Source organism: Rhodococcus qingshengii JCM 15477 (assembly GCF_023221595.1).
GTDB classification, from domain to species: domain Bacteria; phylum Actinomycetota; class Actinomycetes; order Mycobacteriales; family Mycobacteriaceae; genus Rhodococcus_F; species Rhodococcus_F qingshengii.
This window is the reverse complement of record NZ_CP096568.1, coordinates 1-115,343: the sequence shown is the minus strand read 5'-3', so window position 1 is coordinate 115,343 and position 115,343 is coordinate 1. Positions and strand designations below refer to the sequence as shown.

At 61.4% G+C, this 115,343-nt stretch carries 105 protein-coding genes, 4 pseudogenes and 1 riboswitch (1 of these 110 running past the window's edge); of the genes and pseudogenes, 66 read left to right on the top strand and 43 right to left on the bottom strand.

The annotated features are described in order from the left end of the window. Together crcB and M0639_RS34110 are read right to left on the bottom strand one after the other, a co-directional pair. Positions 1-247: the 5' portion of a fluoride efflux transporter CrcB gene (crcB, locus tag M0639_RS34115; protein ID WP_064074695.1), read on the bottom strand. The gene continues 119 nt to the left of window position 1, outside the view; 247 of the gene's 366 nt are visible here — the first part of the coding sequence; the start codon lies at positions 245-247; its stop codon lies beyond the left edge, outside the window. Further along, positions 244-768, bottom strand: a complete 525-nt coding sequence (locus M0639_RS34110; RefSeq protein WP_064074694.1) for a FluC/FEX family fluoride channel — start codon at positions 766-768, stop codon at positions 244-246. Before M0639_RS34110 ends, crcB begins: the two co-directional genes overlap by 4 nt. Next, positions 752-843: riboswitch (Fluoride riboswitch) on the bottom strand. It overlaps the preceding gene by 17 nt. A 297-nt stretch (positions 844-1,140) precedes the next feature. On the opposite strand from M0639_RS34110, the gene eno reads away from it, so the two are divergent. The 3 genes from eno (at position 1,141) to M0639_RS34095 (ending at position 4,714) form a co-directional block, all read left to right on the top strand. Further along, positions 1,141-2,406, top strand: a complete 1,266-nt coding sequence (eno, locus tag M0639_RS34105) for a phosphopyruvate hydratase (RefSeq protein ID WP_064074693.1) — start codon at positions 1,141-1,143, stop codon at positions 2,404-2,406. Next, on the top strand, positions 2,403-3,662 hold the full coding sequence (locus tag M0639_RS34100; protein WP_064074692.1) for an MFS transporter: 1,260 nt from the start codon (positions 2,403-2,405) through the stop codon (positions 3,660-3,662). The genes eno and M0639_RS34100 overlap by 4 nt, the downstream gene beginning before the upstream one ends. Positions 3,663-4,018: 356 nt before the next feature. After that, on the top strand, positions 4,019-4,714 hold the full coding sequence (locus M0639_RS34095) for a phosphatase PAP2 family protein (protein WP_064074691.1): 696 nt from the start codon (positions 4,019-4,021) through the stop codon (positions 4,712-4,714). 82 nt (positions 4,715-4,796) lie between these two features. Here M0639_RS34095 and M0639_RS34090 read toward each other — a convergent pair whose 3' ends face one another. The 4 genes from M0639_RS34090 to M0639_RS34075 form a co-directional block, all read right to left on the bottom strand. Further along, complete coding sequence (locus tag M0639_RS34090; RefSeq protein WP_064074690.1) at positions 4,797-6,311, bottom strand: MutS-related protein; 1,515 nt, start codon at positions 6,309-6,311, stop codon at positions 4,797-4,799. Next, positions 6,308-7,924, bottom strand: a complete 1,617-nt coding sequence (locus M0639_RS34085) for a MutS-related protein (RefSeq protein WP_197486185.1) — start codon at positions 7,922-7,924, stop codon at positions 6,308-6,310. Before M0639_RS34085 ends, M0639_RS34090 begins: the two co-directional genes overlap by 4 nt. A 368-nt stretch (positions 7,925-8,292) precedes the next feature. Beyond that, positions 8,293-9,168 (bottom strand): metallophosphoesterase family protein, encoded by an 876-nt coding sequence (locus tag M0639_RS34080; protein ID WP_064074689.1) that lies wholly within the window; start codon positions 9,166-9,168, stop codon positions 8,293-8,295. Positions 9,169-9,306: 138 nt separating this feature from the next. Further along, the gene (locus M0639_RS34075) at positions 9,307-9,552 is read right to left on the bottom strand and encodes a hypothetical protein (RefSeq protein ID WP_064074688.1); all 246 of its coding nucleotides are present in this window, start codon (positions 9,550-9,552) and stop codon (positions 9,307-9,309) included. Positions 9,553-10,032: 480 nt separating this feature from the next. Here M0639_RS34075 and M0639_RS34070 point away from each other — a divergent pair, with 480 nt between their 5' ends. The 9 genes from M0639_RS34070 (at position 10,033) to M0639_RS34030 (ending at position 20,108) form a co-directional block, all read left to right on the top strand. Further along, entirely contained in the window at positions 10,033-10,248 is a 216-nt protein-coding gene (locus tag M0639_RS34070; protein ID WP_042445464.1) for a hypothetical protein, read from the top strand. Further along, complete coding sequence (locus tag M0639_RS34065; protein WP_082893218.1) at positions 10,245-12,470, top strand: FtsK/SpoIIIE domain-containing protein; 2,226 nt, start codon at positions 10,245-10,247, stop codon at positions 12,468-12,470. Before M0639_RS34070 ends, M0639_RS34065 begins: the two co-directional genes overlap by 4 nt. Positions 12,471-12,502: 32 nt before the next feature. Next, positions 12,503-12,832 carry a hypothetical protein gene (locus M0639_RS34060; protein WP_030537893.1) on the top strand — a complete coding sequence of 110 codons (330 nt, stop codon included), beginning with the start codon at positions 12,503-12,505 and terminating at the stop codon, positions 12,830-12,832. A 464-nt stretch (positions 12,833-13,296) separates the two neighbouring features. After that, on the top strand, positions 13,297-13,980 hold the full coding sequence (locus M0639_RS34055) for a hypothetical protein (protein WP_064074685.1): 684 nt from the start codon (positions 13,297-13,299) through the stop codon (positions 13,978-13,980). Positions 13,981-14,005: 25 nt separating this feature from the next. Further along, the gene (locus M0639_RS34050) at positions 14,006-14,764 is read left to right on the top strand and encodes a prepilin peptidase (protein WP_197486184.1); all 759 of its coding nucleotides are present in this window, start codon (positions 14,006-14,008) and stop codon (positions 14,762-14,764) included. A gap of 493 nt (positions 14,765-15,257) precedes the next feature. Then, on the top strand, positions 15,258-16,517 hold the full coding sequence (locus tag M0639_RS34045; RefSeq protein WP_064074683.1) for a tyrosine-type recombinase/integrase: 1,260 nt from the start codon (positions 15,258-15,260) through the stop codon (positions 16,515-16,517). Continuing rightward, positions 16,514-19,000, top strand: coding sequence for a site-specific integrase (locus M0639_RS34040; protein ID WP_011133408.1), 2,487 nt, complete (start codon positions 16,514-16,516; stop codon positions 18,998-19,000). The genes M0639_RS34045 and M0639_RS34040 overlap by 4 nt, the downstream gene beginning before the upstream one ends. Then, positions 18,997-19,341 carry a hypothetical protein gene (locus tag M0639_RS34035; protein ID WP_209448998.1) on the top strand — a complete coding sequence of 115 codons (345 nt, stop codon included), beginning with the start codon at positions 18,997-18,999 and terminating at the stop codon, positions 19,339-19,341. Before M0639_RS34040 ends, M0639_RS34035 begins: the two co-directional genes overlap by 4 nt. Continuing rightward, entirely contained in the window at positions 19,341-20,108 is a 768-nt protein-coding gene (locus M0639_RS34030; RefSeq protein ID WP_064075497.1) for an HNH endonuclease family protein, read from the top strand. The genes M0639_RS34035 and M0639_RS34030 overlap by 1 nt, the downstream gene beginning before the upstream one ends. A gap of 31 nt (positions 20,109-20,139) precedes the next feature. Here M0639_RS34030 and M0639_RS34025 read toward each other — a convergent pair whose 3' ends face one another. From M0639_RS34025 to M0639_RS34015, 3 genes are read right to left on the bottom strand one after another with little or no spacing between them, the layout of a single operon-like run. After that, entirely contained in the window at positions 20,140-20,538 is a 399-nt protein-coding gene (locus M0639_RS34025; RefSeq protein ID WP_064075496.1) for a DUF6262 family protein, read from the bottom strand. An 18-nt stretch (positions 20,539-20,556) separates the two neighbouring features. Further along, a complete protein-coding gene (locus tag M0639_RS34020; protein ID WP_082893310.1) occupies positions 20,557-22,716 on the bottom strand; it encodes a tyrosine-type recombinase/integrase in 2,160 nt (719 codons plus the stop codon). Beyond that, positions 22,709-23,884: a tyrosine-type recombinase/integrase gene (locus M0639_RS34015; RefSeq protein ID WP_064075494.1), complete on the bottom strand. Its 1,176-nt coding sequence runs from the start codon at positions 23,882-23,884 to the stop codon at positions 22,709-22,711. Before M0639_RS34015 ends, M0639_RS34020 begins: the two co-directional genes overlap by 8 nt. A 54-nt stretch (positions 23,885-23,938) precedes the next feature. Between M0639_RS34015 and M0639_RS34010 the strand changes: the two genes are divergently transcribed. The 4 genes from M0639_RS34010 to M0639_RS33995 all read left to right on the top strand — a co-directional run bounded on the left by M0639_RS34010 (position 23,939) and on the right by M0639_RS33995 (position 26,956). Continuing rightward, entirely contained in the window at positions 23,939-24,376 is a 438-nt protein-coding gene (locus M0639_RS34010) for an HNH endonuclease family protein (RefSeq protein WP_082893309.1), read from the top strand. Between the two features lie 3 nt (positions 24,377-24,379). Next, positions 24,380-24,799, top strand: coding sequence for a hypothetical protein (locus M0639_RS34005; protein WP_046380368.1), 420 nt, complete (start codon positions 24,380-24,382; stop codon positions 24,797-24,799). A 388-nt stretch (positions 24,800-25,187) separates the two neighbouring features. Next, complete coding sequence (locus M0639_RS34000; RefSeq protein WP_064075493.1) at positions 25,188-26,081, top strand: hypothetical protein; 894 nt, start codon at positions 25,188-25,190, stop codon at positions 26,079-26,081. A 311-nt stretch (positions 26,082-26,392) separates the two neighbouring features. After that, positions 26,393-26,956 carry a hypothetical protein gene (locus M0639_RS33995; RefSeq protein ID WP_064075498.1) on the top strand — a complete coding sequence of 188 codons (564 nt, stop codon included), beginning with the start codon at positions 26,393-26,395 and terminating at the stop codon, positions 26,954-26,956. 21 nt (positions 26,957-26,977) lie between these two features. On the opposite strand, the gene M0639_RS33990 is transcribed toward M0639_RS33995, so the two are convergent. Then, a complete protein-coding gene (locus M0639_RS33990) occupies positions 26,978-27,829 on the bottom strand; it encodes a phosphoadenosine phosphosulfate reductase domain-containing protein (RefSeq protein ID WP_064075492.1) in 852 nt (283 codons plus the stop codon). A 635-nt stretch (positions 27,830-28,464) separates the two neighbouring features. Here M0639_RS33990 and M0639_RS33985 point away from each other — a divergent pair. The 5 genes from M0639_RS33985 to M0639_RS33965 all read left to right on the top strand — a co-directional run bounded on the left by M0639_RS33985 (position 28,465) and on the right by M0639_RS33965 (position 32,575). Further along, complete coding sequence (locus tag M0639_RS33985) at positions 28,465-29,790, top strand: MinD/ParA family ATP-binding protein (RefSeq protein ID WP_228232817.1); 1,326 nt, start codon at positions 28,465-28,467, stop codon at positions 29,788-29,790. Positions 29,791-30,358: 568 nt separating this feature from the next. Then, on the top strand, positions 30,359-30,559 hold the full coding sequence (locus M0639_RS33980) for a hypothetical protein (RefSeq protein WP_143541260.1): 201 nt from the start codon (positions 30,359-30,361) through the stop codon (positions 30,557-30,559). After that, positions 30,559-30,996 (top strand): hypothetical protein, encoded by a 438-nt coding sequence (locus M0639_RS33975; RefSeq protein ID WP_064075490.1) that lies wholly within the window; start codon positions 30,559-30,561, stop codon positions 30,994-30,996. The genes M0639_RS33980 and M0639_RS33975 overlap by 1 nt, the downstream gene beginning before the upstream one ends. Beyond that, positions 30,993-31,856, top strand: coding sequence for an RAMP superfamily CRISPR-associated protein (locus M0639_RS33970; RefSeq protein WP_042445356.1), 864 nt, complete (start codon positions 30,993-30,995; stop codon positions 31,854-31,856). The genes M0639_RS33975 and M0639_RS33970 overlap by 4 nt, the downstream gene beginning before the upstream one ends. A gap of 14 nt (positions 31,857-31,870) precedes the next feature. Further along, complete coding sequence (locus M0639_RS33965) at positions 31,871-32,575, top strand: hypothetical protein (RefSeq protein WP_372907080.1); 705 nt, start codon at positions 31,871-31,873, stop codon at positions 32,573-32,575. 44 nt (positions 32,576-32,619) lie between these two features. Here M0639_RS33965 and M0639_RS33960 read toward each other — a convergent pair whose 3' ends face one another. Together M0639_RS33960 and M0639_RS33955 are read right to left on the bottom strand one after the other, a co-directional pair. Then, positions 32,620-33,414, bottom strand: coding sequence for a hypothetical protein (locus M0639_RS33960; protein WP_064075488.1), 795 nt, complete (start codon positions 33,412-33,414; stop codon positions 32,620-32,622). Next, the gene (locus M0639_RS33955; RefSeq protein ID WP_047270875.1) at positions 33,401-34,105 is read right to left on the bottom strand and encodes a hypothetical protein; all 705 of its coding nucleotides are present in this window, start codon (positions 34,103-34,105) and stop codon (positions 33,401-33,403) included. The genes M0639_RS33960 and M0639_RS33955 overlap by 14 nt, the downstream gene beginning before the upstream one ends. A gap of 514 nt (positions 34,106-34,619) precedes the next feature. Between M0639_RS33955 and M0639_RS33950 the strand changes: the two are divergent. Beyond that, a pseudogene (locus tag M0639_RS33950) lies at positions 34,620-35,723 on the top strand (P-loop NTPase family protein). Further along, positions 35,720-36,613, top strand: a pseudogene (locus tag M0639_RS33945) (vWA domain-containing protein); the annotation flags it as partial. The pseudogenes M0639_RS33950 and M0639_RS33945, both read left to right, overlap by 4 nt. A gap of 313 nt (positions 36,614-36,926) precedes the next feature. On the opposite strand, the gene M0639_RS33940 reads toward M0639_RS33945, so the two are convergent. Together M0639_RS33940 and M0639_RS33935 are read right to left on the bottom strand one after the other, a co-directional pair. After that, positions 36,927-38,912, bottom strand: coding sequence for an ATP-binding protein (locus M0639_RS33940; RefSeq protein ID WP_076949022.1), 1,986 nt, complete (start codon positions 38,910-38,912; stop codon positions 36,927-36,929). Then, the gene (locus tag M0639_RS33935) at positions 38,909-40,180 is read right to left on the bottom strand and encodes an SIR2 family protein (protein ID WP_179090809.1); all 1,272 of its coding nucleotides are present in this window, start codon (positions 40,178-40,180) and stop codon (positions 38,909-38,911) included. The genes M0639_RS33940 and M0639_RS33935 overlap by 4 nt, the downstream gene beginning before the upstream one ends. Positions 40,181-40,549: 369 nt before the next feature. Here M0639_RS33935 and M0639_RS33930 point away from each other — a divergent pair, with 369 nt between their 5' ends. Next, positions 40,550-40,921, top strand: coding sequence for a hypothetical protein (locus tag M0639_RS33930; protein WP_152688356.1), 372 nt, complete (start codon positions 40,550-40,552; stop codon positions 40,919-40,921). 645 nt (positions 40,922-41,566) lie between these two features. Here the strand turns inward: M0639_RS33930 and M0639_RS33925 are convergent. After that, positions 41,567-42,421, bottom strand: coding sequence for a phosphoadenosine phosphosulfate reductase domain-containing protein (locus M0639_RS33925; RefSeq protein WP_064075725.1), 855 nt, complete (start codon positions 42,419-42,421; stop codon positions 41,567-41,569). 138 nt (positions 42,422-42,559) lie between these two features. Between M0639_RS33925 and M0639_RS33920 the strand changes: the two genes are divergently transcribed. Genes M0639_RS33920 through M0639_RS33905 form a run of 4 tightly spaced genes read left to right on the top strand, consistent with a single transcriptional unit; the run spans position 42,560 to position 45,253 of the window. Beyond that, positions 42,560-43,243 (top strand): hypothetical protein, encoded by a 684-nt coding sequence (locus M0639_RS33920; protein WP_064075724.1) that lies wholly within the window; start codon positions 42,560-42,562, stop codon positions 43,241-43,243. Beyond that, the gene (locus M0639_RS33915; protein ID WP_054802307.1) at positions 43,240-43,653 is read left to right on the top strand and encodes a hypothetical protein; all 414 of its coding nucleotides are present in this window, start codon (positions 43,240-43,242) and stop codon (positions 43,651-43,653) included. Before M0639_RS33920 ends, M0639_RS33915 begins: the two co-directional genes overlap by 4 nt. After that, complete coding sequence (locus M0639_RS33910; RefSeq protein WP_011331662.1) at positions 43,653-44,531, top strand: RAMP superfamily CRISPR-associated protein; 879 nt, start codon at positions 43,653-43,655, stop codon at positions 44,529-44,531. The genes M0639_RS33915 and M0639_RS33910 overlap by 1 nt, the downstream gene beginning before the upstream one ends. Then, on the top strand, positions 44,528-45,253 hold the full coding sequence (locus M0639_RS33905; protein ID WP_011331661.1) for a hypothetical protein: 726 nt from the start codon (positions 44,528-44,530) through the stop codon (positions 45,251-45,253). The genes M0639_RS33910 and M0639_RS33905 overlap by 4 nt, the downstream gene beginning before the upstream one ends. Here M0639_RS33905 and M0639_RS33900 read toward each other — a convergent pair. Beyond that, the gene (locus M0639_RS33900) at positions 45,238-46,404 is read right to left on the bottom strand and encodes a DUF6615 family protein (protein WP_003944605.1); all 1,167 of its coding nucleotides are present in this window, start codon (positions 46,402-46,404) and stop codon (positions 45,238-45,240) included. The genes M0639_RS33905 and M0639_RS33900 overlap by 16 nt on opposite strands. Before the next feature lie 301 nt (positions 46,405-46,705). Here M0639_RS33900 and M0639_RS33895 point away from each other — a divergent pair, with 301 nt between their 5' ends. The 3 genes from M0639_RS33895 to M0639_RS33885 all read left to right on the top strand — a co-directional run bounded on the left by M0639_RS33895 (position 46,706) and on the right by M0639_RS33885 (position 47,748). Beyond that, entirely contained in the window at positions 46,706-46,966 is a 261-nt protein-coding gene (locus M0639_RS33895) for a WhiB family transcriptional regulator (protein WP_143541262.1), read from the top strand. Then, positions 46,963-47,304, top strand: coding sequence for a hypothetical protein (locus tag M0639_RS33890; RefSeq protein WP_054802305.1), 342 nt, complete (start codon positions 46,963-46,965; stop codon positions 47,302-47,304). The genes M0639_RS33895 and M0639_RS33890 overlap by 4 nt, the downstream gene beginning before the upstream one ends. 138 nt (positions 47,305-47,442) lie before the next feature. Then, positions 47,443-47,748, top strand: a complete 306-nt coding sequence (locus M0639_RS33885) for a hypothetical protein (protein ID WP_076949023.1) — start codon at positions 47,443-47,445, stop codon at positions 47,746-47,748. A gap of 178 nt (positions 47,749-47,926) precedes the next feature. On the opposite strand, the gene M0639_RS33880 is transcribed toward M0639_RS33885, so the two are convergent. Continuing rightward, complete coding sequence (locus M0639_RS33880; protein WP_179090810.1) at positions 47,927-48,091, bottom strand: hypothetical protein; 165 nt, start codon at positions 48,089-48,091, stop codon at positions 47,927-47,929. Between the two features lie 205 nt (positions 48,092-48,296). Here M0639_RS33880 and M0639_RS35330 point away from each other — a divergent pair, with 205 nt between their 5' ends. From M0639_RS35330 to ligD, 4 genes are all read left to right on the top strand, one after another. Beyond that, positions 48,297-49,580 carry a tyrosine-type recombinase/integrase gene (locus tag M0639_RS35330; protein ID WP_064075513.1) on the top strand — a complete coding sequence of 428 codons (1,284 nt, stop codon included), beginning with the start codon at positions 48,297-48,299 and terminating at the stop codon, positions 49,578-49,580. Beyond that, positions 49,580-52,057 (top strand): site-specific integrase, encoded by a 2,478-nt coding sequence (locus tag M0639_RS33870; RefSeq protein WP_076949024.1) that lies wholly within the window; start codon positions 49,580-49,582, stop codon positions 52,055-52,057. Before M0639_RS35330 ends, M0639_RS33870 begins: the two co-directional genes overlap by 1 nt. 322 nt (positions 52,058-52,379) lie before the next feature. After that, positions 52,380-52,868 (top strand): DinB family protein, encoded by a 489-nt coding sequence (locus M0639_RS33865; RefSeq protein WP_143541263.1) that lies wholly within the window; start codon positions 52,380-52,382, stop codon positions 52,866-52,868. Positions 52,869-52,905: 37 nt separating this feature from the next. Continuing rightward, on the top strand, positions 52,906-53,817 hold the full coding sequence (ligD, locus tag M0639_RS33860; RefSeq protein ID WP_209448997.1) for a non-homologous end-joining DNA ligase: 912 nt from the start codon (positions 52,906-52,908) through the stop codon (positions 53,815-53,817). A 343-nt stretch (positions 53,818-54,160) separates the two neighbouring features. On the opposite strand, the gene M0639_RS33855 is transcribed toward ligD, so the two are convergent. Then, complete coding sequence (locus tag M0639_RS33855; protein WP_179090811.1) at positions 54,161-54,298, bottom strand: hypothetical protein; 138 nt, start codon at positions 54,296-54,298, stop codon at positions 54,161-54,163. 154 nt (positions 54,299-54,452) lie between these two features. Between M0639_RS33855 and M0639_RS33850 the strand changes: the two genes are divergently transcribed. Beyond that, complete coding sequence (locus M0639_RS33850; RefSeq protein ID WP_248671255.1) at positions 54,453-55,166, top strand: SOS response-associated peptidase; 714 nt, start codon at positions 54,453-54,455, stop codon at positions 55,164-55,166. Positions 55,167-55,199: 33 nt separating this feature from the next. Here M0639_RS33850 and M0639_RS33845 read toward each other — a convergent pair whose 3' ends face one another. Continuing rightward, entirely contained in the window at positions 55,200-55,487 is a 288-nt protein-coding gene (locus M0639_RS33845) for a hypothetical protein (RefSeq protein ID WP_076949064.1), read from the bottom strand. A 190-nt stretch (positions 55,488-55,677) separates the two neighbouring features. Between M0639_RS33845 and M0639_RS33840 the strand changes: the two genes are divergently transcribed. The 4 genes from M0639_RS33840 (at position 55,678) to M0639_RS33825 (ending at position 58,392) form a co-directional block, all read left to right on the top strand. Next, positions 55,678-56,145 carry a DUF1272 domain-containing protein gene (locus tag M0639_RS33840; RefSeq protein ID WP_083745058.1) on the top strand — a complete coding sequence of 156 codons (468 nt, stop codon included), beginning with the start codon at positions 55,678-55,680 and terminating at the stop codon, positions 56,143-56,145. A 14-nt stretch (positions 56,146-56,159) separates the two neighbouring features. Further along, positions 56,160-56,414: a hypothetical protein gene (locus M0639_RS33835; RefSeq protein WP_143541264.1), complete on the top strand. Its 255-nt coding sequence runs from the start codon at positions 56,160-56,162 to the stop codon at positions 56,412-56,414. Between the two features lie 183 nt (positions 56,415-56,597). Further along, complete coding sequence (locus M0639_RS33830) at positions 56,598-56,834, top strand: hypothetical protein (protein WP_143541265.1); 237 nt, start codon at positions 56,598-56,600, stop codon at positions 56,832-56,834. Positions 56,835-57,948: 1,114 nt separating this feature from the next. Further along, a complete protein-coding gene (locus M0639_RS33825; protein ID WP_076949032.1) occupies positions 57,949-58,392 on the top strand; it encodes a 5-methylcytosine restriction system specificity protein McrC in 444 nt (147 codons plus the stop codon). 56 nt (positions 58,393-58,448) lie between these two features. Here M0639_RS33825 and M0639_RS33820 read toward each other — a convergent pair whose 3' ends face one another. Together M0639_RS33820 and M0639_RS33815 are read right to left on the bottom strand one after the other, a co-directional pair. Then, positions 58,449-58,775 carry a hypothetical protein gene (locus M0639_RS33820; protein ID WP_054802191.1) on the bottom strand — a complete coding sequence of 109 codons (327 nt, stop codon included), beginning with the start codon at positions 58,773-58,775 and terminating at the stop codon, positions 58,449-58,451. A 233-nt stretch (positions 58,776-59,008) separates the two neighbouring features. Then, on the bottom strand, positions 59,009-60,373 hold the full coding sequence (locus tag M0639_RS33815; RefSeq protein ID WP_076949033.1) for an MFS transporter: 1,365 nt from the start codon (positions 60,371-60,373) through the stop codon (positions 59,009-59,011). A 341-nt stretch (positions 60,374-60,714) separates the two neighbouring features. On the opposite strand from M0639_RS33815, the gene M0639_RS33810 reads away from it, so the two are divergent. Beyond that, a complete protein-coding gene (locus tag M0639_RS33810; RefSeq protein WP_076949034.1) occupies positions 60,715-61,527 on the top strand; it encodes an SDR family NAD(P)-dependent oxidoreductase in 813 nt (270 codons plus the stop codon). 41 nt (positions 61,528-61,568) lie between these two features. Continuing rightward, the gene (locus M0639_RS33805; RefSeq protein WP_179090812.1) at positions 61,569-62,288 is read left to right on the top strand and encodes an SDR family NAD(P)-dependent oxidoreductase; all 720 of its coding nucleotides are present in this window, start codon (positions 61,569-61,571) and stop codon (positions 62,286-62,288) included. 458 nt (positions 62,289-62,746) lie between these two features. Here the strand turns inward: M0639_RS33805 and M0639_RS33800 are convergent, their stop codons facing one another. From M0639_RS33800 to M0639_RS33775, 6 genes are all read right to left on the bottom strand, one after another. Further along, on the bottom strand, positions 62,747-66,052 hold the full coding sequence (locus M0639_RS33800) for an NAD-glutamate dehydrogenase domain-containing protein (protein WP_083745052.1): 3,306 nt from the start codon (positions 66,050-66,052) through the stop codon (positions 62,747-62,749). A 42-nt stretch (positions 66,053-66,094) separates the two neighbouring features. Beyond that, positions 66,095-67,270, bottom strand: coding sequence for an aspartate aminotransferase family protein (locus M0639_RS33795; RefSeq protein ID WP_076949037.1), 1,176 nt, complete (start codon positions 67,268-67,270; stop codon positions 66,095-66,097). A 141-nt stretch (positions 67,271-67,411) separates the two neighbouring features. After that, complete coding sequence (locus tag M0639_RS33790) at positions 67,412-68,170, bottom strand: cysteine hydrolase family protein (protein WP_076949038.1); 759 nt, start codon at positions 68,168-68,170, stop codon at positions 67,412-67,414. Positions 68,171-68,257: 87 nt separating this feature from the next. After that, positions 68,258-68,995 carry a DUF1989 domain-containing protein gene (locus tag M0639_RS33785; RefSeq protein WP_076949039.1) on the bottom strand — a complete coding sequence of 246 codons (738 nt, stop codon included), beginning with the start codon at positions 68,993-68,995 and terminating at the stop codon, positions 68,258-68,260. 62 nt (positions 68,996-69,057) lie between these two features. Next, positions 69,058-70,602 (bottom strand): aldehyde dehydrogenase family protein, encoded by a 1,545-nt coding sequence (locus M0639_RS33780; protein ID WP_076949040.1) that lies wholly within the window; start codon positions 70,600-70,602, stop codon positions 69,058-69,060. After that, positions 70,599-71,795, bottom strand: a complete 1,197-nt coding sequence (locus M0639_RS33775; RefSeq protein WP_076949041.1) for an NAD(P)/FAD-dependent oxidoreductase — start codon at positions 71,793-71,795, stop codon at positions 70,599-70,601. Before M0639_RS33775 ends, M0639_RS33780 begins: the two co-directional genes overlap by 4 nt. 248 nt (positions 71,796-72,043) lie before the next feature. On the opposite strand from M0639_RS33775, the gene M0639_RS33770 reads away from it, so the two are divergent. Continuing rightward, complete coding sequence (locus M0639_RS33770) at positions 72,044-72,865, top strand: IclR family transcriptional regulator domain-containing protein (RefSeq protein WP_076949065.1); 822 nt, start codon at positions 72,044-72,046, stop codon at positions 72,863-72,865. A gap of 405 nt (positions 72,866-73,270) precedes the next feature. On the opposite strand, the gene M0639_RS33765 is transcribed toward M0639_RS33770, so the two are convergent. The 3 genes from M0639_RS33765 to M0639_RS33755 are packed head-to-tail and all read right to left on the bottom strand — an operon-like array spanning position 73,271 to position 77,030. Then, a complete protein-coding gene (locus M0639_RS33765) occupies positions 73,271-74,872 on the bottom strand; it encodes a purine-cytosine permease family protein (protein ID WP_076949042.1) in 1,602 nt (533 codons plus the stop codon). Positions 74,873-74,910: 38 nt separating this feature from the next. Further along, positions 74,911-75,648 carry a creatininase family protein gene (locus M0639_RS33760; RefSeq protein ID WP_076949043.1) on the bottom strand — a complete coding sequence of 246 codons (738 nt, stop codon included), beginning with the start codon at positions 75,646-75,648 and terminating at the stop codon, positions 74,911-74,913. Then, a complete protein-coding gene (locus tag M0639_RS33755) occupies positions 75,645-77,030 on the bottom strand; it encodes an MFS transporter (RefSeq protein ID WP_076949044.1) in 1,386 nt (461 codons plus the stop codon). Before M0639_RS33755 ends, M0639_RS33760 begins: the two co-directional genes overlap by 4 nt. A 288-nt stretch (positions 77,031-77,318) precedes the next feature. On the opposite strand from M0639_RS33755, the gene M0639_RS33750 reads away from it, so the two are divergent. Further along, on the top strand, positions 77,319-78,314 hold the full coding sequence (locus M0639_RS33750) for an arginase family protein (RefSeq protein ID WP_076949045.1): 996 nt from the start codon (positions 77,319-77,321) through the stop codon (positions 78,312-78,314). Between the two features lie 2,300 nt (positions 78,315-80,614). Here M0639_RS33750 and M0639_RS33745 read toward each other — a convergent pair. Next, a pseudogene (locus tag M0639_RS33745) lies at positions 80,615-81,765 on the bottom strand (IS3 family transposase). Between the two features lie 246 nt (positions 81,766-82,011). Between M0639_RS33745 and M0639_RS33740 the strand changes: the two are divergent. From M0639_RS33740 to M0639_RS33715, 6 genes are all read left to right on the top strand, one after another. Continuing rightward, on the top strand, positions 82,012-82,869 hold the full coding sequence (locus M0639_RS33740; protein WP_083745056.1) for an alpha/beta fold hydrolase: 858 nt from the start codon (positions 82,012-82,014) through the stop codon (positions 82,867-82,869). Positions 82,870-82,904: 35 nt separating this feature from the next. Beyond that, complete coding sequence (locus M0639_RS33735; protein WP_228233147.1) at positions 82,905-83,303, top strand: bifunctional 3-phenylpropionate/cinnamic acid dioxygenase ferredoxin subunit; 399 nt, start codon at positions 82,905-82,907, stop codon at positions 83,301-83,303. A 2-nt stretch (positions 83,304-83,305) separates the two neighbouring features. Then, complete coding sequence (locus M0639_RS33730; protein ID WP_076949050.1) at positions 83,306-84,613, top strand: aromatic ring-hydroxylating dioxygenase subunit alpha; 1,308 nt, start codon at positions 83,306-83,308, stop codon at positions 84,611-84,613. Continuing rightward, positions 84,610-85,167: a 3-phenylpropionate/cinnamic acid dioxygenase subunit beta gene (locus tag M0639_RS33725; protein WP_076949051.1), complete on the top strand. Its 558-nt coding sequence runs from the start codon at positions 84,610-84,612 to the stop codon at positions 85,165-85,167. The genes M0639_RS33730 and M0639_RS33725 overlap by 4 nt, the downstream gene beginning before the upstream one ends. A 183-nt stretch (positions 85,168-85,350) precedes the next feature. Further along, the gene (locus M0639_RS33720; RefSeq protein WP_076949052.1) at positions 85,351-86,316 is read left to right on the top strand and encodes a VOC family protein; all 966 of its coding nucleotides are present in this window, start codon (positions 85,351-85,353) and stop codon (positions 86,314-86,316) included. 719 nt (positions 86,317-87,035) lie between these two features. Beyond that, a complete protein-coding gene (locus tag M0639_RS33715; protein ID WP_076949053.1) occupies positions 87,036-88,049 on the top strand; it encodes a beta-ketoacyl-[acyl-carrier-protein] synthase family protein in 1,014 nt (337 codons plus the stop codon). Positions 88,050-88,070: 21 nt separating this feature from the next. Here the strand turns inward: M0639_RS33715 and M0639_RS33710 are convergent, their stop codons facing one another. Further along, complete coding sequence (locus M0639_RS33710) at positions 88,071-88,223, bottom strand: hypothetical protein (RefSeq protein WP_179090813.1); 153 nt, start codon at positions 88,221-88,223, stop codon at positions 88,071-88,073. Between the two features lie 434 nt (positions 88,224-88,657). Here M0639_RS33710 and M0639_RS33705 point away from each other — a divergent pair, with 434 nt between their 5' ends. Next, entirely contained in the window at positions 88,658-89,002 is a 345-nt protein-coding gene (locus M0639_RS33705) for an aldehyde dehydrogenase family protein (RefSeq protein ID WP_076949054.1), read from the top strand. A 143-nt stretch (positions 89,003-89,145) separates the two neighbouring features. Here M0639_RS33705 and M0639_RS33700 read toward each other — a convergent pair whose 3' ends face one another. After that, entirely contained in the window at positions 89,146-89,826 is a 681-nt protein-coding gene (locus tag M0639_RS33700) for a TetR/AcrR family transcriptional regulator (protein ID WP_076949055.1), read from the bottom strand. A gap of 129 nt (positions 89,827-89,955) precedes the next feature. Continuing rightward, the gene (locus M0639_RS33695; protein WP_076949056.1) at positions 89,956-91,293 is read right to left on the bottom strand and encodes an IS630 family transposase; all 1,338 of its coding nucleotides are present in this window, start codon (positions 91,291-91,293) and stop codon (positions 89,956-89,958) included. 253 nt (positions 91,294-91,546) lie between these two features. On the opposite strand from M0639_RS33695, the gene M0639_RS33690 reads away from it, so the two are divergent. The 6 genes from M0639_RS33690 to M0639_RS33665 all read left to right on the top strand — a co-directional run bounded on the left by M0639_RS33690 (position 91,547) and on the right by M0639_RS33665 (position 97,968). Further along, on the top strand, positions 91,547-93,016 hold the full coding sequence (locus tag M0639_RS33690; RefSeq protein WP_076949057.1) for an amidase: 1,470 nt from the start codon (positions 91,547-91,549) through the stop codon (positions 93,014-93,016). 56 nt (positions 93,017-93,072) lie between these two features. Further along, positions 93,073-93,930 carry an IclR family transcriptional regulator gene (locus tag M0639_RS33685; protein ID WP_076949058.1) on the top strand — a complete coding sequence of 286 codons (858 nt, stop codon included), beginning with the start codon at positions 93,073-93,075 and terminating at the stop codon, positions 93,928-93,930. Between the two features lie 112 nt (positions 93,931-94,042). Next, entirely contained in the window at positions 94,043-95,275 is a 1,233-nt protein-coding gene (locus M0639_RS33680) for an NAD(P)/FAD-dependent oxidoreductase (RefSeq protein ID WP_083745057.1), read from the top strand. 507 nt (positions 95,276-95,782) lie between these two features. Continuing rightward, positions 95,783-96,682 carry an alpha/beta fold hydrolase gene (locus M0639_RS33675; protein WP_076949059.1) on the top strand — a complete coding sequence of 300 codons (900 nt, stop codon included), beginning with the start codon at positions 95,783-95,785 and terminating at the stop codon, positions 96,680-96,682. A 247-nt stretch (positions 96,683-96,929) separates the two neighbouring features. Beyond that, positions 96,930-97,724, top strand: a complete 795-nt coding sequence (locus M0639_RS33670; RefSeq protein WP_076949061.1) for a 2-keto-4-pentenoate hydratase — start codon at positions 96,930-96,932, stop codon at positions 97,722-97,724. 4 nt (positions 97,725-97,728) lie between these two features. Beyond that, positions 97,729-97,968 carry a tautomerase family protein gene (locus tag M0639_RS33665; RefSeq protein WP_076949062.1) on the top strand — a complete coding sequence of 80 codons (240 nt, stop codon included), beginning with the start codon at positions 97,729-97,731 and terminating at the stop codon, positions 97,966-97,968. A 37-nt stretch (positions 97,969-98,005) separates the two neighbouring features. On the opposite strand, the pseudogene M0639_RS33660 reads toward M0639_RS33665, so the two are convergent. Continuing rightward, positions 98,006-98,239 (bottom strand): annotated as a pseudogene (locus M0639_RS33660) (IS110 family transposase); the annotation flags it as partial. Here M0639_RS33660 and M0639_RS33655 point away from each other — a divergent pair. From M0639_RS33655 to M0639_RS33645, 3 genes are all read left to right on the top strand, one after another. Beyond that, positions 98,226-98,465 (top strand): hypothetical protein, encoded by a 240-nt coding sequence (locus M0639_RS33655; RefSeq protein ID WP_143541267.1) that lies wholly within the window; start codon positions 98,226-98,228, stop codon positions 98,463-98,465. The pseudogene M0639_RS33660 and the gene M0639_RS33655 sit on opposite strands and share 14 nt — an antisense overlap. Before the next feature lie 628 nt (positions 98,466-99,093). Then, entirely contained in the window at positions 99,094-99,822 is a 729-nt protein-coding gene (locus M0639_RS33650) for a DUF1989 domain-containing protein (RefSeq protein WP_209448996.1), read from the top strand. Beyond that, the gene (locus M0639_RS33645; RefSeq protein WP_083745099.1) at positions 99,819-101,282 is read left to right on the top strand and encodes an APC family permease; all 1,464 of its coding nucleotides are present in this window, start codon (positions 99,819-99,821) and stop codon (positions 101,280-101,282) included. The genes M0639_RS33650 and M0639_RS33645 overlap by 4 nt, the downstream gene beginning before the upstream one ends. A 456-nt stretch (positions 101,283-101,738) precedes the next feature. On the opposite strand, the gene M0639_RS33640 is transcribed toward M0639_RS33645, so the two are convergent. Beyond that, entirely contained in the window at positions 101,739-102,059 is a 321-nt protein-coding gene (locus tag M0639_RS33640) for a hypothetical protein (RefSeq protein WP_248671254.1), read from the bottom strand. Between the two features lie 48 nt (positions 102,060-102,107). Here M0639_RS33640 and M0639_RS35050 point away from each other — a divergent pair, with 48 nt between their 5' ends. Beyond that, positions 102,108-102,242: a hypothetical protein gene (locus M0639_RS35050; protein ID WP_256718355.1), complete on the top strand. Its 135-nt coding sequence runs from the start codon at positions 102,108-102,110 to the stop codon at positions 102,240-102,242. Positions 102,243-103,648: 1,406 nt separating this feature from the next. On the opposite strand, the gene M0639_RS33635 is transcribed toward M0639_RS35050, so the two are convergent. Beyond that, entirely contained in the window at positions 103,649-105,271 is a 1,623-nt protein-coding gene (locus M0639_RS33635; RefSeq protein WP_083745098.1) for an MFS transporter, read from the bottom strand. 52 nt (positions 105,272-105,323) lie between these two features. Here M0639_RS33635 and M0639_RS33630 point away from each other — a divergent pair, with 52 nt between their 5' ends. Continuing rightward, positions 105,324-105,998 (top strand): winged helix-turn-helix transcriptional regulator, encoded by a 675-nt coding sequence (locus tag M0639_RS33630; protein ID WP_076949369.1) that lies wholly within the window; start codon positions 105,324-105,326, stop codon positions 105,996-105,998. A gap of 640 nt (positions 105,999-106,638) precedes the next feature. Here the strand turns inward: M0639_RS33630 and M0639_RS33625 are convergent. From M0639_RS33625 to M0639_RS33610, 4 genes are all read right to left on the bottom strand, one after another. Continuing rightward, positions 106,639-107,412 carry a SigB/SigF/SigG family RNA polymerase sigma factor gene (locus M0639_RS33625; RefSeq protein WP_076949368.1) on the bottom strand — a complete coding sequence of 258 codons (774 nt, stop codon included), beginning with the start codon at positions 107,410-107,412 and terminating at the stop codon, positions 106,639-106,641. Continuing rightward, the gene (locus M0639_RS33620; protein WP_179090842.1) at positions 107,409-107,585 is read right to left on the bottom strand and encodes a hypothetical protein; all 177 of its coding nucleotides are present in this window, start codon (positions 107,583-107,585) and stop codon (positions 107,409-107,411) included. Before M0639_RS33620 ends, M0639_RS33625 begins: the two co-directional genes overlap by 4 nt. Beyond that, positions 107,576-107,842, bottom strand: coding sequence for an ATP-binding protein (locus M0639_RS33615; RefSeq protein WP_076949367.1), 267 nt, complete (start codon positions 107,840-107,842; stop codon positions 107,576-107,578). The genes M0639_RS33620 and M0639_RS33615 overlap by 10 nt, the downstream gene beginning before the upstream one ends. Positions 107,843-108,072: 230 nt before the next feature. Further along, positions 108,073-108,720: a PAS and ANTAR domain-containing protein gene (locus M0639_RS33610; protein ID WP_076949366.1), complete on the bottom strand. Its 648-nt coding sequence runs from the start codon at positions 108,718-108,720 to the stop codon at positions 108,073-108,075. Between the two features lie 749 nt (positions 108,721-109,469). Here M0639_RS33610 and M0639_RS33605 point away from each other — a divergent pair. Both M0639_RS33605 and M0639_RS33600 read left to right on the top strand, forming a co-directional pair. After that, positions 109,470-109,631 carry a hypothetical protein gene (locus tag M0639_RS33605; protein ID WP_159419942.1) on the top strand — a complete coding sequence of 54 codons (162 nt, stop codon included), beginning with the start codon at positions 109,470-109,472 and terminating at the stop codon, positions 109,629-109,631. A gap of 234 nt (positions 109,632-109,865) precedes the next feature. Then, positions 109,866-110,222 carry a DUF3349 domain-containing protein gene (locus M0639_RS33600; protein WP_076949364.1) on the top strand — a complete coding sequence of 119 codons (357 nt, stop codon included), beginning with the start codon at positions 109,866-109,868 and terminating at the stop codon, positions 110,220-110,222. Positions 110,223-110,868: 646 nt separating this feature from the next. On the opposite strand, the gene M0639_RS33595 is transcribed toward M0639_RS33600, so the two are convergent. Then, complete coding sequence (locus tag M0639_RS33595) at positions 110,869-111,099, bottom strand: hypothetical protein (protein WP_076949372.1); 231 nt, start codon at positions 111,097-111,099, stop codon at positions 110,869-110,871. Positions 111,100-111,936: 837 nt separating this feature from the next. On the opposite strand from M0639_RS33595, the gene M0639_RS33590 reads away from it, so the two are divergent. Both M0639_RS33590 and M0639_RS33585 read left to right on the top strand, forming a co-directional pair. After that, positions 111,937-112,821 (top strand): SAVED domain-containing protein, encoded by an 885-nt coding sequence (locus tag M0639_RS33590; RefSeq protein WP_179090841.1) that lies wholly within the window; start codon positions 111,937-111,939, stop codon positions 112,819-112,821. After that, positions 112,818-114,164: an SMODS domain-containing nucleotidyltransferase gene (locus M0639_RS33585; RefSeq protein WP_076949361.1), complete on the top strand. Its 1,347-nt coding sequence runs from the start codon at positions 112,818-112,820 to the stop codon at positions 114,162-114,164. Before M0639_RS33590 ends, M0639_RS33585 begins: the two co-directional genes overlap by 4 nt. 145 nt (positions 114,165-114,309) lie before the next feature. On the opposite strand, the gene M0639_RS33580 is transcribed toward M0639_RS33585, so the two are convergent. Then, complete coding sequence (locus M0639_RS33580) at positions 114,310-114,456, bottom strand: hypothetical protein (RefSeq protein WP_159420075.1); 147 nt, start codon at positions 114,454-114,456, stop codon at positions 114,310-114,312. Positions 114,457-115,343 lie beyond the last annotated feature (887 nt).

Sequence of the window (115,343 nt, the reverse complement as noted above, 5' to 3'; positions counted from 1 at the left end):
AACTTGCCGTGCTGAAGGTGGTGTACCCGCCGCAGAACCCGACTCCGACGATCAACTGCAGCTCGCGCGAGGCGCCGTGGAAGAGGACGGCTCCGGTGACCAGTCCCAGGATCAAGGAGCCGGTGATGTTGATGATCACTGTGGCCCAGGGGAATTCGGCACTACGCCGGGTTCGGATCGCCCCGTCGAGAACGAACCGGCTCACCGCGCCGGCGCTACCGGCGAGTGCAATCCACAGTGTGATCACCGCCCGTCCTCCTTGAGTTGGGTCTGGATCCGTGCCCCGGCCGCGATTCCGGCGGCGGTTGTGAGGAGACCGACCGCCACACTGGCCACCGCGTAGAGAACCGCGGACCACAGGTGGTGATCACGGAGAAGCAGATCGGTGTCCACGGCGAGGGTGCTGTAGGTGGTGAACGAGCCGAGCACACCGGTGCCGACACACAACCGCACCCGCCGGAGCCACCCGGCGTCTTCACCGAGGCGGGTGAGGGCTTCGAGCAACAATCCCAACAGCAGGGCGCCGGCGATGTTGATCGCGAACGTCGTCCACGGGAATTGTCCGGCCGAGGTGGGGAACGCGACGCCCAGTCCGTAGCGCAGCGGCGCGCCGAGCAGCCCACCTGCGGCGACGGCGGCGATGGCCGAGGGGCGCACATGCAGCGGCCCCGGCTCGCGGGGAACGGAATCGGGGTCGACCGGCAGCGTCGGTGCGGGATCGGTGGGGCGGGTCACAGGCACAGTCCTTCCACGGTGGGAAGGAGCCATCAGCCCCGGGAGTGGGGCGGTTCAGACAACCCTCCGGAGGGTGTGTCTAGGCGGAGATCCATCGCCTGTCATTGATGAATATATCCTGACTGGGCCGCGGCTGTCGCCTCCGGGACACTCGAGCCTCACGACCCCACTCCTCTCGTGAACGAATTCGTCGCCGGCGGGTGCCGGCTTCGGCTCGCTCCATTCCCCCATCGCGGCGTAACGTGAAATCCACGATCATGGCGGTGGGGCTCGCCATAACCGCATTTCGCACCCGACGGAGCGGAACGCCAACGGTCCCTGGTCCAGCACACAACGCTGGCCGGGACTCCTACCCACGAGGTGTCGGTAGCCGGTCAGCGGCAACCACATCCCGAGGGGGACCCGATGTCTGTCACATTCTCGACCATTCGCGCGGTGGAAATCCTGGATTCACGCGGAAATCCGACCCTATCGGTGACCGCGGAACTCTCCGATCGGACCGTCGTCTGCGCCGGTGTCCCCTCCGGAGCCTCGACCGGAACCCGGGAAGCGGTGGAACTGCGCGATCACGATCGCGCCCGCTTCCACGGCCGCGGAGTCTCGCGGGCGCTCGCCCACGTCAACGGCCCCATCGCAGATGCGCTGACCGGCAGAGTCTTCGAAACACTCGCCGACGTCGATCGTGTGATGATCCGACTCGACGGAACCGCCGACAAATCACATCTCGGTGCCAATGCCATCGTCGGTGTCTCCATCGCCGCGGCCCGCGCCTTCGCCGCCAGTGCGAAGCAACCGTTGTGGCGCGCGCTGACCCCGGACGGTGTGCAGCCGCGGCTACCGGTACCGCATTTCAACGTCGTCAACGGTGGCCGCCACGCCCCGAACGCCCTGCAGTTCCAAGAATTCATGATCGCCCCCCTCGGTGCCCCATCGATGGCCGATGCCGTGCGGGCCGGATCGGAAATTTATGCCGACCTCCGAAGCTCGCTCGAACACCGCAACCTCGCAACAGGTCTCGGCGACGAAGGCGGCTTCGCGCCCGAGGTGGCATGGCCGGAAGAAGTGCTCACCCTGCTCGTCGATGCGATCAAGAAGGCCGGCTACATCCCCGGGCTCGGCGACGTGGCGATCGCGTTGGATCCGGCGGCGAGCGAATTCCACACCCACGACTTCTACGAGGTTTCCGGGCAACACGTCACCAGCGCCGAGATGATCAGCCGGTACGAACGTCTGGTCGACGAATACCCCATCTGGAGCATCGAAGACGGATTGAGCGAAGGCGACCTCGACGGGTGGAAACACCTCACCACCACCCTCGGCGATCGGATCCAGATCGTCGGTGACGACAACTTCGTCACCAACCCGGCCATCATCACCGACGCCATCGCCGCCGGTGTGGGCAACGCGGCCCTGATCAAGGTCAACCAGATCGGCACCGTCACCGAAACCCTCGAGGCGCTGAAAATATGTCGAGACGCCGGATACGGGGCGATGATCTCGCACCGCTCCGGCGAAACCGACGACACCTTCATCGCCGACCTCGCCGTCGCATCCGGATGCGGCCAGATCAAATCCGGTGCGCCCGCCCGCGGGGAACGGGTCGCGAAGTACAACCGCCTCCTGCAGATCGCCGACGCCAACCCCCGCCTGCGCTACGGGCTACCGTCGTGACGGAGGCGTCTCGACCTGCCGACCCACCGAACTCCGAACCGACCGACAGTCGCTGGTTGACCCCGGGAGTGCTCGGGGTGGGTGGGGCGTCCCTGTTCAGCGACGCCAGCCACGAACTGGTCACCAGCCTGCTCCCGACGTTCCTCACCTCCACCCTGCATGCCGGCCCGGGGGCGCTCGGAGCGATCGACGGCACCGCGGACGCGTTGACCGGGCTCGCCAAGCTCGCTGGCGGCCCGTTGTCGAACGACCCTGCCCGCAGGTCCAGGCTGGCCGCCTCCGGCTATGTCGGCACTGCGATCGCCACCGCCGCGATCGGGCTGACCACCGCGGTGTGGCAGGTGGCGTTCCTGCGCTCGTTCGCGTGGATCTCACGAGGGGTGCGTTCACCCGCCCGCGACATGCTGCTGACCTCGCTCTCGCGTGACGACTCGTACGGGCGGGCATTCGGTGTCGAGCGTGCGGGCGATAATGCCGGGGCGATCATCGGGCCGTTGGCGGCATCGATCCTGGTCGCCGTCGTCGGTGTCCGGCATGCGATGGTCCTCTCGATCGTTCCGGGCATCCTCGCGGCGGTGGCGATCCTGATCGCCGCCCGCGAAGCCAAACGCTCCCTCGGTGAACCAGCCGGCCGGCGGACCCTCACACTGAACCTGCGGGAGCTGCGGGAAGTGGGGTTCGCCCGCACATTGACGCCGGTGGCAATGTTCGAACTCGGCAATCTCGCCACCACCCTGCTGATCCTGCGGGCGACGGATCTCCTGCAGAGCGGAGGTCGGGATCTCACTGCGGCCACCAGCCTGGCGATCCTGCTCTACGTCGCACACAACGCCGCCGCTACGGTGTGTTCGCTTGTCGCCGGGCAACTCTCGGACCGCATCGGCCCGCGGCTGGTGTTCGCGAGTAGCGCGCTCGTCTACGTGGCGGGGTATCTGGTGTTCGCTGTCGGTCCGCACGCGTGGCCACTGCTTCTGTTGGGGTTCGTTCTCGCAGGTCTCGGGATCGGCGCGGCCGAGACGGCCGAATCGACAGCGGTCGCGAAGACGTTGCCGGAGGGTCTGCGCGGCAACGGTTTCGGGGTTCTCGGCTTGGTGCAGGCGTTCGGTGACATGGGTTCGACGGTCATCGCCGGGATCTTGTGGTCGCTGATCTCGCCGATGGTGGCGTTCGGGTACGTGGCGGCGTGGATGTTCGCGTCGGTGCTCGCATCGCCGCTGCTGCAACCCCGTGACCGCCGCAACTGGACAACGGCATGACCGGGCGACGCTGCGCAGGTACTCGAATCATGCGCTGAGACAAGGACCGAGGGCCGCGTACACCAGCTATCGACGATCTGCCGCACCCCTGCGCGACAAGCGACTCCGAAAAGAGCGAACCACCGGCGGGCAGCGGTTCTCAGCAAATACACAGCGCCATCGGTGAAGACTGCGCACGGAGAGGCCGGTGACGGGCGGCTGGTGCACACAGTGGTGACGGCATCGCGTACCGGGATGGGCAATCGTGGACGATCCGCCACGGGAGTGGGCAGTCGAGTTCTCCGGCGGCCGATTCGCCGGACCGGGTGCTGCGACAAACCGGCGCAACCGACTGACGACGACAGACGAACGAGGACATGAACACACACAATCTTGCGCTCGACGGATCCGGAATCGACGGATCGTCGTATATCGACGTGACCGATTTCGCCCGAGACACACCGTGGCTCAACGAGCCGATGTATCTGTACACCAGCATCGGCATCGCCTTCTTCGGTGTGCTGATCATCGCTGCGTGGTGGAAAGCCCGGCGCGAAGACTCGGCGACCATGGCCGCCGTCGTGGCCGCACCCATCGCCGCGGTCGCCGCGTACCTGGTCAACGACGCGGTCAAAGGGGTGGTCGAGGAGCCGCGGCCCTGCAACTCCTATCCAACTGCGTTCATTCTCGAAAAGTGTCCACCTCTGGCGGACTATTCGTTTCCCAGTAACCACACCGTCGTCGCCGCCGCGGTCGCCGCCGCCCTGTTTTTCGTCAGCTGGCGATGGGGCACGGTGGCAGCGGTGGCCGCCGCCTTGATGGCCTTCTCTCGCGTCTACGTCGGTGCCCACTACCCCCACGACGTCATCGCCGGTCTTGTCGTGGGATTCGTCGTTGGTCTGGTCACCGCACTAGTACTGCGCAAGTATGTGACCGCACTCGTCGAAAAACTCTCGACCGGGCCGCTTCGTCCTCTACTTTCAGGGGCCACTGCGCCCGAACAACCGGAGCACAACGCAATCACCATCACGATGCAAGGTCGGCGTCGAGCAGTGGGCCCGACTAAACAGTGAACAACTCTTCGCCGACCCGGCTAAACCCAGGTAAGAGCACGCCACTCCCGTCGAGAATCGCATCTTTCGTGTCAGGTAGCAGTCAGATCAGAGACGAATGCTCGAGGCGCACTCCGAAGATTCGCTGGTAGAGGTCCTCGCCGAAACTGGTGGGCAACGGTGCGCCCGGGATGATCCGGAAGGTGCGCTCCCCGTCCGGTCTCCGTTCGGCGCGGAGGAAGAGAGTGGTGTCGCTGGCCTCGGTGTGGAGGCTGTCGGCGAGGTCGAACATGTGGGTCACGAAGAAGACGGTGGTTCCGGTGTCCACCAGCCCGTGAAGGATCGAACTCGCTATCTGCGAGCCTTCACGTTCGTTGGTGGAGGCGAAGGATTCGTTGCACAGCAACATCGCGTTCGTCGGCATCAGGTCGATAGTCCGGCTCATCCGGTGAAGTTCCTCGTCGAGTTTGCCGCGCTGCATGGCGGCGTCTTCTTCCCTCTTGAAATGGGTGTAGACGCCGGGGCGCGCAGTGGCCCGCATCGATTGTGCGGGCGCGAACAGTCCGGCTTGCATCATCAGTTGGGTAAGCCCGACGCTGCGCAGGAATCTCGACTTCCCACCCTGGTTGGCGCCCGTGATCATCACCAGTGTGTTCCCGTCGGCGGCGATGTCGTTGCCCACCACACGATCTTCGGCGGTCAGGCTCAGTGCCACGTCGTACATTCCGGTGCAGGTGAACACGGTTTCTCCGGGGCGCGTGGGTTCGGGGAAACAGATGGGTTCGTCGAGTGCGGCGAGGTGCCGGGCGAGATTCAGGGCGCCGATGTAGAAGCCGAGTTCTGTGCGCAGCATCCGAAAGAAGCTCAGGATGTGGTCGGCGGATTGGGCGAGGGCGTTAGCGACGAGGATTACCCCTTGTCCCTTCAGATCGCCCAGTGCCTGTGCGCCGGCGATATCGCGGTCGGCGATCTCGAAGCTGTAGGAGACCGGCTCCTGCATCGCGAAAATCCGTTCCCACCACCGCCGATGAGGCGGTTCGTGGAGAACGTATCTCTCACCTTTGTTGCCCTCGCCCAGGGTGGCACTGAGCAGCGCACCTTGAGGAAAGTGCAACTGCTCGAGTTGGTCCCGCGCGCTACGGAAGAAGGTGTCGTCGAGTTCACGGGCGAGCGTGGTGAACAGTGTCGTGAACCCCTCCGATGTGAACTCCGCGGAATGTTCGGCTCCGATGTTCTTGAGTCGGGCAAGCATGTCGAGGAACATCTCGAGTACCTCAATGGATCGGTGCAGGACCGGATCGGGGGAATGGATCAGCAGTGGATAGTACTGCTTGTGTTCGCGTTCGATCGCCTCGACGGCAAGCTGGTACATCTGCGTGACCACGGCGGGCTGCGCGAAGCAGTCGCGCAGTATCTGTTGCCGGTAGATGATGGCATCCGGGTCGGTCACTGTCGTCAGCAGCGCGGCGTCGGCCACACCGCGCAGGAAAGAATCACCTTCGGCCATTGCATCGAGCATGGTGTCGAGTTCGAGGTCTTTCCTCAGATCGGTGGCGTGAGAGGGTAGTTCGGTTCCGGCGGCGAAGTCGCGGCTGCGGTACATCAGGTGTGCTTTCATGATCGACGTTCCTTCACCTGCTGGTAGGTCAGGCGGTACTTTTCTGCGAGCGTGAGGGCATACGCCAGGCCGTCCGCGCGCTGGCGGACGAGGGTGAAGGTGCGATGCGCCGGATCGTCGGGGTCGACGGCGGCGACCATGCTGACGGTGGCCTCGTTCAGCCTCGACAACTCGTCGACGAACGTGACGTACACACCGAGCATGCCGCGGTCGATGATCCGGTTGAGCACGGCGCCGCCGAGAAGACGGGCGTCCTTGACGGTGGTGGAGGTGAAGGTTTCGTTCATGATGACGATGCTCTCGCTGGTGGCCTGGTCGAGAATGTCGTGAATCCGCTCGAGTTCGTCCTGGAGTTTGCCGCTGAGGTTGGTGATGACCTCCTCGCGTTCGAAATGTGTGAACAGGTGATCGTAGAGATGCAATCGGGCCCGGTGGCCAGGGACAAGGCAGCCCAGGCGGCCCAGGTAGTGCATTTGTCCGAAGGTGCGCGCGAAGGTGGTCTTGCCGCCCTGATTGGGTCCACTGACCACGATGACGCGTTCTCGGCCCGTCAGTGCGAAGTCGTTGCACACCACCGCTCGTTCGGGAACAAGGCGTTCGGCGAGCGCGATATCGAATGTGTCGAACGCGCTGACCTCATGGGACCGATCGGTGACGTGGGGGTAGCAGAACTGCAGGCCGGCGTGTTCGAACCGGTCGAGGTAGTCGAGATAGACGAGGTAGAACTGGATCTCGCGGTCGAAGTCGTCGATGACCCGGTCGAGGAATCCACGGTTGTGCTGACAGAACTGGTTCAGTTCTGCGAACTCGCGGGGATGTAGTCGGGCGAGAAGATCCAGTACGTGCGCTTCGACGTGGTTCAACCCCCACCCGGCGGTGTTGCGGAGATGGTGCTCACGCACCTCGCCTTGCTTGAACTTCTCGAATGTTCTCTCCACCTCAGTGCTGTAGTCCGATTCGCCGTCATATCTTCGGACCGTGATGCGGTCACCCTTGATGATCAGGCAGTACCGGATGCCCGACAGTGCCCGCTCGACATTGTCCAGATCACCTCGCAGCGTGGAGAACTCCGGGCCCTGGAGATAATCGGCGAGGTAGTCGCGGAATCTACGCAGACCCGACGATCGTAGGGACAGAACAGTGAGGTTGTCGGACAAGCGGGTAGTGGCCACGGCGAAAACGCGGACAGCCATGAGAAACCAGGCCTGCTGTTCGCGGGGGTAGTACCGCTTACGGGCACGGGCGAGGTGTGTGCGCATCTCGTGCATCCCGGCCGCGAACTCGTCGACCGCCGACCGCACCTCCTCCATCTGCACGTCGCGGAAGACCTCGTGTCGGTAGGTGATCGCCGCGGTATCGGTCAGGGCCGTGTGGAAGAACTGCTCGAGGTCGTACTCCTCGTGGCCGGCGACGATCGATGTCACGACCTGCTCGAGGTTCAGATCGCCGAAGAACTCGGGCGGATTCGTCTCGAGAGGTGGTGCGGTTGCGGGGTTTTCGAAGAGGATGCTGCGAAAACTCTCGGCTGTCATAGCTGCCGCGTCGTCGTCGGGTGCGTACGTGCGATGAATGGCGTCGACATTGTGCATTGGAAGGGGCGGTCGGACGTTCATCCGGATCTCCTCTCGGTCAGTCGACCGAGCTGTTAGATCCTCGTGATCAGTGCGGCCCCGGTCAGCATCGAATATCTGACCAGGAACCGTTGGCTCCACCCGTACGGATGCCGGATGAGCGCACATTGTGGCGAGTCCCACCGCCATGCAAGCTAACTATCAGAATACTCCGTGTCGATCCTGCCTGACCAGCATGCGGTCACCGAACCCGCGTCGAAGAACTCGAAATCCCGTGCCGTGCAGAAGAACAGCACATGTGAGCGCAGGATGCGCGGACGAGCCGACCCTGTCTGATTCCGAGGCACACGAGCAGGCGGACATCGGAAGTGAGGACTGCTATGGCGGCGGTTCGATCGCCGCGGCACCCCTCACGCGGTATACGACGGAAGGACACCGTCGGGAAGGTCCTCCGGCGTTGAAAACCCGGGAGCCGACGCCGCGGATTGCCCTCGACAACTCCACCGGTGACGACCGAGATCGGCGAGGTTCACCACGACCATGTTGTTGTCGATCGGATCATGGTTGCGGCCCAGACCGTCGATGAGCGTTCGATAACCTGTGCCGTGCAGCAGTGCCTGGTGACGGTGGTGGAAATGGCCGTGCCACAGGCGTGCCGGTTGCACGTGATCGACGATCTCCCGTAATCGTTGCCGATTGGCTTCCGACGCGGCCAATTCCCGTGGTGGGAAGCCGTACCGATCGCGCTGCATTCCGGGAACCGGAATTCCGGCCGGGCAGTCATGACAGAACATGACATCCGCGAGGCCACCGGTGATCGCCGCGTCCATCTCGCCGGTGTCGATCGTTTCCTGCGGCCACCACGACGTGCCCTCGATCCGTAAGAACCGATCGATGGAGTACGCGCCACCCATCGCCAGGCATGTCGTCGATCCCCACGACCACCGCAATCCACGGGGCAGATGCACGATCCGTTCTCGCAGGTACCGAAGACCGTCCGGTGCGACGGGACGCGCCAACAGCGCGTCGAACGCTTCATGATTGCCGTCCACGAAACCCAGGACCAGATCGAACTCGGTGAGAGCAGCGTCGAGTGCATCGAGGTAGGCGTCGGTGAAGCGATACCCGAAGTCGCCGAGATGGACTACCACGTTCGCATTGCGTTTGGCTGCATGTTCGATCGCCTCGACCGCATATCGAGTGTCGGCATGCCAGTCCCCTGCAATCGCAATACGGTTGGGAGAGTTGAGGAATCGTCCCGTCGTGGGCTGGTGAGCTGTGTACATAGCGGAACCTTCGGCCGTGATCTCTGCTGTTCGAAGAATGGTGAAGTTCCGAGCGGTCCTGCGCGTCGACGACGCCCCGAAAGGTGTCGACGATGCCGAGAATCGGCAGCCACACCGTCGCGGTATTTTCCGGTGCCTTCACCGATGCGATGCGGCAGAGCGGCCTACCTTTCCGAGCGATACGTCGCTCGATTCGAGGTAGGGACCGTTGGCGGCGCGAACACCGCATTTGGTGGTGGGCCCCACCACCACTGTTCCGGTCAACTTTACTCCCGCCGGCGTACGTTCCCATACTGCAGTGTGGACGAAACCGCCGAACTCGAAGGTGATGTAGACACGCCACCGTCGAATCGTCACCAAGCCAGGTGTGGTGTGCGGCACCATCTAACCGAGCGTGAAATTACCGATGTCTCCCCGACCTCGTCTCGGTTGTACCCGACGTTCTCGACGAGACCTCACTTACCCAACCCCACGAGTACAGGCAACGCATGTTGAACCGCCGCCCGGCAAGTTCGAAAACCTTGATGTGGCCCGGTGTCGAGATGTGGCGAGGATCGACGGAACTCGCTGCACCTTAAGGACGGCCTTGGCGCTTCTACGCGCCTCAGGTACTTTGAGCCGCACCGAATCCCGCCGGCTCAACCAAAATGATTCCTCCCAGGTCGATGCCGCGGAGAAACATCAGATTCAATGAGTCTGAACAACCACCGATCGGTAGGTCACCGGTGACCCACGCACCGTCCACCATCGGCCGACCACGCTGGCAAAAAAAGTTTGTGCCGACCTGTCACAGGCCGTGCTCACCCGAACCTCCTCTCTTACGAGAGCCAAAAATTCCGGCTCGCTGAGACGGAGGTACGAACGGTGAAGACCACAGCGGATCCGACAAGCACAGCCAATGCGAAGCAGAAACCGATGATCACCTCGGTCCTCGTGTTCGGTGTCACCGGTAGTTCGGCGCGGATTGTTGCAAGTCGCTCGTTCCCGAGCGGAGAAGCGCAGAAGGATGGGCCGGCGGCGACTCTCGTCCAACTCGGATCTTGCGTGCACTGCCTTCCTCTGCGGGAGGTGACTGCATGACCGCCTCGATGGAAAGGGGCGTTTCGCGCGCGATGGAACTGGCCTCCGCACGCCAGATCGCCGCACAGTCTCCGCCACTTGAAGCGCGCCCGCACCCCTGGCTGCGCAACGCCACCATCACTGCCGCCGGAGGAACAGTCTTCGCCAGTCTCGCCCCGATCGTCGATCAAAGTGTCTGGACAGTGCCGATCGCCGCAGTCAGCGGTGCAACCGCAATCGGTGTGGGGGCTCTGGGCTATCGCACGAAACTGCGTGACGTCGAGGTCGACCGTGCGATCGAACAGCTCAGCCCTCAACTAGGACTTGCCGCGCCAAGTCGGGAAACCATCAAAGCCAGCCGGTGGGACATGCGAGGGTGGCCTGGACGTCCCGGCCGCCTCGTGATCCGATACGCGTCGGCAAAATTGGCGCTCGACGAGCACTTCATCGCGCGTATCAACGAGGTGCTTTCCGGTCAGGCGTGGGGCGAGTACCAATTGCAGAAGCACGACGCGCGCCGCCGCCGGATCATCTTCGTTCCGACTCGCGCCAGCGACGAAAAAACTGTTGAGGAAGTCGCCAGCATCGCTCGTGCGAAGCGCACCGTTCTGACGTTGCTCGGGCCGACCTGCAAGATCACGAAAACGGAGTTCGATCCTGAAACGGGCGAGTTGCGTGCCTTGGAAGCCAGCCACGAAGTCGGAACGAAAATTGCTCCGTCTGGGTATCGCAACCGAATCGAGCGGACAGTCTCAGGATTGTTGCCAGGGCGCTGGCGTGCCAAGTGGGAACTGGAAAAGGACACTGTTCGATTCGAGGTCCGTCCGAATTTCAAGAAGAACGTGTGGCATCCCGCTCCCGTTCTTTCCGACGACAACCCCTTGATCAACTACGACAGCGTCAAGATCCCGTACGGCATCGACGAAGACGGTCACGTCATGTACTGGCGTCCAGCGGTTGACCCACACATGATGTTGGTCGGTTCCTCCGGAACGGGAAAGACAGTGACCGCTCACACTGTTCTCACCGAGGTCACGGCCAACGGCTGGATCGTGTGGGTCGTAGACGGCAAGGGAGTCGAATTCCTCGGTTTCCAGGACTGGCCGAACGTGCAGATCGTTGCGGCACAGATCGCTCATCAAGTCGCTGTCATCCATCGTGCATGGCAAGTCATGGAAGAGCGATACGCAGCGATCATTGCCGGAGAAGCTCAAGAAACCGACTTCGAACCGTTGGTGCTGTTCATCGACGAGTTCGCTGATTTCCGCGGCAACCTTCTCAACTGGTACTCGATGATCAAAGGCAAGGGCGATCCCACCAAGCCTCGTACATTGCAGGAAGTCGGATCAATCGCCCGTAAAGGTCGAACCTCCCGGGTACATATGGTTCTCGGCACCCAGCGCCCGGACGCCGAATATTTCGGTGGCGACATGCGTGACAACTTCCGGATGCGCGTCTCCATGGGCAGGCTCTCCCCACAAGGTGCGCAGATGATGTGGGAGTCGATGAGTATCGGCACTTCAATTCCACGGGGATGCCGCGGCCGCGCCACTACGGTCAACGACGCGAATGACGCAGTGGAGATCCAGACGTATCGCACACCGGATCCGCGCAAGGTGGGCCCGGGCGATGAAGGTTACGAGCTTTTCGAGGTACTTCGCCCCGCGGTGGCTCGCCATCCGCGCCTGCTGATTCTCGACCCCGAACCTGACGAGGTCGACATCGACAAAGGCGACTCGGAAGAAGTCGAACTGAGATTCCACAACTATGCGATGGCGCCGTGGGGCCGTGCAGAGGACCATCCCTACAGCGATCCAGTCGCGATGCGCGCTAAAGGAAGATCGCGCGATAGCGCCCGAGGCGCCACCCCTCTCGAAATTCTCGGAATCTACTCCACGCGGCTACCCCGCACCAAAGATCTCCTTGACGCTGCAGAGTCTGCCCACGCCCGGCCCGCACTCACTGTCGTTCCGGAGTTGCTTGCCGATGACGTTGTCGAGGATGACTGGGAAGGCTTCAGCGAACCCACCGCGAGCTCTCCAGGGGAGATCCAGGTAGGCGATTTGATCTGTGTGGACGAGGACACCGACCACTGGGCCGTGGTCGACAGTGACCCGGGCCCGGACGAATTCGACGAAGACCACTACGCCATCACCTGGCGCGGTGACGGCGACTCCGAAGGCGTTCTGTCGGTCCCAGGGGACGGCGAGGTCTCGCGGCGTCGAGCTCTCGAATTGTCCTGAACCACAACCAGTTCAATAGACAAGGACAATCCATGACGAACTCGAATTCTCGAAACACCTTGTCGGACTCGGATATTTTCCTGTTGCTGTGTCTGACACCATTCGCCGTCCCGCTGGTCATCGCACTTGTGCCTGGGTGGTGGGGAAGTTCGCTGACCTGGCTAGTCGAGCGGAAAATCCTTGTCGCCGCGTCGGAGTCGCCACTCTTGACGTTTCCTGGCCAGATCGGTGGTCTCGACTTACCTCGCCTCGTTATCTGTGGGGCGGTCTTGATCGCTGCATCGGTGTGCGGATTCAGCGCACTTCGGGCGCTCCATGAGCGACGGATCGATCGCCGGCTCGCGTCTGGGGATCGGTTGTGATCGGCCGCATCGCATCGGTCAACCTGGACGACGAGGTCGACGCTGCGGTATCGTCCGAATCGCTAGCTGGGACACGGACTGACCATCCGTGCACACACAACCGAAAAGAGAATCCAATGTCCTTGGATAACGCTGTTTCGCGCATGCCTTCTGCACCGTGCACACTGACTTCGCTGACCGACGAAGACGACGGGCTGTTTCCGCTGCCGGCTTCCACCGCTAGAGTGGAGAGCAGGCCGGCTTACCGGTCCTCGGAGCCGGAGTCTGTGAGAACGGGTTGGTCCCCTGACTCCAGATCCCGGTTGGACGACGTTTCACGTCGCTCCTCCTCCGGCGGCGGGACGTTTAGGACAACCTCCCGCCGCCTGAGGTCCACCACGGTTTTCAATTCCGACACGGTTTTCAACTCCGACGGATCGCGCCGGCATCTGGAAGTTCTTGAAGAAGCCGGACTGACTCGACGCATGATCGCGCACTCGGCGAAGGTCAGTCTCAAGGCGCTTTCTACGATCAGTTCGCAAACACAAAAGTCGATCGATGCGTCCGTCGCGCAACGAGTGCTTGCCGTGACGTTTCACCCTTCTGACGATCGAAAGAGGACTCCGGGTGTTGGTGCGCAACGACGCATCCGTGCGCTGGTCGCGATGGGGTTCCCGTTCAGTGATCTGGCGCAGCGCCTGGGTGTTTCGCAGGCAGTACTGGAATCCTTGCCGGAGAAGGGCTTGATTCGTGTTGCGTTGTGGGAGTCGATCGATCGTCTCTACGACGAGCTTTCGATGACCTCGGAAGCTCCGAATCCCGCAGTTCGAGATTGGGCGCGCGATGTTCAGGGCTGGGCGCCTCCGTTGGCGTGGGATGACGATGAGATCGACGACTATCGAGCTCGCCCGCACCGTCCCCGAGGTCTCAAATCGCTCGATCCTGTTGCCGTCGAACGTCGCCTGAATGGGGAGCGCTCCATCAATCTCACCCTCGCAGATCAGGAGGCGATTGTGAAGGTGGCGCTGTCGCAAAAGTGGCCCGTCGCGCGACTGGCCGACGTCCTCAGCTGCGACGAGCGAGCAGCCAACACGCGACTGGTCCGTTATCGTGCTCGAATGAGAACGAAGAGTGCCGCTCATGGGGAGAGTGTTTCGGATGTTGCGTAGCGCTGCGCGACCACAGTTGTTCACCATGCGAGTTCTTGTCTCTCTTCTCGTTGTCCTCTTTGCATCGGGAGTTGTGACACTTTTTGATAACACTGCTGAGGCACTCCACGCCCAAAATCGTGTGGTTTCTGGCGCACTTGCCGTGGGAATTACTCTGATCTGCGCCGTGATGGCGTCGCGCGGTTTGCGAACCGCTGTCACTGTCTGGTGCAGAGATGCGGACATCCCCTTCGAAGTGACCAGCGCAGCTACTCACATTGCCTCTATCTTCACGGCCGTTTTCTGGCTTCTGGCAACCGAATTCGCGAACATGGGAGCAGCGTTGCCTGCCGTCCTGGCACTGTCGACTATTGCTGTGTGGTGTGCGGTCGTTGATCAAGCAACGATGCGAATTCCGACTTCCGCCGCCTACACGGCAGCGACACTGACGCTTTTGCTGATTGTCGTTGCAGGGCTGTTTGATTCAGATGCGTCAGCGATCCTTCGTGCGGTCGCGGGCGGTTTCGCGACAGCGCTGATGTACCTGCTTGTCGCGTGGGCCACGAGGGGAGGGGTGGGATTGGGTGACGTCAGGTTAAGCCTGAGTCTAGGATTTGTGCTCGGATATCAGGGTTGGCCGAGCGTAGTTGCCGGGCTGATTTGGCCGGTAATCGTCTTGTTCCCAGTGGTGATCGGCACGATCATTCATAGGCGCATAACTCGATCAACCGAGACAGCCCGAGAAATTGCCGCCGGCCCGGGTCTTGTCGCGGGTTGTGCGCTAGCCCTCGCCCTGAACGGTTGAATGGAACCGGAACTCGTCTGGTAATCGCAAGATCCATACTCACATCATCCTCTGAACCGCCAGTGTTCAGAGGATCTTTTTCTGCTGTCTTCGCAGGTTAACGGCTATATCTCACAAATGACGTGTCCAAAGTGTATTGGGTCGTCGTTATGGTCCGAACCAACAAACTGATCGGGGAGGGCACTGTGAAAATCTCAGGTACATCCAAGGCAATGGCATGGGTTGCAGGAGCGGCTGTCGCGGCAGGTGTTGCACTGGCCACCTATCCGGACGCAGCTCCTGCTGTACCTCCTCAAGTCCCGAGCGCAGAGGTTCTACAGAGCGCGGTGAAAGTCGCGGGCCTAATCGAGAGCTCGTCGGCCGTGGACCAGGTTCCGAACATTTCGGGTTACCAGAGGGGTTGTGGGAAGGGAGAGGCCCCGTTGACTGAACTAAATGCCGAATGGTGCAGGTCTGAAGGGGTGGGGTCGATGTGGGTCGGTAGCTTGCGGACATGAGCGAAGGGGAAAGTTCGAGAGATCTGTCGGGGCTTGTGGTGGCCCGAGTGGGTCGGTTGATAGCGACAGGTCAGGCGGCGGAGCCTTACGTCTTGCAGGGCAGCGACGGTGAACGAGTGGAGTCCGTCGAGGTGTTCTTCCGGGAGCTGATCGCTTCCGGGAGGTCGGTGGCGACGGTGCGTTCGTACGGTATGGATCTGCTCAGATGGTGGCGGTTCCTTCACGCTGTGGACGTGGCGTGGGATCGTGCCGATCGGGTCGATGCCCGCGATTTCAGTTGTTGGATCCAGTTGACGGCGAAGGCACGACAAGGATCAGTGGTGCCGGCCAGCGCCGAGGCGGCTGCTACTGCTGCGGCATCGCCGAATCCTGTCACCGGCAAACCGGCTCTGGGGGCCGGGTACTCGCCGGCGACAGTGGCGCACAGTGAGACGGTGCTGCGAAGTTTCTACGATTTTCATCGGGACGCGGGGACTGGCCCGCTTCTGAATCCGTTCCCTCTCGATCTCTCTCGCCGGTCGAGATGGGCTCATGCGCACCACAATCCGATGGATCATTGGGCACCTGAGCGTGTGGGGCGCTACCGGCCTCGGGTCTCGCAGCGGATTCCCCGAGCGATTCCCGAGGATCTGTTCGATAAGTTGTTCGCGGCGTTGTCGTCGGATCGGGACCGGGCGTTGGTGGCGTTCTGGATTTCATCGGGGGTGCGAGCGTCGGAGCTGTTGGGAGTCCGCGAGTGCGATGTCGACCCGGGGCAGCAGTTGATTACTGTGGTGCGCAAGGGAACACGTGCGGTGGAGCAGGTACCCGCGTCGGCGGACGCGTTCGTCTGGTTGCGGTTGTATCAGGAGCAGTTGCGGGGCGAGGTGCCACTCGGACGGATGCAACCGTTGTGGTGGACACTGCGAAGGCCTCGCCGCCCGTTGAATTACCATGCGGCGCATCGGATGTTCGAGCGTGCGAATGCTACCCTCGGTTCGGATTGGACTCTGCACGACTTACGTCACAGTGCAGCGAGGCGGATGGCCAACGACCCGCACTTGTCCTTGGTGGAGGTCAAAGAGGTGTTGGGGCACGCCCATTTGTCGACGACCGAAATTTATCTGACACCCGATAAGGACGAGGTGATCGCCAGCGTCCTGGCCCACCACGCTCGTACTGCTGATCAGCGGGAACATCCGCGGGCTCCGTCGCCGCCTCCTGCTCCTGGATACGATCCGGCAGCGTTGAGCGTGCTGTTCGGGAGGCCGTTGTGAGCACTGCCGTCAAGCACATGACCCGCCCGGAACGCTTCGAGGTCACACCGGTGCCGCATTCGAGGATTCGCCAACTGCACAAACAGTTTCCACCACGCGAAGGTGAACTCTGGTGGCCGCACACCGCTGCCTCTGCTGAGGAGGTCGAGGCCCGACTGAACTGCTCGGTGCTTGCTGAGGCTGCGGTCACCACCCGAGCCGGACGGCACCGGGGCGTGATCAAGATACTGACCTGGTTGGCTTCGGTGCCAGGCGATACCTGGCAAGCCCGGTGGCTCGCCAGCGGCGCCGAGAACATCCGCGGGTCTCGTTACGGCGCGACAACCTCCTGGGCCGATCTCCCGGTGGAATGGATTGCCGGACACGGGCGCCCTGTCAGACATGATCGCAACGACCTGGCTGCAGGACTGCTGATGTTGCTGTGCCTGGACGTGATCCGGCCGCAGTTGCCGTGGATGCTCTCCCGGGCGCACCCGTTTCTCGCGCCGATGATGGCAAAGCTGCGAGATCCGGACGGATTCGCGCGGTTGGACGAGCTTGCTGCCACTCAGCCGGATACCTCGCGAGACGATGCACGAATCGCAGCGACCAGAATCGCGACCCTGCTGGTATCCAAAGGCGGGACGGTCGCGGAGATCACTGTCGGCGATTGCGTGGAGCTGATCGAAACGATGGCGCAGGTGCACTCCCGCCGCGGTCAGAAGAAGATCGATTTCTACCTGCGACTACGTGCGATGGGCATCTTTCCCGAGGATGCACCACACAGCATCCGTGCGTTCGGCGCTCCGGTCGGACAGTTGACGATCGAACAACTCGTCGACCGCTACCCGATCGAGAACCAACCGATCCGAGCTTTGCTCATCGACTATCTGCGCGAGCGTCAACCCGCGCTGGACTACACCAGTCTCAACTCTCGTGCCCGAGGACTCGCCGGGCTGTTCTGGAGCCGCGTCGAGACACTCGCCCCCGGTATCGACACCCTGGCGCTGCCGCCTGACGTTGCCCGAGCATGGAAGGACGACCTGAGATCGATCACACGCACCGCCGTCGACGCGGCGGGACGAAAGCACGAAACAACTTCGCCCCGAAAGAATTACAAAGACAATCTGTTGCAAGTGCGTGCGTTCTATCTCGACCTCGCGCACTGGGCCGTCGAAGATCCGGCACGCTGGGCGCAGTGGGTGGCGCCCTGCCCGATCAGCGACGCCGAGGTCAAAAGAGGCAAGGAACTCAAACACCGTAAAGCGCGGATGGATCAGCGCACTCGCGAGCGATTGCCTGTCCTGTCGCAGTTGGTTCGGTCCGCAGCTGACCGCCGCGCGGCCGCAGCGGCTCTACTTGTTGCGGCGCAGAACACCGAACCAGGTGAGGTGATCGCGGGAACCGACGGAGAACTGCGACGATCCTTGATCCGTCGGGGAACTGGCCGCGTCGTATGGGCCGACAATACTGTTACCGGTGTTCGCCGCGATCTCACCTACGAGGACGAGGAAGCATTCTGGGCATTCGCCACTATCGAAGTGTTGCGGCTCAGCGGTATCCGTCATGAAGAGCTCCTCGAGCTCAGTCACCACAGCATCACCGAATATCGACTACCTAGTACCGGTGAACTGGTTCCGCTGCTGCAGATAGCTCCATCGAAGACCGATACCGAGCGGCTGATCTTGGTCAGTCCCGAGCTTGCGGAAGTCCTCAGTGCGGTAGTTCAGCGTTCGCGGCAACCCAACGGATCGATACCGCTCGTGGCTGCCTACGATACGCAGGAGAAGCTGTGGAATCCGCCGATGCCGCTGCTCTTTCAGCGGGGAATCGGAAACGAACGCCGAGCGATCCCACCGAGTTTCGTCCGCAAGCTCCTCATCAATGCGCTCACCGTGGCAGCTCTCACCGATGCCAGTGGCGATCCGTTGATGTTTCAGCCCCACGACTTCCGGCGAATATTCGTCACCGACGCGATCATGAACGGCCTGCCACCCCATATCGCACAGGTTATTTGCGGGCACAAGACAATTGACACGACGATGGGCTACAAGGCCGTCTACCCCTCGGAAACGATCGAAGCGCATCGAGCGTTCATCGCGCGTCGTCGTTCGATGAGACCCAGTGAGGAATACCGGACACCGACCGACGAGGAATGGGATGCGTTCTTGTCTCATTTCGAGAAGCGGAAAGTATCGGTCGGGACCTGCGCACGGTCGTTCGGCACACCCTGCATCCATGAGCATGCTTGCGTCAGATGCTCACTCCTGCGGCCGGATCCAACGCAGCGAGGCAGGCTCGAAGAAATCCGAGACAACCTCGAAGCCCGCATCATCGAAGCCAAACAGGAAGGCTGGCTGGGTGAAGTCGAAGGACTGCAGGTCAGCTACACCGGAGTCAGGGACAAGATCGCACAGGTCGATGCCACGATGAAACGAGGATCGGCAACAACTGACCTCGGAATGCCTGGATTCGGATCGATCTCGGGAAGGACTTCCACATGATTACCAAGCTTGAATTCTTGTTCAGAGAATCCTGCAGTTTCGGGCCTGCGTGGACCGACGACTACGACGGACCAGGCGGCCACGATGGTTGCGATTCACGCAACAATGTTCTGGCACAACAACTAACTGCCATAGAGACGAAGCCCGGTACGCGGAACTGTGTCGTCATAGCGGGAACGCTTCAGGATTCTTACACCGGTACGACCATCGAGTTCGAGAAGGCCAACGCATCGGCGGTTCAGATCGACCACGTCTTATCAGCAGCTTTGTCAAGGAGTCTTCCTCTTTCTGCTGGTCACTATGTCGATGTCATGCCGCTGATTGCTGTGGTGGCAGTGTGATGGGCCAGCGCGTGAGCGGGGTCGCGGGGGTGGCTGCGGCGTCCGTTGTCGCTGTGTCTGGTTGCTCGGTCCTTCCGGCTGTTGGCGGGGCGGTGTTCGCTGCTCCGGTGTCCGGAACTTCTGCGCCGGGTGCGCAGGTTGGCGAGGTGCTGTCCGCGTTGGAGCAGCTTGCGGTGAAGGGGCGTGCGCCGAAGACGGGGTATGCGCGCAGCGAGTTCGGGGTCGCGTGGACTGATACGAACACCGTTATGTGGGGCGGGAACTCGCTGAGCACCCGCGAGGACATACTCTCCCGTGACCTCGTGGACATCACGTGCAAAGACCGCTCAGGTGTGGCCGCGCCGCCGTGCGTGGTGCAGTCGGGAGTCCTTCACGATCCGTATACCGGGACCACGGTGAATTTCGTTCGCGGGGAGACGACTTCGCCGCTCGTCCCGATCGAGCATGTTGTCGCTCTTGGTGATTCGTGGCAGAAGGGCGCGCAGCAGTTGTCTGCCGCTGAGCGGGTCGATCTGGCGAATGATCCGCTCAATCTCATCGCGACCACGCAGGCTCCGAACTCGGCGAAGAGTGATTCGGATGCTGCATCGTGGCTGCCGCCGAACAAGGCGTTCCGTTGTACCTATGTGGCCCGTCAGGTCGCGGTCAAACTCCGATATCGACTGTGGGTGACCAAGGCGGAGAAAGACACGATCGCCGCCGTCCTGTCGACGTGTCCCGGCCAGGCGCTTCCCTCCAATGTCGAGGCGGCGGATCGTGTTTCGTGAACGAGCAGCGAAATCGCTTACCCTCAGGGCGCTAGCGGGGGTCGGCGAGTCGTCGCCGCAGCGCGAGGTTCTCGCCGTGGGCGACCGCGAGCGCCTTGCGCAGCTCGCCGAGCTCTTCGGCGTGCCGGCGTTTGAGTTCCTTGAGCTGCGAGGACAGTGCTCTGACCGCGGACGATGCGGACTGCTGTTCGCGTTCGGTCATCTGTTCCGGAGTTGTTCGGTGGTGCGGGCGCCTGGTGCGGAGGTCGTTGATCTTTGTGCGCAGGTCGGGCTGGTTGTAGAGGAAGTCGGTGGAGACCGTGGCGCGGCGAGCGACGGCCGCGAAGGTGACCGGCTCGCCTGCATTGCTGAGTGCCAGCAGCGCCGCTTCCGCGCGCGCTCGGGTCTCGGTGTGGCGCGCTCGCGCTGCGGCGGTGAGGTGTTCGGGCACGGGCTTGTTCTCCTTGCACTAGGTGGTGGTTCCGGGGCCGCGAACGGCCTTGTCGGCGGCGGAGACATCGTTGATCGAGAGCAGGATCCGGTTGAGCGAGTCGACCTCGATTTGGCGGCCTTGCAGCCAGATGTTCGTCTCGTCCATCGGGGCGCCGTACTTCGCGGTGAACACTGCTTGCCGGTGTTCGATCAGGGTTTCCGTGTCGGTGAGCTGGGTCCGCAACTGCGGGGCGTGAGTGGAGTCGGTGACGAACTTCGAGCAGGACAGGCAGGCGTTTCCCTTATCGCACAATTGTTTCGGTGGGAGCGTGCACCAGCCGTTGGGCAGGATGCGGTCAGCTCGCTTATCGAGCTGGATCAGATCGTAGAGGTCGGAGCTGTCGATCGAGGCGGTGCGGCCGTCGCGGGTGACTTTCTTGTATCGGAGGAATTCCTCCTCCATGGTCTGCGCAGAGGTCACGGCGTAGTGCAAGGTCATGTCCGGGGAGACGTGCCCGAAGTAGCGCATCACGACGTGCAGCGGCACCCCGGCGTTGATCAGGTTGGTCGCGGCGGTGTGCCGGAAGCGGTGTGTCTTGGAGACCGCGACCTGGCGGCCGACGGAGTCGCTGATGTTGAGCAGGCTGGTGAGCCTGCTGAACCGCAGATGCATTGTCGGAAGCGGGTAGGGCTTGTCGCCCAGTCGGTTTCGGCTCGCGCAGAGGAACAGGTATTTCGGCGTTACGTCAGGGTTTCCGAAGTGCGCCATCATGTCTCGGGCGTGCTTTTGCTGGGCTCGGATGATCGTGACGATCTCCTCGTCCACGGGGATCGTGGGTGCGAGGTTCGATTCGATCTTGGTCTGTTGATACCGCATCCGGGCGACGAAGCCCGCGCTGTCAGGATCACCGTCTGCGCGATTGTGCAGGATCGGTTCGAGCGGGTCGAAGTCCATCATCAGCACCTCGTTGGCGCGACGTCCGGTGCGCAGCAGAAGCATCAGGATGTGGAAGGCTTGCAGGTCGCCGAGCCCTCCATCCGTCACAGGCTGTGCAAGCAAGCCGCTGCCCTCGGCGATCTGCTGCAGGACACTGTCTTCGAGGACCATGTCGCGTGCCTTGACGTTGGTCAGGCGGGGCTTGTCCTCGGGTCGGAACAGCACGCAGTGCTCGGGTCTCAGAGAGGCCCAGGCGCTGATGCCGAGCTCGGTGGCGGCCTCATCCCGGTGGTCATACATGAACTGGTAGAACTGCTCGATCGCGGTCATGATCTGGCGACGTGGGTTCGTCGCCAGCGGCTTGCCCGCGCGCACCCCGGACTCGATGCGGTGCGCGAGGAGCATGTCGCAGAACCCGCGGATGAAGCCCCGGAGTCGGTGCGGGTCGGTAGTCAGGCACGGGCCCTGATCGGCGGTGGTGTCGATGTAGCGTTGCAACCATTTCAGAGCATCCAGGCGCGATTTGATCGTGCTCCACGAGTACCGTTCCGTGGTCAGGCCCGCCGAGAGCCAGTACTTCGCTCCCTCGCGCAACCAGCGACTGGTCAGGTTGGTGAAATGCATTGTCGTGCGACCTTGCGGTTCGTGATCGCGTTGGGGCACCCTCGGGTCGAGGCTGGGATTCCAGACATTCAACTCCCACCACGGGCCACGATGATAGGCATATCCGAGCACGGCGGCCATGTGCCCGAGGCGGTAGGTGCCGCCTTTGAACGCAGACTCGCCGATCTTCGCGCCGCGCATCTGAGCTTTCCGTGCGGATCGCACCCACTCGTCAGGCGAACGGTGCAGCAGCGATTGCGCCGACCGGCACTCGTCGTCGTGATGCATCGCGGCGCGCAACAGGATGAAGACGGCATTCGTCTCGATGACGCGGACGAAGTGACCCAGCTCGATACGCCGATGAATGATCCAGGCGATTTCCCAGGTCATCGGCTCCGGCAAACCGCGGAAGTTCAGGTAGCAGGAGGTCCAGCCCCCACCGACGGTGACTTCGCGGATCGCCGGTCGGTAGTGTGCCGGCATCGTCTTCTTGTCGAAGTGATCGCTGCGGCATTCTTCGGGCAGAGAGTCCCAGAGCCTGCGGGCGATGGTGAGGTCGAACATGTCCGCTAGTGCCAAGCCCGGATCGATCTGGTGCAATCTCTTGGGGCTGCGCGACCAGGACGTGGCTGCGGGACCTGTTGCTGGGCTAAGCATTCGGGTACTCCCATCCGGCGACGTATTCGCGCCAGTTCGCTACCGACGCCAGCTCGGCGTCCTCGGTGACATGGCCGTAGATGTTCATCGTGGTCTGCACGCTCGCGTGGCCGAGGCGGCGACTGACGGTGTGGACGGGACTCCCCGCCAGCAACAGCGCGGTGGCGTGAGTGTGCCGAAACCAGTGCGGTGTCATCAGGTTCGGGAGACCGACGTCGCGATGCTTGAGCGAGCGCAGGTGCGCATAGACCGACTCGGTGCGCAGCGGCGCGAACAGCGGGTCCCGCATCACGTTGCAGAAGATGTAGCTGCTGTCCCAATCACCGAGGGCCACATCGGCGCCTCGGTCGCACAGCCACCACACGTAGTCGGCGTAGAGCCGGTCGAGCCGCGACCCGATGTGGACCTCGCGCTCCCCGGACTTGGCGGACAGGCCGTGCGGGTGCACCCTGCTCACGATCGCGACCCGGGCGCTCTTGCCGCCGATCCCGGTGATCCAGTCGCGGTGCTGCAACGAGAGAGCTTCACCGATCCGCATACCCGATTCCGCCAGGACTGCCCACAGGAACCGATATCGCAGGTCACCTCGCCACTCCTCGAATGTTGGGTCGTAGCTGGCCTCGGCATCTTGGAGGACGTCGATCGTGGTCGGCGTCAGAACCGGGATGGCCTTGCGGGAGGCGCGGATTCGGATAGCGGCGCGCTTTTGCGGCGCTCGCCTGGCCACGTGCTCGAGGAACGAGAGGTAGCGTCCCGATCGGACCTGGGCTTGCGTCCACAGGAACGGCGCAGCGTCTGTTCCGCTGTCGGCCTGGTAGCGGTAGAAACTCATCACCGCGCGCATGCGGAGATTCACCGTGCTGTCGCTGAGCGCTGGTCGAGGGCGGAGTTCGCGGATCGGATAGTCCAGCTCGCCGTAGCGAAGTGCCGAGATGAAGTCGCCGAAGTCGTGCAGCTTCACCGCATCCCACGACGTACCGGTCACTTCCAGGGACGACCACCACTGCGCCAGGCTCTGTGCGTAGGCCCGGATCGTGTTCGGCCGGAAGTCGACTTGCCGCCCGTACTCGAGGTACGCCTCGACCGGCTCGACGAGACCGAACGATCTGTCGATCACCGTCCAGGTCGTTGCACCGTCGCTGAGAGTGACACGTTGCGCTGTAGCCATCAGCCCGCTCCCGTTCGTCTGAAGTCGAAGCTACGCCCGGCGCTGCCTGATTCGATGCACCCGAATGGAGCGTGTCGGCGGTGTCATCGGCGTGCCTCGCTGCCTGCAGATAACACCGTCGCCCACATATCCAGAATCCGTGGAAGGAGACCCAGGATGATGTCAACGGCACTACCTACTTGCTACGGATTACACGTGTATCCCCTTGCCCGAGCATGGAAAATGGGCGCTTCGACTTGGACGGTCGACAAACGAATCCAGTTTGCCAACGACATCGATCGCAACCTGATGGCCGTGGACGGACCGACCAACGGGAAGAAATCCGACAAAGGACTCGATGAATGGATGCCCCCCAATACGGCGTACGGATGCGAGTATGCGGCACGCTATTTGACAGTCGCCCGCGACTACGCGTTGAGCGTCACCACCGGTGACCTCCACAGCGCTTCACTTGCGTGCGGTCTAGATCCGGAAATAACCAAGGAGAAATGACAGATGAGCCCCACACCGACCAACAAGAAGGCAGTGGACACAGCACGCAAGAGCGCTGAGGCACTGGCACACAAAGCTCTTCAGGCACGTGTATCGCTTGTCGGAGCAATTGGTGAGGCGCAAGCCTCTGCGCAGGAAATCCTCGATCAGCGCGAGGTTCTCCTTGCCAAGCACGCCCAGGAACTCGAATCGCTTGACGCAGAGCACGCGCGCGCGGAAGACACGATCAAAACCGCATACGACACAGCCATTTCCGGTGGCTGGACAGCGCGTGAACTCACAGATATGGGCTACTCGGCGCCGAAGAAGAAGAAGGCTCGTCGACAGAAGCCGGCCGCCGCCGAAACAACGTCCCAGGCCGCACCGCCCGCATCACCGAATCACACCGGTGAACAGCCCAGCAGCGCCGGTACCAACGACTAAATCGCCTGCCAGCTTTGCAGAACAGAGGAGTTCATGATGGACCACAACTCGCCGCTCGATATCGATTCGGTCGTACGTGTCCTCCCGAGCTGCACCAGCTGCGAACTGGAGAAACAAGCCGGCGTCGACGTGACTCATATCCGTCCGGCGCAGTGGGCTCTTACTCTGAGAGACTGCTGCGCCGGGTGGACCCCGACTCCGCATTTGGTGTGCCACATACATTTCGTGGAACTCGTCACCCAGCACCTTCCCGCCCAATGCGCGATGTGCGGGCGAACCAGCAGGAACATCTCCGACGTCCTCGACACTGCGATGACCTTGGGGACTCAAGTTCCCACTCCGCATCGCAAAACGGCGTGAGTTGACTCGTTCGAGGAAGTGGACCCCTATGTCTCGCAGTTACACCAGGTCGAGCCCTGACGGAGTATCCGGTGTCGTCGATGTCGACGGCGGAAACTCGAATATAGCGACGAAGAAGCAAGCTCTCGTCATCCCGGAACAACGGTATGCGGAGCGAGAGAAGGAAAGAGCTTCCGCACGGAACCTCGACTCGGCCACCGAAGGGATGAGCCTGACCCGAGCTTCGAAGGACCTCAACCGCGCATTTCCTCGGCCGGGAACTGCCCCGATCACAGATGCGAGATTGCGCCGCAACTTGCCCGGTGAGATCGAGCTCCGCAAAAACTTGAGTTCGAGACAACGCAAAGCGCGATCGGTGGCCAAACGTGCTGTCCTTGACACAATGCCCGGGACACAACATCGGGCGTTGAACGGTTTGGTGTCGGACCCGAAGACATGGGCTGAGACGAATGCCGCTCTGTCGAGAGTCAACGGTGACGCTGTTCTGCTTGACGATAAGCAGCGAAAAGAGGTCCAACGGATCGACCGTGCGATCCAATCAGCGGAGTCGAAAACAGGTCGAGGCCATCTGGTCTACACCGAAGTCACGATGCCGCATCCGATAGCGGGGCAGCATGATTGGCCATCGAATCTGCAACCAGGCGCGGTGATTTCCTTCGACCGCTTCACGGCCGGCACTCACACACTTCACGAACTGGATGCACACCGCGGGCCCAACGACGTTGCCTTCGAGATCGAAACCAATCGCGGAATGTACCTGGGGCAATCCGATAGCGGAAACAACACCGCGCACGTGCTGCCCCGAGGAATGCATGTCGAAGTCGTCGCCATACACAACGCCCCTTACGAACGGCCTGGTCAGCCGCCTGGCGAAAGAATCGTCGTGCAACTGCGCGAGATCACGACAACCGAAGCGACTTGAGAAATAGAGGTTCAGCATGGCTTACACAGACGCACAAGGCCGCCCCGAAATCTTCATGCACCCCGAGATCCTGGCAGGGAAGTCGACATTCAGCCTCGTAGAACCGGCTTCAGGCGATTCGACGGTCGAGCATCCCGAAAATATCAACACTGCCGGCGCAAAGAAAAATCGGAGGCCACCCAAAGGGTGATGCCTCCGACTCTCACTGTGCAATCTCAGTGCACTGACTCTAACCGAGGTAGGGCAGACGATGCAACTGAAAAGTGCACTTGTACAACACTAATCAACAGCACGAGACAATGGAGAACACTGTGAAACGACGTTCGACCAGACGCTGCATCATCGCGATTGCAGCAATGACCGCGGCCACAGTTGCAGGGTGTACCGATTCGGGATCTGAAAACGAGTCGTTGACGACAAGCGCCACCAGTGAATCGTCTGCCTCGTCGACGTCCGGCACAGCACCCACTCAGGCGGGCGTCACGGACGTCAGAGGACAGGCGGGCATCACCACCGGAACTGCTGATCCCTTTCCAACGTCGCAGCTCCAGTCAGGTACTGCCCCGCCGGTTCAGCCCGGAATTTCGCCGGCGTCCGCCGCAACTGCTGGCGACCTGTGTGGGACAGTCGTCCCCCACGCCACAGGCGCCGTCCAACCAGTGATCGTCCTAACCGGATCTGTCGAGTGCGCAACGGCCCTTGCAATCAGTGAGCGATACCTCAATGACACTTCGGTGGTCATCGAAGGTCAAGGGCGGTTCGCCACAGTGGAAGGATGGCGCTGCAACTGGCCGTACGTCGACGGCCGCTCCCATGCCGAGTCCTACCTCCAATGCACCGACTCCGCCCAAAACTCGTTCAAGATCGGCGACTAACACCCGCTTCACACTTAGGTGTCAGATGTACTCGCGGATACGGGGAAGTGCATCAGCGATTTCCTCGAACAATGTCGGCCATCCGCGTCGTAGCCACGTGACCCGGCCTTGTTCGAGGAAGTGCCCGTCGATGAGATGGCTGACCCGCAAGTTTTCGTCGGAGACGCCGAGACCACGTAGTTTGTCGTAGATCGGGTTGGCCGGCAGCTTGTGTCGAGCCACGTAGCCCCAGACATCGTCGCGGCTCCAATCCCATGCCGGCCCAATCACGCGAGTTCCGTCGGAGCGCGAGATCAAGCCACCGTGTGCCCGGCGTTGCTCCGCCTTAGTGGCACAACACGTTCGGCAGTTCCGTTCGATTTCGAGCGCGAGATTGCTGTGATAGAGCGACCATCGACCTGTGCCTTTGACAGATTCGTCGGCGCGTACACCCCATATCTCGCCTGGCCCGTGGTCGGCGTGCGCGCGACGAGCTGGCTCCGCAATCAATGATTCGTGCAGTGAAACGGACTTTAGGTAGTCCGCCGCACGTTCGTGCTGCCAACCCCCGTCTCGGGAGAGCATTTCCAGTAATGGGGGCTCTGCCGCATATACCTGAAAGTTCAACTTCCATTCCTGTGCCACTAGCTGCACGAATTCGTACGTCTCAGGAAACTCCGCTCCGGAGTCGAAGAAGACGACGGGAACATTCGGCTCCACGGAAAGGGCGAGGTGAAGCACGACAAGCGAATCCTTACCGCCGGAGAACGCGACGTAGCCGTCATTATCTTCGAGGTGTGCAGCGATTTTCGCTCGTATTGACTCCAGATCATGCCGGATAGGGCGGAATGCATTGAGCGTGGCCATGTTCAAGCCATCCGGAGTTGCACTCATCCTGTTCCCTTCATGAGTGTTTCAACCCTATCGGCAGTCTCTCCGCTTCGTGCGAAGCGCGTATCTGTGTGTGAATCCCGGAGACGGGAGCAGATATTGGCTGCTCGTCGTGTATCCAGTCGGTGATACGTTCGCCAAAATCGCCCAAAACGAATTTCCAACGAAAGTGGGGGACCATGTCCAGCGACCAGAATAATCCCGAATTGCCACCATGGCTCGATGCCAGCGCCGATGACGGTGAGAACCCTCTGGACAGCGGCGGCCATCAAGTTCACACCGAAGACCGCGTCGCACGTCACGCACCACATCCGCATGAGGGATCATCGCCAGTCGACGCCGCACCCCCAGCGCAGCCATTCGCCCCGTCAGCTCCCACGCACGCAACCGAAGCCGGAGCGCCTGCGGCAAACGGAGGCTGGCAGCCGATCGCCCCGCAGGAGGCGCGTCAGAGCAAGCCGCAACCGACTACGCCCGATCCGCTCGATCACATCCGGAGTGTTCACGCGGAGTCAGAGACAGCGCAAAGGAGCCCGTCGTCCACCCGCCACGTTGACTCCACCCTGAATCAGGAAGCGCCTGTTGCGCACCCACAGCCGGTTCCGCCTGGTCCATCGCGGGTCGCAAATGTCCGGGTCGTGTCGCCCTCGAACCTGCCGCCGGCGAGCTCGCAGCCTGTACCCCCGACCACTTCGTCGAGTGCGCCCAACGCCGCAGTCGAATCAGCTCCGTCATGGGATCCGCCGACGACAGCGTTTCCTGCTCAAGGCGCCGGCGTCGACACTCAAGGATCTCGCGGCACTGGTGGATACAACGCCTCGGCCCCGCAGACTGAAGAACCGCGTTCTCACACCGCGCAGTATCAGCAGCCGTTGAGCGCGGGTCAGACCCACCCTCATTCCACCGCTCAGCCGGCCGCGCCAGCGGTAGGCCAATACGGTCAACAGCACTACAACGGCGCCCCGCCGCAGGGACCTGCCATTCAACCGCGTCAGGTCAACCCCGGAATCGCCTCTGATTTCCGATCCTCAACCCCTCCGAGGCGCACTATCGACGACCTCGACATCATCCGTCGTGCGAAGCGCCCGCCGGCGAAAGGTTTCCGCCGCTTTCTGTTCAAATTGACAGGGGGCAAGGTCAACCCGGGTCAGTCGCAGGCAGAGCTCGAGTACCTCGAATTGGTCAAACGGATCAACCAGCCTTCGCGAGGCGTGTACAAAATCGCCTTCGTTTCCCTCAAAGGTGGGGTGGGAAAAACAACTGCAGCGAAAACAGTGGGGTCGACGTTCGCCTCGCTGCGAGGCGACCGTGTGATCGCGATCGATGCCAATCCGGACGCCGGAACCCTTGCCGATCGCGAGCATCGCGAGCACCGATACACCGTTCGAGACCTGCTGGCAGATCACCACATCCGCACTTACAGCGATGTGAGGCACTACACCTCTCAGGGGGACAGTCGTCTGGAAATCCTCGCCAACGAAACTGACCCGGCCACCTCCGAAGCCTTCAACGAGCAGGACTATCTCGACGCGCTCAAAACGTTGGAAGTGCACTACAACATCATCATCACCGATTGCGGAACCGGCATGATGCATTCAGCGATGAAGGGCATCCTCGACGAGGCGGATGCAGTCGTCGTGGTCAGCCCCACCGCCCAAGACGGCGCACGATCGGCTGTCTCCACCTTGGCATGGCTCAACGAGCAAGGACATCAACGCCTGGTGGAAAAGGCAGTGGTGGTCGTCAATTCGACACGGCCGGGATCCTCCTCACTCGACCTGAGTCAGCTCGAAGACGTCTTCCGCCAACAAGGCGTACGAGCGGTCCGCATCATCCCGTTCGACGAACACCTCGGGGAAGGCGGCCCGATCGACCTGCCGCTGCTGAGCAAGAAGACCGAACGTGCGTACCTCGAACTCGCGGCGGATCTCGCCGACGATTTCGTGAACAAGGGACCCGCATAACGAAACCGACGCTGGCGGCCTCGACAGCTGCTGATTATCCACTGCCGTAATGTGCGCGGTGTTCGTAATGTCATGTGCCGCAGATAGCTTGCTTTGCATGACCGACTCGAACGCTGTGAGTATCAAAGACGTGTGCACCGCCGCACACAGGGCAGTTGATCCCCCACCTGTCGAAGGTCGCCGCTGCGGTGGCCCCTGCGCCCGGTGCGGGCGTGAGAGCCCCGGCAACATCTCTGTCAAATCCGTCGTTTCACGCACATTCACTGCCTTCGACGGGTGGTCCTCGCCCGCCGCGCAAGGGATGTGCCAAGTCTGCGCGTGGGTCTACCGCACCTCAGCACTGCGTCTGAACATCCAGTTGGTGGGAGCGTGCCCACCAACACTGAAAACTTTGACTTCGAGACAACTCGGAGCGCGCCTGCAGAAACCGTTAACCTCCGCGCACGCGCTCGTCGTGCCAGTGGGTATGCGTCGCAAACACCTTCTCCCTCATGCGCGGTGGGGCGAAATTAGTGTCGACGACATCTCGTTGTCTTGGACCAAACACGATGTACACACTCTCGCTGCGATGCGCCGCCTGCGCGCGGACGGCTTCGGAGAGCGGATGCTGGCAGCGAGCGCACCGCAATTCGCGATGATGCGCCGACTTCCTGCCGCACGGTGGACGGGACTCCTCGAAGACTGGGCAGAACTCGATCGATGGCGCGCGGCACCCCCATGGTGGGAACTCGGCCTACGCGCCTCCTCCTCGGACAGGAAGGAACCGTAATGGCAACCTCCACTGACAAATGGCTTGCGTCCGTTCCCGAACTACCCGCACTGACCGGGGCTCACTCAACCGCTGAACGGCTACTTCTGCTGCTGCACTACGGAATCGACTGGGAAAGCGGATGGGTAGCATCCCGCCGAGCCGTCTACTGGGAACACCACCTTCCCGATCGAGTCCGGCTCGCCACCTACCGGTGCGGCGCCGATCTCGACCGATGGTGGGGCATCGTGTCCGAGAAGCTCGAATCCCGACCCAACGCATCGCAGCGACTCGAACTCTCGCAACTACTGAGAGAACCACCGAAGCCAGTGCTGACAATCATGCGCGAATCGACCCGGGCGCTGGTGCTTCGAACGCAGATCGTCGCGACGGCATACCGAGAGTCCCAAACCCACACCCGCCGGCGGCGCGACAACGCAGGAGAAACATCACCATGACCAGCACTGTGCATTGGGATCTGGACATCTACGCACTGTCGTCGATCTCGCACAAAGACGACAGCACCTCGACAACCACGGCGCTCTTTCGCCGCGAAGAAGTAATTCAGCCCGACGGGACGGGGGAGCTCGTCCCGATCATCTCCGGCAACTCCTTCCGCGGAACACTGCGACGCATCGGTGAGGAACTCCTCCGCGACGTGCTGGACTACGAGGGCACACTGTCGCTGCCGGCGGCCCACACCCTCCGCAGCGGAGGAGCCCTACGAAAAACCAAGGGCGAACCCCTCTCCGGAAGCAGACTCGAGCATGCACGAAATCTCATCCCCCTGATCGGCGTCTTCGGAGGTAACAGCAGCTCCACGATGATCAAGGGCCGCGCCCAGATCGGGAAAGTCGTACCGAGGGTCAAAGAGACCGAACACATCATGTCCAGACCGTCGAAGCTCCCGTTACTGAGCCAGTTCGAGCTGCTGGGCATCGAGCGGTACAGCCGATTCGACGACTCGGATACCGCAGACTTCCCATCAACCGCCGCGGCAGAGGCCGACGCGGAGAGCCCGGCGACCGGCTCACACCTGATGCGCTACGAAGTCGAGACCTTACCTGCGGGAACCACCTTCGAATCCTGGATCCGCCTCACCCGAGCCACCGATCTGCAGATCGCCTTCTTCACAGACGTCCTCGCCGAATTCACAGCAGCAGGACGACTCGGTGGTCGATTGTCGATCGGCCACGGGATGGTTCGCGTCGAATCCACGCGATCGACGACTGCCGGCACCCCAGCATCTGCGGTGGACTGGCGCGAACATCTGCGCAGTGTTCGAGACGACGCGCTGGAAGTTCTGGCGAACTGGTGATGAGGCCGCTACTGGTGAAAGCGAGACTCGCCCACGGAATCGCGCACGCCGCACCCTGGGGAGTGAGCCTCGACGGACTGCTCGCCGCAGAAATATGGGCAGACCAGAAGGCGGGCAAGCGCGATCGAGGAGAAGACGTAGCTGCGCTGGCAGCCGACGTCGACCCTGAAGACCTCGATTTGCCCTTGGCTCGATGCGAACTGTCAGGCGGAGGCTTATGGCACTGGGCAGCTACTTGCGCGTATCCCGAGAAACCTGTCGATCATCCAGTGGTGCGCTACTGGACGGGGCGCCCCGATCATGCGGCGCTCGGGGACCTTGTGGCAGATCTCCCGGGCGTCGTCTCGGAAAGGCAAGGCCCGTACCGGTCGCGGAGCATGCCGTTGTTGGTCACGAGCACCGACACAGTGACATGGCAATGTGTGGGAGACGATGCCCGGATCATGGCGATCTTGCACGGTGTCGCCGCGATCGGAAAAAAACGTAGTCAGGGCGAAGGTCGAGTTCTGCGGTGGGAAGTGACGCCTCTCGACGAGTCTTTTGGCTGGTCGGCAGGGCATCTCCATGTTGATGGCAGCCTCGGTCGGCCAACCCCGGATGGATGCCTGCACGGAACCGCGGTGGCAACCGGCGGCCGAGGACCCACGGGTCTGCGGCCGCCGTACATGCACGGTTTCCGCCGGCACACGCTCAACCTGCCGTTCTCGCTCACTGCGTGAGTAGCGAAGACGATCTCGGAGCTAAGTTCTGTCGTGGTGCTCGGCTATTGCGCGGTACCTGAACTGGGGTTCTCTGGCCTGCTAGCGATAGTCATCAGCGCCCTGTACGCGCGATCTCGACGCCCTTCTGGCACGAGTTGCCACGAACGGTGTTGTGGGTTTTCGAGTGCCTCAGCGAGCTTCGCGAGTCTGCGTGGGTCGTTTTCCGTCATCGGCACATCACGTTCGACGATCGGATTGCCAATCGCACTGGCAAGTATTGCCGCGTCATCGAGATGGCGTTGCGTGTCTTTGCGGTCACTGATGAAAGCTGCCCCCTTGAGGATCAGAGCCCCCAGAACGGTCGGCAGGCTCAAACGGGTTGGTATCCCGTCAATTTCGATCGTGCAGTTTACGGTTTTCCGCAATGCAGATGTGGCACCTGGGACCTGGAAGACCGGGTGCCCTTTCAGCTTCGGGACATGCTTCGGTGGTAGATGGTCGGCGACCATCACATCGACTATCTCGGGCGTCTTTTCTCCTCCACGTGTAAACCGGTGGATGGGGTCGTCGTCTTGGAGTGACCAGTGGAGTTCGTAGCCGAGATCCTCGAGTTGTTTCTTGACTTCGTTGAATACGGCTGCGCCGGTTTCTATGTGCAGCACGATGTCGACATCAAGCGTGGGTCTGTTGAGTGGCACTCCTGCTTTCGCTGCGTGCAGCTGCACCATCAAACCGCCGATCAGTGTCCATTGGTCGGACGGGATCGCGTTGGCCAGTTCCGCGGCTTGCGGCCACGGTGTAGCCCACCCGCCGGCAGGCGCCTGAATAGTCCACTCGGGACGTTCAACGGAAGTCATCGAGTAGCTCCTGGAGTACGCGCGTGCCGGCGCTGCGCTGGCGGGTGTCGAGTGATTCCATCAGATCGACGGCGACGGCCGCGATCGGAAGCGTTGATGTACGGAAGAACGGGTTCAGGGCGGAAACGACCCGGAGGGTGACATCTCCGTTTTGGGAGAGCATCCCGAATTGTTCTACGACGTCGTCGAAGTCGTCGTCGACGATGTACCCGTCGGCTTTGTCGTTTCTCGCGGAGGACAGTCCGAATCGCGCCGCTGTTTCCGGTACGTGGATGATCGCGCTGATACCGGTGGCGGCGAGGTAGCCGCCCCTGATCAAGACATCTACGTCGCCCTCCCCCCAGGTCTCCATGTGGTGTGTGGTGGCGCGGTTTCTGGCGAGGTAGGCCACTTCTGCAGCGGACGACCGGCGTAAACGATGTTTGAGTCGGGTGATCTGTGTCGGAGAAGCGATCCAGTCGACTGTGCAGTGGGACAACAAGGCCAGGGCTGCCCAGGAAACTTCAGGATTCCACGGGCGTCCGGGACGGCGAGAGCTCTGGGCCATGCGGTGGACGGATGCACTGTTGAGCAGGAGAGAATTGCCCACCTCGCGGGCGATGGTGATGGAACCGGCGCGAGCGAGTCTGGTGACCTGCCGTTCGGTCACCGAGAGTGCAGCTGCAGCATCGTGCACCGTCATCTCATCCATGCCTTATATGGTCGCATTTGCGACCATATAAGGCAATAACTGCACTAAATCGATCAATTATTGATGTGTGATCGAGACACATTTTCTATCAGCCCTGCGGATTCCCAGCGGCGACGAGGTTGGTCAAGTCAGTCGGCCAGGGGTACTTTCCCGGTGCGTCTGTGACGGATTCGACGATGGCCTTTCCCGAGGCTTCATCGATCTCGACGATGGAGAACACCGACGTACCGGTGGTGTAGATGCGGACATGATCGCCGACCTGCAGGTGTGAATCTCTTTCTCGTATTCTGCGTTGTTTCGCAACCCCGCACTATCTCAGGTGTGTACGACACGATCTGGTCACACGGGGGGAGAGGCCGGCTGGCCGGCCTTCCCTCGCCGCGCCCCCGGCACGGCGAGGGGCAGGGCCATTTAGAGCCACAGAATCCGTCATTTCCGCAGTTCAGACCGTATAATTCGAGATGTCCTGTTGAGTGCGCGACTGACCATCGTGCCGATTTTTTGGAGTGTTCTGATGGCTGATCTGGCTACTGCTGTGACTGTGTTGGATGCGAATGGGCGAGCGGGTGTGCCGTCGTTGCTGATTTCGGGTCCGGGGATGGGCAAGTCGAGTTTGGTGCGTGGGTTGGCTGCGGCGGATGGGGTGTTGTGCAAGACGGTGTTGGGGTCGTTGCGTGAGCCGTCGGATTTCGCGGGGTTGCCGGTGGTGCGGGAGCACGGTGTGACGTTGGAGGCTCCGGCGTGGGCGAAGGAATTGGTTGCCGGGGGTGGCGGGTATCTGTTTCTGGACGAGTTGACGACGAGTCCGCCTGCTGTGCAGGCGGCGATGTTGGCGGTGGCGCTGGATCTGACTGTCGGTGATGTGCAGTTGCCGAAGGGAACTCGGGTGATTGCGGGGGCGAACGCTCGTCGGTTGCGCTGCTGGTGGGTACGTGTTGGAAGCGCCGTTGGCGAATCGGTTCTGCTATGTGGAGTTCACGCCGTCTGTGGATGAGTGGTTGGACGGTATGGCGACGGGGTGGGGTGCGCCGCCTGCCTCGCGTGCGGTGGCCACCGATGAGCAGCGGGCCTGTGTTGGTGCGCAGTTCGATCACCGGCTTTGTGCAGCGCAATCCTGATGCGTTGGATGCGTTTGGGTCGTCGGCGGCGCAGACCGGTGGCGCGTGGCCGTCGCGTCGCATTTGGTCGATGTTGGCAGCGGTGTTGCCGCATTTGCGGGAGGACGACAACGCGGCGATCAACACGGCGGTGTTCGGGTTGATCGGTGAGGGTGCGGGCGTGGAGTTCTTTTCAGTGGCGGCGTAGCGCGGATCTGCCCGATCCGGTTGCGGTGGTGGAGAATCCCGTTTCGGCGTTCGATTGGCAGTCGCGTCCTGATCTGGTGTGGGCGGTGTTGTCCGGTGTCACGGTGTGGGCGGTGGGGCGCGGCACGGTGGAGGCTTGGCGTAGTGCGTGGGGTCCGCTGATCGCGGCTGCGGAGGCGGGCGCACCGGACGTGGCGGGCGCGGCGGCGCGCACGCTGGCGAAGGCGCGACCGGCGAAGGCGACTGTCCCGGCGTCTGCGCGTCGGTTCGCGCCGATGTTGACCGCTGCGGGTCTGATGGAGGCGGCGGCATGAGCGGGGTTCGGGCGCTTGCGCCGGATGAGTTGCGGGCGTTTCGCCTGGCGCGGCTGGTTTCTGTCGAACAGATGCCGTATTTCATGCGGGCGTTGTTCGCGGCGCAGCCTGTTGCTGCACCGGGGTTGGGCACGTTCGCGGTGGATGCGCAGTGGCGGCTGTATCTCGATCCGGCGTTGTTGGTGGGGGCTGGTGCGTGGCCGGTGCCGGTGGCGGGTGCGGTGTTGTTGCACGAGGTCGGGCACTTGCTGCGGGCGCACGGTGTGCGGGGTCAGTCCTTGCCGAAGCCGGCGGGGCACGTGGCGTGGAATTACGCGGCGGATGCGGAAATCAACGACGACTTGCTGGCGGCGGGCGTCGGGTTACCGGACGGGGTGATCACTCCACAGTCGTTCGGGTGTGAGGACGGCGGAATCGCGGAGGACTATTACACGCACCTGATCGATCCGGCTACGGGACAACAGTTTCCAGACGACGATGTGGGATGCGGATCGGGTGCGGGGTGCGCGCCGGTGCCGGGGGAGTTGGGCGCGGCAGCGGGGGAGGTCGCGGACGGGTTGGAGGGCGCGGAAGCGGATCTGGTGCGCCGGCATGTGGCGCGGGCGGTGCAGGCGGCGCGAGGGAAGGGGCGCGGGATGCCGCCGGCAGGGTTGGCGCGTTGGGCTGGTGAGGTTCTCACGCCGCCGACCGCGGCGTGGGATCGGGTGTTGCGTGCGGTGATCCGGCGCGCGTTGGCGGATCAGTCGGGGCGGACGAACTACAGCTATGCGCGTCCGTCGCGGCGCAGCCTGCCGGGGATCGTGGCCCCGGCGATGCGGGGTCCGTCGATCACGGTGTCGATTGTGATCGACACGTCGGGGTCCATGTCGGCAGGTGATCTGTCGGCGGCGTAGTCGAGGGAGCCACGAGGGCGCGTCGGCCGGGGCACACGCGGGGGTCGCGCCATGTGCGTTCCTTTCCGAGCTATGACAAAGAAAATCCCCCAAGTGCGCATCGTGGAGAGGCGTGGGGGATGTAGTACGTCGAGATTAGCATGAATGGAGCGCAACATCGGTGCGGTACGCCTACTCAACGATGAGTAATAACTCGGGGTCACGCGAACGCCGGCAGGTTATGCACTGCGAATCCGAATTACTCAGTTCGGCTGAGATGGTAGCTCGATGGTGTTCGGTCGTTCGCTCCGGAAGTTTTCGCTCAGCGAGTTCAGAACGGTGGGTCGTCGAAGTCCGGGCGTCCACCGAGTTGTGGAACGTCGTTGGGTTCATCTGTGCTGTCGGTCAGCTCCTGTGCTGCGTTATCCGTTGCCCGTAGCCAGGTTTCGGTGACCGACATGGTTCGGCTGTTCGGTTCCGACGGGGATGGGAGTTCACCGATTTTCACGACGATCGGTACTTGGGCGGAGACACCGGCGATGACGCATGTGCCGGTGGGGAGGATGGGGAGGGATTCGAATGAGACGGCGTCGAGGTAGGCGACAGCTTTTTCGATGGCGCGGATGTCGAGGTTGTTGACCAGTCGGTGCAGGAAGTAGTTGTGTAGTTGGGAGATGATGGTTTCGGAGATGTCGTGGGGGCGTTGGCTTGCGATGGTGAGGAAGACTCCGAACTTGCGGCCTTCTTTGACGATTTCCTCGAAGGTTTCGAGGCGGTAGTCGCGCCACGCTTCGCTTTCACGGGTTGACTGGGTGGAGAGGATGTTGTGGGCTTCGTCGATGATGAGGTTCAGGTAGCGTTCCCCGCTCGGATCGGTTTCCTTTTTGTGGTCGTAGAGTTGTTTGCACAGGATCATCGGGATGACTTTGCGCATCGCCAGGTTGACGTCGCGCAGTGAGACGACTGTCAGTGGGTGTTCGGCGAGGCCGTCGTCGGAGACGCGGATGAGTTTTTTGATGCTCGGTACGCGTTCGTTCATCCGTTTGATGAGTGGGCCCAAGTGTTCTCGGTTCGAGTAGCCGCTGATGATGTCTCGGTAGTACTGCATGACGATCTTGAATCGTACGAGGTCGATGTCTTCGATAGTGACGAAGTCGAGGTCGAGGGCCGTGATTTTAGGGGTCAGGAATTCGTCCCACCCAGTGTTGTTCGCCCACGTGGTGGGTGAGGACCAGAAGAACGTTTTCTGCATCGAGTGGAACTGGAGGTTGAATCGGAAATCTTGGATGACCTCGTCGAACTCTGGTGTCGCTGCAGCTCCGAGGCAGTCTCGGATTTCTTCGAGGAAGTTGACGGTGAGTTGTCGGTCGATTGCGGGGTCGGTGTTTTTAGTTGCGCGACAAATGATTTCAGCGATCACGTCAAGTAAGGCCGAAGGGTCTGGAATAAGATTGTCCCAGTAGTCGCTGGTGAGGACTCGGCTGATGAAGGGAGCTTGGGTCTTTTCGGTCGCGTCGAGCAGGACTGTCCAGAACAGGGGGTCGTGGACGGCGCTCTTCGGCAGGGGGAGTTTGTCGCTGGTGTCGCTACGGGTGGAGAGGACGTATGACTTTTTGGTGGGAAAGCCGGCGATCACTTCGGTGGCGTGTGCGCCAGGTACGCCGACTCTGTCGACGTACTCGCCGTTGAAATCGATCAGAAGGAACTGTGCTCGTTCGCTGAAACCTGGCGCGGCCGAAAATTGTTCGAACAGTTCGTGATAGATCTTGGCGAGGGTGTAGGACTTGCCGCTTCCGGTGTTGCCGAAGATTCCGATGTGACTGGCGAAGATGGCATCGACGCCGATGGCGACTTCCTGCGTGGGTTCCATCGCGAGGACCCCCAGCGGTAGTGCCGCGTCTCCGGGTTGGACGAATTGATGAACGGACTGGAATTCGGCCTGGGTGAGGATGAAGCATTCGTTGTCGAGTAGGGGAAGCTCTCGGATGCCTCGTTGAAATGTGTCGTTGTGCAGGAATCCGATGAGGCTGACATCGAGTGTTCGGGTGAAGTCGTCGACACTGCGCCGGTAGTGGGTGTGGGTGCCCCGGTCTTCCGATACGTGTTCGCCGTCAACTTTTGCAATCATGTCGGTGAAGCCTTTGGAGATTTTCAGGTAGCTGCCGACTGCGATGTTTCGGACGATGCCGCCTTGGTAGAGCAGGTGCGATCCATTTTTGAGTCTGTCGACGGCGACACGGACGCGCCGTCCTTCGACGGATATGACTCGGCCGACCCGGAATACGGACTCGTCTTGGAGGAGCGGCTGATCTATCACGCTGTCCCGCTGTCGTCGGTCTTGAAGATGAGCTCGATCTGCCCGTCCGGGCCGCGTGTGGACTCTGGGATGAGTGGTGCAAAGTATTGCGTGACAACAGTATCCAAATCGAAATGAACCACATCATCATCGTCGTCGGCGTCGTCCGTCGGTGGAGGTGGGGTGACGTACAGGATGTTGCCGTTCGGCACGTCGAGTTCGGGAATGAGCTTCTCGTAGGCGGCGCGGTCAGCCAGGTTGTAGCAGAACACGATGATTTGCAATGTCGGATTGGTTCGAGCTGCTCGGACGATCAGCTTGCGGAGATGCTCATCGCGGAACGAAAAACCCATGACGAACAGTGCGCTGTTTTCCTTTTCCAGTTCATTGGCGAACCGCCGGATCAGCTCGTAATACGTTTCGATGAGAACTGTTGTCGCGAACTTCTGCTTTTCGGGGTTGACGATGACAAGTCGGTCATAGGCATGTGTGAACGTGGCGATTTTGTTCGATCGAACCATAGTGTCTGCTTGCACCAGCAATTTTTCGGCGTCGACATCATCACGTGTGTTGATCGGGATCAGTTCGGGACGGAGTTCGACGAGTGCGGTGAGAGTTGCGGCGACAGTGCTCAAGTGCGGGTCGAACACGATGTCTGATGTGGTTGTCGGATCGTCGAGTAGTTCCCACCCGATGGAGCCGTGCAATTTGTACAGGTCGAATGTGGGGATCTCCGAAAGATGCTCGTACCGCACACCTGAACGGTACTGCAGCGAACTCAGCGATCCGAGGTCGAACGTCGGGCGAATCTTTCCGGAAAACCCGTCGTTGAAGCCGACCCCGAGGCGTTCGAAGGCCACCTCGAACACCAAGTCGATGTTGGTGGTGAAAAGGTTCACCTTCTTGCTGAGCAGGGTGCTGCGCCGCCGGAGAAGAATCCTGTTCAACGTCTGCCCGAAGATTGCGTAGGACCTCAGCACCGCGTTGGCCTCGGAATTAGGTGTCGGCTTGAGGAGTTCGGTGTTGGGAAGAATGACTTTGTCGAAGAAATACCCCTGAATGGAAGCCCGTGCGATCGCCTTCGAGTCATCGGTCACGTCGTCACGTCGAGCGATCGTGGTGAGTGCGTCCTCGATGTCGCCGAGCATCCCGAAGAACGCACTGGGGGTGCCGGCTCCGACCAGAAAATTGAGATGCGAATCCTGGACTATCGTCCGGAGCTGATCAACCGAAATGCTTCCGGGCTGCTCGAATCGCGTCGGCGCCACTGCGATACTTACGTTCGTCACGTGTGCATCCATTCAGGTTGTCTGCACCGTGGTGCACTAGTCGAGCCGTCGTCCGGCATGAAGATCAGATTAAGCGCTCAGGTATGAACGATAGAGATGCGGGTTAGGAATTCACGCAGAAACTGACCCGTTTACGGCCTGACAGCTTTTGCCAGCAAGTTGGGAAATTGAGATAACGCAGGCAGATTTTGCTGCATCATCGCTGGAATGCGGCCAGTCTCTGAGGATCGCGACAGCGGACCTGATCCACGTCGACATGGTTCTTCTCGAGCGGGCTCAAGTTACCGATATGGAACGGTGCACCGCACGAGAAGTGAGACGCGCCGTATGTGTGGCGAGTGGGGTTCGAGTGAAGGAGATACCACTGCCATGACCGCGACAACGCCGTCAAGCCACAAGAAGGCGCTGGAGACAGCACGTAAGGCCGCAGAATCGTTGGCGCAGGAGGCGATTGCAACGCGGGTCGCTCTCGTCGGTGCCATCGGGGAGGCGGAAGCTGAGCTTGCTGCCATCGACGCGGCACGGGTTGAGGCAGAGGACACGATCCGCGTTGCCCACGAACGTGCGATCGCGGGTGGGTGGACCGTCAAGGAACTCGCCGCTATGGGATACAGCGCACCGAAAAAGAAGAAGGCCGCAGCGTCGAGTAAGCGATCCTCGTCGGCGCCGGCAGAGAATACGGCCGCCGCGAATGCACCACAGACGTCCGAACAGAATCCGGCGCACGACAGCTCGGCCTAAAAAACGCACACCACGTGTACCCCCGGTCCGTCTACATGGGGACTCGTCGCTGCGCCCGCAAAAGCGTGAGAAAGCAGCCCGCCGTCGCACCCTTTCTGATCGATGTGTCGTAGCCCTCGGCTAATCTCGAATGTGCGACGAGCAGCAGGTCGCCACACCGACCCAGACCGCAGCACCATCGGCGGTCCTGATCTTGTGAGGGAATATTCCCCACGAGATTGGTCGAGGTGGCGGCCTGCTGCTGTTTTTGTCGCCGTATTGAGAGGGCAACGCCGAGTTGCAAAGTGGGGTCGCGGACGGCTGCACATGTGTGAAAGGTTGTGAGCGGGTCAACACGAACCCGCCAATTCTTTTAGGAGCCAATTCTCATGGTTACAGTTCAGGGTCCGACTTTTTGGGCTGACCGAGCTTTGTCGCGCGTCGACCAATCGGAGCACGTGATGGGAACGGACATGGAGCGCGCGAAGGTTATTGCGATGCAAGCACTGGTTTATGCGACGCTAGCGACCTCCAGTGTCGAGGTCCAGGTGTGTGACTGAATTGGTGAGGGAATCGTGGTGCTTCCCTCGCGAAGGTGAAAACTGTTTGCGCGCAGTCCAATAACGCCGAAAGCGTAGCTCTTTTCGAGCGTATGTGGTTTCGAGGTCAGACGAATTCGCGGATGCGGGGGAGGACTCGGGCGAGTTCTTCGAAAAGTGCAGGCCATCCGCGTCTGAGTCTGGTGATGCGGCCGCGTTCGAGGAACGCTCCGTCGAGGATGTGTGAGACCCGTAGGTGTTGCTCGGGGGTGCCGAGGCGGCGGAGCTTGTCGTAGACGGGGTTGACGGGAAGGTCGTGCGCGGCGATGTGTGTCCAGATGTCTTCGCTGCTCCAGTTCCAGACCGGCCCGAAAACATTTGTGCCGTCGGCTCGGTCGAGGGCGCCGCCATGTGTTTGGCGCTGCTGCGCTGCTGTGGTGCAGCAGTCGACGCAATCTTCGGTGACTCGGCTGTTGAGAGCGTTGTAGTACATCGACCAGCGTCCGGTTCCTTTCGCTGATTCGTCGGCGCGTACACCCCAGATCTCTCCGGGTCCGTGAGTCTGATGTGCCGCGCGTGAGGGTGCTCCGATGAGAATGTCGCGGAGCGCTCGCGTTGTTGCTCGTGTGGGCAGGTGGTGATCCCATTCGCCGGAGTCCGCGAGGACGGTCAGCAGGGGTGGGTCGGCTCGGTGTACTTCGAGATTGAGGTTCCATGCGTCGGCGAGGTCGGCGATGTACTCGTAGGTCTGTGGGTATTCGAGCCCTGAATCGAAGAAGACGACAGGGATGTTCGGCTCGACCGCTGTGGTCAGGTGCAGGGCGACGAGTGAATCTTTGCCGCCGGAGAAGGCGAGATATCCGTCGTGGTTGTCGAGGTGTTCCTCGATGCGCTCTTTGATCGCGGCCAGGTTGGGATGTGGGCGCCGCAGTGCGCGCAGTGTGGTCAGATCTAGTCCGTCCGCGCGAGGGGTGCCACTCATGTCTCTGCCGCTTCCCTGGGTGCTCGATGGGTATTTCTGGCGTTGTTGTCACACGCGGCCCTTGGGGCGGATCTTCCTGTGTATGTAAGGCCTCGAAGCCGATCCGCTTCGGGGCACCTGCACAGGAGGAGGAGCGTGATGAAAGAAAAACTACAGGAGGTGATCTCGTGCGTGGAGGTCGTGGAGGCGGCGTTCGCATCGACGAATCGTTCATCTGAGAAGGACTCACTGCAGAGGGGGCGGTGTGCGCGCTGCGCGAAGGCCGACACACCGATCGAGCCCGCGCGGTCGGCGATCTCGCGAACCTTCACCGCATTCGACTCGTGGAAGGCTCCGACCGAGAAAGGTCTCTGCGCACCGTGCCGGTGGGCGTATCAGACGCCGAAGTTGCGAACCCGAATGCATCTGATCACCACCGCGCCGGCGATGACCGAACTGACGCAGCCGCGCCTGGCCCGGACCTTGTCGGCACCGTTGACGTCGGAGATCGCGCTGGTGGTGCCGTTGCGGCGCCCGGCCCGCAAACACATCCTGCCGCACGCCCGGTGGGGTGCCGTTGCCGTCGAAGACACCTGTTTGCCGTGGTCGGATCGCGATGTCGCAGCAGCTGCCGCGATGCGCCGACTGCGCTCTCACGGCTTCGGTGAACGCATGCTCGGCGAGAGCGCAGCCCCGTATGCAGTGCTACGCGCCGTGCCGGCGCGTCGGTGGCCGGCGATCTTCGAGGACTGGGATCACTTGTCCGCGTACCGCCACGTCGACCGATGGTGGGGATTGGCGCTGTTGGCCACCAAACCGCCTCGCAATAAGGCGCACGCATGACGACGCCGACCGACCGCTGGCTCGCTGCCGCTCCCGCAGGCCTCCCACAACTGCAGGGTGTGGAGAGTGTGGCCGAGCGGCTGCTGTTGCTGTTGCACTACGGCGTGGACTGGGATTCGTGGGTGGGCCGGCGCCGGGCGACGTACTGGACGCAGCATTTGCCGAACCGAGTCCGCGTTGCCACTTATGTCGGAGGAGCCGACCTCGATCGTTGGTGGTCGGTTGTCTCACGTTCGCTCGAATCCGAGCCGCGAACAACCGACGAACGGCTGGAGTTGGCCGCTCTTCTGCGCGCCGAATCGGAGCCGGTCCTGACACTGCTGCGGGAGCGTCCCACGGCCTATGTCCTGCGCACCCGCATCGTGGCCGAATCAGTTGCCGCTGCCCGCGCCGCGAGGAAGGTCAGCTGATGCGTTCGACCGTGAGATGGGATGTCGAACTGACTGCCCTGTCGTCGATCTCGCAGAAAGGCGAGGAGTCGGAAACGACGACGACACTGTTTCGCCGCGAACCGATCCTGCAGCCCGACGGGAGGAAAGTGCTGGTACCGGTCGTGTCGGGGAACTCGCTGCGGGGAGCATTGCGACGCACCGCCGAGGAGTTGTTCCGCGATGTGATCGGCTACGAAAGACAGATACCTCTCTCCGCGGCGCACGCACTGCGCAACGGCGGCAACCTGAGCAAAGTCGCCGGCGACTCACTGACCGGCCGCCGGCGTCAGCGCCTGCGCGAGTTGGTCCCGCCGATCAGTCTGTTCGGAGGAAACGGAGGCGGTGCGCCGCCGATCGACGGATGTCTCAAAGTCGGCAAAGTCGTTCCCCGAGTGAAGGAAACAGAATCGATCATGAGCAGGCCCTACCCGGGAGTGCTCATGTCGCAGTTCGAGCTCATGTCCCTGGAAAGTTACAGCCGCTTCGACGACGCCGGAACCAAGTCTTTCCCTGCGCCCTTCGATGCCGACACCGTGCCCGGTTCGGGAACTTCGGCGCACCAGACGTCGATGTTGATGCGCTTCGAGGTCGAGACGCTGCCCGCAGGAACACATTTCGAAACATTCCTGAGGCTGGACCGGGCAACCGACCGCGACATCGCCTTCTTCAGTGACGTGTGGGAACGATTTTCGCGAGACGGCTTCCTGGGTGGGCGCAGCGCGATCGGGCACGGCAGAGTCCGCGCCGAGTCGGAGCTGACCGTGTTGACCGGCCCCGGCCCGCAGGTCGCGGACTGGCGAGCGGAACTGGAACCGCTTCGAGAAGACGTGATCGAGGCATTGGGGTGGCTGACATGAACGCAGACACCGCCTTCGCTCCCTTCCTGGTCAGGGCCCATCTCTCGACAGGGTTGGCACATGCAAGCCCCTGGGGGATCGCCTTGGACGGCATCCTCGCCGCGGAGCTGTGGGCCGACCACAAAGCAGGCGCCCTCGACCGCGGCGAATACGTGCCGGCGCTCTCGCCGGAGAAGACCCCGCCGGATCTCGAATTGCCTCTCGCGCGCTGCACTCTGGCGGGCGCGGACTGGCATTGGTGCGCGACGTGTTCGTTCCCCGAAGACCCGGCCGGAGATCCGGTGGTGCGGCACTGGGCGAGCAGAACTGATCACCGAGGGCTCGAGGAACTCGCGTCGAGCGTGCCGGCAGTGATCTCGGACCGGCAGGGCCGCTACCGGGCGAGGTACATGCCGTTGATGATCACCAATTCCCGAACTGTCACCTGGCGCGGTGTGGGTGACCTGACGGCCGTCGCGGCGATAGTGTCCGGTCTCGATGTGATTGGGAAGAAACGCGCGCACGGTGAGGGTCGCGTTTTGCGGTGGGAGTTCGAGAACCGTGCAGGTGAGGATCTGTGGGAGTTCTCGCACGAGCACGCTGACGGGACGCTGGGACGCACGACACCGGCATCATGTGTGGCCTCGCGAGATGCGCCGGTCACCTCGGGGTTCGGGTTGGCTGGTGTTCGTCCGCCGTACATGCACCCGACGCGAATGCGCGAACTTCACCTGCCGAGGTAGCGGTATTGGAAGGGGGACTGGTGGCTTGTTACTCGAAACGGGTAACAGGTCGTATTCGTCAAATTTTGCGGCTCACCGGGGGGCTCGACCGGCTGGACCCTGGGTGGTGCGATGAGCGTGAGGATCTGCTTGGGGGCGGCATCGATCTCGGAGAAGGGGTGCCGGACGTCCTCGGGGATCGGTTCGTTGCTGAGGACAGCGGAGACGTAGGCAGGGAGTTCAGCGCGGTCGAAAATCCTGATTCGCTGTTGCGCGAAAAGCTCGTCGGAAGATTCGTGCCGAGATATGGCAATCTTCTGCGCGTCCTTCCATTCTTCGGGCTGCCCAGGTCTCTCTACGCCCATCCAGTCGTCGAGGTAGTGGCGATAGTTCCGCGTGAACCAGTCCTGGCTTTGTGCAAGGGCTTTCATTGTCACGGAGTTGACGAGCAATGAATATGCCGCGCTGGTCGAATCGAACGTGCCAAGCGAGTCTCTGTTGGCATCTTGCATAACTGTCCACTGAGCAAATTGCATGAAGGTCAGCGGGGAAGGCCCTGGTGGCGGTGGCACGTCGTGTGTGGCGACACGGTCGTTTGCCAGGCACGACCAGGGGAGCGCGTACTCACGGATCGCGGCTAGGGGGACATCATCGATTAGCCCCTTGGTACGTGGGAACCGCTTGAGAAATACATCTGCGCTGACAGCAGTGATTCGGTCACCGGAGGGACCGAGGCAGCATCTGTGATCGCTGTACCGGACGCCGCGAGCCGCAGGGTTGTAGAGCGCATAAAGACTCTGCGCTCCGCTCTTGCGGGCGTAGAGGTCGAGTAGGTCGATCTGCTGCATGCCGGAGGATCGAATTTTGTGCTTGATCTTGTACTTCCCGGCCGGATGCGCCTTCGGCGTTTGAAGCTTCTTGGCTTGGATGACGAGCTGAAACCATTTATTCGATCCGTCCGAAATCCACCATTCCCAGTCCGCCCCGTAGCGGGATTCCTCTCTGTGGCTGAAGGCTCCGACGTGGAGTTCGGGAATGGTCTTCGCGAGGTTCAACAAGATCCGCTCGGTAGTTCCTTCTTCACCCTGGCGGATGTTGTGACGTTCTCCATCCCTGAAGTTTCGGCCGGCGCTTTGTGCATTCCTGAACAACGCTGTTGCGAGCCGTGTCATGACTGGGCCAGGCGCGGAAGAAGTTGGAGTCGGCACGTGTATCCCATCGGTCGGTTGTGGGCCGCCGGACAAGGGTTGCCGGCGTCAGAGGATCGCATGTCCGGGCGCGAACGCTTAGAAATCTACCGGTCGTTTTGCAGTACACAGAAGTGCACTGATCTGGTAGGACGCCGCTTCGCGTCCACGATGTGAAAGTCGAAAAGGGCGGTCGGCCTTCCGCTCCGGTTCACGCAGTCCAGGTCCCTCGCTACCGTTCGCCCATCAATCCGAGAGGCCGATGTGTAGAGGAGTTGTGGTTGAGATGACCATCACCGAGATTCACCCAGTCGATATCACTGGAAATGGCGATTGGCAGGAGCGAGCCGTGTGCCAACGAACTGATCCCGAAGCCTTCTTTCCCGAGCCCGGAGAAGCCGTGCGGCCGGCGAAGCGGGTCTGCGCAGGATGCGAGGTTCGTGTCGACTGCTTGGCATACGCATTGGCGAACGACGAACGATTCGGTGTCTGGGGCGGGTTGACCGCCTCGGAGCGGCGCCGCCGCTACCCCCGGGTGCAGCCGTGACCACCCACGTGGACTTCACCCACACCTCGTACGCGGAGGCCGCGAAATATGCCGATTCCATCAAACTCGCCCGCTACATTTGGGATCGAGGGATTTGCGGCACAGAGCTCCTTCGCCTCAGTGGAGCTACCCGCCGAGCACTCGCCAAAGCGGCTGCTGTGAACCCGCCTAGTACCTCGGAAACATGGGCGACGGTGGCGGATCTTGTGGCAGAACAATCAGCGTGGGCGGACACTCACCCCGATGATCCGGGTTCTGTTCCGCTGCACGCAGACGAGCATGAGGCGTGGATTTCGTGGATCCGTCCAGCAAGCGAAATCGGTACCTCGTGTGGGTGATCTTCTGTTCATGGCAGGAGCCTCGATGACATGCCTGTTGGGCGTTGCCGGCCTCATGGTTGCCCTTCGCGGGGCAAAGGATGCGACTGACGAAGACGAAGTGCTCGGGCCTGGAGCAGAGTTGATCCAGGAAATGCGATGAACGACTCGCAGCTCACGCTTTTCGACATTGAACTGGGCGATGTTGTTGCTGTTCGCGAGTGGTCAGAGCGCATGATCCCGGCGATGTGGACTGCACCGTGGGATTGCGCAGGCGGGATACAGAAGGGCACAAGACTGAGCGGATGGCAGTGTCCGGCCTGCCGAGTCGTCGAGCCCAACGCGTATCTGCTCGACAACAATCACGGGATAGACCCTGAACGGCCTGGAAGAGAAGATCGGCTGACTCGGTGTCTGCGTATGGAGCTACGTGAAAGTACGGCTGATGGTCGGCGTGCTCAGTGAGTGTCCTGCAGTCTCTCGCCTGAAAACCGCGCGAAATCAGAACCACCCACGCAGAGTAGAGACATGAGTCCCGCCGGCGCCGAAACCGAGGCGATGACCAGAGCCGGTCCAAGACAATGGCGGCCCGCTACCAGCCTTGCAAGGCAAGGAGGTTCGGTGTGGGCCACACTGCACATTCCTACGTGGAGGCTGGGCGCTCCGGCATCTTCATCATGATGAGCTCCGCACCGTCCTTGTACCGGTAGGCCCACTGACCATCCTTCGTCATCACTGTGCCGGCCTGGCCCTCGTCCGGGGCTGGGCTCCACCCCTGAGTCTCATCCGTTTCTGCATTCTCGCTCATCTCGCTATTGTCTCAACCTCCGAAAACTGGTCGAAACCAGTACAAACCAGCGCACAGTGGAAGGTATGAGCGTTGCCACCGGAAAACCAGTGCCGCCGATGCTCGCCACGCTCGGGCAGCCTCCGACGGGGGAGCGCTGGCGTATTAACTGAACTAACGAATCGCATCATTGCAGGTCAGGGTGTGTGCTGATACTTTCCTCAGTATGTGCAGCGAGACGCGCCGGACTGATCTTGCAGGGCTTGTCGTTCCCGACGTGGGGCGGCTGATTTCGACAGGTTCCGAAGCAGAGCCCTACCGGTTACTCGATGCGTCAGGTGAGGTAATCGGCACTGCGACACTATTTTTCGAGGAACTTCACGCGTGTGACCGGTCATCGGCGACGATCCGATCGTACGGACATGACTTGTTGCGGTGGTGGAGATTTCTCGCAGCGGTCGATGTGGGATGGGAGAGAGCCACTCCCGCGGAGGGCCGTGATTTTGCGCGTTGGATGAAGATTGCGGATAAACCCAGGCGTGAACACTGGCGGAGGCGGGGCGAAAAAGTCTCCGGCACAACACCTGTAGGGGGCAACGCGACCAAGAGTGGTAATTGGGTGGTCAACGAGGTCACCGGCAAGCCGCGGCAGGGACAGAAATTCTCCCCGGCCACTCGCGCGCACGCGGAAACAGTGTTGCGGGCGTTCTACGATTTTCAGATGAGCATCGGTGCTGGGCCGGTCGTCAATCCGTTCCCGGTGGATCGCTCGCCCCGTGCCTTTCGGTCGAACGCGCATCACGATCCGCACGATCCGTTTCGTAACGAGCGGAAGGGCCGATACAGACCCAAGGTTCCGAAACGGATACCCAAGCGGATTCCCGACGATCGTTTCAACGAACTATTCGCGGCGTTGTCGTCGAACCGAGATCGGGCAATGTTGGCCTTTTGGGTCTCGACCGGTGCCCGCGCCGACGAACTCCTGTCGATGTCCCAGCAGAGTGCGGACCCGGGCCAGCAATTGATCACGGTAATAAGGAAGGGGACCCGGGAGGTCCAACAGTTGCCGGCGTCGCCAGATGCATTCGTGTGGTTGCGGATCTATCAAGAAGAGGCATGGGGAAAGGATGCCCCTCGCGGCTGCGATCATCCCTTGTGGATGACGTTGCGAAGGCCGTGGCGGCAGCTGTCGTATTCGGGAGCGCGCGCGATGTTCTCACGGGCGCAGTCGGTGTTGGGATCCAATTGGACCATTCACGACCTGCGCCACACCGCCGCTTTTCGGATGACGAGCGATCCTGACATGCCGTTGTCCGATGTCCAATGGATCCTGGGCCACGCGCACCTGACAACCACTCAGCTGTATCTGACCCCGAGTCGCGACGAAGTTTTCGCACACGTCCGAGCCCACCATGCTCGATACACCGGTAACACCCAATCGCTGCACGCACCGCCAGCGCCGGGCTACAACCCGGCAGTACTGGACGTACTTTTCGGAGGTCGACGCTGATGGTTTCTGCACGTGTCTCCAAAGTGCCTGCCAGTTGGAGCCTGAACGTCGATGCCCGCGAAGGTGCGAATCGCAGTGTCATCGACACACTCCTCGATCGGTATCCACCGCGTGTGGTGCCGTCGTCGTGGAAGACGACTGAACTCGGCCGCGCGGCCGCACTGAAGCGGGTGGAAGCGCTCATGATCCGGGCTCCGGGTAGCGAGAACTTTCAGCGCGATGCTGTCCGAGGTGCTGGGATGCTTCTGCGTTGGCTGAACTCGTTTCCGGGAAAGAGCTGGCAAGACCGCTGGAACGGCAGTTGCGTCGCCGAACACGGTCTCGGATGGGTTTCGGTACCGGAAATGTGGCTGGACGAACAGGGGGTGCCATCCGTCCGGTCCACAGTCCTGACGCATGCCCTGATCGGATTGTTCGTCGCGGATCTGATTCGCCCCGATTTACGTTTCGTGGTCCAACTGCACCGGTCGCACTACTGGCGCGACTGGGCGGCAATCAGCCGAGATCCGAAAGGATTCGAGCGACTGGAGGCTGCGGCAGGTGCGGAAACTGCCCAAGCAATGCAGGGTCGAACTGCACGATGGCAGATCTCCATGTTGATCCTGTCCAAAGGCGGCGGCCTCTCCGACATCACCGTCGGTGACTGCGTCGAACTCCGCCAGGCGGAGCTCGCCGTATGTTCGAGAGGTAAAACTCGCTACCTCTTCTACAAACTTCTCCACGACATCGGGATCTTTCCACCAGACGCGCCACCGACTTTACGATTCGTCACGGTGTATCGAGGGCAGAGCACCGTCGGAGAACTCGTCGACCGCTTCGACATCGCAAATTCCGACGTCCGGAATCTCCTCGTGGACTATCTGTCCGAGCGTCACCCCTCGTTGGATTACACGACGCTCGACAATCTCTCACGACATTTGGCGCTGCATTTCTGGAAAAACCTGGAGACCACCCATCCGGGAATCAACTCGCTGCAACTCGACCGCGGTGTAGCCCAGGCGTGGAAAGAACGCATGCATTGGAAGGTCAGCCGCCGCCGACTCCCCGACGGAACGTACGCCGAGACCCGTAGTCCACGAATGAACTACACCGACATGCTGACAGCTGTGCGCGCGTTCTATCTCGACCTGGCGGCGTGGGCAGCTCTCGACCCCGCGCGGTGGGCGCGGTGGGTAGCGCCGTGTCCGATCGGCCCAAGAGAGACGAGCGCGAAGAAGATCGGACGCCGACGCAAAGCACGTATGGATCAGCGCACACGAGAGCGACTACCTCGACTGCCAGAACTGGTGCGTATCGCAGAACAACGAGCCCATGACGCCAAGATGCTCCTCGAGGCCGCTGTTGCGGCATCGCCGGGCGCCAAATTCAGCGTCCTCGGCAAGACCTACACCAAGTCGGACCCATGGTTGAAAGCAAGCGCCGACGGCATTCCGGTGATCTACGACTCCGAGGGGCGAACCATCCGGCTCCGGGAAGCCGAGAACCGGGCATTCTGGGCTCTGGCAAGTGTGGAAGTCCTGCGACACACCGGCGTTCGAATAGAAGAGATGCTCGAAATCAGCCACCACAGCATCACCCAATATCGATTGCCCTCCACCGGAGAGCTCATCCCGCTACTGCAGATTGCACCCTCGAAGACAGACGAGGAACGCCTACTTGTGGTCAGCCCGGACCTCGCCGACATGCTGTCGACGATCGTGTCCCGAATACGCGGCGCGGACGGAGGGGTTCCCCTTGTGCCTCTTTACGACCGGAACGAACGCATCTGGGTGGCACCCGCCCCACTCTTGTTCCAATGGAAAAGCGGTGGTCACCACCGCGCGGTATCCGCAGGCTTGATCCGCAATGCACTGACCGAACTCATCGATGCGGCAGGAGTGAAGGACGCAGCAGGCGAACCGCTGTACTTCCAGCCCCACGATCTGCGCCGAATCTTCGCTACCGACGCCATCATGAACGGCATGCCTCCTCACATAGCTCAAGTTCTGTTGGGGCACAAAGACATCAACACAACCATGGGATACAAAGCCATCTACCCGGAGGAAGCGATCAACGGTCACCGCGCCTTCATCTCGCGCCGACGCGCCCTTCGCCCGAGCGAGGAATACCGCACCCCGACAGATGCCGAATGGGATGAGTTTCTCGGACATTTCGAGCGCCGTAAACTCGCCCTCGGCGAATGCGGCCGCGCCTACGGCACCAGCTGCCAACACGAACACAGTTGCATCCGGTGCCCCGTATTGCGTGTGGATCCCGCACAACGTTTCCGATTGGTCGAGATACGCGACAACCTTACTGCCCGAATTACCGAGGCGGACAGCGAAGGCTGGATCGGCGAAGCAGAAGGACTCCGCGTGAGCCTCGTGGCAACCGAGGAAAAACTGGACCACATCGATCGGCGGGCCCGTCGTGCCGTTCAACTCAACATGCCCAGCTTCCCGGACATCGTCGCGCACACCGTTCAGCCTCACACATGATGGGTATCGCCTTGTCAGACGTGTCGACAAGCGCTGGCAGGCGCAAGGTTCGGGCGGTCGTCCTCTCCCGAATTGCAATTATGCGATAGACTACTAGCAGACTGCAGAACCTTGCCGCGGTGTTGACGCTGGCTCCTATCCTTGCATTCCCAAGCACATCGTCCTTGATGACAAACGGATCACATCGCCTTTCTCTGGCTCGGTTCCCGGTGCCGGACATTTCGCTTCTCCCCGCATTTGGTTGCTGTTGTGCGTAACCCATCCCAACTGATAGCGAGCGGCGGTCCTTGGCCGTCCGCCTGACTGAAACGAGTGAAAGACTATTATTACCAACATAATTACTACCGGCACGGAGCGATCGATCATTGAGAACATGCTCGACCGGAACCGCGAAGCGCTGATCGAGACCGTGCGCGGACTCTCTGAAATCGACGCTCGTCGACGACTCGTCTTATCGCTGACGACACCGATCTCGTTGATCAAGCATGCCGCTGCCGCGGAACGAATCTGGTTCCAACGGTTTTGGGCAGGACTCAGCGAATCTGAGTGTGATGGATACTCCCGCCGCGACGAGGGCACCTTCGCTGTTGCCGACGACGAGGCGCTGGCGGATGTCATCGCCGAGTTCGAGCGCGCCAGTCGACGGTCACGTGAGATCGCCTCTCGTTTCGACCTCGACGACATCATGGACACTCCCCGAGAAGGGGTCGTCAGCATGCGATGGACGCTGCTTCTGATGATCCAAGAGCTCGCCAGGCACGCGGGTCACGGCGATATCCTCCGCGAACAGATCGACAAGCCGCTACTTTGACAGTCGGACGCGTGACAACTTGTCCTGTTCGCAGTTTGTGCAGTTAAGGGCATTCGAGTCGAAATGGGATGGCCAAAGGGCAATAGCCACAACAGGTTCCAAGGATCCGGCGCTGTGGTCGCGAAACGGAAACGACATCAGCGCCTCGTTCCCCGAGATCCTCGACGCACTCCGTTCTGTGCTCGATCACCGCGAAACCGTTCTCGACGGCGAAATCGTCGCACTCGGACCCGACGGTGTGCCGTCCTTCTCCCTGTTGCAGCGCCGGATGCACGTCCTGCGGCCCACTGCTCAGCTCCGCAACGAGGCTCTGACCTCGTACTATGTGTTCGACATCCTCGACATCGACGGCACATCGACGACCGAGCTGCCGTACCTCGAGCGCCGCGAAGCGCTCGCCAACCTCAGCCTCGAACATCCGCGCATCAAAGTCCCACCACACTGGCTCAACGTCGACGGACCGACCATGTTGGAAGTCGCGAAGAAGCACCATCTGGAAGGTATAGTCGCCAAAAATATTTCCTCGATCTACCAGCCAGGCAAGCGATCTCGGGACTGGCTGAAGACCCCGTTGAGAGCTAATTGTGAGGCCGTATTGTGCGGGTTCCTCCCTGGAGCGGGTGGCGCAGCTGGCGGAGTCGGGTCGTTGATCCTCGGCGCCCACGACGATTCCGGATCGCTTGTCCATATCGGAAACGTTGGGACGGGCCTGACCGATCGACAGCGCCGCGAACTGCGAGACAAGCTCGTCGAACTCGAACAGCCGATCAGCCCGTTCGCCATCGAGCCGCCGAGAGCTGTGACCCGCAATGCATCCTGGTCAAGGCCGGTTCTTGTGTGCGACGTGGAGTACCGGGAGTTCACTGGCGGTAGCCTGCGGCACCCATCCTTTCGAGGGCTGCGCGACGACAAGACCGCTGATGAGGTCGACCTCCCCGGTCGTCACTGATCTGGAGCAGGAACGTGTTCGAGGAGGCTTTCAGATGATCGCAGGTGGTTGGATCTGGTGGCTTCCATTGCCGTGGGACTGGCGGATAGCTCTCTCCGAGGTGACTCCGTGCGAGTTCGGGGGCACACAGTGTTACTGAAGCCCGGGTGGATATGACGAAGCCGCCGGAACCTGAAGGTGTCCAGCGGCTTCTCAGGGTCGGTGCGCGTCTTGCGCCTCTCGGCAAGTGGCCGCTCGAAGCGGCATTTCTGGGGTGGTACCCGGGGCAAAGAACCGAACACCGACAGCCTCTACAACGAAGACCGCCGCAGAGTTATTCCGCGCCGCTGACCAGCGCAGAAGCTCATCTTCTGGTGATGATCATCCGCAGTACGAAGCGGAAGACCACCGCGGTGCCGGCTCCGACCGCGACCCCGGCCATCACGTCGGCGAGGAGAACCCCGACGGTGGCACCGAGAACCGTGGCGGCTGCGATCGCCAATGCAACATCAGCAGATGCCGGCCGAGGACCGTTGATCGCAGAACCCCTCTCCGTGCTGCCGACGTGGTCACCGAGATCATCACACGCCGTTTGAAGCGGAAGTCGGACCCACGCTGTTCAATGGGACAGGAACCGACTACGAGGAGGTCAGGCCATGTGCGGGCGCTACGCCAGCACAAGCTCAAGCAAGGAATTGCAGTCGTTCTTCGACACCATGCACACCGTCGGCGACGAGCTGCCCCCGTCCTACAACGTCGCCCCCACACAACCCGTCCGGGTGATCCTCGAACGAACCCCACGCGAGGAACCCGGCTCCGAGCCCCAGCGCCAGCTCCGGACCGTCCGCTGGGGTTTGCTCCCTGCCTGGGCAAAAGACCGGAAGATGGCGTCCAAGCTGATCAACGCCCGCAGTGAAACCGTCACGGAGAAGCCGTCATTCAGGAGTAGTGCTTCCAAACGGCGGGCTATCGTTCCCGCGAACGGCTACTACGAATGGATGAAAAGCGAAGAGGGAAAGAAGATTCCGTACTTTCTTCACGGGGACGGCGACGTGATCGCGATGGCTGGACTCTACGAGTTGTGGCCCGATCCCGAACTTCCAGAAGACGATCCGAACAAGTGGGTATGGACCTGTACTGTCTTGACTCGGCCAGCTACGGATTCCACGGGACACATACACGACAGATCCCCGCTGATCCTGCCTGAATCGTTCTGGGAACACTGGCTCGATCCGAACCTCACCGACAAAGGCGAGGTCCAGGCCATGATCAATTCCGTTCCGGAGCCGCATCTCGAACCGTACGAAGTCTCGACTGCGGTCAATAGTCCGAGGAACAACGACCCGAGTTTGCTCGAACCGGTCCACTGACTGATGTCCTGGGCTTTCGCGCTCGACGAGAGGTCAGGATTCCCGCAGCGTCACGCGGGCGAGCATCTGTTCCATCTGCGGCCATCCGAGAGCGAGGTTCGATCCGGTCATCTGGACGCGTGTGTTCCATTCCGGAGCGAAGGCATCGAACATGATCCGGGCAGCGGGAGCGAGTACATCGCGCTCGACGGCGTCAACGGTGTCGGTATCCCAACGGAACTCCCCGTCGACGGAATCGGGTTCACCGAACACCGACGTCAGACGCTCTGGCACATAGCCCAGAGCCGCTAGCTCCGACGCAGTGTAAAAATCCTTGCTCATTTCTTCCTCCGAATTCACTGATCGACCGTGCACATCATCGTGCCGTAACACCGCGCTGGGCGGGCCTCATGGACGCGTGAAGTGGCCGGGATGATGGTTTGTGACCCCGTAGGTCGAATGCGGGCAGGTGTGGTTCTCTGACGCTGACAGATGCACTGTGCCGGAAGGCGAGACGACTCCAGGAGCGGCGATGTTGGCGATGAAAACAATCTGCGAGAGGTGCCGCACCTGCCTCGACAACGCCTCCGCTGCAACAATATGCAGCTACGAATGCACCTTCTGCGTCGACTGCTCAGCGGCGATGGACAACGAGTGCCCGAACTGCGGCGGCGAGTTGACCGCGCGTCCTCGTCGCATCGCGGGGGCCCGAGTGATTCGTCGGGGATGGGCAGGTCGAATCGGTAACTATCTTGCCCAACGCAAGCCCTCCGGCGTCCTCGAGCTCACCGACACCGAGCGGAATCTGATCTCGCAGATCAAGGCCACCGACGGAGAAAGGTTGGCAGCGATCGAGGTGCGTCATATGCGTCCCGACTGCACACCGCGAGAAGCTCTCATCACCGTTCTCACACTTCGTGGGGAAGACGTGTTCCGAACCCCTGCCGGCCACGCGCACGAGGACGCAGGTCGCGCCGACGGGAAACCGCAGACGCTGTGACCGACGAGCACACCATGCCCACACGCTCCAGATTTCGTGCAGCAGGAGACCGTGCAGCAGCGCGTCTGCGGAAACGAGCCGAGTGGGCTGCCGTCTCGGCGCAGCGCCGAGCAGCCCATGACCGGGCCCACGAACAGTGGGCCACCGGCGCGCTGGCCCCGTACCGGATCACCCGCGCACTCGACGCCGCCGAGCTGTACGGCCGTGGGCGTCGACATTGCATTCGGCGCGCGGGAGCACGCAGTCGACGGCGCACAACTTCTTTATGACCTACTCCCCAGTGATAGTGGCGATTCTGGTCGGGGTTGTCCTTCTATCCGCTCACGCAGGACGCTCCCGGGGTCTGAGCGGGAGCCAAGGGGTGCACCACGCGTGCGCCGGGATCTTTCAGGCGCATCGCCGGATCTTACGTAGGCTACAGAGGATAGATGTTCGTTAGCTAAGGAATCCGTATGGGGCGCTCGAAGAAAGCAATACAAGCTACGCGTCTGGCGAAGAAGCGGCGAAACAAGTCGAGCCAGGCCGGGCGTCGTGCATCTGCGCATGTGCCCGGCGGGGATGGGTCTGTTGTCCGCACGATGGAACTCGGTAATCCGTTCGATGACACCGCGGGGAGCGCCTACATCGAGCTCGCACCTGAGTTGACGGTCGAGGAGTTCCAAGCTCTCGTGGCGTCGGAAGGGTTGTAGGCGAGAACGAGTACGACCTCATCGACCCGGTTCTCACGCGGCTGCTGCGATCGCGCCGTGAATGGGACGGCTGTGAAGATTCGACGTGGGACCATGTCGAAGCCGCAGGCAGGTATTCGATGCCTGGGGTGAATTCGCGCAACCGATGCACATCGCTGTCGGACGTGACGCTGGTGCTCCGGTCTGGAAAGTGTATTTCCCGGCACCGGATGAATCGCGGCGCGATCCGGTTGAGACGTACACCAGTCGAGACGCGCTTGTCGCTGAGCTCGACCGTCTGGAAGAACTGGGACATCGGCCTGTGGCGGGTGCGTCAGTTCGTTCGGAGTAGTTCCGGCTTGCTCGATTTTGCTGCCATCTGAGGGTTTCCGCCGATGCACGAAAATTAGTAATCCTGCGCCGTCCCGGCCTTCCCGCGACGACCGGCACACGAAATGTGCCGATGAACTGAAAACTCCTGTCCGCCCAATTGCCGGCAGGGCCCCACCTGGAGCCCACGTCGAAAGATATTGAGTGCCAGTAGATTTGGATGCATCACGTTCCCTGTGCTGACCGACGGCGGCAGTATCAGGTCTGGAGCTGTAGCTCGGGTGTGCTTCGACGTCATCACGCACGCATAGTCAACGATGCCCCGAAAATGCCCATAGCTCCCATATGGGAGCTATGGGCATTTTCCTCGTTGCGAGGGGGCGCGCTGTCCGCTCCTGCCAGCGCCCTCACTGTCAGCGCCCTCACAGGGACGTTGCCGCATGACACGCATCCCTGACGTGAGGCCTCTGCGCACGCGAGCGAGACGCAACGAACATCTGCGAGAAGGCATCGGCGAAAACCAGCTGCTGCTCGCCGCCATCGTGACGTCAACACCGGTCCGCGGTGGTGCAAACCCGTCTGCAGACGAGGTTGGCCAGGGGTCGCCGCGCCCTCGCAGACGTCACACCGCCCACCGCTGGTGCCGAACCGTCTCCGGCGCGAACGAGATTGAACGAGCGCTACCACTGGGCATTGCAGTTGTCGGAGCTGATCATCGAGCATCGGTCCATCGAGCACCGCATCGGGACTGTCGTCGTGCGAGGCTTCGTCCTCGACATGTGGACAGTGTTTTCAGGATTTTCTGATGACCACCACCGCTGCTGCGATCTGCCGCCGCGGCGGCAGGGGAGTGCGTCCCGGATCCGGCCCGACACGTTACCTCGATCACGGCCGCACCGTGACGATCGAACCTGACCTGACCTGGTACGACAACGACGACAAGCCCGTGGCAGTGATCGACGCCAAGTACAAAACAACCGCGCCCGGCAAGAGGGGGCCGAACGCGGACATGTACCAACTGACCGCCTATTGCACCGCACTCGGACTACGCGAAGGGCACCTGATCTACGCGAAAGGCGACACCGCCTCCCCTGCCGTCGAGGTTATAGGCGCCGACATCACCATCTACTGCCACGCCCTCGACCTGACCACGCCGCCAGCGGAGTTGCTGGCCTCGATCGACACGCTCGTCGAGGCTATGAGGACTCGGAACGGTGATGAATTCTCGGTGGTCGGACACGGCTCGTAATCGTTGCCTGTAAGTAGCATTGGGTGATGCGGTCTGCATGAAGCTGTGTGTGCGGTTCATAGTTGCCCCAGCACGCGGAACAGGGCGGCGCCCGTGGAGACGGTGATCCCTGCGGCGCCGGCGACAATACCGAGTAGAGCCCGCAGCGATGCTGCTTCGTCGTCGGTGACCGCGGGCCGTGTCGTGGCGATGGCGCCGCAGATTGTCGCGGCAATTCCGAGTGCGAGGCCGAGTCCTACCAACCAGAACGCCGCAATGGACAGTGTCCCTAAAGCGATCGACGCGGCAGGTAGTCGTGAGCGGTGGTGTTGTTCTGTTTTGTTGTCGGCGAGGGAGGTGCACATGGGGTCGTCGGTGCGGGGGCTGTGGGGTACGGCAGTCATGTTCCTCCTTCGTGAGGTTGCTGTCGTGTCGACGGAGACAATCAACGACGACCCCGGATTTCCTGGTGAGTGTTTGACAAGCGAAAGTGGTTGTCATACAACACCGGCGCCTGGAGCGGCTCTGAGTGCACCGATTTCTGGTTGGGCGATGAGGTGTTTCGGATACGTCGTGGATCTGACGGCGCTTCTACGCCGTCAGATCCACAGTGTGGCCGCGCGGTTACGGCCCCAGATCACGCTGGATTTACCTTGAGTCCGGTGGTTTCTTCCGCGGGTAGTGCGCTGGCCTCGTCGAGTGACTGGCCACTTGTCTCGGGGGCCCACAGAATGCACATCAGCAATCCTGCGGCGACGACACCAGCACCGATGAGCATTGTCGGCCTGATGCCGAGGGAGTCGATCGAGATCGGTAGCAGGAAGGTGCCGATCGCTGCGCTGATTCGAGTCATCGAGGTCGCAAAACCAACTGCTGTGGCTCGAATCTTTGTCGGAAAGAGTTCGTTCGGGTATGACCACGACAAGACGCTGGTGGGGCCTGAGACCAACGCGTAGAAGCAGAAACAGGCGACGACGATGATCGCGGACTCCAGGGGGAAGATTCCTAGAACGGCCAGAGGCAGAACCATCAGTGCGAAAGACCAGATGTACAGTCGACGTCGGCCGAACGACTCGGCTAGGCGTTGCACCGGGAGGACGCCGATCAAGAAGATGATACTGGTCGCGGCCGATCCCACGTAGCTGGCGTGGCCGTGTCCGAGCCCGAACGAGTTCAAGATGGTCGGCTCGAACGTCAAGATGACGTAGAAGGCCGTCGCTTGCGCCGCGTACGGACCGGAAGCAAAGATTGTGCGCCGAATGTACTTGCGGGAGAACAATTCACGAAGACGGCCGCGTTCCTCGTCCTTGGCGGGAGTCTCGAGTCCTTCCAGTGTTGCGTCCGGGCCGTAGACAGACTTCAGTGTTTCCAAAGCCTCGTCCCGTCGGTCGCGTGAGAGCAGCCATCTGGGCGACTCCGGCATCCCTACACGGAGTAAGAGTGTTATCGCTGCTGGAATCGTGGCGCTCGCCAGTACGAGCCGCCAGGCATCGTCGCCGAAGGTAGCTACGATTGCATACCCGAAGACGTACGCTGCGATGGCACCTCCGAACCACCACATGACGAGCATGCCGATCCCGCCGGTTCGATGCCGCCTGGGCATCCATTCGGTCACCATTGTCATGGCCAACGGGTAGTCGGCTCCGACGGCGATGCCGGCTAACAGGCGCAGTAATATCAGCTGCCATAGATCGGTGACGAAGTATGTCAGCGCCGAGAATGCCACGAACGCAACGAGATCCAGGGTGAAAAGCTTGTGGCGCCCCAGCCTGTCGCTCAGTGGTCCGAAGATGAGACTTCCCACAAATATTCCGACGATCGCGGCCGCGGCGAGCGAGCTCAACGCGGCGGCTGATAGGTCGTACTCGCCCTTGATGCCGGGCATCGCAACGGCGATCGCGCTGAGCACGTATCCGTCGAGGAACGTACCGCCACCGCACTGAAGGCGGAGTTTTCGGTGAAATCGCAGTATCGGAGAATCGTCGATCACTGAAGCCTGCATGGGCTCTCCCACAGATTCGTGTGCGCTATGCGCCCAAGTGGTTGCTATCCGTACAAGTGTTAGCGCGGGGACGCCGTGTGTCAAGACACATGAGGGTTCAAATTTGATGAGCATCACATTCACCCCCCTGTGGCGCGGGACGGTTGCGGCGCTTCCGGGCGCCCCTTGACGCGGAGGTCGCTCTCTGTGATCATTCTGCGGCACAGCTTGTTTCAGCCACGGCGCGTATGCTTCGTCGCTGAGATGCTGTGTTCATGCTGTATGTCATCGAAGGTGTCCGTCTGACGACGGCCGGAAGCCTGCAGGCCCCTACTTCGCTCAGTCGATAACAAAGGGATGCCATGACCGCTGAGTCGAGTACCGAACTACATCAGCCGCCCCGCGGGGCCGGAAAGTTATCTCTTGATGGCCGTGTTGCCGTCATCACCGGCGCTGCGACGGGTATCGGGCGCGCTGCGGCTATACAGTTCGCGCGAGCCGGGGCCTGCGTTGCGGTGGTCGATATCGCAGATGGAGAACCCGTTGTCGAGCAGATTGCCGCAGCAGGGGGGCCAATCGCACGCGCATACCGGGCGGATGTCAGTGACGCCGGTCAGGTTGAGGGCGCAATCGGCCAGATCAGCGCCGACTTCGGCCGTATCGACGTCCTCTACGCGAACGTCGGCGCTCATGAGTGGGGTAGCGCTGTCGAAGCGTCCGTCGACTCGTGGGAACGCATGCTGGCGGTCAACCTGAGCGGCACCTTCTATCTCACCAAGTACGGAATCCCTGCTCTCGTCGAGAGCGGCGGCGGATCGATAATCACGACCTCATCCGAATACGGTCTTCTCGGAGCGCGCAGATCTGCCGGCTACTGCGCGGCCAAGGCAGGAATCATCAACCTCACCCGTGCCCTGGCGGTCGACCACGGCGCCGACAATATCCGGGCCAACTGCCTCGTTCCTGGACCCACGGCAACAGAGAAGGGACTCGAGTTGTTCGCTTCCGACGATGGTCTCGGTGCTGCGCAGGACAGGCTGATCCTCCTCGAGCGCAATGGCACGGCGGACGAGATTGCCTCGGCAGCGTTGTTCCTGGCGTCGCCTGCCAGTTCGTTCGTCACGGGCGCAGTGATCAAAGTCGACGGCGGCGCCACTTCGTGGTACTCGGTGTGACGGGGACGATGATGACCTGCACATTTGATGGTGTTGCCCTCGTGACAGGTGGTGCACAGGGAATCGGCGAGGCCATCGGTCGCGGCCTCGCTGCGCAGGGTGCGACGGTTGCGTTGGTTGATATCGACCTCGATCTCGCTGAGTCCGTCGCCGCCGACATCCGTCATGCTGGGGGAGATGCCACGGCGCACTTCGTTGATCTCGCCGATCGTGACTCGGTCAATTCGATGGTGGAAACAGTCCTACAGCGGCACGGGAACATTCACGCTCTGATAAACAACGGCGGCCTCGATGCTCAGCCCGGACTCGCCTCTGATATCGACGCCACGCACTGGAACACCCTCATTGACACAGATTTGTCCGGGCAGTGGTGGTGCACGCAAGCCGTCCTACCGAATATGAAGGCCCGTGGATATGGCCGGATCATCTTCATGAGTTCGTCGTCGATATACATCGGTGGACGAACGATATCGCCGGCATACCTGGCAGCCAAGGCTGGACTTGTCGGGCTTACCGTGGGACTGGCCAGTCAGCTGGAAGAATCCGGGATCTTGGTGAACTGCCTCATGCCCGGCCCGACGGGCAACACCGGCACGCCGATGGATCCCGAAGACGTCCCGGTCTATCTTGCGGAGCACCCTCTGGGGTTCGGTGGTACACAACCACTCGTCGACTCGGTGCGCTATCTTCTCGATTCGACGGGAGACTGGGTCAGCGGGGCCATTCACAACGTCAGTGGCGGGCGGTTGCGGGGCCGTTAGGACACGCAGGTCGATGGTCCCTTCGTGACAGAACTCGGACGGCCGACCCGAGATCCGCCTGACGCCTAGCTCCTCACGGGCCAGCGAGTCTGCCCGTCCCCGTTGCCGCGAGAGCATGGCCCATTACAAGCCTGCCTCGAAGTGCTCTTTGCAGGCCGATGGGCGACAACGGCGTCGCCCATCGGAAAGGCATCCGGGCATGATCAGCGTCATCAAACGAACCATCACCCGCGCAAATCAAAGCCTGTCGTGAGCTGCTCCGAGGGCGTCTGATGCCGTGTGCACGCCACGACTATTTACAGCCAGGAATTGGTGATCGTCGTGGCGTTCGACGCATCGCCGAGGTGCTGATGAATAGCAGGCAGTGGCGCCTCGGCCGAGCGCCACCGGGCGTGAGGCCGAAGTGCTGTGCGGCCACCAGCTGTGTCAGCGCATCATTGTGCGCCCGGCGGCAGCCCTCATGTGTCCGCTGCCACGGATCCGATCGCAGCAGCGAGATTGGCCAGACCCTTCAACCTGTGCATCAGCACGAGAAGGTCGTCAATGTCGGGTTCTGCCGCACTGATGACGGCGGCGGTCACGCTGTCGATCTCCTTCAATTGCAATCGGTGCGAGGTACCGAGATCTCCATCGAACAGCGGAGCGGAACTGTGGCCGGCGATCAGCAGCGACTCTGTCACCGCGACCGGGGCTTCTGCTATCTCGAATCCGATCGCAAGTCGCGCAAGGAAATGCGAGCGCGATCCGGTCATCCTGATTCGGTTGACGGCATCCCCCAGTTCCGCAATGCGCAGGCGGCGATGGATATCGAAGAACACCGTGGCTATCTCGGACGCATTGCATTGCGTCGTCGTCGCCAGATAAGCGACATTCAACAGTTCCGGACCCAACCGCGCGAACCGGATCCAGTCCGCGATCCGGTTTGCGTTCGAGTCGCCATCGTCGCAAAGCAGCGTCCGTAGTGGGTCAGGGAGAATGCGGTCCGGTTCGGTTGACTCGTCCGTGACCAGCGTGCCGATCTGTTGCAGAATCGGCTTGAGCCGGGTCGTTTCCAGACTGAAGTCCAGTCGTCGCCGACTGATCAATACCGCTGCGCAACGGTCGAGAAGCAGGCGGATGATCAATCGAACATTGTCTGCGACGTCGACGTGCATGCACGAGGTGTCCAGTATGTGCTTGATGTCGTCGATGCCGAACAGTTCCGAGACGATGCGCAGGGCCCGCACGCAATCGAGCGTGCTCGCACCGGTTTGCTCGCGAAGTCGGTGCACGAAGGAGAATCCCGCGACAGCAACAACGTGATTGATTATCTCGGTAGCGGCGATTTCGCGGCGTAGCGGGTGCGCTCGCCCGTGTGTCGCGACCGCCGAGCGGAGGCGATGGGGAAAGTAGTTGACGAAGTACTCGCCAAATTCCGGCTCGTCGAGGGCGGGTTCTGCTACCAGGTCCCGCTTGAGGGACAACTTCGTATGTGCCATCAGCACCGCCAAATCGGGGGAGAGTAGGCCCCGTTCGGCGCGCGTCATCGCGTCGAATTCCTCGGCCGACGGTAGACCTGTCATTGTGCGGTCGAGGTCACCGAGATCATGCAGGATCGCAACCTGTCTGGCGTGGACATCGTTCAATTCCACAGCGTTTCGACGGCTTACTCCCAGTGTCTCGTTGTGATCGAAATTGTTGGCCAGCACCTTACGAGCGACATCGGGTTCGAGGTCGTGCAAGAGCGCATCGCGATCTGCCAAGTCGAGCGTCCCGGAGGCGGACAAGGACGACAATGCGATCTTGATGTTCACCTCGTGGTCCGAGCAGTCGACTCCGGCAGAGTTGTCCAGAGCATCGGTATTGACTCGCCCTCCGTTGCGGGCGTACTGAATTCGAGCTGCCTGTGTCAGCCCGAGATTGCCGCCTTCGACGACTACCTTTGCCCGCAGTTGATCTGCATCGATTCGCACCGTATCGGTGGACTTGTCGCCGACGGACAGATGGGATTCGAAGGACGCCTTCACGTACGTGCCGATCCCGCCGTTCCACACCATGTCGACGGGGGCGCGGAGAATTGCCTGAATCAGCTCGTCTGCGGTGAGGGACGTCGCCTCGGTCGCTAGGCCCAGGGCGCGGCGAATTTCGGCGGAAAGCTCGATGGTCTTGGTGGTGCGTGACCATACCCCGCCGCCGCGGCTGATTCGAGTGCGGTCGTAGTCCTGCCAGCTCGATCCGGCGGTATCGAAGAGTCGCTGTCGTTCTCGATAAGACGCGTCGGGGTCGGGGTCGGGGTCGAGGAAGATGTCTCGGTGGTCGAAGGCTGCGATCAGCCGGATGGACCTGGACCGCTGCATGCCGTTGCCGAAGACGTCGCCGCTCATGTCGCCCACACCGACAGCGGTGAATGGTGCTCGGTCGGGGTCGATTCCGATCTCGTTGAGGTGGCGTTGGGCACTGATCCAGGCGCCGCGAGCGGTGATGCCCATTTCTTTGTGGTCGTACCCGGCCCGTCCACCGCTGGCGAACGCGTCGCCGAGCCAGAATCCACGTGCGCACGCAATGTCGTTGGCGGTGTCCGCGAAGGTGGCGGTGCCCTTGTCCGCAGCTACCACAAGATAGGAGTCTTGTCCGTCCTCTGTCGCGGTGTCGCCGGCCGGAGTGTTGAGAGCGGATTTCTCAGCGTTGTCGGTGACATCGAGCAGTGCGGAAACAAATGTTTCGTAACCGTGTTTGGCTGCGGCAGAACGTGCTTGACTGTCTTGGGGTGGGCGGCGCAGAACGAATCCGCCCTTTGCGCCGACCGGGACGATGACGGCATTCTTGGCTTGCTGCGTGGTTGCGAGCCCGAGAATTTCGGTTCTGAGATCTTCGGACCGGTCGGACCAGCGCAGCCCCCCGCGCGCGATGCGCCCGAACCGCAGGTGCACTCCTTCGACATCCGGTGACAGAACATAGATCTCGAACAGTGGGCGAGGCACGGGTGCAAACGGTACCGATTGCGGTGCGATCTTCAGCGCGAGTGGGTGATCCCTCGACGGAACGAGGGGGTCCGCGGCATTCGTGCGCGTCGTGGCCGACACGACGGCGAGTAATGCGCGAAGAAATCGGTCGGCGTCGAGTTGCGGGACCGCCTGAATGGCCTGTGTGATGTACTCACGTCGTGCCGAGGCGCCGTCGGTCGCCGTCGCCCCGACCACCTGCGAGCGGAACAGATCTACCAATGCGGTAGCGATATCGGCGTGTTCGACCAAGACGGAGGACGCGAAACGTGCGCTGAAGGGTTGTCCGAGCTGACGTAGATAGCGCGCGTATGTCCGCAGCACAGCGACGTCTTTCCAGGTAAGTTCAGCGTGTGTCACAAGTTTGTTGAAGTCATCGACATCGGTGTCCCGGCGCCACATCGCGTGCAGGGCGTCGTCCATACGTACCCGCTGCTGCGACGTCGCAGCGGGTAGGCGGCCGGTACTGACCAACCCGACCGCCACGACATGACATTGCAAACCGTCGCCACGGACCAGCGCCTGGCTGCGGCGGTCGACGATCTGCAGATCCAGGCACTGGAGCATCGGGAGAACCTGCCCCAATGTGGGCGGCGGTGACGTCGCGGTCAGTGTTACCAGCTCGAGGTTGTCACCACGTCGGCGAAAGAAGAGCTCGGCTCCTCCCTGCCGGAGAGCGCTGAGGCGTTCGCCGAGATCGGAGAGGACGATCAATTCTTCGGAAGGAGATTCGTCCGCGACGAAACCTTCTGGTAGTTGGTCCGGCACGGAAGCGCTGTGCATCGATTCGCCTTTCAGAAACCGTTGGATGTTCGCGTGGTCGGGTCAGTCCGACATCTGGTTGCGGACCGTGATGACCGCGTCGCCGATGGCGTCGAGGTGTTCGTCGGTCATGGCGGTGGACAGCGCCAGGAGTCCGTTCGTGCCCGTGAGTACACCTGCTTCGTACAATTTCCACCACAGTGCGCGTGGATTGTCGTCGATCAGCCGTATGAGCGAACCGCTACCATTGGCGTCAACTCCGTTGTCCCGCAGCCGCGTACGTAGAGCCTCGCCACGGTCGTTGAGTTCGCGCACGGCCGAGGGCGAGAATCGGCGCAGTGCAGCCAATCCGGCTGCCATGGTCACCGGATTGGCACTGAACGTGCCTCCCCAGGCAACGGCTCCGTCGCTCAGGGGGCTGAACGACGACAGAATTTCTGCGCGGCCGCCGATTGCTCCGACCGCGAACCCGCCGCCGATCACTTTGCCCAGTGAGATCAGGTCCGGGTTCAGTCCGTAGCGGGTATGCAGACCACCGTGCTCGAGTCGGAAGGTGATGACTTCGTCGACGGCGAGGAGCGCACCGTGTTCGCGGGTCAAGTCGGCCAATCTGGCGACGTCGTCGACGCGTGCCGGCACGAGGCCGGCCCGGTTGGGCATGAGGTCGATCAGCACCGCGGCCACTCGTCCGCGGTGGTGGATCAATGCTTGTTCGACGGCGTCGATGTCGCCCTGTGGGACTTCGACGATTGTCTCGGACACCGCAGCCGGGACGCCCTGCGCCTGGGGGGAGACGACGGCATCGTAGGTGCCGTGATAGCTGCCGGCAAAGCGCACGATCACGTCGCGGCCGGTGTATGCGCGAGCCGCCCGAATCAACATCATGACTGCCTCGGTGCCTGAGTTGCAGAAACGCCACTGCTCGATACCGTCGGTCCGAGCACGCAGTGTTTCGGCCATCTCGACTTCGTAGCGGGTCGGTAGGCCGAACGCGGTCCCTTCGGCAGCTACCTCGCTAACGATCTGGAGTATCTCCGGGTCGGCGTGGCCGTGGATAAGCGAGGTGTAGTTGTTGTTGCAGTCGATCACGACGTGGCCGTTGACATCGGTGATCTCGGCGCCCTTGCCGCTCACCGCGTAGGGGGGATGCGGTGCAACGAACAGGGTGGAGCGGGTACTGCCACCGGGCATGACTGCGACTGCACGCTGGTATAGCTGATGGTCGTCGGTATCTGGCATTTCCGGGCCCCTTCATGGGAGTGTGTTTCGAGCGTTGAGACGTGCTGAGGGCAGGTGTGCCGCTGCACGATCGGGACCACATTCGACAGCCGCTCGCTCGACGAATGCGGTCCCGCGGGGGTCGAGGTTCGGGTGAGGCCGTCAGGCAGTCTTGCCGACCGACGTGTCGCTGAGCTCGGACATGATTTCCTCGCTGCCGAGCACGTCGCACACGATCATCTGGCAATTTCGGAGCGACGCGAAATGCATCTCTTCGGCGCTGACGTAGTGCTCCTCCTTGGTGATCGGATGCAGCGTCGTGCCTCCGATCGTGCCCAGGCAGTCGTGCACCATGACAGCGTTGAAGTTCCGGAAGTTGGCATCGCGCGCGGTCGACTCACAGCACGAGCCGGTGGCGACACCGGTGATAAGCACTGTGTCACGGTCGAGGTCACGCAGGAGCTGTTCGAGCCCGGTCTGGTAAAAGCCGCTCATGCGCTTTCGAGCGATGAACCAGTCACCGTACTTCTCAGCCGACAACGGCAACTCCGGGATGACCTCGACCCCGAAAGTGTTCTCGCGTAGTCCTTTTCCGCCGTCGTCACGGAGTGCGGGCCTCTTGTCGAACACCGGCCCTCCATCGACGCGGCCACGGCACACGTAGGTCAGGCATACAACCGGTATGCCCTGCTCGTGGCAGAAGTTCACGAGCTTGACGGTGGGTTCCACCGTTCGAGTCATGTGGCTGATATCGAAACCGGTGCGAGCATAGGCGCCGGCTTCGTGGAACCACTCGTTCTGGAAGTCGATGAGAATCAGTGCAGTCTTGTCAACGGACAGTTTCGGCGTGATGCGAGCGATACTTGCAGCCTGGTCGGGCGTGTTCGCCGGTCGGGGGGCGTTCGCGCGAGTAGTGATCATGTTCGGTATCCAGTCTTGTCGTCGTTCAAGCGAATGCAGCGGGCCCGCCATCTCTGGTCGGCGGGCCCGCAGAGCGTGTTGCCCGTGTCAGAGCCCGGTCTTGACGACCTGGCGGCCACGCTTGCCCAGTTCCTGATGAAGCCACTCGTAGTGATCAAGCACCGGGAACTGCTCGGCATCGGTGTCTTCGAAGATTTCGACCTTGATCGGCGTGCAGTGCCCCCCGTTGCACGCGGTCGACGAGTCCTCCGGGCAGTTGGCGAGTGCGACGAGCACGTCCATCTCCGCGCGGAACTCGATGTAGTCACCGGCTTTGGTGATCGGCTCGTTGATGAAGAACCCGTCCCGCTCGAGGTCGTACGGGTAGTTCATGAAGACGTTGATCGGGTCGGGAATCTCGGCGTAGGTGACGTCGAACGGAGCGATAGCCTTGCCGATGATCTCGTGGCAGCCGTCTTCGTCGACTCCGCTCATGTTGTTCATCATGAAGCGGTTGCACATACGGTGGTGCAGATCGTGCACGCCTTTCCGGTCCGCCGACTCCTTGATGATCGTCATCAGGGGACGGCACGATGTCGACATCAGCCAGTCCCCCTCGCCGACGGTGTTGCGCGGCAAGTATTCCGAGCCGGGTTCGACGAAGTAGCGAGAGCGCGAGTAGCTGGCGGACAGCTTCTCACGACGATCGTCGTTGTTGAAGACGACGAAGTCGATGACCTGCTTGCCTTCGACGTCGGTGAGTCGAATGATCTGTCCTTGCTTGACGATGCCCGCGTACCCGCCCTTGGCATCGACCAGCTGCTCGGCAATTTTGTTCAACGTCATTGCTTTCTCCTTGAAATGTGATTGTTGGTGACTCTTACGAAGGAGGGATCTACTGGGACGACTCAGGCGATGGGGAGGGTGCGGCTCTGTTCACGAGCGAATCCCTGCAGGTACCAGGGGCCGAGACCACCCTTGCCGGACGAGCCGCTGGACTTCCATCCGCAGAACGACTGAATGCCCGGCCACGCACCGGTGGTGGCGCCACTGCGGCGGTTCACGTAAAGCACACCCGCTTCGATGCGGTCGAGGAATTCCTCGACTTCGGTGTTGTCGGCGCTGAACACGCCGGCGGCGAGTCCGTAGTCGACCGCGTTCGCCTCGTCGATAGCGTCGTCGAACGAGTCGACCCGGCTAACAGTGACGAACGGGAGGAACAGTTCACGGCGGGTCAGGTCGTGGCCGATGGGCAGGCCAGAGATCACGGTCGGGTTGACGAAATACCCCTCCCGGTCGGGCCGATCGCCGCCCGCTTCGATGCGGGCGCCGGCCGCCCGCGCGCCGGCCACCGCCTCTTCGAACCGGGCCACGGCATTGGCGTCGATGACCGGCCCCATGAAGGCATCGGCATCCTCTGGATCGGACACGCGCAACGCGTTGACTCGTTCGACCAATTTAGTGACGAACTCGTCGTGGACGTCGGCCTCGACCACTACACGTGAGCATGCGGAGCACTTCTGCCCCGACAGTCCGTAAGCAGATCGAGCCACACCTTCAGCAGCTGCATCGAGGTCAGCGTGGCGCGAGACCACCGTGACGTTCTTGCCACCCATCTCGGCCAGTACCGGCCGGCCGAACGCTCCGTCACCGAGCGAGCGGACCATGTTCCAACCGATTTCGGCCGATCCGGTGAATGCGATGCCATCGACCGATGCGTCGGTCAGCGCCTTTCCGGTAGCGGCACCACCGTGAATCAGATTGACCACACCGACCGGAAGATGGCGAGCGAGGATCTCGGTGACGGTGGCTCCCGAGCGGGGTGCCTTGTCCGAAGGCTTCATCACAATTGCATTGCCCATCAGCAGCGCGGCAGTCGCCATGCCCACGTTGAGGGCCGCCGGAAAATTGAACGGTCCGATGACCGCGAAGACGCCGTACGGGCGGAGCAGGTCGGTGTTCTCTTCGTTGGGATCGGCGGTGTTCATCCGTTTGCGGAAGTCACCGGATTCTTCGAACTGTGTCGTGTAGGTGTCGACGAGATCGACGACCTCCTTGGCTTCGCCAAGTGCTTCCAGTCGCGACTTGCCGGTTTCGGCGGACAAGATGCCGGCGATCTCGACCAGACGATCCTGGAACTCGGCCTGCGCGGAACGCAGAGCCTGCGCGCGTGCAACCGTCGACGTCCGTCGCCACTGTCGTTGCGCTCGTTTTGCTGCGCTCACAGCGGCGGCGACGAGTGCGCTGTCGGCCGCATGCGCCTCGGTCACCACTTCGCCGGGGTGCGCCGGGTTCACTCGCACGAAGACTTCGCCCGTTTCGATCTGCTGACCGTCGATCAGGTGGGCAAGCGGACCACTGTTGTGGTTGCGTGCGCTCTCGAGTGCACTCTCGAAGGCCACCGAGGTGGCTGCGTCGGCTCGGGTGGTGGCGTAGTTCACGTCGATGCTCACTGTTGTGCTCCTTGCAGATTGGATCCGGCGACGGCCGGATCGGATGTGGAAAGTCGGGACGAATCCCATTTCGATCCGGGGCCGGCCAACGAGGGGGTCACCCCTTCGAGGTACTCGGCGACGGTTTTGCCGATGGCAGGGGCCAACTGAATGCCGTTGCCGCCGGCGCCCAGAGCGCAGACGATCCTGCTGTCCGTCGGGTGCGGCCCGACCACCGGTTGTTGATCGAACGACATCGGGTACATACCGGCCCAGCCGCGGCCCAGACCGGCCTCGTCCAGGCCAGGCAAGCGGTGAGCGAGCGCCTCGGCGATCTGCTCGACGAAGGACTCGTCGACGGTGTACGAGACGGTGTCGGGATCGCTGGCGTCCTGGATGGTTTCTTCGGTATGGAGGCCGGCGAAGAGCGACAAGTCGTTCTCGTGCCGGAAGTACAATCCGGCTCGTCCACTGCCGGGCACGTAGTCCATCACCGACGGCATGGTGTATCCCAGTGGGCGCGAGAGCGTCACCGTGATCGCTTGGTGGCGTTGGGGATTGAGTGTCACAGGAGCGCCGAGGAGGTCTCCGACCTGTGCCGCCCATCCTCCTGCGGCATTGACGACAACGTCTGCGGTGATTGAACCGCGGGTGGTGTCCAGGACGATCTCGTCGCCGGCGCCGGACGTCACGCCGAGCAGTTTGGCTTTCTGCAGGATCGTCGCGCCGCCGCGTCGAGCGACGGTGCTCATCGATGTTGCGAACAGGTGGCCGTCGACGTATCCATCACTGGGTCCGTACAGCCCTCCGACACGATCACCCATCTCGAGTTCCGGAATCAGGCGGGAGATGTCCGCTTTGTCCAGCACGCGAGCGTCGTGAACACCGTACGTTTTCTGCAACTCGACGCTGCGGGTGTACTGATCGATCGCGTGATCGGAGTCTCCCAATCGCAGGTAGCCGTTGACATTTATGTGGAGTCCCTCGGCGGCAGCCAGGGTCTTTGCGAACTGCAATCCGAACGCTCGCACCGCGATGTCGAACTCGTTCATGTACTGGGTCTCGATGATGCCGATCGACCGACTCGACGACCCTTCGGCGATGTGTTCGGCCTCCACAACCGTCACATCGAACTGCCCCGACTTCGTCAGGTGAAGCGCGGTCGACAACCCGAGTGTGCCGGCGCCCACGATCGCTACGCGCGTCTTCGCCATTTTATTCTCCGTCCTCAGCGACTAAGCACTGTTTGCGCGCTGTGCGCCCAGTATGGCGCTCTGCGCACTTTGCAGTGTGCCTTGTGTCCCACCGCCCGTCAATAGGCATGTGGGATCGATGGATTCGGTCGGACAAATGGACGCACAGCGCACAGCCTGGTAGCGGTTTTCCCCGAACGGCGGTTGGAGCCGGTATGTTGTTGGAAACAACCGCGCCGTGTGAACAGCTGAAGCAGAGGGGAATATCGATGGAGGACGATCGGGAGCGCTACTACGTGCAATCACTCGAGCGTGGATTGTCCGTGATCCAGTCGTTCAGCGACTCACGTGATCGCCAGACCATCACCGACGTCGCCGATTCCACCGGTATCACGCGCGCAGCCGCTCGCCGATTCGTTCTCACGCTGGTGGACCTCGGGTACCTTCGCGCGGACGGGCGATATTTCACCATGACGCCCAAAATCTTGGAGTTGGGTTACTCCTACCTGACCTCAGCGCCCCTGTCGGCCACCGTGCTACCGCACCTGACTGATCTTATTTCCACAGTCCGCGAGCAGACTCCGTTGTCCATCCTCGATGCAGGCTTGACGGTCCTGCACGGCGCCGAGATCGTCTACATTGCGCACACCCGGGCGGAGAACCTCTTCATGTTGAACGTGACGACCGGCACGCGCTACCCAGCGTGGATCGCCTCAACAGGGCGAGTGTTGCTGAGCGCACTCGACGAACAGGAACTTGACACGTACCTGCAAACTGTTGAACTCACCCAGTACACCGATATGACAGTGGCCTCGAAAGCGCAGTTACGCAACAGTATTCGGGAGACTGCTGACCGCGGTTGGGCGGTTCTCGACCAAGAGTTCGACGAACGACTGTGCGCCTATGCAGTTCCAGTGCATGACCGATCCCGCTACCCTGTCGCCGCGCTGAACCTGTCGGTCATGCACACCTCGTCCGGATCCCGCGAGTACGAGTCGACGCTGATCAGTGCCATGACCAACACAGCAGCACGCATCGAAGCTGACTTGAGGTTGCGACGAGGACCCAGCGATCTGGCGCACTCGATCTGACCCGGGCGGCCACGCACGTTCGAGTTGTCCCATCATCGCCCGCCCAAGGCACCGCGCCGGTCATTCGGTACGCCGCCACCCGGCCGCTGAACTGCGCTGTGATCCGCCGCGCGGCGAGTCAACGGTCGACGACGATGCTGATCGCACGACCTCGTTTTCAATCACCTTGCATGGGCTACGTGCCTCAGACTCGTCGAGCTCTTGCGTGTCCCCAGCGATGTGCCGCGCTTTGAGCTTGCCGGAATGTCTTCTGCTGCTAACTACCGCCGCTGTCGAATCGACTCCCCGAATGTTCATACCGCCCGCGCCCGCAAGCCACGGGTGGGGCTTAAGCCACGGGTGGGGCTTACGGGCGCGGGCGGTATGGAGGCTCGAAACGAACAGGTCCTCAGACCGGCTATGTAGTCAGTTGCTGGACGGTCTCACGGAGTCTTTCGGGGCGGGAGGAACGAGGTGCTGTTCATGTTCTTCCATGAGCTCACTCGATGACGGTGCGCGGCGTCGGGCAAGGTCGGCATCCACGGTGACGATGGGCGGAGCCGGAACCGACACGGGACCGGAAGGAACGAATCGTCCCCCGGCTTCGGGAAAGACGTATCCCGGCTCCGGGAAAGCGAGCAGGGTTGCGTAGTAGATAGCGCCACTGACCAGGAACGACAAGAAGAAGCTGACATCGATACCACCAGCGATGTCCTTGAGGGGACCCGCAATGAGTGCGGTGTTGGCCGTCGAAAGCCCCAGGACCGCACCGACACCCCACGCGATCATCGTGCGGACGTTGTAACCCCGAGTGAACCAATACGCACCGCCTTGTTGACCGCGGTTGAACACCTGCAGATCCTCGACGAGGTAGTGCCCTCGACGTGTGAGGTAACCGACGAGAAGTATCGACACCCACGGTGCCGCCAGAACCAAGATCAGGGTGGTGAACGCGTTCACCGTGTCGACCAGGTTGAAGACGAACCGCCCGAGAAACACTAGGACGATCGACACCGCGCCGATCGCGACGGTGGCCTGCATGCGGTTCAGGCGCGGCACCACCGACGAGAAATCGAGCCCGGTTCCGTACAGCGAGGAGACGCTGCCTCCGAGGCTACCTCCGATGAGGACCACGATAAGCGGCGCTACGTACCAGGCAGGCGAGATGTCTACCAGCCCTGCGACGTACGCACCTGCATCCGGAACCACAGATGCTGTGGCGGCACCGAACAGGAACGGCACGAGAGACGATATTTGGGCGACGACGACCGCCAGACGAAGGCGGCGTGCCGGGAATCGCTGCGGAACGTACCGTGACCAGTCGCCCAGGAATGGGCTGTATGAGATCGGGTTTGCCATGACGATGAGGAGGGCGGCAAACCACGTGGTCCAGAATCCGCCGACTGCGTACTCGCCGGTTCCGGGATAACCGAGGTCGATCTGGCCGCCGAGGGCCACGAATCCGAGGGCCATCAGAATCAGCATGGCGGGCGCCAGGAACTTGTTGGCCGCGAGCAGCCAACGGTAGCCGACGATACAGATCGAGAAGGTTGCGAGTGCAGCCAATCCGTAGGCAACCGCTGCAGTGGCGTCGTTGGCGAGTCCGGGAGCGAACAACCCGACCGCGGACACGACGGCGTCACCGCAGACCCATACCGACAGCGTGAAGAAGGTGACGGCGACCAGCAGCGAGAGAACAGAACCCACCACGCGTCCCGTGACTCCGAAATGTGCACCGGAGGAGACTGCATTGTTGGTATGCGATCGCTGCCCGATCGACGCCAGCGGCGCCAGGAGCAATGCGCCGATCATGACGCCGCAGACGATCGCGGTAGCTGCAGCGGCGAAACTCAGCCCGAGCGCGATCGGAAGGGTGCCGAGCAGCACGGTTGCCGTGGTGAGGACGGACCCGGTGGCGATTCGCAGGAAGTCCCATGGGGTCGACGTACGGGCTTCGGGTGGGATCGGTTCAACCCCGTACGACTCGATCAGAGGGGACGAGTCTGGGGGAATAGGTGTTTCAGGCACAAGTGTCTCCGAAGAGTAGGCAGGACGGGAGGGATATGTCAGCGGTGAATGTGCTCGCGGTGCAACGCTCGTTCGAGACCGTCGATCATGGCACCGAACAAAAGTGCGCCGTCGGAGGCGGTGACGCGGCGTGCATCGTTCACGATGCCGTTAGGCGGTACGGCATCGGCAGGTGTGGGCAACACGTCGTACTGTCGGGGTGCCTGCGACCACGGCGGCGGCGGTTCGCCGACACGGTCGGGATCGAGATGAAGCATGAGGGCCGTCTCCAGCAGACCGCCGTGGTCGGCGGCCCAGTTCACACCGTCAGGGAAGGTCTCGGTCAGAACATCGTCATCGATAAGTTCCCAGGGCGCATCGAAAATGACGCTACGACAGTCTTTCTCAGCGGTAGCTTCTTGAACTGCGTCCCACATCACCGATGCATTCTCGTAGTGGCCGGTAATGACGACCAGTTCTCGAGCTCCGGCTCGAACGATTCCGTCGACCAACTCGGACACCACGGCGAACAGTGTCGGTATTCGCAGTGCGGGTAGTGGGAAGACGTCGCCACCACCCGATCGAGGTCTCGAGGTAGCGCCGTAGGGGAGTACCGGCAGTGCTATCCCGTCGATACGCTCGGCGATCTCGCCGACGACCGCGGTGGCTATCACTGTGTCGGTGTCGACCGGCAAGTGCGGGCCGTGAGCTTCGTAGGACCCGATGGCCAGGACCGCTGCCCGGCCTGCAGCAAAACTCTGCCGAAGTTGTTCCCACGTGGGTGCTTGCGAAATCATGCGGTCTCGGTCCTGTCTTGTTCGAGTGTATTGCGCTGGCCTGGGGACGCGGCCATGCTGGAGGCTTCGTCGAGTGATCTGCCACTGGTTTCCGGCGCCCACAAGACGCACATGACCAATCCCGCGGCGACCACGGCCGCGCCGACCAGCATTGTCGGCCGCGTTCCGATCGACTCCAGCAGGATCGGTAGCAGGAAGGTGCCTGCGGTGGCGCCGATGCGCGTCATCGCCGTTGCGAAACCGACTGCACTGCCGCGGATGTGGGTGGGGAAGAGCTCGTTCGGATACGACCAGGACAACACGTTGGTTGGACCCGACACGAAGGCGTAGAAGCAGAAACATGCGACCACAAGGGCTGCTGCTTCGATCGGGAACACGCTCAGCGCCAATAGCGGCAGGGTCATCAGGGCAAACGAACAGATGTAAAGGCGTCGCCGTCCGACTGTCTCGGCCCACCGGAGTACGGGCAGGCAGCCCACCAGAAAGAGCAGACTGGTCAGTGCCGAGCCGAGGTAGCTGATGTTCCCGTGATCGAGTCCGAACGACAGCAGGATTGTCGGTTCGAAAGTCAAGATCACGAAGAACGCGGTCGTCTGGGCTGTGTACGGCCCGGCTGCGAATGCTGTGCGCCGAATGTAGCGCCTGGAGAACAATTCGCTGAGACGACCTTGGTCCGGTTCATCCGCACCGGCCGCCGCCAACCCGGCAAGCGTCGCCGCGGGTCCGTACACCGTACGCAAAATCTCCAGCGCTTCGTCGCCACGTCCTTTCGAGAGGAGCCAACGCGGGGACTCGGGCATCCCCACGCGCAGCAGCAAGGTGACCACGGCCGGGACCGTGGCGCTGCCGAGAACCCAACGCCACGACGAGTCGCCGGCTCCGGCAACGATGAGATATCCGACGATGTATGCAGTTACAGCGCCTCCAAACCAGGACATCACCAGCATGGCGATGCCCCCAGCACGGGATTTGGTCGGCATCCATTCGGTGACCATGGTCATTGCCAGCGGATAGTCGGCGCCCACCGCCAAGCCCACTATCAGGCGTAGGACGATGAGTTGCCACACATCGGTGACGAAGAACGTCGCGAACGCAGCGATCGCGAACACAGCGAGGTCGATCGTGAACAGCTTGTGGCGGCCGATGCGGTCGCTGAGCCAGCCGAAGATCAAGCTCCCGCCGAAAATTCCGACCAGAGCGGCAGCAGCCATGATGCTCAGCATCACTGGGGACAGCTTGAACTCGTCGCTGATGCCCGGGATGGCGACCGCCATCGAACTCAGTAGAAACCCATCGAGGAAGGTGCCGCCGGCGCACTGAAAGCGCAATTTGCGGTGAAACCCGAGTATGGGCGAATCGTCGATCACGGAACCGGTCTTCATATCAATGCCATCCATTTGTGCGCTAGGCGCCCGTTAGGGCGGATTTGTAAGCATCAGTGTGAACACGCGGCACGTTCTGTGTCAAGCCTCACAACAGACTCACGTCTACCTCGGGAACAGGCGTTACGCATCCGCAAGATTTCGCTAACCAAGTTGCAACTTCACTCCAGGGTGGAGAAATTCATCCTTCTTGTGGAGCTAGCCACTTGACGGACGCCATGGGGAAGGTCACACTTTGGGCGTATAGCGATCACTCGTGCGCTCTGCGCACATCACTCGGAGGTACCAATGGACAACGAAGCAAACGACTTGATGATGGTGGAGATGCTTGAGTGGTGGGGCATTCCGACACTGTTCCGTGCGCCGCACGTCAAGAGTCCCGAAGGCGTCGATATTGCTCTGATCGGTGTTCCACACTCCTCGGGCAACAACACGACTCTCCGCGATCAGCATCACGGGCCCCGCGCAGTGCGCGACATATCGGCCAACGCTCGCCGGTATCACGATGCCTTCGGCTTCATGGCGTGGGACGCAGTCAATGTCGCGGATCTCGGTGACGTCCCGCTACCGGAGTATGCAGACAACGAGAAGAGCATCGAACGGATCAGTACGTACTACGATCGCGTTTTCCGTGCCGGCGCCCGCACCGTGTCTATCGGCGGTGACCACGGAATCACGGGCGGAATCGTGCAAGGCATTGCAGGGGACGAGAACTCTCCTCTGGGAGAGAAGGTGGCACTGCTTCATTTCGATGCTCATACCGATGCGTACGACAGCCTCGATCACTGGCTCGGCGCGAAGAAGTCGGCCGCGAACTGGGCCGCATATCTGGTACACCAGGGCAACGTCGATGCGAGCAAGAGCGTCCAGATCGGTATGCGCGGCAACCCACGCAGCCCGGGATGGCTCGACCGCTCCTACGAACTCGGATACGACGTGGTCACGATGAAGCGCTACCAGGAAGAAGGTGCCGCCAACATCATCGACATGATTCAGAACCGCATCGGCGACACTCCGCTTTACATCACCTTCGACCTGGACTGCCTTGACGCCACCGTCGCCCCCGGGGTTTCCAATATCGAGGCGGGCACGGTCGGATTCACTGTCGACCAGGTGACCGAAATCTTGCGCGCCATGCGTGGGAAGAACGTTGTCGGTGGTGACGTCGTCTGCTTGATGCCCACGCGCGACCTGCCGAGCAAGGTCACCGCGATGGTCGCAGCGGCCATCATGCATGAGATCGTGGCTCTGATCGCCGACCGCAAGGTCAATCACCAGGACTAACGATTAAGCAGGGTGCATCACGACTCGAAGAAACTCTGACGGCTCGGGGTGCCGTAATGGAGCCCATCTCGCCGCCGGCGGCATCGCGACCGCTCAGATTTCGTGAGCCGTGCGAACTGTGACGGCCGCGCTGCGGAACGGTAGCGCCGCGGTTGTCGAACAAGCGCCGTCCTCCAGCCCCAGACGGTGCGTTCTTTGTCGGAAGCGTCGAGCCGTGGTCGCATCACGCCTTCACATAAGGTAAAAACTAAATATTGTGACTCGCCGCTGCCGCCGCGCCACTGGTGCGCCGTCGGAGAGACCGGCTCCGGTTCGAATAGGGGCTTCGCCGTGCTGCGTTCGAGCAGCACGGTAGGGGATGGATTCTTCCCGGCGGGGATTTCTGTACGGTCGCCGGAGTTTTCGGTTCGCCTTCCCTTCTGGGGACGCAATGGTCTGCGGGGGAACGGTATTCGGTCCATATGATTAGGCCGAATACCGTTCCTGTGGGTTACGGTCGGCAGTTGGGGTCCGTTCCGTAGGTGCTGCACCGCGTCGATGTCGAGAAAGCCTGTCGGCGCCGGTATCAGGCGCGCAGCGAGCACGTCTAAGTAGTGCAGTTAAGGGCATTCGAGTCGAAGTGGAATGTCCAAAGAGCAATAGTCACAACAGGTTCCAAGGGTCCGCCGTTTGGTCGCGAAACGGCAACGGTATCAATGATTCATTCCCTGAAATTGTCGACGCGCTCAGTGCTGTGCTCGATCACCGAGAAGTTGTCCGCGACGGCGAGATCGTCGCTCGGGGATCAGATGGTGTGCCGTACTTCTCCATGTGCAGCGCCGACTGCACGTTCTGCACCCCCACCCGCAGCTCCGCAAAGAGGTCGCAACCTCGTAAAGGGTCGGAACCTCGTACTACGTCCTCGACGTCGAAGGTAGGTCGACGACTGAGCTGGAGCACCGTGAACCACTCACCAATCTCAGCCTCAAACATCCGCGCGTCAAAGTGCCAACGGCCCGACCATGTTGAAAGTCGCGAAAAGCACCAATTGGAAACGATAGTGGCTAAATACTTCCTCGGTCTACCAGCCCGACAATCGATCTCGTGATTGTCTGAAGACCCCCGTTGAGGGCCAATTGGGAGGTGGTGTTGTGAGGTTCCACTCTGGACCGGTTGGCGCAGCGGGCGGTGTGGGATAGTCGATCCTCGGTGCCCTGGACGACTCAGGGGCACTGATATATATCGGATACGTCGGTACGAGAATGACCGACCGGCAGCGCCTCGAACTGCGGGACAAGCTTGCGAGCCGGGTCGCGCCGTTTCTGTTCTATTGTGCGCGTTCGGTTTGGACTGGCAGGAGATGCCGTTCGATGATCTGTCGCGATTCTTGAACTCGCTGGTGGAAAACACTCTGCCGGTAGTGCGAGGTAGTTCGCGCCGCGGAGAGCCCGAGGTTTCGTTCGAATGCGACTGCCCACGCGATCATGCCTGCGACCTGTGAGTTCCTGTGATTCGGGGCCGGCCGTGGATGGGCCGTCCGTCCGTGCGTCGATCGATCGGTTTGAGCAGGCCGAAGTATCTGCAGAACCGGGTGCGGGGGGACGGCTGGGGTGGGGTGAGCAGTGTCGTACGGTCTCTGTTCGCCTGTTGAAGTTGTCCGAGTCGGGTGGAGTCCCTCAGAGGTTGGCGTCGGCGGAGATTGCCGCGTTACTCACATGGTGGGGAACGAACGCGAGCGACTTCTGATCGGGTGGTGAGAACGGTGTCACCGCCCGTGCCAGGTTGGTCGCCATCGGCCGACCCATGCGGCCGAGACCGGCGAATCAGATCATCATGATTCTTCTCCTGATCGATGACGGTGATCTGGTAATGGTGCCGTTGCGAATTATATTGTGGGACAAAGAACGTCTGGACCAGCCCTTCGGTGCGGCCAGGTCGTTGCGCACTCGGGCGCGGGAGGCCAATACGCATCGATCCGTTGCAATAATCATTTTGTGCAAGAGGGGCCGCCGTCGATATGCAGTGTTGGGGATGCGTATGACAATGCGTTGATGGAGTCAATCAACAGGCTGTTCAAGACCGAGTGCATGTGGCCCCGTGTTCCATGAGAGCCAGTTCAAGACGATCGCCGATGTTGAGATCGCGGCGGTCGGATGGGTCGATTGGTACGAAATCGGCGGCTGCACTCGAGTCTAAGAATGGTGCCGCCGGTGGAGCTTGAGCAGGTTCATTACGAGGCCCTCAAGGCTGAGTCTGAATCGCACCGGCGAGTCCGGAGACTTTGATGTGCCCCGAGTTTCGTGTAGTCGCGATATTTGACTTCAGGCTACGGGCTGACGTGTGAAGTGTATGTTCTCGAACTCGATCGGGGTCAGCATCCCGAGGGCACTGTGCCGGCGTTGGCGATTGTGGAAGATCTCGAGGTATTCGAACATAGCGTTGGCCAGTTCGATCCTTGTTCTCCATCGTTTCCGGTTCAATAGCTCGGTTTGCATTCGGCCCCAGAAAGATTCGATGACGGCATTGTCATAGCAATCGCCGATCGATCCCATTGACGGGACCAGGCCCGAGTCGTGGGCCCGGCGGGTGAACGCCCAGGATGTGAACTGAACTCCGTGGTCAGAATGTATCAACGTGCCGGGCGTCGGATCCCGATTCGAAATAGCCATTCCCAGAGCGTTCGTCACCAACGTCGCCGTCTGAGAACTGTCAATCGACCAACCGACAACCCGCCTCGAAAACGCGTCCAAGACAACAGCGCAGTAGATTTTTCCTTCGCGCGTGGGATGTTCCGTAATGTCCGTGACCCACAGCTTGTTCGGCTCGTCGCGGGTAAATTTACGGTCCACGAGATCGCTCGCAGTCGGGGTCTGATGCTTGGAGCGCGCACGTTTGTTTCCCGGAAGCCCTTTCACACCAGCAGTTCTCATCAACAACTCGACACAGCCGTGTCCAACAGCAATGCCGTGACCAAGGGTAAGTTCGGCATGAACACGCCGGGCGCCGTAGGTGCCATGCGAGGCGGTGTGAACCTCGGTGATCAGCTGCGTCAACCAGGCATGTCGCAATGAACGTTCCGAGGGTGGCCGGTTTCGCCACTCGTAGAAACCGGACTCGGACACCTCCAGAACCCGGCATGCCGTCTGCACGGGTAGTCCTTCCTTGGCCATCACTTCGATCGCTTCGAACCGCCTTTTGGGAGCACCACCGACTTCAGTAACTCGGTGGACCGTGTGGCAATGGCCAGTTCGGTCTCCAACTGAGCGATGCGGCGGCGGGCAGCGGCGAGTTCCGCGCTCTCGATCGAGCTCAGCCCCGGCTTCTGTCCGGTATCGATGAGCTCCTGATTGCGCCAGTTGTAGATCGTCTGCTCGGTGACATCGAGACCTGAGGCGACCTCGGCAACCGTGCGGCCTGACTTCAACAGATCGAGGACTTTCCGGCGGAACTCGGGTAGATAACGTCGGGGCATCGTGGACCTCTCTCGGGTGCATCAATGCCTGAAGTAAAACAAACGAACTCCGGAAAACTCGGGGTACATCAGTCTCCGGAAACTCCGGTTCGATTCAGTCGCAGCCCGTTTAGGCGCGGCACAGAACCTGGGGCCGTTCAGGCGGCGTTCCGATGAGTGAACCCCGAACCTTGGTCTAAGTAGCGGTGGGGCGCAATACTACGGGAGTCAGCAGCAGCGCCTCGACATATTAAGGAGGTCTGAAAGATGCTCCGCCCAGAACTCTACGCACCGGAAGAATTTTCGTATTCGATTGGCACCGAAGAGGGTCCATTACATTACCTGGACATCGGTACAGGCGATCCGATCCTCCTTATCCATGCATTTGGACCTCAGCCAGGCGTCACTTCCTGGTTGATATACCGCGAGGTAATTGAGGTGCTTTCGAATACAAATCGATGCATCGCAATCGATATGCCAAATTTTGGCCTTTCCGGACCTATCCGATATCACGAGCCGTACCACGATCTGGTTGTACGCGCAGCGGTACGCGTACTCGATCATCTTGGGATCGAACGTTTGCCCGTGATTGGTACGTCAATGGGGGCCACGTCTGCATTGGATATGGCTTTTCAGGCTCCGGACCGAGTCGAGCGACTTGTGATTGGTGCGTGCCACGCGTCAACGGGTGGAGATCCCTATATATTATCGCCGTTTCCATCGGAGGTTCTCCGACTTCATTCGGAGCTGCAATCCGCTCCGGATGATAAAGCTGCCCTCGCTCGACTGCTTCGCGCACTAATGTATGACGAAGATCTTATTACTCCAGAATTAATCCAGAAACTCCACGAATTTCGATGCGCACATCGCGAACATGCGGAGGCTGAACTTGAATCGATCAGTACACCGCACAGCAACCTAAGCCTTCTGTCGCAGATAGATGTACCCGTGAAAATTATACAAGGACGGTTCGACCGCATGGTGCCGATCGAACAGGCCTTGCTTTTAATGAGCTATCTGCCACAGGCTGAGCTCACCATTCTGAACCGCTGCGGCCATTGGCCGCCGGCAGAGCGACCGCAAGAATTCGCGACACTGGTACGCAAGTTCCTACAAGCTGATTGAGGGAGAGGATGGCTATGCGCCCAAGGAGGTATGTGTTGGCGGACAAGGGAGAAGACGAGGTTATGGACTCATCACATGACCGGCGTGATCACGAAGTCGAGTCTGGATGGGTTCGAGTTTGTGCGGCTGTCGACCTCACGCCCGGTGAAGCCGCGGTGGCACCAACACTACCGCCAATCGCTGTCTTCAATGTTGATGGCGAACTGCTTTCCACCGATGACACGTGCACGCATGCAGAATCCTCGCTGGCGGAAGGGTTTATAGAAGGAGATACAGTTGAATGCGAAATGCACTTTGCAAAGTTCTGTATCAGAACGGGCGCCGCTCTGACACGCCCAGCAGTCATCCCGTTGAAAACTTATCCGGTTAGAGTTTCAGACGGGCAAGTATACGTGAGCACTATTCCACTCGGCGAAGATAAAGGACAGGATTAGCAATGGCATACGACTTCGACTCACTGCCATCGAAGATTGACTGGCAGAACGGCCAGATCGCCGCGGACATCTTCATTGAAGAAGAGGTCTATCAGCGAGAGCTGAAGATGCTTTTCAGCCGGGCGTGGCTGTTTCTTGCTCACGACAGCATGATCCCGAATCCCGGCGACTTTCTGAACACGTATATGGGTGGGGACGCCGTCATAGTTGCCCGGCAGAAGGACGGCTCTGTCAAGGCCTACCTTAATGTTTGTCGTCACCGCGGGATGAAGGTGTGTCGAGCCGAGGACGGGAACGCAAAGCGCTTTATGTGCACGTACCACGGGTGGACCTACGATATTTCCGGAGATCTGGTCAATGTTCCCAACGAAAATGACGCCTATTACAACGAACTCGACAAGTCGAAGTTCGGACTCGTCCAGGTGGCGCAGATCGATAGTTATAAAGGGCTGATCTTCGCCACCTTTGACCCGACAGCGCCCCCCCTTCTTGATTACCTTGGGGATTCTACCTTTTATATCGACAGTTGGGTGGATCACACCCCAGGAGGAATCGAAGTTCTGCCTGGCGTTATCAAGTGGACGATTCGAGGAAATTGGAAGATCGCGGCCGAGCAGTTCGCCGGCGACGGTTACCACGTGAACATTACCCATATGAGCTCGCTGGCTCAGATCACCGACACCGACATCTATGATGGCCCTTCGCCTGCGGGTTATATGTACTCATCGAGGCTGGGACATGGGTACGGCTCAATTACTGATCACGCGAACCGATTCACGGATGGCACGTCGTCTTATAAAGAGCAGCGGAGAGCGACTGCGATCGAACGATTGGGACCGGAACGCGTAAACTCCGTGGGAAACTTCACCGTTTTCCCTAATCTGTCGGGTCTGCCGGGGCAAGCAAACTTGCGGGTGTGGCATCCAAAAGGCCCGAACACGTTCGAAATCTGGTCCTGGACGGTGGTCGACAAGGACGCGCCTGAGGAAGTGAAGAAGGCACAGCAACTGTCATCGGTATTGACCGAGGGGGCGGCTGGCACTGTCGAAATTGATGACGGGGAGAACTGGAACCTGATGGGCCAGATGCTTGAGCAGGGGTACCAGACGCGTCAGCTCAATTGGAATTATCAGATGGGCGTGGGGCACGATACGGACAATCACCCAACCCTTCCTGGCACGATCAGTGAGCTCTATATGAATGAGGGTCCCCAAAGAGCCTTCTATCGGCGTTGGTTGGACTTCATGACTAGTAAAGACTGGCCCCACGTATCAGACCCTGCGACACTCGAAGAGGTGCCCGAGCGATGACCGCTGAGATGGAAGAGTCAGAGATTCGAACGACGGCCGACATTCTTCAGAGGCAGTACGATGTTGAGCAATTCTTGTATCTTGAAGCTCAACTCCTTGACGATTGGCATTATCGCGAATGGTTCAACCTGCTGGCAGATGATCTGAGGTATTGGATGCCGGTTCGGAAGAATCGCCTGCGGCGTCAGCGAATTGAGGACGAAGTGGCTCCGCGCGGTATCGAGATGGCGCACTTCGACGATGATAAGAAATCAATGGAAATCCGAATCATGCAGAAGGAGACGGGGAAGCATTGGGCGGAGGAGCCACCGTCGAGGAGTCGGCATCTGGTAACCAATGTTCGCGTTGCCGCCTCGTCTACGGCGCGAGACTTGCTGGACGTGAGGTCGAACTTCATTATTTATCGAAATAGACTTGAGACGGAAGTTGACATTTGGGCCGGCGAGCGGTTCGATGTCCTGCGATGCACCGATGACGGCTTCCAGATCGCTGGACGGACCATCCTGCTTGATCAGAATGTCGTCCTTTCAAAGAATCTCAGTATCTTCTTCTAGCCCCTGGAGCTAGGCTTTCGTAATCGCGAACTTGGCCTCTCAATGAGCACACCTGAACTTCCATTCGGTCTTGGAGGTGGTGGCCGTTGTAGACGAACGAGGGATGGGAATCGCACCTCGGCAACGAACATTGCATGGAAGATTTTGTAAGCCTTAAGTTGCTGGTGGATAGGAGTATTTCAGGTGGATAGGAGTATCTTAATGGTTCCCCGCATATCCCAACTCGCATATGTTGGTTTCCGTGTTGCGGATCTTAATGAGTGGAGAAGTTTCGGTACAGACCTCCTAGGGCTTGAGGTTGCGTCGTCGGATGGCGACGAAGATGTCCTCCGGCTTCGTATGGATGAGCGAGCCTTCCGGATTGAACTCTCTCGAGACGAGTCGGAGTCGTTAGAGCGCGTTGGATGGGAAGTTCCGCTAGAGCGGGATTTCGAAATAATTCTGGATCGGCTGTCCGCGTACGGCGTCAAGGTGATTGAGGGCTCCGCCGACGTAAATAGCAGGAGACATTACGCCCGCACAGCTGCTTTCGTTGACCCGTCCGGAATTCCATCCGAAATCGCCTACTCTCCCATAATCGCTGCCCAACCGTACGCGTCCCCAAGACCTTCTGATGGTTTCGTTGCAGGCGAATTAGGCTTGGGACATCTCTTCCTATACGTAGAGGACGTAACGGTTGCCACCTCGTTCTACTGTGACGTTCTAGGCTTTGAAGTCACCGATTACATCGTCTGGCCAGAGGCTGGAATAGATGCGGTTTTCCTTCGCTGCAATGCACGCCACCACAGCATTGCGCTTGGCAAGGGGCGCCCCGATCAGATCGGGACTCTGGAACACATCATGCTTGAGGCGCGGAGTATCGACGATGTCGGACGGGCCATGGACGCAGTGATTCGTGCAGAAGTGCCCCTATTCTCGACCCTCGGCCGTCATATCAACGATCGCATGCTGTCGTTCTACGCATGTGCCCCATCCGGAATTTTGGTCGAGTACGGCTGTGATGCATTGCAAGTCCCCAACGGTAGTAGTTGGGGGGTTAAGCAGTATACGACGGGTCATACATGGGGCCATAACTTGGTTGGAAATGAAGTATCGCCGTTACCCTTCAGAAGAGCCGATCAATTCAGTGATGCACGGGGTCGGACGTAAGTCGTCATTTATTGGGTCACACCCCTTCTCGAGTTAGCGCTCTAGTGAGTGAGTTGTCGGCTGTTGATGGTGCCGTTGTGCTCAACGCTAAGCTTCAGTCAAAACGCGTCGGGTGCAGCTTGCGCTTTTTACGCCGGTCGTTCGTGTTGGAGCGTGGCGATCGATTGGGGCATTACTCCGGTGGGCGGGGTGATTCACTTCAACTGGGGTGTGCATTTTTCGGGCCCGGGTATACGGCCCCAAAGCGTTGTGACTGGCGGCGGCCCGGACGGATAGAGCCGCCTTCGTGGGTGACTGAGGCCGAGATTCCCCAGACTGCGGACTCTCGTTCGGTCATAGTAGGCGCGGCAGATCGGGCGTGGCTGAGGCGGAGAGGCACATCGCCTTAAGAGGTGTTTGTTGCCGTCGCGCGGCGGTCGTTCGACGTGAATAGAGTTCCTGGACAGGCGGTGACTGGGCATGGCGTAGGTCGCGGCCAGGTGGCGCGGTCGGGGGGTGCTGCCTTTGAGGGCTTCGAGCGAGATGTTGGGCTGTGGTCCCTGGCCCAACGCCGGGCTTCGTGCTTGTGGAAGTGGCGGAAGGGGTTCGACTACCCGGCAGGTTGGTTCAGTCCGATCGGGTGCCCGAGATCGGGAGCCGCGTGACCCCTGAGGTTCGAACGAACGGATCCGAGTCCGACCTGGCTGAAGCTGGGAGGAAACATCGAAGAAGGAGGACGTGTGAGGCGACACCTCGCGATCATCGAGGCAGTTCGCTCCCCGCTCGTGGCGGAGCAGGCCGGAGGACTCCCCGGCAGCACGACCGCCGGCGTCCTCCTACCGCCGGTCGTCGGGGCAATGTTGGCGCGCACTCGCACATGCCCCGCCCAGGTGGACGAGGTGGTCGTGTGCGGCATGTCGAGGAGCGTCGGGATCGGTTTCGGGCCTGAGGCTGTCGACCTGCGGTCCGTGCCGGGTACCGCAGTCCTCGAGGAGCAGGCGCGCCGCGCTTCCGGGGCACTCGCTCTAGTGGCGGCGGTGCGTGCTGCGGACTCCGGGCCGTTGGTGCCCGGACATTCACCGCCGAGCGCGCCGGAGCTCATCGCTGGGGTCGCCGCCAGGTCGACCGCGCGAGCCCTGGCGGCTGCGACGGCGGGGGACTTCGCGGGCCAGATCGTGCCGGTCGCGCTCGGTGGGAGGCTGCTCGATCGGGACCAGATCAGGGCCCTCGACCGCGAGCGCGGGAGCCTCCCGGCCGGCATCGGTGTGGGTCCGGCCCACGGCGGGACTAGCTGCCTCCCTAGCGTTGTGGCGCCGCCGGCGTTTGGCGCAGTAGCCCTGTTGTTGTGCACGGACGACCGTGCGGCCGAACTGGGGTTCCGTCCGCGCGCCAAGGTGCTGGCCGTCGTGAGCGAGCCGAGTACGGCGGCGACGGTGTGGGAGGTGCAGGAACGCGTCACGTCGCGGGCGTTGACCAGGGCCGGTGTTCTCGCTTCCCAGCTGGACCACGTCGAGATCGACGAGCGTTTCGCAGCGGCTCCTGCAGTCTGGATGAGACGGTTCCTCGTGCACGGGGACCTGGTGAACCCCCGGGGTGGCGCCATCGCCCTCGGGACCCCCGGTCACGCCTCCGGGCTTCGGCTCGTCGTGACGCTCCTGCACGGCCTGCGGACGGTCGGGGGAGTGTTCGGCGTGGTCGTTGCACACGAACTCGACGGCACCGTCCGCGCAATCGTTATTGAGCGGACTTTGTAGAGCTGCAGGGAGTCGCCAAAGTCAGATGATTTTGAGCCGCCGTGGGGCGTCGCGGCTGTCATGTCGCAGTTCGGCGGCGGCGTTGATGGCTCTGGTGAGGCGGTCATCAGGCTCGATCCCGTGCCAGGGCAGCCCGGCGAGCTTGCGACGCAGCTGTGACTGGTTGCCGTTCACGGACAGGACCCAGTGCGCGCGACCTGGGCGCAGTCGGCGACGTGCTCCAGCTGGGTGGGATTGCATGGGCGGTAAGCGCCGCACCAGTCAGTTCCATGCTGGTCAGCGTGTCGAGCAGCGGTCAACCGCGGCCGCATCTGCGGCCTGAGATGCGAACACACGCTCACCCCCAACGCAACTCGGGACTTGACACTGACGGATACCGAGGCGGAAGCCGCGGTGGGCGGCATGGGACCATTCTTGAACCAGGGGGGAGGTGCGTGCGGTCGGCACACGGGTGCTGGCGCACCGCTTCCTCTACTTCGACGTCGTCGATGCCCTCGCTGGTGCCGCTCCCAGCAGGCGCTCGGTGACCCGTTCGACCTGGCAACGACGATGGGCACGCTAGTGACCGAGATGCAGTAGGAGCGGATGCGGGGCTACATCGAGAAGGGGTGGGCGGAAAGGCGCCCGGCTGGTGGCCGGGCGGCCTCCCGGACGGCGCCAGGTTCTTTGTATTGCCCCCGATCTTCGCCCACGCGGACAACGTCATGACGAGCGCCCGCGAGGAGATCTTCGGTCTGGTCGGCACCGTGATACCTCGACGACTCCGAAGACGCTGTTTGGATCGCCAACACAACGCATACCGGCACGCTGTGACGATGTGGACGAAGGACGTCACCGCTGCACACTCCCTTGCCGCGCAAGTGCAGGCCGGTGCCGTCTGGGTCAATGGCTGGACCGCGATCGGCGCTGCACTGCCAGGCAAGGGGAGGCATGAAGAACAGCGAGATCGGTAGTGAGCTCGGCTGGAGCGGGGCATCCTCGCTAACACCAAGAAGACGGTAGTCAATGTCGTCCTCTGGACTCGTCTCCGACGAGATCCATGTGACGGGTGGAAGAGCTACAGGTTTCTCGGAGCTGGTAGCTCTCCCACGCCCGCTCACGGGCGGACGGCGCTGCTGACGGCTTGAGGAGTAGAGCGCGGCCCGGAAACGATTCCGGGCGAAGAACATTCACCGGGTTCACTCAGGGGGCGACGGGCCTCCTGGACCAGCTGCAGCACCTCGCGTAAGCGCTTCAGGGCCGCGCGAGTGGCGTCGGGCCGTCCCAGCGCCGTCTGCTGGAATACCAGGCCTTCAAGGGCGGAGAAGATCAAGTGGACAAAGGCCTCGTCTGAATCGATACCTGCTCGCTCGAGCTCGCCGCGTACGGTTTCATGAAACACGGTGTAAATGTCTTCAACGTACGGCCGAAGCTCCGGTTGGCGCCGCGCCTCGAGCATGAGCTCGTACTGGAAAGCCTGTGGGCCGGGATCTTGATCGACTATCTCGGCCAGGCTGGCGAACAGGCTGTCCAGTCGCCCGCTGCCAGCTTCGGTGCTGATGGCCGGGATGCTGGTCTCGAGCGAGTACTCCAGAGCCGCGTGGATCAGAGCATCCCGTGTGCCAAAGTGGTGCGTCACGAGGCCGTGGGTGACTCCCGCCTCCTTCGCCACGGCGCGGTACGTGAGATTCCGCAGTCCCCGCTCCGCCACTATGCGCACGACAGCGGCAAGGAGGGCTGCGCGTCCCTCGCCGTAGGGAAGTGCGCGATCCGTTGGCGCGGCGTCGGCTGCGGACATGTCACCTCATCTCTCCGGGGAGTGCGACGGTACACCCACCGTAGCTCGCGGTCTCGAAGCTCATGCTCGGAAAGGGTTCGTAAATCAGAGTAAGGCGAAGCTAGTCTACTGCAATAGAAATTACCCCCATTAATTATTGACCTGTTTAGTGGTGTTCGGGTTGACCTTGGCCAGGTAGTCGGCGAGAGACTCGAGGATCTCGTCGGCGGTCTTGGTCCAGCGGAAGGGGCGGGGATTGTCGTTCCATTCGTCGATCCACGCGGCGATGTCCTTTTCAAGAACTTCGACCGAGGTGTGAACGCCGCGGCGGATGAGTTTGGCGGTGAGCAGGCCGAACCAGCGTTCGACCTGATTCATCCAACTCGAACCGGTCGGGGTGAAGTGGACGTGGAAGCGGGGATGTCGGGCCAGCCACGCCTTGATCTCGGGAGTGTTGTGGGTGGGGCAGTTGTCGCACACCAGATGCACGTCGAGTTGACAGGGTACAGCCTTGTCGATGGTGGTCAGGAACTTACGGAATTCGACGGCGCGGTGGCGGCGGTGCAGGGCGCTGATGACGGTGCCGTCGGCGATGTCGAACGCCGCGTACAGGCTGGTGATGCTGTGACGGAGATAGTCGTGGGTGCCGCATTGCGGAGTGTCGGGCATGATCGGAGGTCGCGACCGGTCGAAAGGCTGGATCTGGGACTTCTCATCGACGCAGAGCGCGACTGCCTTCTCCGCCGGATTATGGTACAAGCCAACAACATCGACCACTTTCTCAATGAATACCGGGTCGGTGGACAACTTGAACGAGTCCTGCAGATGCGGTTTGAGGTCGAACTTGCGCCAGATCCGGCCGATGGTCGATTTCGACAGACCGGTCCGCTCCGCCATCGCCGCCCGCGACCAGTGAGTGCCCCTACCAGGCGTCGATTCCAAGGTCGCGATGACCACGTCTTCGACCTGGTCGAGCAGGATCGACGGCGGCCGACCGAGCCGGGGCTCGTCAGCCAGCCCGCCGAGCCGGCCGGTGATGAATCGCTGCCGCCACCGATCGACGGTCGACTCGTCGACACCGAGATCGATGGCGGTTTGCTTGTTCGTCCTGCCCTCGGCGCAACGCAGCACGATCTTGGCTCGCATCGCAAGGCGCTGAGCGGTTTTCGCGCTTCGTGCCCACGCTGCTAGCTGCGCGCGTTCGTCGTCGTTCAGCGCCAACTCTGGCTTCGGGCGTCCGCTGCGCCCGGCATCGGCCAGTCCGTCGAGCCGGTCGGCGGCGAACTTGCGTCGCCATTTCGCCACCGTCGCCACCGCGGCATTGAGATCGCGTGCCACGCCGGCGTTCGACGCACCTTCGGCGCAGGCCAACACGATGCGTGCCCGTTCGGACTGTCGCCGGTCCGCCGACTCGGCTCTACGTGTCAGCTCGGCGCGCTCGGCCGAGGACAAGGTGATCTCGACTGCCGAAGGTCCACGACGTGACATAAAACCAAGCATAAATTAACTGGCGAAATTTCTAGTGCAGAATACTAGGCACTTGACTAGTTTGCCGCGTTGCATCATTGTGTGTGTCGTGGCACACGAGATAGAGACGAAAAGAACCGGGCCGCAAGTCTCAACATCCGAGACCGCAACCTGAAGGTCTCTTTTGTCGCCCCCATGGCGCCCCTGGCGGGGATTCGCAAAGGGAGTTAGGCCATGGAAGGCGCTTTCCACTGAATGATGGGAGAAGTTTGTTATGGCAGATCAACTAGAGTCGGCTCAAGTAACGGAACTCGTGAAACTCGTGCACAGCAAGGCGGTCTCCCCTGTTGAGCTGAGCGAGCTATTCCTCGACCGGATTGGTGCATACGACGGGCGCATCGGTGCCTTTTGTACAGTCGACGAAGATCAAGTTCGCGAGCAGGCTAGGCGTGCCGAGCAGGCTCAAATGCGCGGCGACATGGGCCCGTTGCACGGAGTCCCTCTCGGAGTAAAAGATTTAATTTTCACCCGCGATCTGCGCACCACCGGCGGATCGGAAATATATTCGGGGTTCATCCCTGATGAGGACGACGTCGTTGTGGAGCGTGTGCGGCGCGCCGGTGCTGTCATCCTCGGCAAGACGAACACTGCAGAGTTTGGATTCTCGGCCAATCAGACGGCCAACAAACTATTTGGAGCGACGCGCAACCCCTGGGATCTCGATCGGTCGCCCGGTGGCTCAAGTGGTGGTTCAGCTGCTGCCGTGGCGGCTGGACTCGCGCCCGCCGCGATCGCCAGCGACGGGGGCGGTTCGGTTCGTATCCCCAGCAGCTTATGTGGCCTGTACGGGATCAAGCCCACATTTGGCAGGATTCCCCTGTATCCAGGGTGCCGAGATGGCCGATTCCCTGGTCTGAACGGTTGGGAGTCATTAGAGCACATCGGGCCGATGACACGCTCCGTGGCTGACGCGGCCCTCCTCATGGACGTAATGAGCGGTCCGGACTCGCGGGACCGTCACTCGCTTCGCTTCCCCAACAGTCCCAGCCACTTCTTGCGACAGCTAGCCGAGGACAAACGTGACCTAAGCGGGCTTAGGATCGCCTGGTCGAGCGACTGGGCCGGCGAAGAGCAGGTATCTCCGGACGTCCGCAGCGCCTTCGAAAGGGCAGTGATACAACTGCAGTCGCTGGGGTGCGAGGTTTTCGAGGACGCGCCGGACAGGCCAGCCTCGCGAGACACCCTCGGAGCGCTCGTTGCCCTGGATGCGGATCCAGGAGCTCTCAGAGATCTCGTGGAGAAGTACGAGGCCGACGTGAGTCCGCGTTTCAAAAGCATGCTGAGCAAGGACTGGTCATACCTCGAACTTGCGAACGCGACGCGCATGCGCCAGGCGATGTACGCGTCGGCGTCTGAGTTCTTCCGGCGCTATGACGCCTTCGTGACGCCGACGGTCCCGTTCACCGCGCTTCCATTGGGCGCTGAAGGGCCGGAGTCCTTCGACTGTTCGCGCGGGGGAGAGGCGGCTCGCGCCATTATTGGCTTCTGCTATCCCTTCAACATCACAGGAAATCCCGCCGCGAGCATCCCATGCGGGCTCGATACCGAGGGTCTTCCCATTGGGATGCAGATCGTTGCGGACTTGAATCGCGATGACCTTGTCCTTCGAGTCTCAGCCGCATATGAGAGCCAGTCCCCTTTGATAGGGACCCCAGCCGGAGCCGTGCCTGGATTCGGCGCGTAACCGAGTAGCGCAAGTGAAATGGTAGATCAGTCCAGCCAGAAGGGGCGGGCAGACAAGTGAGTACCGCTGTCAATCTGAACATACCGGGGTGCGCCCAAAGCCAGGGCGCGTATGCCGCCGAGACGGTCATCGGGAAGGTTCGGCATATCGTAGAAACATTGTCGGCTCACCCCTCGCTCCGACTGTCGGAACTCGCTCAAGAGGCCGGACTAGCGAAGGCGACGGTCCACCGACTGTGTGGCGACCTGGTCGACTGGGGGATCGTGAAGCGTATCGGGGACGGGAGATACGCGCTCGGGGACCGCCTGGGGGAACTGGGTGGCCTGGTTCGTTTACCTGGTTCGTTTGGTGATCTCGCTCAGTGCCATGCCGCTGATCTCTTCGCCAGGTTCAAGACGGTGGTAGGGGTGTCTGTGCTCGAAGAAGCACAAGTCCGTTGCATCGCGCGGGTCTCTGGGACGTCATACGGCCACGTCGGATGGATGAACACTGGTGGCCGCATGCCGATTCATTGCACAGCATCGGGCAAGGCCATCATGGCATTTAGTTCGAGAGAACTGTTTACGCAGGTGACATCGCAGCCGCTCGAAGCTCTGACGCCCGCCACCATCATCGCGCCCCGAGAATTGGCGCTACAGATGCAAGGCATCCGCAGGAACGGCTATTCGCTAGTGAGAGACGAGGTCTGCACCGGCTCGACGTCAATCGGGGTGCCGATCGTCGATCATCTGAGGAGGACCGTGGCGGCCTTCGAGATGGAGCTCCCGCTCAAGGGCGCGAGCATCCCCGAAGTTGAACGGTTGCTGAAGATACACGCGGCTCGATTCGGAGCAGACCTCTCAAGCCGCATGCTGCAGGGACGGCAAACGATGGTGCCGCACCGTTCCATACATGCGACCGTTGCAATCGGTTAAGTGCCCTATGAGTCAGGGCAGCGCGTGGTGGATTGGCGCGAGATGACCTGTCCTGTCGGCCGTGCAAGTCACTGCACACCATGTCATTCGTTCGATCTGAGAGGGAGCAACATTGTCTTCGTACATTTCTGACGTCGTCATCGTTGGTGCAAGTCTTGCCGGCGGGCGAACTGCGGAAGCTCTGCGGAGTCGAGGATTCGACGGGCGGATCGTGCTAGCCGGACGAGAGCCATACCCACCCTACGAGCGGCCCGCGCTCTCCAAAGAGTTCCTAACCAAGGGCGTGCCACCCGAGGATTTGCAGCTTCGACCCCAAGGACAATGGAGGGACCTAGACATAGAGCTCATCACCGGCGAGGGGGTCGAGGCGGTCTCGGTCAGCGAGGGCTGCTTGGAGCTCACTTCCGGCCGCCGCTTGACGGCGGATCGTCTGGTGCTGTGCACGGGCGGCCGGAGTCGACCGCTCGGCATCGCCGGCGAACGGCTGCCTGGGGTCTATCACCTCCGGGACATCGCAGATGCAGAAGCTCTGAGGTCGGTGCTCCATGAGCGTGCGCGCGTCGTCATCGTGGGAGGCGGCTTCGTAGGGGCCGAAACAGCTGCTAGCGCAGCGACTTTAGGGTGTGATGTGACGATTCTCGAGGTCGGGCCTACTCTAATGATTCGGGGTCTGGGCGTGCGGTGGGGAACCCTTGTGGCGGAGGAGCACCGCCGGCAGGGTGTGACGGTGCGGACGGACACCTCGGTTCGCCAATTCCTTGGTCGCGACAGGGTTCACGGTGTTGAGCTGGCCGACGGAGAACGCATTGACGCGGATGTCGTCATCGTCGGCGTTGGTATGACGCCCGCGGTCGAGCTGGCCCTGGACGCTTCGCTGGCGATCGACAATGGGATCGTGGTGGACGAAGGTGGCCGCACCAGCAATCCCCACGTCTTCGCGGCGGGAGATGTGACTAATCAACCTGGCTGGCGCGGTATCGGACGTCGACGGCTGGAGTCGTTCCAGAACGCTCAGGATCAGGCCGAGTCGGTAGCTGCCGCGCTGCTCGGTCAGCCCTTGCCTGAGCGCGACGTGCCGTGGTTCTGGTCGGACCAGTTCGAGTACAACATTCAAACCGCCGGGCACCTCGCGACCGATGGCGAGCTCGTCCTACGGGGAGCTGAGGACAGTTCCTCGTTCACGGCGTTCCATCTCCGCGAGGGCGTACTGAGTGGTGTGTTCGCGATAAACGGCGGACGCGACGTACGAGGCGCGATGCGCCTCATCGCCTCTGGTCAGCAGCTTGATGCCGCGAGCCTGGCCGACCCTTCGGTCGACCTCCGGCACCTGGTTGCGGCCCGTTAATATGCTCGACGAGCCGCTGTCTGGAGCAAATCGCTCTCCTTGCGGACGTCAAGTCCTCTTCTCCTCCCTTCCAACGACGCCCCTCCGATTCGGCTATGCGCGTGTCACACCAAGAGGTGCGTCCGGCCGACGCGGCACCCCTTTTCTGGCCGAATGCTGGGCAGGCGAGTAATCAGGACCGCGCGGAAACGGTGGATGGCGATGTAGATCGTCGCTGACAAATCGAGGCAAATGGGCATCAGCGGTCCGGGATGAAATCGTCGCAAACATTAGAAGCGATACAAGGGTGTGCACGTTGACGATGACTGAGCACGAGATAGAAGCACAAGGCGCGCTTGAAGCAGATAGAGAGACCCGGTGCTCGGTTTACCTGTGGCAGGTACCGGCCGGAAGATCTCGGAGCTCACAACTTGGGCTGTGACCCTATAAGCGAGTCAATTATAACAAGGCGATTTGGTTACGTCTCTACGCCCACGCAGTGATTGAATTTCTTGAGAAGAGGAGTCTATGAGCACGATCTGGACGCATCTCGGCGGCCTGCAGCACTCCATCGAGTTCGTCGATGTCGGAGACGTACGGACGAGAGTCCTGCGATCAGGCGAGGGCGGCACCACGTGTGTGCTCCTGCACGGATCGGGGGGGCACCTGGAGGTATTCGCGCGAAACATCGCCGCGCTAAGTGAGTTCCACCGAGTAGTGGCCATCGATCTATTCGGTCACGGATTCACCTCGAACACGGGTGGTAAAGCCCAGAACTGGGATAGCCTCGCCAACCATGTCCTGAATACCCTCGACCGCCTGGGCATCGACGAGTCGATCTGGATCGGCGAGGCACTCGGCGCCCAGCTCGTGGAGTGGGTGGCGCTCACGGCCCCTGAGCGTCTTGCCGGGGGAGTCCTCATCAATGCTGTTATCCCGGATGCTCAGCCCGAGTTGCCGCCCTCCGACGAAGTCCTCCGTTTCCAAGCGTTGTCGGCTGCGGCACTCGCCGACCCTACTGATTTCGAGCTCATGCGCGAGCGAATCGAATGGTTGCTTGCGCCGACGACCCCCGTACCACCCGAAATGGTCGAGCTGCGAATGAGGATGTGGCAGCGGCCCGGCTTCCTCGAGGCGCATACCGAAATGCTGGCGTTCCTTCGTCAGGCTCGCGAAGTCCGTTCGTTCGAAGAGAGTGCCCTCTCTGCCATCCAGACACCACTCCTCGTCTGCTGGGGTGCTCACAACCGATTAATGCCCGCAGCGGCGGGCGCGGCGCTCGCCGAGGCTGTTCCGTCGGGCGATTTCCTCCTCTTCACGAACTCGGGAATGTGGCCCCAGTACGAGGAATGGCAAGTCTTTAACCGGGAAGTAGGTCGGTGGTTGACGACAGACCGGTCAACCGGCCGATCGAGTCAGGAACGATGAACGCGTGGAGTGCTACGTCGAGACCTGATGAATCGTCCCGGGTCTTATCGAGGGTGAGCCAGATATCCAGGAAGGATCACCCCAAACTCAGCATGGCGAACTACAAGTACCCCCAGGAACTCCGTGAACGAGCAACCCGATTCGTCACCAGCCTGGGCAGTGCCGACAGGAGGAAGCTTATGAACAAGGTAATAAGGGCGAAGGCCGCGGGGTTGCTGATGAACGCTTACACCAGAGGAGGTGCGCAGTGACGTCGGCGAGGTCGTGGACCGTTGCGACGGCGGCGGCGGAACTGCTGCGTTGCGAGGACGAGCGCGTCGACCGCCCCGCCTTCACTGATGAGTGGCCTGAGCTCGACCTCAACACTGGGTATGAGATCCAGGACCACAACCTTGCGGTACGCCTTGCACGGGGGGAGCGACTGGTCGGCGTCAAGCTCGGGCTGACCAGCAAGGCGAAACAGCAGCGAATGGGAATACATGTCCCCCTTGTCGCGTGGCTGACCGACGCGATGGTCCTACCCGCAGGCGAGCCGGTGCCACAGTCTCGGCTGATACACCCACGTGTTGAGCCAGAGATCGTGTTCGTCATGGGCGAGCGGCTCAAGGGGCCCGGAATTAGCCGCGCGACCGCAATGGAGGCCGTGGAAGAGGTTCGGGGGGGCGCCGAAGTCATAGACAGCCGCTACCGGAACTTCCAGTTCCAGGCTAGTGACGTGGTGGCCGACAATGCCTCGTCAGGGGTCTACATCACCGGCCCCGTCGGCCGCGCGCCGAAGGAGATGGACCTTTATCTTGAGGAGGTGCTCGTCGAGGCCGACGGACGCGTGGTTGACTCCGCCACCGGCGCTGCCGTGCAAGGACACCCAGGGGAGGCACTCGCCTTCGCGGCAAATGAGCTGGGCCGGCGTGGACACGCCATCGAAGCAGGCTGGGTCGTGCTGACAGGGGGGATGACAGACGCAGTACCGATAGCCCCGGGAGAGCGCCTCGCGATGCACTTCACCAACCTCGGGTCAGTTTTCCTCAACGGCGGAGTCTAACGCGATGCCACTTATCGAAGTGACGCTGGTCGAGGGGCGCAGCCCCGAGCAGCTTCGAGCGCTCATCCGGAACTTAGTCAAAGCAGCGTGCGACGCGGTCGGCGCCCCCATCGAGGCTGTGCGCGTTGTCATCCGCGAGGTCCCCGCGACGCACTGGGCAGCCGGCGAGGAGACGATTGCGGAACGCCGTGCACGAGGGGAAACGGGCCGTGAGACTCAGGAATCTGGGAAGCCTGACGACTAAGGAGGTTCAGTCCGTCGAAGGTGCGTCCTCCACGGTTGCCCGGCATCGACATCAGTACTGAGGAAGAGGGTGGTCATCGGGCATCCTCTCGACCTCGTCACCAATTCTTTTCCACTGCAGCAGAGTCTGTTTCAAGGATTCGGCAAGTTTCGGTAGGACGATTTCCACGGACTTGCTGCCGGGTACCGTCACGCGTTTGCGTACTGAGTGCGGCGATGATCTCGTCCGCCAGCCGAGCGTCCATGTGGGGTGCGTGTTTGACCGCGATGGAAGCCGAAGTCATCGTGATCACGGGCGAAGGCAATGTTGCATCCAATTTACAGCCAGATGCGGAACCTGTTGCTGCGCAATATGGTCGAGTTCTTGTTGTGTTGACGGAGAAGTTGGCGGCGGTGGCCGATTATCTGGACTGCGCTCGCGCGTTCGCGTTGGCGTTCAACGAGTTTCGGAAGGAGATTTGGAGCAGACCTGGACGACCAATCCGCAGGAGCGCCTAAATCGATCGCCGTCGGACGGATCATTCTGGCCGGGGGTGGTGGCCCCCGGCGCCACCCGACCGTGTCGGGCGCCGCCTCATCCCTGTAGGCAGGATCTGCCGTATAAAACATCAAACCGACCCCGCTCAGGCCGGCACGCCGGACTCGAGAAAGTTCGAGATTAGCCCTTGTTTCGGTGAGCGGACCGAGCTAGTTGCTTTAGTCGAAAGGAGAGTAGAGACTGGTCGACAACCAATTCCGGTGTTCTTCGCTTCGCAGTTGCGGGAGTCATAAATCTGCAAGTCTCGGTTGCCGCCAAGCGAAATGGTGACGGCACGGGAAAACATGCGGGAATTGTGCAGTGTGAAGGGTCCAGTACAGGAGACACCGATCGAGTGCAGGGTAAACCAATTCCGGCCTTCAGGATATCTAAGTCATTTTCAGACGTGACCGCCTGACGGACGTGTCCGGGCATATGAACCTGGAGAGATTCGTGCTCTAACGGGAGGGGAATGGTTCGGAAAAATCTACTTTCGAAAAATTCTCGCAGGATTCCATGAAACAGATCAGGGCTTTATAGAAGTGGACGACTTGCGCGAACGATCAAGAAACTTGCGCGAGCGCTCGCGCACAGTATGGTGAGCGAGCGATGAACCGACCGATCGCCCGCCTTGCGTTCCCGGGCGGCGCTCATGCCGACCGTCCGCACCCACATATCGTGAAGGAAGATGAACGAAACATGACGCTTCTGGATGAATTTATCATTCCCGCTTGCTCGGGACGCGCCTTCTATCTGGATCAGGGGCAAAGGCTACGGGTTACTGCACATGAGGGGATTCAAGTTGCAGACATCAAATTCATTAATCGTAACGATCCAAAGGAACAGTTCGCGGGTCCTTGGTCGGTTTTCCTAAATACCTTGGAAGGTACCGGCACAAAAGACAGCATTGCGAAGCTCTGGTCCAAGCCGCCGTACGAGAACGTGATGTTGAAGGTGGTTCGTGACGATGTCGGTCGTCACTTCATGAATGGCAGCTGTTCACAGCGCTGGGCTGAGTTCAGCGGTGGCCTCGCGAACGTGGTTGAGGGTGGTCGTACATGCTGGGACCTCTACGACGAAGCCCTCCGCCCTTTCGGTCTAACGGCGGCCGATACCGATAGTGAAGGAACCTTTAACGCGTTCATGTCGGTTAGCTATGACGGGGATGGCGGATTTATCTTCGAGCCGCCAAGCTGCGAAACTGGAGATTTCATTGATTTCGAGGCAGAGATGGATGTACTGGTTGTTGCCGTGTCTTGTCCTGACAAGAACGAAATCAACGACTTCAAGCCCAAGGCGATGAAGTACGAAATTTTCAATGGTCAGGACCCGTTGTGAAGCCCGAGTTGCAGAAGGGATTGCGATGGCACGACGGTGTGGCTCTCGCCCTTCCCATCGCGGTCGGTCTGTTCATCACCGCTGGGGCCACTACAGCCACGATCGGCACCTGGGGGACAATTGCCGTCTGCGTCGTTCTGGCAGTCATCGCGCTGCTCCAGAACCATCTCTTCGCTGAGATGGCGTCGATGTTCCCGGACAAAGCCGGGGGAGTCGCCGTCTTCGCGAACGAAGCATGGAAGCGCTACTTCGCTCCCCTGGGTGCAGTTGCGGCCTTCGGCTATTGGTGCGGTTGGGGTTTGGTCCTCACGATCGTGGGCCTGACGATGGGCTCGATCATCCAGGCCCAGTGGTTCGCTGACTCGGCCTGGACGGTGTCGACCGGACTAGTCGATGTGGGGCTCGGCCATGCCATCGCAGCCGTTGCGCTGGTTGCGGTCACCGTGGTCAATCTTCTCGGCATCAAGCTCGCCGTCCGCCTCAACCGGGTGGTCGGGGCCGTGTTCGTGGTCGTTCTCATCGGCTTGATCGTTCTGCCGTTCGCTATGGGCGACTGGTCGGCGGACAATCTCTCCTTCCACGCGGACGGGCCGTGGGGCGGCGCGAAAGTCGTGATCGTCTGGCTGTATCTGGGGGCCTGGTCGATCTACGGCAGCGAGCTGTGCGCCTCGTTCGCACCCGAGTACCGGAACCCTGCCGTCGACACGGCCAGAGCGATGAAGACCATCGCCCTGATCCTCATCGGGCTCTACGCGCTCGTCCCCCTGGCCACGTCGGGTCACCTGGGCGAGGAGGTCGTGGGGGCGGACCCGATCACCTACGGCATCATCGCGTATCAGGACATCCTCGGGACGGCGGCCTCATCACTGGTCGCCGCTGTGCTTTGCGCGGTGCTCTTCCTGGTCATGGTCTCTTCCGCTGCTGATGCCGCCCGTTCGCTCTACGGCATCTCGCACGAGGGGATGACGGTGCGTCAGCTGGGTCGACTCAACAAGGCGGGCGAGCCGGCGTTAGCCCTGGTGCTCACCATGTTCGTCAACCTCGGCGTCCTCGCTTTCGTCGCGAGTCCCGTGGCGGTTTTGATCGCAGGCAACCTTGGTTACCTCGTGGCGATCACGCTCGCCGTCTCAGGCTTCCTGCTGCTCCGCAAGGACCGCCCCCAATGGCCCCGTTCGATCCGGTTGGGCCGTGCTTGGATTCCGGTGGCGATGCTTCTCGTGGTGTTCAACGTCGTGATCCTGGTCGTCGGGGTCACGAGTCCTGACCTGGCGGCGGGCGCCAGCTTCAAGGAGGTGGCAATCGGGGGGGTTCTTCTGCTGGTCGGTATCGCCTTCTACCTCTATCGCCGCCTGGTGCAGGACCCCGGATCCTTGCGGCTGCGCGAGCCCGATGAGCCGCTGCCTTCCAGTTCACAACCGCATGCCCCCTGTGAGCAGGTCCAGGTTGATCTAGAGTCCTGATTTCCGTGGTGAGGGCGAAGAGAACGAAAAGGATCATGGCGCGACGCAAACGCCCTTCCTCGGAGGACGTCGTGCGCAAGGTACGCCGGGCCGACTAGTTGGCCGCGAAAGGCAAGAACGGTGAGGAGATCGCCGCAGCACTCGAACCCGACCCCGTTGGCGAAAGTCATCGCCGAACGCGGACGCCGCTGCGTCGACAGCATCCGCCGCCACTTACTATGGGTAAAGGCGCCACTGACGTGATGGCGGTCCCGGTTATCACCAGCCTGTTCGCCACGTTCCTCGCCTTTCGCTGCAATACTGCCCGCGATCACGTCGCCCTTGTCCGCGACGGCCCACTGCCCAACGTCCTCGGAAAGATCAATGCCAAACATCACTCACCTGTCTATGCGAGCGCCGCACAGCTGGCGGTGATGATTGCCTTTGAGTTTCAATCGGCTGTGCAACGGGGGCGACTCAGATGGCAGGCTCGTGCCAGTTCTGACTTGTTCCCGCCTGACTGGAGATATATAAGCGGAGCAACTCGAGCAACCCTTCGCGGTGCTCGGCTTCGTGGGTAACGGTCGCTGCCGCCGGCATCGCCAACGGCAACCGCGTGCAGCGTTTAAGTCTCGGCCGCACGAGAACGGATTTCTGCCGGTCCGCATTGCTGACCCGCAGCATTTGTGTGCTTGAAACGTGGTCGTTAAGCTGCGATGAAAAGTGTTGCTGTGCAACAGATTTAGCGAGCAATTGATTGATCTTGAGCGCCCGCGTCCGGTAGTGTGACCAGGGCAAACATCGCGCACTCCGCGCACATTCACTAACCTCTTTTAGGAGACTGCCATGGGTTCTTCCGACACAGATCTCAAAACGCTCGACAGCGTCATTACGGTCGCAGGTGCGTTGGCGGCGATATTCGGTGGAATCGCCGGTGTTGCCGGGCTCGCGACGTTTTTCGGGACCGGGGGAGGGTCGTAGGCGGTCTCCGTTCGGCTTTTTGCGATGGTGTGAAGGCTCGACTCCGGCGATCAGATCCGGACGTGACCGGACTGCCTTGATCGAGTCGGCATTCGATAGTCCATCGCGCGTATTCACTCTGCAACCGCTTCGGGATCTTTCCCGGAGCGGCTGTGGCGGTTTAACGGGGCTCTTGTCGACGACGAGTCAAACTGAGGTTCTGGCTCAATTTCCGTAATCTATGTTGAATGGGTCAGCGCTGAGGAGTATTCGTCTGCGGAGCAAGTCGAAACCAGCTCGTCCTTTCATCTGTCGTTTGATCATTTTCCGTGCCGAGACCAGCCAGATTCCGTGCGGCAGGGGGCCGGGCAGCAGGGCGACTGCGCAAACGAGCTGAGTGGGCTGCCGTCGCGCCGCAGCGCCGAGCCGCCGATGTCTGGGCCTACGAACACTGGATCACCGGCGCGGTGTGGGCGGCCTCGACGGCCACACAGTGGAGGACCGACGGGGCTGGTAGACGTCGGCGACTGTTCCCCGCACGTGTACGTGTCGACGGTACGGGTGATCGGCGCCGAGAACGGTGAGGTTCGTCCTGATCGCGGTGAGTGGTTCGTCCTGTATCGACCATTTCGGGCGTGCTGCACCGCCTTTGGGGTGGGTGCGGAGAAATCGGGGACGACCTCGTGCGCTAAGTACGAAATTGACGGCGGTTGAGCGGCGGTACCGGGCTCGCCGAGTGTGTGGAACGCTTCAAGGTGGCCCATCAGGTGGGGGTTAGGTGTCCTGCCTGATGGGCCGTGCGCGCTGGTGTCTGGGGAGACAGGCGCGCAGTTCTGGGTGACCCATCGGATGCCGGTCCGCGCGGACCGGTGTTCGGTGGGCCGAGTACAACGCTATCTCGGGATGGCGCTGCGTGGACTGATTGTAGCGAATGCATTGTCCGCGTTCGACTCCCGGACTCACAGTAATTCAGTGCGCGCTCGGCCTCGCTCGGATCGGCGTAGGGTGATCTGCGTTCCGTACGGGTCAGTATGCATCTCGGGTTGTCGGTGCGGTGCTGACGTGAGGGTGCCGTGTCGGCGGCGGGAGACGTATGGGGAGATGCTTTATCCGCGGAGGGCGGATGTGACGATGGCGGGTAGTTTTTCCAGCTGGGGTGTGCGGTGAATGTGGTGAGTCTGCGGGCGGTGGGGCTGCGTCACGCGAGGCCGGCGGCCTGGCGGAACGAGTTTTCGGTGGTGTCGCCGGGAGTGAGCTCCGGGGGATCAGCCGCAGAGAGAGCCGCATTCCCGGCATTGCCGGTTTCTGCGTCGGTTTGGTGGGTTGGATGTGTGATTGGGGCAGTCGATGGTGGCCGATACTTACTCGGCCGAGACCTAGCGGTGGGGGAGGGCTCCGGCCGCTAGGTCGCGACAATCTTTTGAGGGTTAGCTGACGGGGCTCTCGTCCTGTGTTGCGCGTTGCGAGGTTTGGTTGTGGTGGTTGTTGTTTCGGGCGTCGAGGCGGTGGGACGGCGGGTCGTTCTTCGGGCGTGACGGGAGGAATGCTGCGGCGACGAGGGCGCCGAGTGCGGTTACTGCTGCAGCGACATATGATCCGGCTGTGAGGCCGTCGAGGAAGGCGTGGTTTGCGACGTCCGAGATTGTTTGCGCTGCGCTGTGGTCGCCTGCGGTGCGGAGTTGTTCGGAGGCGATGACAGCTCCGCCGACGGAATCTTCGACGGTGGATCTGATGTGGGCGGGAAGATTTTGCGCGGCGTCGGAGGATGCGAGCGATGACGCGTACAGGGAGGCGTACACGCTTCCGATGATGGCGACGCCGAGTGTTCCTCCGACTTCTCGGGTGGCATCGTTCATTCCTGACCCGATGCCCGCTTTCTGGGGCGGTACTGCTCCCATGATGGCCTCGGTGGCTGGAGCTGCGGTCAGTCCCAGTCCCAGTCCCAGCGGGGTCATCTGCAAGGCGATCTCGGCGTAGCTTGTCGACTCGCTCAGTGTGGAAATCCAGAGGAATGCGGTGCTGAAGAGCATGAGTCCGACTGTCACGATGAGTTTGTTGCCCAGGCGCACAGCGAGGATGGTTCCGAGGACGGAACCCACTGCGATCGAGGCGGCTACCGGAATGAACTTGAGGCCTGTGTCGAGGGGGCCGAATCCGCGAACGAGTTGGAAGTACTGGGAGATGAGGAAGATGAATCCGAACAAAGCGAAGTAGGCGAATGTCACTGCGGCGCTTGCTGCGGTGAAGCGCATGTTCGTGAACAATTGGACGTCGATCATTGGTTCGTCCTGGTTTCGTTCCCACATCACCATGGCGAACAGTAGTGCCGCGGCGAGGGTGAAGCCGGCCAGGGTGGCGGTGCTGACCCACCCGTGTTCCGGTGCTTCGATCACGGTGTAGACCAGGGTTCCGACTGCAAGCACCGACAGGACGAGACCACCGATGTCGATGCGTGGTGCGCTGGGATCGCGTGAGGTGGTGACCACTGCAGCTGAGACTCCGATGGCGATGGCGGCTCCGGCGGCGAGGGCGAGGAAGACGCTTCCCCACCAGAAGTGCTCGAGTAACCAGCCACCGAGGATGGGGCCACATGCGACGCCCACACCTGTTGTGGCGCCCCAGATTCCGATGGCTTTCGCCTTGTCGGTGCGTTCGGTGAATACGTTGGACAAGATTGACAGAGTCGTCGGGTAGACGAATGCCGCTCCGAGGCCCATCACCGCTTGCCAGGCGATCAACTGGCCTGCACTCTCCGCGAACGAGGCCCCTACGGCTCCGCCGCCGAAGATGGTGAGCCCGAGCAGCAAGGCGCCCTTACGTCCGTAGCGGTCGCTGAGACTGCCGAACGCCAACACGAAGGTGGCGAACAGCAGGTTGTAGGCATCGACGATCCATTGCAGTTCTCGATTGTTCGCCTGAAAATCCAGTGCGAGTGAGGGTAGGGCCACATTGATCGCGGTCGTGGCGAGGCTGATCGCCAGAGTCGCCGCGCACAACACGAGCAGGACAGATAGTCGCGAGGGCCGGCGGCGCTGCACAGTCACATTCATAACTTTATTATTTCAAGCAATAAGATGAATTTGTCAAGTGTAGACTGGGGTCATGAAGTCGTACGGGGAGTTCTGCGCACTTGCGCGGGCGTTGGATGTGATCGGTGATCGATGGACGATGTTGGTGGTCCGCGAGCTTTTGGTCGGCCCGAGCAGGTATTCGGACCTGAACAAAGCGCTACCTGGGATCGCCACCAATCTCCTGGCCGCTCGGCTACGCACATTGGAAGAAGCTGGAGTCGTCGCATCGACCGATGCGCCTGCGCCCGTCTCCGCACGGGTGTACTCGCTGACCGAATGGGGACAGGGATTGCAGCGTTCGCTGGTCGAACTTGCACGGTGGGGTGTCCCGCTGATGTCGACAGGAGCCGGCGAGGATCACAGTCGAGGGCGGTGGCTGGTCTTCGCGGTCATGGCGTTGTACCCCGAACCCGATGCAGCGCAACAGGTAACCGGCTTTCCCACGGTGACGGTACGGATCGACGCCGACGGCGACAGTGTGCTACTCGTCTCGGGTACGTCAGGAGTCCGCGCGTCGGTGGCGAGCGCTCACGAACCGGCAGAGGTGATCGTGGAGGGTACGTCGGAGAAAGTGTTCCGGACATTGTCCGGCGGCGGCGGTGATTCGCACGCCGAGATCAAGGGAGACGCTGACGCGATCCGACGCTTCTCCATGCTCACATCGTTGGCACTGACCTCTGAGCGCGGCGACCGACTGCCGGCGTGAGCTGGGCACGGCTAGTGCTAGTCGAGATGATTTACTGAAATATGAACCGTGCTAACTCGATTCATCTGATCGGCGTGAATCCACTATGGTACGACATCGGCCGCCCGGACCTGGGTTGGGTATGGCGCGTCGCAGGACCGGGCAGCGAGAAGGGCGTCCAGCGGCTCGCAGGGCGATACTCGTCTTGGCCTCTCCCGCAATTGGCCGCGCGGAGCGGCGTTGATGGGTTGGTACCCGGGACAAAGAACGTCGGCACCGAACCCTCTGTTGGGGAACTCCGTCGACCCTCGAACTGCCAAGCGTGACCACGTGCAGGAAGACGGAGCTCCGTCAGGGAGCAGGCATCGACTGGGATCGAACTCCCGAAGAGCTGAATGAGATCGGGAGATCGGCTGTCGATTACATTCCTGTGCAACGGTTTCCGTGCGCGGTCTGTGTGGGGTGTCTCGCTGACACCTAGGTGATTGGTGTGAGGTGCCGGTGGGGAGGGTGTGTGGGGTCCGCCGGGCCGGAGTGGGGGTGCACTGTCCGGCGGACCGATCCGAAGCTTCCCGCCGGAGAGGCAGGTCAAACACCGGCGTTGTCTTTGCGATCACGAAGCCGGGGAGGAGATTCAAAAAACATTGGGCGAATTCGGGTTTCAGGTGAGTTTTCCGAGTTCGATGCGGAGTTGGTCGAGGGATTGGGTGAGTAGTCGGGAGACGTGCATTTGGGAGAGGCCGACTTTGGCTGCGATTTCAGCTTGGGTGAGTTCGCCGAAGAATCGGTAGAGCAGGATGGTGCGTTCTCGTTCGGGGAGGGCAAGGAGGGCCGGTCGGAGGGTTTCGTGGTTGTCGATGCCGTCGAGGGCGGTGTCGTAGTCTCCGAGTGTGTCTCCGATGGCGACGCCGTCTTTGAAGGTTTCGACGTCGAGGGACGTCGACTGGTACGAGTCGCCGGCGGCGACGATCTGCCCGATCTCGGATGGGTCGACGCCGATCTCGTCGGCGAGCTCGGGGGTGGTGGGTTCGCGGCCGAGGCGTTGGGTGAGCGAGGATTGTGCTTTCTTTAGTGCGAGGTAGTTTTCCTGCAGTGAGCGCGGGACGCGGACACCCCAGCCTTTGTCGCGGAAGTGTTTGCGCACTTCTCCCATCATCGTGGGAACGGCGAAGGACAAAAAGTCTTTCCCTTTGTCGAGGTCGAAGCGGTTGACGGCGTTGACCAGGCCGAGGCGGGCGACCTGGACGAGGTCGTCGTGAGATTGTCCGCGGCCGCGGTATCGGGCGGCGATGTTGACGGCGATCGGCAGCCCTGCTTCGATGATCTGCGTGCGTAGGCGTTCGCGTTCGGGATCGCCTGCGGGAAGCGTGCTCATGTCCGCGAAGAGTGCGGTGAGGTGTGTGTAGGGGTTGTCCTTGCCTGGGGCGGCGGTCATGAGCGTGCCGGGAGGGTTTTCTCCAAGGTGATCGTCGCAGTCGCGTCGCCTTCGGTGGTTGTGGCGGGTGTTTGTTCGAGCGCGACGTAGTCGACGAGTGTCTTGAGGACGAGCCAACCGAACGAGGATGTACTGGCGTCGACGGGGGATGAGGTTGTTGCGGTCAGGACCACTCGCAGGGTGTTGGGGTCGGCGACGGTGCGAAGGCGCATACCAGGGTGCTGGAGCGGCGGGCGTGGTTGATGAGGGTGGTGGCGGCTTCGTCGATGGCGAGGACGAGGTCGGCCACTGCGTCCATGGGTATGCCGTGGTGGTCGGCTGCCGCCCGCACCATCGCGCGCAACAAAGCGAGCTGGTCAGCGGACGCGGGGACGGAGAGGGACGGTGTGGCTGCGGCCGGGATGTTGAGTGCTTGGGTCTGTGATGTCACGTGGGATGCTCCTGATTGGGGTCGTGAGCATCGTATTCCCAGGTGGTGAGGGCGCTTCACGGAATGTTGGGCATTCGATGCCAGGTTATCGCAGTACGGTAGGCGCGATCGGAGACAGAAGCGGCGGGCACGCCCGATGCGATGCTGCTGGGGACGAATCCTCGCTATCAGTGTGATCCGGTGCTCGCGGCCATGACGAACACACGCTGCGCTGCGCGTCGCAGCGTGTGTCAGGTGGTGTGGAGCAGGAGATGATCGAAGTGTGTGCGTACCGCTGTGGGGACGTCGAGGTCGGCTGCTACTCGGGTGAGGAGCCCTTCGGCGATGTCGCGGAGTTTGACGTTCGTTTGTTGGGAGTGCCAGACGAGGACGTCGAAGGCGCGGTCGGCGGGGATGCGGTAGATGAGCATGAGCATCCCTTTGGCTAGTTCGATCGCACCGCGGGAGGCGGTGAGGTCGGCGACGGCATCGTCGACTGCTTCGGTGACAGTGGTGTCGATGGTGTCGGTGATGTCGATGTAGAAGCCGGAACTGCCGATGACCTCACCGTGCTCGTCGAGGACGCGGTCGCCGACGACCACGACCGAGCGGGTGTGCCCGTGGGTGTCGATGATGCGGTGGCGGCTGCTGAATGCTCCGCCGGTGGTGCGGATGGTGTGCAGGGTGTGGGCGACGTGGGCTCTGTCGTCGGGGTGTTTGTGGGAGAGGAGCAGTTCGGTGGTCGGGGTGATGGTGGCGGGGTCGTATCCGTGCATGCGGGCGACGGTGTCGGACCATTCCCATCGGTCGCCGCGGCGGTGGTAGAGGAATCCTCCGACTCGGTGTGGGGCACCGGCTTTCGCGATCGGGCCTAGTGTTCCTTCGTCCGCCGTCGACACTCGTATGCCCTTTCGATCCTGATCTTTTTCTCCGCTTGTTTGTTCGATGAAGTTATATCGGATCGGGCGGGTGGCGGCGACGCGTGGTTCCAGTCAGGGAGAGCGCAGGCGAGTGGGCAGCGGTGCGATCGTTATCGTCTGTTCGTGGGGTGTGTCCGGCCGGTCGAGCGGGGGAGGGACGGAAGCGCGTGAGCGTTGGTGTGTGCCGGCAGAAGTTTCTGCGGGAGTTGAGGCAGCTTCGTGGGCGGTTTCCCGATGACGGGGTGTTGATCGGGTCCTACGAGGCGGTCGTGGACGGTGACGACGATGTGGTGTTCGGTTTGTTGATCGGGTTGGTGGGCCCCGCTGCTCCGGTGTGTGCTGATGCGTTGTGGGAGTGCGTGAGTGGGTTTCTTCGCGACCTGAGGCGGGTGGAGTTGTTCAGCGAGCCGATACGGTGGAGAAGTCCTGCGCGGGGGCGCTGTTCGCGGTACACGCCTCCGCCTGTGCGTCCGGCCATCCGCCAATGATTCGCCGGGGGCGAACTTAGCTCAGAGACGGTGGCCTCGTCGGACAGGCACCCAGCGCTCGACCGGGGGGGGGGGGAGCGATTCGTGTCCGCAGGCCGCCTCATATTTGCCTCACCGACCAGTTCCTGCCTTTGCCTGAATGCCGTAGTCGGCGGTGGGCGGCCCGGTTGCGGGACTGTGAAGCGTTTACAGAAATGTGAGCTGGGTAACAGGCGGGAAGATGGGTGAAGGAGTAGACGCATGGATGTCAGTGACTTCGATGTCGTGGTGTGGCCCGAATCCGAGGAACGCGAAGCGTGGTGGCGCGCGGTCGTCGGAGCCGGTAGGGATGCAGCGTCGCCGACGATGACGCCGGAGCGGCGCGTCGAGCACGCACCTCTGCGGATTCTGCACGCGGCGTAGTTCACGGCAGCCACCGCACGGCAAGGGCGGTGGTGCGCCGGTTGTACGTGGCATGGAGGTCGTCGGCGTCGTCGGTGCCTCCGTTCGGGACTGCGAATCCCCCGCCGGGTCTAACGGTGTGGCCTTCCTGCGGGCACGGTGATGGACGAACCGTCTGGTCGTTACTGACGGACAGGCAGGCCAGGCTCTTTGTCCTCGTACTCGGCTGCGTGAGTCTCGTAGAAGGAGGGGTAGGTGCATCACCCAGTGAAAGCGGTGCTCGACTGGCTTCGCAGTGGTTACCCGGAGGGTATTCCCGAAAAGGACCATTTCGCGTTGCTGGCTGTCCTGCGCCGCAGATTGGGCGACGACGAAATGGACCAAGTGGTGGCCATGTCTGTCGAACGTGCCCATGAGACTCCAGATCGCCACATCGATTATGTGCGCGTTCGCGATCTGATCGCAGGCACCATCGATGAAGAACCGTCCGAGGAGGACATCGAACGCGTCTCTCGCCGGCTCGAAGAAGGTGGCTGGTCGTTGGTGCCCTCCGATTCACATGACGGAGAAGAAGGCTGCGCGGCCGATACGCCCCGCCGCGGTGCGCCCTAAGTAATTGCGCTGCAACGGTTCACGCGGTGACCTAGTTCGCGGTATACGCGCTGTCGGTGCGGCCGTTGATCCGGTTGCACTCGAGGGTGTCACAGAGGAAGTCGGGACGAGAAAATCTGGGCGGCCGGCTGATTTGTGGCCTCCATCTGGGAGCGGCGTGGTGTGTGTGCCCCCGTGCTGGCGGCGCGAGTGCGTCCGGGCCGTTGCCGGTTGATTTCTCTGAGAGGTTGTCAGTGGGTGTCGGCCGAGGCGGCGCCGACGAGGGTGAGTACTGGTTGTGGCTGATGCTGTTTCGGGGCACTGTGGGTGCAGGTTGTCCGGTGGCGTTGATGGATGTGGTGGCGCCGCTGTGGTGGGATCCAGGGTCCTTCGTAGGCGAGGTCGCCGCAGTGTCGGCATTGTGTGCGGAAGTATCCCTCGTTCATCGTCTGTCTGGTCCTCTAGGTGTTGTACATCTGAATCGAATTATATTGTACGGCAACTAGTCCCGTCCCAGATGTGCTGGCCCGAGAGGTGCGTTCAGGAGTGTGCGTAGGCGATCCGTATACGGGTCGGTGCGGTGGTGTCGGTGTCGGTGTCGGTGTCGTCGAGATGTACGGCGGTGGGCCATGGAGTCTGCTGCCGTAGTCGGGCCCGGGTTCGTGGGTCAGGGGAAGCCGTAGTGGCGGCGCATGTGTGCGAGGGCGGCGACGTCGTCGTCGGTGCATGCGGTTGCGGCGAGCCATTGGCAGGCCTGCTGATAGTCGGCGTGTGCCTGAGCGTGTGATTCGGGGGTGACGCCGGTGGGAAGGTGTTCTGCGTTGTCGGTGTCGGGGTTCTCGAATTGGGAGAGGTAGGCCGCGAGTATGGCTGCTTCGCGCCGGAATTTAGTGAGCACGGGAATCTCCGCCACGATGGTGTGGGGGTTGGTCTACGACACGGTGTGGTGTCGGAGATGGATGTTCTGGCATCGGTTCGGGTGCTCCATTCGGCCCCGACCTGATGAAGTGCGTGCGTGATCAACGATCGTGGTTGACGGTAACATCGATCGCCTGTGGCTATCAACAAGCTACCGTGTGTAATCACCTCGTAGGGTTCGGGGTGCGCAGAAGGACGGCGGTAGCCCGAACCGCTTAGGGAAGTTGTGGGGCAATGCCTGTGGTGCACCGCGACGTCGGTGGGGATACCGGCCGATATCGCGTCGACTCGGGCCCGGAAAGTTCCAGAGGATCGGCAAGCTGTTTTCTACCCAGTCCAAGGCCGCGAACGGTGTGCCGCGTAGCTAACGATCAAGTGAGCCATCATAGATTCTCCTCGCGAAAGTACTGGCTGCCTTCGGTTGACGTGGCAACATCTTCGATAGTGCGAATCTGTCTTCGAAAATGGGGCCAATTGATGTCGTAGGTACGCCGTAATATCCCGTCGAACTAATACAGGTGGGAGAGATTCGGTGGCGGCGAGAAATTCTGTGGTCAAGCGTGAGGAAATCTCCGAGACGGTTCGGCGGAGAATTTGGGCGCGTGCTGCTGGTCGGTGTGTTCTGTGTTCGCAGTGGCTTTTGGATTCGCGTTCGTCGCCGATGCACACTGTGTTGGTCGGGGAGATTGCCCATAATGTGGGGGCGACGTCGGGTGAAAAGTCTCCGCGTACAAGCGCGGACGTCGCGGATCGTAATGCGGAATCGAATCTTTTGTTGTTGTGCCATTCGTGTCACAAGAGTATCGATTCGGCGGAATTGATCCCGCTGTATACCGAGGAGTATCTGGCGGACAAGAAACGTCGGCACGAGCGCCGGGTGCGTGAGGTCACCGATTTCGCGACGCTGCGTCAGACCACCGTGGTGCGGATGGTGGGCGCGGTACGCGAGAGCACCTCCGGTGTTGCGCCGGGGCAACTCGCCGAAGCTCTGCTCGATCGGAACCTGACGGGATTCGGTGAGGACACGCGAACGGGCGATTTCTTCGTACAGCTTCCCGGCAACGAGGGGCAGGAGTGGTTCTGGGACAGCGGGAAAGCAGCGATCGACAAGGAGCTGACGAAGGTGCAGGACGCCATCGCCCATGGCGACACGACGCATGTCAGTGTGTTTGCAATCGCTCCGATCCCGCTGTTGGTGTATCTCGGTTCCAGGCTGGACGACAAGACGGAAACATTGCTGTTCGAACGTCATCGCGGCAGTACCGGCAGTCCGTGGACGTGGCCTCAACACCCGGATCCGGCACCGGATTTCGATGTCGTCGTCCGCAGCGAGGGAGCCGGAGACGACAGCGAGATCGTCGTGATGGTCAGTGTCTCTGCCGATGTCAACACCGAGCGGATCCCTGATGCTCTCCGTGGGCTGCCTCTTCTCGAAGTTCGCCCCACGACTGAGGACCCTCGATCGGGTCTGATCGATTCACCGCGCGCCCTCGACGCGTTCGCCAAAGCCTGGCGCGCGTGTGTCGTGCAGGTCGAGCGGCAATGGCCGAGCGCACGGAGGATTCATGTGATCGCCGCAGTCCCGGTCACGGCGGCGATTCAGATGGGGCGGGACAGGATGAGAACCGCGCAACCGGACCTGGTCCTGTACCAACGTACGGACCATGCGACCTACACACGGGTTCTGGAGGTGACCGGATGACTCCGCGTCACAACGAATTCAAGGCTTTCCTCGACGATCACGTCAACCTCAACCCGGATCGCACGAAGAAACTGAATGCTCGTGTCGAGGCGATCAATTCGTTCGTCAACGAACACGCCGATCTGCAGATCTGTCTCGACGGGGATCTGATTCCACAAGGGTCCTACGCGAGCCGGACGATCATCAAACCGCAACGACGCAACGATTTCGACGCGGATGTGCTGTTGCCGATGAAGGAAGTGGACGGATGGGAACCCAAGCACTACACCATCAAGCTCCACAAGGCGTTCGATGATTCAGCACGCTACGGCGACAACGCGAAACTAGGGAAGCGTTGCGCCACAATCGACTACGCAGGCGACTTCCACATCGACATAGTTCCGTTCGTCACCCGAGCCGACGGTCTGACCTACATCACTCACCGAACGAAAAACCAGTTCATTCTTGCCGAACCCACCGCCCTGTCGTCCTGGTTCGTAGGACAGAACAAGGCCGCCGGCGGGCATCTGGTGAAGACGGTGCGGCTGATGAAATATCTGCGGGACAACAGTTCTGCAGAAATACCGTCGGTCGTGCTGTCCTCGCTGCTGGCCGGGCGCGTCCAACCCTTCACCTCGTACACGGACCTGCCGCGCACGCTCGTCGCGCTGGTCAACGACCTGAAAACGTACTTGGACTCGCACTTTTTCGTGCCGTTCGTCGACGACCAGACCGGCCAGAACCTGGCGGATCGCTGGCCGCAGTCAGCTTTCGTCACCTTCAAGAGCAGGCTATCGACGTGGGCGAAAGACATGCAGAGCGCCCTCGACGCACCTGCCGATGAGAGCGTCGACGCGTGGAGGACGGTCTTCGGAACGAACTTCGGGTCCGCGTCGACATCGGCTGCGGCCGGCGGCTCACGCTCTGCGCTCAGTGCTGCGATCGCCCAGCATTATGCCGAACAGCCCGCGCCCCGGGAGCAGTTCCTCGAGCAGCATTTCGGTATCCCGACACGACTGGATCCGGCATATACGGTGAGATTGGTCGGACGCATGTCGCCGACGAAGTCAGGTTTCCACCGCTACAGGCCGCTGCCGCAGGCAGGTAACCTCGTTCCGATCGGGCGGTCACTGAAGTTCAAAATCGAAGAGTGCACTGCTCCTGCTCCGTACCAGCTGTTTTGGAAGGTCAGGAACGTCGGGGAGGAAGCCCGTCGGCAAAACGCGGAGCGGGGGGAAATCAACGAGTACGGCGAAGTAATCACCGAGCACAGCAGCTTCGTCGGAGCCCATTGGGTGCAGGTCTGGGTCGTCAAGGACGGTGTCGCGGTCGCGACGGACCGACAGGACGTCAGAATCGTCTAGGTATTCCATATATAGGGGTGGAGGTTGCGGGCCATGCGGTCATCAGCGGCGTGAACGGCAAGAAAAGAACTGCCGGAGTGAAGCGCAGGTGCTTGCAGAGCGCGTTTTTGTGACCGGATGGAGATCGACGAGGGCCGTGCGATCGTCAGTGGTTCTCGATGATGGCAGCGACTTCTTCAGCACTCAGACGTGGTCTTTCGTCGAAGTCGGAGTAGGCGCCGTAATCGTCGACTTTCACGTCGCGGGTGAGTTCCGTGGCGACTAGCGCGATGGTCTCGTAGCGGGCTGGCATATCTTCTCGTAGTCGCGAAAGCGAATCTGCTGATGGCACCTTTGAGCTCGGTTTCGTGTTCTGGGGTGACCCAACCCATGCCCATGCGCAGTATCTGCGCATCACCGTCTCCGCTCGTTCGGCCGACGTGTCCGAATGCGTATTTCTCGGCCTGCACGCCGGCGAGGAGCACGTCGGCCGCGTCGTCTGGTCGCTGAGGTACCCAGGCGGCGGGGTCGGCAGTAGTCAGCTGAAGGCCCCCTCCTTTGACACTTCCACCCGTCCAGAGCGGTGCGAGATCTGCAGGAGTGGCGAGCGATATGTCGATGAACGGGATTCCACGCGCGTGGGCAAACACCGCGGGCGGCGTTTTTGGGTGCCGGCGGGGTGTTCGGGTTGGGTGGTGTGGGGGAGTGGTGCCGGGTCGGGTGGGGGTGTTGTGGGCTCGTTTTGGGTGTTTTTGAATGTTGTTGTGTGTTAGTAGGTTTCGGTATGATGTTGATGTTGAGTTGGTTTCGTGGGTTGCGCGCGGTGGTTTTTTCGTCAACATCGAATATTCTTGCAGTGGTGAGGGTTTCGGTCTTTCGTGTTTTCGGGTTGTTTTGCGTTTGGTCGGTCGGGGGGGTGTATGATTGGGAGCATGATGATGACGAGGCGGTGGACGCGAGACGGGGCGCTTTTCGTGACCCCTCCCCTCCTTCCCAGCCTCGTTCGGGTGTCGGGTACCGGTTTAGACGTTGCGATGAATTCGATTGGTGAAAACCAAGATTCGGAATTCAGAGGAGCGGAGCGACTCGATCGACGGCAACGGCACTCGACCCACTGCGAGCCGCGCAGCGGTTCCCTGGCGGGGAGCGCAGCGACTCGCTTCCGTCTCCCGACGCGCAGCGTCGGGAGGAGCGCCGCGG

What these genes read in the sequence shown, in the direction of transcription:
- M0639_RS34110 (WP_064074694.1), bottom strand. Translation starts at nt 768, where the DNA reads ATGGCTCCTTCCCACCGTGGAAGGACTGTGCCTGTGACCCGCCCCACC.
- eno (WP_064074693.1), top strand. Translation starts at nt 1,141, where the DNA reads ATGTCTGTCACATTCTCGACCATTCGCGCGGTGGAAATCCTGGATTCA.
- M0639_RS34095 (WP_064074691.1), top strand. Translation starts at nt 4,019, where the DNA reads ATGAACACACACAATCTTGCGCTCGACGGATCCGGAATCGACGGATCG.
- M0639_RS34090 (WP_064074690.1), bottom strand. Translation starts at nt 6,311, where the DNA reads ATGAAAGCACACCTGATGTACCGCAGCCGCGACTTCGCCGCCGGAACC.
- M0639_RS34085 (WP_197486185.1), bottom strand. Translation starts at nt 7,924, where the DNA reads ATGAACGTCCGACCGCCCCTTCCAATGCACAATGTCGACGCCATTCAT.
- M0639_RS34080 (WP_064074689.1), bottom strand. Translation starts at nt 9,168, where the DNA reads ATGTACACAGCTCACCAGCCCACGACGGGACGATTCCTCAACTCTCCC.
- M0639_RS34075 (WP_064074688.1), bottom strand. Translation starts at nt 9,552, where the DNA reads ATGGTGCCGCACACCACACCTGGCTTGGTGACGATTCGACGGTGGCGT.
- M0639_RS34065 (WP_082893218.1), top strand. Translation starts at nt 10,245, where the DNA reads ATGACCGCCTCGATGGAAAGGGGCGTTTCGCGCGCGATGGAACTGGCC.
- M0639_RS34060 (WP_030537893.1), top strand. Translation starts at nt 12,503, where the DNA reads ATGACGAACTCGAATTCTCGAAACACCTTGTCGGACTCGGATATTTTC.
- M0639_RS34055 (WP_064074685.1), top strand. Translation starts at nt 13,297, where the DNA reads ATGATCGCGCACTCGGCGAAGGTCAGTCTCAAGGCGCTTTCTACGATC.
- M0639_RS34050 (WP_197486184.1), top strand. Translation starts at nt 14,006, where the DNA reads ATGCGAGTTCTTGTCTCTCTTCTCGTTGTCCTCTTTGCATCGGGAGTT.
- M0639_RS34045 (WP_064074683.1), top strand. Translation starts at nt 15,258, where the DNA reads ATGAGCGAAGGGGAAAGTTCGAGAGATCTGTCGGGGCTTGTGGTGGCC.
- M0639_RS34035 (WP_209448998.1), top strand. Translation starts at nt 18,997, where the DNA reads ATGATTACCAAGCTTGAATTCTTGTTCAGAGAATCCTGCAGTTTCGGG.
- M0639_RS34030 (WP_064075497.1), top strand. Translation starts at nt 19,341, where the DNA reads ATGGGCCAGCGCGTGAGCGGGGTCGCGGGGGTGGCTGCGGCGTCCGTT.
- M0639_RS34020 (WP_082893310.1), bottom strand. Translation starts at nt 22,716, where the DNA reads ATGCTTAGCCCAGCAACAGGTCCCGCAGCCACGTCCTGGTCGCGCAGC.
- M0639_RS34015 (WP_064075494.1), bottom strand. Translation starts at nt 23,884, where the DNA reads ATGGCTACAGCGCAACGTGTCACTCTCAGCGACGGTGCAACGACCTGG.
- M0639_RS34010 (WP_082893309.1), top strand. Translation starts at nt 23,939, where the DNA reads ATGCACCCGAATGGAGCGTGTCGGCGGTGTCATCGGCGTGCCTCGCTG.
- M0639_RS34005 (WP_046380368.1), top strand. Translation starts at nt 24,380, where the DNA reads ATGAGCCCCACACCGACCAACAAGAAGGCAGTGGACACAGCACGCAAG.
- M0639_RS34000 (WP_064075493.1), top strand. Translation starts at nt 25,188, where the DNA reads ATGTCTCGCAGTTACACCAGGTCGAGCCCTGACGGAGTATCCGGTGTC.
- M0639_RS33990 (WP_064075492.1), bottom strand. Translation starts at nt 27,829, where the DNA reads ATGAGTGCAACTCCGGATGGCTTGAACATGGCCACGCTCAATGCATTC.
- M0639_RS33980 (WP_143541260.1), top strand. Translation starts at nt 30,359, where the DNA reads ATGCGCCGCCTGCGCGCGGACGGCTTCGGAGAGCGGATGCTGGCAGCG.
- M0639_RS33975 (WP_064075490.1), top strand. Translation starts at nt 30,559, where the DNA reads ATGGCAACCTCCACTGACAAATGGCTTGCGTCCGTTCCCGAACTACCC.
- M0639_RS33970 (WP_042445356.1), top strand. Translation starts at nt 30,993, where the DNA reads ATGACCAGCACTGTGCATTGGGATCTGGACATCTACGCACTGTCGTCG.
- M0639_RS33960 (WP_064075488.1), bottom strand. Translation starts at nt 33,414, where the DNA reads ATGACTTCCGTTGAACGTCCCGAGTGGACTATTCAGGCGCCTGCCGGC.
- M0639_RS33955 (WP_047270875.1), bottom strand. Translation starts at nt 34,105, where the DNA reads ATGGATGAGATGACGGTGCACGATGCTGCAGCTGCACTCTCGGTGACC.
- M0639_RS33930 (WP_152688356.1), top strand. Translation starts at nt 40,550, where the DNA reads ATGACCGCGACAACGCCGTCAAGCCACAAGAAGGCGCTGGAGACAGCA.
- M0639_RS33925 (WP_064075725.1), bottom strand. Translation starts at nt 42,421, where the DNA reads ATGAGTGGCACCCCTCGCGCGGACGGACTAGATCTGACCACACTGCGC.
- M0639_RS33920 (WP_064075724.1), top strand. Translation starts at nt 42,560, where the DNA reads ATGAAAGAAAAACTACAGGAGGTGATCTCGTGCGTGGAGGTCGTGGAG.
- M0639_RS33915 (WP_054802307.1), top strand. Translation starts at nt 43,240, where the DNA reads ATGACGACGCCGACCGACCGCTGGCTCGCTGCCGCTCCCGCAGGCCTC.
- M0639_RS33910 (WP_011331662.1), top strand. Translation starts at nt 43,653, where the DNA reads ATGCGTTCGACCGTGAGATGGGATGTCGAACTGACTGCCCTGTCGTCG.
- M0639_RS33905 (WP_011331661.1), top strand. Translation starts at nt 44,528, where the DNA reads ATGAACGCAGACACCGCCTTCGCTCCCTTCCTGGTCAGGGCCCATCTC.
- M0639_RS33900 (WP_003944605.1), bottom strand. Translation starts at nt 46,404, where the DNA reads ATGACACGGCTCGCAACAGCGTTGTTCAGGAATGCACAAAGCGCCGGC.
- M0639_RS33895 (WP_143541262.1), top strand. Translation starts at nt 46,706, where the DNA reads ATGACCATCACCGAGATTCACCCAGTCGATATCACTGGAAATGGCGAT.
- M0639_RS33885 (WP_076949023.1), top strand. Translation starts at nt 47,443, where the DNA reads ATGAACGACTCGCAGCTCACGCTTTTCGACATTGAACTGGGCGATGTT.
- M0639_RS33880 (WP_179090810.1), bottom strand. Translation starts at nt 48,091, where the DNA reads ATGAGCGAGAATGCAGAAACGGATGAGACTCAGGGGTGGAGCCCAGCC.
- M0639_RS35330 (WP_064075513.1), top strand. Translation starts at nt 48,297, where the DNA reads ATGTGCAGCGAGACGCGCCGGACTGATCTTGCAGGGCTTGTCGTTCCC.
- M0639_RS33870 (WP_076949024.1), top strand. Translation starts at nt 49,580, where the DNA reads ATGGTTTCTGCACGTGTCTCCAAAGTGCCTGCCAGTTGGAGCCTGAAC.
- M0639_RS33850 (WP_248671255.1), top strand. Translation starts at nt 54,453, where the DNA reads ATGTGCGGGCGCTACGCCAGCACAAGCTCAAGCAAGGAATTGCAGTCG.
- M0639_RS33845 (WP_076949064.1), bottom strand. Translation starts at nt 55,487, where the DNA reads ATGAGCAAGGATTTTTACACTGCGTCGGAGCTAGCGGCTCTGGGCTAT.
- M0639_RS33840 (WP_083745058.1), top strand. Translation starts at nt 55,678, where the DNA reads ATGTTGGCGATGAAAACAATCTGCGAGAGGTGCCGCACCTGCCTCGAC.
- M0639_RS33835 (WP_143541264.1), top strand. Translation starts at nt 56,160, where the DNA reads ATGCCCACACGCTCCAGATTTCGTGCAGCAGGAGACCGTGCAGCAGCG.
- M0639_RS33830 (WP_143541265.1), top strand. Translation starts at nt 56,598, where the DNA reads ATGGGGCGCTCGAAGAAAGCAATACAAGCTACGCGTCTGGCGAAGAAG.
- M0639_RS33825 (WP_076949032.1), top strand. Translation starts at nt 57,949, where the DNA reads ATGACCACCACCGCTGCTGCGATCTGCCGCCGCGGCGGCAGGGGAGTG.
- M0639_RS33820 (WP_054802191.1), bottom strand. Translation starts at nt 58,775, where the DNA reads ATGACTGCCGTACCCCACAGCCCCCGCACCGACGACCCCATGTGCACC.
- M0639_RS33815 (WP_076949033.1), bottom strand. Translation starts at nt 60,373, where the DNA reads ATGCAGGCTTCAGTGATCGACGATTCTCCGATACTGCGATTTCACCGA.
- M0639_RS33810 (WP_076949034.1), top strand. Translation starts at nt 60,715, where the DNA reads ATGACCGCTGAGTCGAGTACCGAACTACATCAGCCGCCCCGCGGGGCC.
- M0639_RS33800 (WP_083745052.1), bottom strand. Translation starts at nt 66,052, where the DNA reads ATGCACAGCGCTTCCGTGCCGGACCAACTACCAGAAGGTTTCGTCGCG.
- M0639_RS33795 (WP_076949037.1), bottom strand. Translation starts at nt 67,270, where the DNA reads ATGCCAGATACCGACGACCATCAGCTATACCAGCGTGCAGTCGCAGTC.
- M0639_RS33790 (WP_076949038.1), bottom strand. Translation starts at nt 68,170, where the DNA reads ATGATCACTACTCGCGCGAACGCCCCCCGACCGGCGAACACGCCCGAC.
- M0639_RS33785 (WP_076949039.1), bottom strand. Translation starts at nt 68,995, where the DNA reads ATGACGTTGAACAAAATTGCCGAGCAGCTGGTCGATGCCAAGGGCGGG.
- M0639_RS33775 (WP_076949041.1), bottom strand. Translation starts at nt 71,795, where the DNA reads ATGGCGAAGACGCGCGTAGCGATCGTGGGCGCCGGCACACTCGGGTTG.
- M0639_RS33770 (WP_076949065.1), top strand. Translation starts at nt 72,044, where the DNA reads ATGGAGGACGATCGGGAGCGCTACTACGTGCAATCACTCGAGCGTGGA.
- M0639_RS33760 (WP_076949043.1), bottom strand. Translation starts at nt 75,648, where the DNA reads ATGATTTCGCAAGCACCCACGTGGGAACAACTTCGGCAGAGTTTTGCT.
- M0639_RS33755 (WP_076949044.1), bottom strand. Translation starts at nt 77,030, where the DNA reads ATGAAGACCGGTTCCGTGATCGACGATTCGCCCATACTCGGGTTTCAC.
- M0639_RS33750 (WP_076949045.1), top strand. Translation starts at nt 77,319, where the DNA reads ATGGACAACGAAGCAAACGACTTGATGATGGTGGAGATGCTTGAGTGG.
- M0639_RS33740 (WP_083745056.1), top strand. Translation starts at nt 82,012, where the DNA reads ATGCTCCGCCCAGAACTCTACGCACCGGAAGAATTTTCGTATTCGATT.
- M0639_RS33730 (WP_076949050.1), top strand. Translation starts at nt 83,306, where the DNA reads ATGGCATACGACTTCGACTCACTGCCATCGAAGATTGACTGGCAGAAC.
- M0639_RS33725 (WP_076949051.1), top strand. Translation starts at nt 84,610, where the DNA reads ATGACCGCTGAGATGGAAGAGTCAGAGATTCGAACGACGGCCGACATT.
- M0639_RS33700 (WP_076949055.1), bottom strand. Translation starts at nt 89,826, where the DNA reads ATGTCCGCAGCCGACGCCGCGCCAACGGATCGCGCACTTCCCTACGGC.
- M0639_RS33695 (WP_076949056.1), bottom strand. Translation starts at nt 91,293, where the DNA reads ATGTCACGTCGTGGACCTTCGGCAGTCGAGATCACCTTGTCCTCGGCC.
- M0639_RS33690 (WP_076949057.1), top strand. Translation starts at nt 91,547, where the DNA reads ATGGCAGATCAACTAGAGTCGGCTCAAGTAACGGAACTCGTGAAACTC.
- M0639_RS33675 (WP_076949059.1), top strand. Translation starts at nt 95,783, where the DNA reads ATGAGCACGATCTGGACGCATCTCGGCGGCCTGCAGCACTCCATCGAG.
- M0639_RS33665 (WP_076949062.1), top strand. Translation starts at nt 97,729, where the DNA reads ATGCCACTTATCGAAGTGACGCTGGTCGAGGGGCGCAGCCCCGAGCAG.
- M0639_RS33650 (WP_209448996.1), top strand. Translation starts at nt 99,094, where the DNA reads ATGAACCGACCGATCGCCCGCCTTGCGTTCCCGGGCGGCGCTCATGCC.
- M0639_RS35050 (WP_256718355.1), top strand. Translation starts at nt 102,108, where the DNA reads ATGGGTTCTTCCGACACAGATCTCAAAACGCTCGACAGCGTCATTACG.
- M0639_RS33635 (WP_083745098.1), bottom strand. Translation starts at nt 105,271, where the DNA reads ATGAATGTGACTGTGCAGCGCCGCCGGCCCTCGCGACTATCTGTCCTG.
- M0639_RS33630 (WP_076949369.1), top strand. Translation starts at nt 105,324, where the DNA reads ATGAAGTCGTACGGGGAGTTCTGCGCACTTGCGCGGGCGTTGGATGTG.
- M0639_RS33625 (WP_076949368.1), bottom strand. Translation starts at nt 107,412, where the DNA reads ATGACCGCCGCCCCAGGCAAGGACAACCCCTACACACACCTCACCGCA.
- M0639_RS33605 (WP_159419942.1), top strand. Translation starts at nt 109,470, where the DNA reads ATGGATGTCAGTGACTTCGATGTCGTGGTGTGGCCCGAATCCGAGGAA.
- M0639_RS33585 (WP_076949361.1), top strand. Translation starts at nt 112,818, where the DNA reads ATGACTCCGCGTCACAACGAATTCAAGGCTTTCCTCGACGATCACGTC.
- M0639_RS33580 (WP_159420075.1), bottom strand. Translation starts at nt 114,456, where the DNA reads ATGCCAGCCCGCTACGAGACCATCGCGCTAGTCGCCACGGAACTCACC.